The organism is Campylobacter ureolyticus ACS-301-V-Sch3b (assembly GCF_000413435.1).
GTDB classification, from domain to species: domain Bacteria; phylum Campylobacterota; class Campylobacteria; order Campylobacterales; family Campylobacteraceae; genus Campylobacter_B; species Campylobacter_B ureolyticus_A.
This window is the reverse complement of the sequence record NZ_KE340328.1, coordinates 17,232-132,574: the sequence shown is the minus strand read 5'-3', so window position 1 is coordinate 132,574 and position 115,343 is coordinate 17,232. Positions and strand designations below refer to the sequence as shown.

The window sequence follows — 115,343 nt, the reverse complement described above, 5'->3', positions numbered from 1 at the left end:
ATCAAATTTGGATAAGCATTTTACTAAATGCTTCGTGGCAGACTATTTATATGAGCATAACAGCTACAGTTTTTGCTTCTATTTTTGGGTTAATTCTAGCAATAATTTTAGTAATTACTAGAAAAAATGGACTTATGGAAAATAGATATGTTTATGCTGTGCTTGATTTTATAGTAAATGTTGTTAGGAGTTTTCCATTTATTATATTAATTATCGTGTTATTTCCTTTTGTAAAACTCATAATAGGCACAAGTATTGGTACAAACGCTGCTATAGTTCCACTTACTATAGGAACTGCACCATTTATCGCAAGGCTTATAGAAAATGCTTTAATAGAAGTTGATAATGGCGTAATAGAAGCTGCAAAAAGCTATGGTGCAAGTAAAATGCAAATTGTTTTTAAAGTTATGCTAGTTGAAGCAATTCCATCTTTAATCAATGTGCTTACACTAACAATAATTGTTGTTATTGGTTTTTCTGCGATGGCTGGAACGCTTGGCGGAGGTGGGCTTGGAGATGTTGCTTTGAGATATGGATTTCAAAGATTTAATGATGATATTATGCTTTATACAGTATTAATTTTGATTGTTATGGTTCAGATTTTTCAAATGATTGGAAACTATATTTACAAAAAAACTAAAAAATAACAAACTTTTTAATATACGAAATTGTTTAAACAGTGCATTGTTTAAACAATTTCATCTCTAAAATATTATTGCTAAAATTATAAAAAGGTGTAAAAAAGTTATAAATTTACTAAAAATTCAAAAATAATATAATATTTTTTTATTCAAATAGAATTTTAACTCTTATTTTATCAAAATTTAGATATATTCTCAAAGTTATAATTTTAAACTTTAAGGAATAATTATGTCTTCATTTCAAAAGCTTATAAAAAGCTACAAAGATAAGAATTTAGTTTTAAAAATTTTAACCGGTGTTTTTATCGGTGCGGTAATTGGCTTTTTAGCTCAAGATAGCGATACTGGTTTTATAAACAACTTAGCTGCTGCTGTAGGGACTTTAGGAAGCTTGTTTGTAGGAGCTTTAAAAGCAGTTGCACCAATTTTAGTTTTTATATTAATAGCCGCTTCATTTATAACTAGAAATTTTAGCAACACAAAAGGGCTTAAATTCGTTTTAGTTTTGTACTTTATAAGCACTATTTTAGCCTCAGCTATTGGAGTAATAGCAAGCTTCATGTTTCCAACAACTTTAGTTTTAGATGTTACAGCTGTAGATGCAAGCTCAGCTCCAACTAGCATGGTAGAAGTTTTATCAGGACTTTTATTTAAAATGGTTGATAACCCTGTAAATGCTCTTGCAACAGGAAATTATGTTGGAATTTTAACTTGGGCCATTGGCTTTGGTTTAGCGCTTAAATTTGCAAGCCCTGCTACAAAAAGCTTATTTGAAGACTTATCAGACGCAATCACAAAAATAGTTCAATTCATCATCCAACTAGCTCCTTTTGGTATTATGGGTCTTGTTGCAAACAGCGTTGCAACTGCTGGCGGGGAAGCTTTAATGGGATATTTAAAACTTGTTATAGTTTTAGTTGCTGCTATGGCTTTTGTTGCTTTTGTAACAAATCCACTTCTAGCAGGAATTGTTTTAAAGAAAAACCCTTATCCACTTTTATTTACTTGCCTTAAAGAAAGTGGTTTATATGCATTTTTTACAAGAAGCTCAGCTGCAAACATACCTGTAAATTTAAACCTTTGTAGAAAGCTTGATTTAGATGAAGATCTTTACTCTATAACAATCCCTCTTGGAGCAAATGTAAACATGGCTGGAGCTGCTGTGGTAATTGCCATTTTAACACTTTCAGCAGTATTTACTTTAGGAATTGAAGTTAGTTTTGGAACTGCACTTTTACTTTGTTTTGTTTCAGCTCTTGGAGCTTGCGGATGTGGTGGAGTAGCTGGTGGTTCGCTTATGCTTATTCCTCTTGCAACATCTTTGTTTAACATACCAAATGATATTGCTATGCAAGTAATAGCAGTTGGATTTATAATAGGTGTTATCCAAGACTCAGTTGAAACAGCAATCAACAGCTCAACTGATGTTTTATTTACAGCTGTTGCCTCAGAAGCTACAAATAATACCAAAAATTAACTAAAAAATTAGTGGTTGTTTAGACCACTAATTTTAAATTTTTAAACTCACTTTTTTACAATTACTTTTTTTTAAACAAATTTATATTAAAATATATAAAATTTAAAAAAGGAAATATATGAATTGGAATTTAAAAGAGTTTTTTAGTAGCGAAGATGAGTTTAATGAATTTATAGATAAAATAAAAAATGAAGCCATAATTTTTAATAAAACATATAAAGATAATTTAGAAAAACTTGATAATAGTGAATTTATAAATGCCTTACAAACTCTTGAAAAGATAAATGAAAACATATCAAAAGCACTAACTTACCGATATCTTGCATTTGCTAAGGACACCACAAAAGGAAAAGAACTAGCAAGTAGTGAGCTAATTTGTAATGAAATTTCACAAAATTTACTGTTTTTTGAAATTGAGTTTAACAACCTAGAAAAAACTAAAAAAGATAAATTTATAAATGCCTCACCAAAATACAAATATCACTTAGAGCTTTTAAACAAAGAAAAAGCTCATCAACTCTCTCTTTTAGAAGAAAAGGTTTTGCTTAAAACTTCACCTGTTGGAAGCAGTGCTTTTGCAAGACTTTTTGATGAAACAATGGCAAATTTGGATTTTGATTTTGAGGATAAAAAGATAAAAATTGAAACTTTACTAAGCTATTTAAGCGATGAAGATAGAAATAAAAGAAAAAATGCTGCACTTAGTCTTAGCAAAACCTTAGATGCAAATTCTCATCTTTTGACATATATTTATAATATGATAAAAACCGATTTAAACATTCAAAAAGAGCTAAGAAACTACAAATTTAGCGAAAGCTCGATGCATTTATACAATCAAATTGAAAAAGAAAGTGTTGATAGTTTAATAAAAGCAGTTGAGAAAAGATTTGATTTATCTATTGATTATTACGCAAAAAAGCGTGAAATTTTAGGATTTGAAGAACTATATGATTATGATAGATACGCTCCAATTAGAAGTGATGAAGAAATAACTTTTGAAGAATCTAAAAAAATAGTTTTAAAAGCATTTAATGAATTTAGCCCAAAATTTGGAGAAATTGCAAAAAAAGCTTTTGATGAAAACTGGATAGATGTCTATCCTGATAAAAATAAAACTAGCGGGGCATTTTCTCACTCAGCAGTAAGTAGCGTTCATCCTTTTGTAATGCTAAATTTTACAAACAAAAAAAGAGATCTTTTTACCCTTGCTCACGAGCTTGGTCATGCAATTCATCAATATTTAGCTTATAAAGTCGGATATTTTAACTCAAGCACACCACTTACCACAGCTGAAACAGCATCGGTATTTTGCGAAATGCTTGTATTTGACTATGTTTATCAAAAAAGTGATGATAAAATTTCACTCCTTGCCTCAAAACTTGAAGATATTTTTGCCACACTTTATAGGCAAATTAATTTTACAACTTTTGAAAGAAGAGTTCATAGCTTTGAAGGTGAGCTAAGCAAAGATGAATTAGATAAAATTTGGCTAGAAGAATCAGCCAAAATGTTTGGAAAAAGTCTAAAATTAAATGAATATTATAAATCTTGGTGGAGTTATATACCACACTTTATCCACACACCATTTTACTGCTACAGCTACTCTTACGCTCAGCTTTTAGTTTTAGCTTTATTTGGACTTTATAAAAGTAAAAAATGTGAAAATTTTGTAGAAATTTATACTGAATTTTTAACTCTTGGTGGTAGCAAAAGTCCAAAAGAAATGGTTGAGATGTTTAACCTTGATATAAATAGTCAAGAGTTTTGGCAAATAGGACTAAATGAAGTTGAAAAATTAGTAAAAAAATTTAAGGAGCTAAAATGAATATTTTAAAAGATAGTGTTTTTTGTGATTTAATGAAAAATCATGCAAAAGAGTGTTTAGAATATCTGCTTGAAAGAAATCGTGGATTTAACATAGTTGTAAATTTAAAAAATGTTAAATTTAACCCAGAATTGCCAAAAGAAATAAGCGATAATTTTTCAAATTTAATAATGTTTGAACTTGGTAATTATACTTTAGAAAGTGCATTTTTAGAAGATGGTTTTTTAATATTTGAAGCTGGTTTTGGAAATGAAAATTTCGCCTCAACTCTAAGTGTGCCTTTGAGCGACATAATACAAATAAATTTAAAAAATCAGCCAATTTTTATAAATTTATCAATTCAAGAAAAAAAAGATAACGAAGAGGATAAAAGAGCAAAATCAAAAAAAATATTTTCAAGCAAATAGATAAAAAACCTTATTATAAGTTATTTTTGATAAAATAGAGGTTTTATATATGGAGGAATCATTGCAAAGTATTTTACAAGGACTTAACGAGGAACAAAAAAAAGCAGCAACACACGTTGATGGAGCAATGCTTATTTTAGCTGGAGCTGGAAGTGGAAAAACAAAAACTATAACTTCTCGTCTTGCATATCTTATATCTCAAGGCATTCCTGCAAACTCTACTTTAACACTTACTTTTACAAATAAAGCAGCTCTTGAGATGAGAAATAGAGCTTTAAATCTTATAAATCAAACAAAGCTCGATGCTTATCCTTTGCTTTGCACATTTCATAAATTTGGACTTTTATTTTTGAAATTTTACATGAGTGAGTTAAAAAGAAAAAACAATTTTGTCATAATTGATACAGATGATAAGAAAAAAATCATTAAAAAATTTCAAAGTGATCTATCAACTTCAATTTTAGCAAATGAAATTTCGAAGATAAAAAACTCTCTTGTAAGCGTTGATGATGCTTTAAGCAACTCAACATTAATAAATGATTACGCTAAAAAAGAAAGTGGGTTTTATCAAAAAGTTGCAAAAGTTTATAAAGAATATGAAGATACATTAAAAAATGAAAATTTAGTTGATTTTGATGATTTGCTTGGACTTCCATATAAAATTTTAGCTAAAAACAAAGAACTTTGTGAAGAAATTTCACAAAAATATAAATATATAATGGTCGATGAGTATCAAGATACAAACGAATTACAATTTAAACTTTTAGAAAAACTTTGTTTAATGCATGAAAATTTATGCGTTGTAGGAGATGATGATCAAAGCATTTATGGCTGGCGTGGTGCAAGAGTTGAAAATATTTTAAATTTCAAAGACCAGTTTAAAAATGTTACTTTAATAAAACTTGAAAACAACTATCGCTCTACTCAAAATATACTAAATACAGCAAATAACTTAATTGACTGCAATCAAAACCGCCTTGGTAAAAAATTAATCGGAACAAAAGAAAAAGGCGAAGAAGTAACTTTAATGGAAAGCGAAGATGAAAACTACGAAACAAATAAAATTTCAAATGCTATAAAAAAACTTATAAATAGTGGCGAAGAGCTTAAAAATATCGCAGTTTTATATAGAGTAAATGCTTTATCAAGAGCTTTGGAAGATGGCTTAACAAAAGCAAGAATTCCTTATAAAATGGTTGGTGGAATAAAGTTCTATGAAAGAGCTGAGATAAAAGATATGATAAGCTATATAAGACTTATTTTAAATCCAAATGATGATTTTTCACTAAGAAGGATTATAAATCGCCCAAAAAGAGGCGTTGGTGCAGCTTCTCTTACAAAGCTTGAAAATATTGCAAAAGATCAAAATTTATCACTATTTGAAACTTTAAATAATACTTCAAATCTAGGTAAAAAATCACAATTAATGCTTACACAATTATATGAAGATATTTTAGAGCTAAAAGAAAAAGATAATTTTTATGATATTATTAACTCCCTTGATGAAACTTTTAAACTTAAAGAATTTTACAAAGAACTCCCAGAAGGTGATGATAAAATAGCCAATATCGATGAGTTTTTAGCAATGCTTAAAGATGCACTTGTAAATGAACCAAATTTTGACCTAGAAGAGTTTTTAAACGAACTAAGTCTTCAAAGCGAGCAAGATAACATAAGTGAAGATGGCATTAGTATAATGAGCGTTCACGCAAGCAAAGGCTTAGAGTTTAACCATCTTTTTGTAATAGGTATGGAAGAGGGATTTTTCCCTTTAATTGGAGATCACACTGATATCGAAGAAGAAAGAAGACTTGCTTATGTAGCAATTACAAGAGCTAAAAAAACACTGACTTTAAGCTATTCTAACTCAAGGTTTTATAAAGGAAAAAGACAAAATCTTGATAAAAGTAGGTTTTTAAGTGAGGCTGGACTTTGTGAAAGTGCACTAGTATTTGAAAAAAGTACTAGTTTTAAAAAAGGCGATTTAGTAAAACATAAACTTTTTGGAATTGGTCGCGTTACAAATGTTGGTGAATATAAAAATGAACTCAAACTTAGTATAAATTTTGGCGGAATTCACAGAGATATAATATCGAGTTTTGTGGAAAAAGTAGTATGAATGCTTTATTTGTTGCAAATAAGCCAATAGGAATTTCATCAAATTTTTTTCTTAGCAGATTAAAAAGAAAATACGGCGTTAAAAAAGCAGGTTTTTCAGGCACACTTGATCCATTTGCAAGTGGAAGTTTGATAATTGCCTTTGGTGATTATACAAAATTTTTTAGATTTTTAGATAAGACTCCAAAAATTTATAAAGCAACACTTTGGCTTGGAGCAAAAAGTAAAAGTTTGGATAATGAAAATATACAAAGTATTAAAAATATCTCTTTATTTGATAAATCAACTATTGACAGAATAGTAAAAAATTTACAAGGAGAATTAACTTATACTCCGCCTAAGTTTTCAGCTAAAAAGATTAATGGAAAAAGAGCCTATGAGATGGCTAGAAATGATGAAGAGTTTGAACTTAAAGAGTGTAAAATGAATATTTATGAGTCTAAAATAATAAATTATTCACACCCTTTTTTAACCATTCTTTTAAGTGTTAGCGAAGGAGCTTATATAAGAAGCTATGCCGAGCTTTTTAGTAAAAAACTTGGATGCGATATCACTCTAAGTGCTTTAAATAGAGTAAGTGAAGGAAAATTTAAATATGAAGATGAAGAGTTTTTAAATCCATTTGAATATTTAAATTTGAAAGAAAACTTTTATTTAGGCGATTTAGACGATGTGATTTTAGGTAAAAAGCTAAATTTTAAAAATTTTAAATTTTTAAATGATGGTGAGTATTTGCTAAATTTAGGCGAATTCTACTCCATTGTACAAATAGAAAATAACCAAGTAAAATATCTTTGGAATAGGATAAAAATTTGAAAAGTTATGCAAAACTTAATATTTTTTTAAAGATAACTGGAACAAGAGGAAATTATCACGAAATTTCATCGCGCTTTATCTTATATAAAAGTCTTTTTGATAAAATTTACTTTGAAAAGTCAGAGTTTCAACACAGCGGCGAAGATTTAAATATAATATCAAATATTAAAATTAATGGAGAAAATATTATAAATAAAGCTTTTAAAGAGCTTTTAAAAACAAAATTTAAAGATAAAATTTCTGATTTTTTTAAAACTCATAAGATGATTTTAGAAAAAAATATTCCGATGGGTGCAGGACTTGGGGGCGGCAGCTCAAATGCTGCGGCATTTTTAAATTTAACAAATCAAACTCTAAATTTAAACTTTTCAAAAAAAGAGTTAATCGAAATTTCAAAAAACATTGGAAGCGATGTGGCTTTTTTTATAACTGAGTTTGAAAGTGCAAATGTAAGTGGCGTTGGCGAAATAGTAGAAAATTTTAATGATGATATTCCAAATTTAGAAGTATTTACACCAAGTATTTTTGCCTCAACACCTGAAATTTATGCTAAATTTAGAAGTGATTTTATAGATAATATTGATTTAAATTTAGCCAAAAAATTAAAAACTCTTTCAACAAAAGAGATTTTAAAAAAATATAAAAATTATGAACTAAACGATCTTTTAGCTCCATTTCAAGCTATAAACCCAAATTTTAAGTTAAAAGAAAATGAGTTTTTTAGTGGGAGTGGGAGCAGTTATTTTAAAATAAAAGGGAAAATTTGAAAGTATTAGCAAAAAATAAAAAAGCTTTTTTTGACTATGAAATTTTAGAAAAATTTGAAGCTGGTGTTGTGCTTAAAGGCAGCGAAGTAAAAGCTTTAAGAGCTGGCAGAGCAAACCTTAAAGATAGCTTTGTAAGAATTATAAAAGGTGAGCTTTTTTTACTAAATGCGCATATTAGCCATTTAAATACGACAAATCCATACTATAAACCAGATGAAAAAGCCCCTAGAAAACTTTTGATGCATAGATATCAAATTGATAAACTTCTTGGTATGGTAACAAAAGATGGGCTTACAATAGTTGCGTTATTGCTTTATTTAAATAATAAAAATATAATAAAAGCTCAAATTGCTATTGCAAAAGGAAAAACTTTGCATGATAAAAGAGAAACCTTAAAAAGAAAAACTGCCGATAAAGAGGCAAAAATGGCAATGGCAAATTTTAAAAAAGGTAAAATTTAAAAAAGGAAAAATTATGAAAAAGTATTTATTAACACTACTGGCAGCATTTTTAATATTTGGTTGTTCAAATGAAAAAGAACAAAAACAAGAAAATATCTCAATATCCCAAGATAAAAGCCATTTTAAAGTTGGTGAAAAAATAACTTTAAAAAATATTTTAGGAAAAGAAGTAACCATTGTAAGAACTCAAAAAGGTTTTAAGCTTGATGGTGAAAATAAACTTTTGATGATAGATATATTTGGAACATTTTGTAAGCCTTGCCAAACAGAAGCTCCACATTTAATGGATTTTCAACTAAATAACAAAGATGACTTTATGATGATTGGACTAATTCATTTTGAAGAAGTAAGTGATGAATATATAATGGAAAATTTTGCTAAAAAATATAATGCATATTATTTTATAGCAAATTCCGATAAAAACCCAAATGAAGAAATAATTAATCAAATTTTATCTGATTTAAACTATCAAAGAAGCCTAACAGTGCCATTTAAAGTTATGTATAACCAAAATGGAGAGCTTGAAAAGCTATCAAATTTCAACAATCCAGCAGGTGAATACTACTACAATGGTGCAATAAGCACAAGTGTTTTAAAAGATGATTTTGAAAGAATTAACAATGCAAGAAGTAAAAACTAATGAAGTTGTAGAAACAAAAGATAAAAAAGAGCTATTTTTTCCAACTTTATATGATGTGATTTTACACAATGATGATAAAACAACAATGGATTTTGTAGTTGATATCATCGTGCAAATTTTTAATAAAACCACAGATGAGGCAGTGAATTTGATGCTTAAAATTCACAACCAAGGACTTGCAGTTTGTGGAACATACACAAAAGAAATTGCCCTAACAAAACAAAATGAAGTTTTAATGGCATCAAAAGTGGCAAATTTCCCACTAAAATGCACAGTAAAAGAAAAAAGATAATAAATAAAAAGAGAGAAAAATGATAGATTATACTTTTACATACTATTTGCAAAAAGCAAGTGATTATGCAAAAAGTAATTCACACGAATACATAACAACAATGCACCTTTTATATATAATTTTAAAATATGATGAAGGACTTAGAAATTTCATCAAAAATGAGTGCAAAAATACAAATTTAAATGATTTAATAAAACATATAGAAGTTATAACAAAAGCAAACCCAAAAGTTAGCTCAAACCTAGCACCAACTCTTAGCTACTCACTTGAAATTATACTAAATAAAGCAAACAACTCAAATATTAATTTTGATGCTATGCAGTTTTTCAAAACACTTCTAGAAGATAAAGAAGGTGATTGTGCTAAGGTTTTAAACTATCATAATATTTTTAATTTTAATGAAAATTTAGAAAATGAACCCAAGGATGATAAAAAAGAAAATTTACTTGCGTTATATACATCTAATTTAAACGAGCTTGCCAAAAATGGAAAAATCGATCCTTTAATAGGACGCCAAAAAGAGATAACCCAAACTATGCAAACTCTTTGTAGAAGAAAAAAAAATAATCCAATATTAGTCGGCGAAGCTGGAGTTGGAAAAACTGCTATTGTAGAAGGGATTGCTTTAAAAATAGCAAATGGTGAAGTTCCAAATAAGCTTAAAAACAAAACAATTTATGCCTTAAATAGTGCTGACTTGGTAGCTGGAACAAAATATAGAGGGGATTTTGAAGAGCGTCTAAAAAATATTATGGATGAGCTAAAAAAAGATAAATATGCTATTTTATTCATAGATGAAATTCACACTATTATTGGAACTGGTGATGCAGGAAATAGCAGTCTTGATATGGCAAATATCTTAAAACCACTTCTTTCAAAGGGTGAAATTTCATGCATTGGAGCTACAACTTATAGCGAATTTAGAAATTTTAGTAAAGATAAAGCCCTTCTTAGACGCTTTGCAAAAATCGATATCGATGAACCATCAGTTGATGATACTTTTAAAATTTTGCAAGGCTTAAAAAGTAAATATGAGGCTCATCACAATGTTAAATTTAGTGATGAGATTATAAAAACAGCTATAAATTTAGTAAAAAAATACCAAAATGATAAATTTTTACCTGATAGTGCAATTGATTTAATAGATGAAGTTGGAGCTAAATTTTCACTACTTGAAAAAAAAGATTATGAAGTTACAAAAGATGATATTATAGAAACGCTTTCTAAAAACGCAAATATAAGTAATATCGTAAAAAGCGAAGATAATACAGAAGTTTTGAAAAATTTAAAAGAAAAACTAAAAACTAGAATTTTTGGACAAGATGAAGCTATAAATTCACTTTGCAATGCTCTTTTTAGATCTTACGCTGGGCTTAAAAATGAAAACAGTCCAATAGGAGTATTTTTATTTACAGGAAGTAGTGGTGTTGGAAAAAGTGAACTAGCAAAAGAGCTTGCTCTAAATTTAGGTGTAAATTTTCAAAGATTTGATATGAGCGAATATATGGAATCTCACAGTGTTTCAAAACTTATTGGCTCCCCTCCTGGATATGTTGGTTTTGAAGAGGGTGGACTTCTTACAAATAGCATTAAAAAACATCCTTATAGTGTAATTTTAATTGATGAAGTAGAAAAAGCAAATCAAAGTTTATTGAATATATTTTTACAAATTTTTGATAATGCAGTTTTAAGTGATAATAGTGGCGAAAAAACTGACTTTAAAAATACAATTATTATAATGACTTCGAATTTAGGAACAAAAGAAGCCCCTCAAATGGGCTTTACCAAAGATGAAAGCTATAAAATAAATGCCGCGATAAAAGATTTCTTTTCGCCTGAGTTTAGAAATAGAATAGATGAAGTTATAAATTTTAATGTCTTAAATAATGAAATTTTACTAAAAATCGTAGATAAAGTAGTTAAAGAACTAGAAGAAAAACTTAAAAATGTTAAGATAGATTTATCAAAAGAGGCAAAAGAGTTTTTAATAAATATCTCATATAGTCCAGAATTTGGTGCAAGAAACTTAAAAAGAGTAATAACTTCTAAAATAAGTGATGAAATAAGCAAAGAAGTTTTATTTGGCAAACTTAAAAATGGCGGAATTGTTAAAGTTGATGCAGTAAATAATGAACTTGAGTTTGAATTTTTAGACTAAATATTAAAAAGCTGATAAAATTTTATCAGCCTTAAAAAATATAAAAATTAATCTTTAAAATTTTATATCACTAAAATTAGACTAAATTACTCTTTAAAATATTCACAACTTTTAGCTGCTACTTCTTTGCTTATTTTATAAGCACAAAATTTTGGTCCACACATTGAGCAAAAATGAGCATTTTTAAAACTTTCTTCTGGCAAGCTCTCATCATGATACTCCCTTGCTCTTTTAGGATCTAGTGCTAATTCAAACTGCTTATTCCAATCAAAATTATATCTTGCATCACTCATGGCATGGTCTCTATCAATAGCTCCAATTCTAGATCTTGCTATATCAGCTGCATGAGCTGCTATTTTATGAGCTATAAGCCCCTCTCTTACATCATTAGCATTTGGGAGTCCAAGATGCTCTTTAGGTGTTACGTAACAAAGCATACTTACACCATGATAAGCTGCTAAAGCTCCTCCAATGGCGCTTGTTATGTGATCATATCCAGCACCTATGTCAGTAACCAAAGGTCCAAGTACGTAAAAAGGCGCATTATTGCAAAACTTCTGCTGTAATTTTACATTTTTTTCTATTTCGTTTAAAGGAATATGTCCTGGTCCTTCTATCATGACTTGAACATCATTATCATAAGCTCTTTTTGCTAACTCGCCTAAAGCCTTAAGCTCGCTTATTTGAGCTTCATCAGTTGCGTCATAAAGACATCCTGGTCTTAAACCATCTCCTAGTGATAAAGATACATCATATTTAGCACAAATTTCGCATATCTCATCAAATAATTCATAAAAAGGATTTTGCTTATGGTGATGCATCATCCAAGAAGCTGTTAAACTACCACCTCTACTTACTATACCCATTTTTCTCTTTGCAACTAATGGCATAAATTCTAACTTAAACCCACAATGAATTGTAAAATAACTAACGCCCTGCTCTGCTTGTGTTTTTAATGTCTGGAGTATTGTATTTTTATCAAGCATTTTTATATCTTTTATATCATGAACCATTTGATATATTGGAACAGTGCCAATAGGAACACTCGAGGCATTGATAATGGCTTTTCTTATTGCGTTTAAATCTCCACCAGTTGAAAGATCCATAACAGTATCTGCACCATATTTAATAGATATATTTAATTTTTCTATTTCTTCATCTATGCTACTATTTAAACCTGATGAGCCTATATTAGCATTAACCTTGCACTTTAAAGCACTTCCTATACCCATAGGTTGTAAATTTGTATGATTAATATTTGCAGGTATTATAAGATGTCCTTTTTCAATTTCGTTTCTAATAATCTCTTCACTAAGATTTTCTTTTTTGGCTACAAATTTCATAGCTTCTGTGATAACGCCTTGCTTAGCATAATATAGCTGAGTTTTACTCATATTTATCCTTAATTATATTAAAATATAAAATACAAATTGTACCTTATAAATTCTAATAAATGAAGTAAAAATTTATTTTTTTAGTAGTAAGATTTTAAAAAATGAGACTTTGTGTGATTTAAGATTTTTTAAAAAAAGCCACCTTAAAAAGGTGGCTTAAAAATTAGAAAATGTAGTAATAAATTATCATCAATAAGAAAATAATACCTGTTATAAGCATCGCATAACCTACTATGTAAGCAAGCCATTTCCACTTATCAAAGTTGTCATCTTTAACGATTAATTCATCAAATTTACCACTTTCTTTTAGTCTATTATACCAAGGAGTTCTTTCTTGTTTCATCTCTTCTTCAGTTAAATTTCCTGAGAAAATAACTGTATCCATAGGGAATTTATTTGCCCTAAAGTGTGTATGGAAGAAATGTACTGCAAATATAAATCCTAATGCTAGCAACGCCTCATCTGAATGTAAGAATGTAGCAAGATTTAGCATTTGTCCTGGTAAAACTTTTGTAAATGTAACTGGGAACCAAAGCATAAGCCCTGATAAACCGATGATTAACATACCCCAGAAAACTGCAATATAGTCAAATTTTTCCCAATATGTCCATCTGTCAAATTGAGGCATTTTATCTTTTTTACCGATAAACCATAAGAAATTGTTTTTCAAATCTCTAAAGTCTTGGAAATTTGGAACTAATGAATCAGGTCCAAAGAATTTTCTCCAGAAAATTTTCCAACTAAATTTACCAGTATTTGGATTAATTACAGCTTGTCTATTTCTATAAGCAACTACGATTATCTCTACGAAGTGACTAAACACAACAGCTAGCATTATAAACGCTGAAATGTGGTGAATCTTAGTTGCACCAATTGGTCCACCCATTAAATCAATCATACTTTGAGCCCAATCAGCTGTATGATATTTTTGTGGCATACCTGAAAAGCCTAATCCCAAAAAGCTTGCTGCTAAGAAGAAGTGCTGAACTTTATGGAATCCTGTAAATCTTTTAATCTTTACTTTATCAGAATGTGCCCTATGTTTAGCTTCTTTCCATTCTTTTGAATATTTCATTCTTGTCATTGTAAGTCTTATAAACCACAATAAAGTATGAATACCAAAGAATCCAAATACCACTATAATAAGTGCTGTCATAAATTTATAAGCAAAATTTAATACTGGATAGTTCTTGCCATCTGTATGATCAGCATGAGCCATAAACTCTGAGAAATTTTGATTTCCGCCAGGGTGACAAGAAGCACAAGTTTCTGTTCTTTTTTCACCTTTGTAAAGTGTTGATCTAGCATCATCTACAGAGTAAATATTGTGTGTTCCGTGACAATCATAACAAGCTGCAACAGTTATAGCCTTTCCTGGATTTTCTAAAAGCATAGCCTTACCGTGGAAAGTTGTATGATACATGGCTTGTTCTTTTTGGTGGCAATCTCCACATTTTTTATCAGCAAATTTTTTCATATTTATGCTTGAAACTGCTGGTCCCATATGTATGTTATGACAATCAGAACATAATGGAAGTCCTTTTTTAGTATTTGCAATACTGCTATGAATACTTGATTTAAATTCTTCACCAATATCATCGTGACAAGACATACAGTTTTTATTTACATTTTTTCTTAGACTTGCAAAATCAACATTGATACTTTTTGCATCGCTTCCTACATTTATACCGTGACAATCTCTACATGAAGGAATTTCACCAAATAAAATTTGTCTATGGATTGTATCGGTGTAGTCAGTTACTTTAGATGACTTTTCCCAGTTATTGTTTCCTAAATATTTATTTTTAAGTTCAGCTGGATCTACTGCATCTTTTACAACTGGATTACCACTTAATATCCACTGCTCGATTCCTTCTATCATTACATATACATTTTTATATCCAAGTTTTTGCATCTCCAAAGCAACTTCACTGCCTATAAAGCAAATTCTGTTTAAACAATGAACTATAATGATAGCATCTTTGTCTTTTGGTAATAATCTCTCCCAATTATCTACATTTATATGAACAGCACCTTCAATGTGCCCATACTCTTGTCTAACTTCAAGCTCATTTGCATCAAAGATATATGCACCATCTTTCATAAGCTCTTTTGCTTCTGAAATGCTAATAGGCACTACACCATCTACGAAAGCCATACTTCCATCACCAGAGGCATGAGCTTTTGGGATCATAGTCATAGAAGCTAAAACCACAAAAGTAGCAATAAATATATTTTTAATTAATTTATTCATCTCTTATCCTTAAATATACCTAAAAGTTTGGCTAATTAAAGCCAAACTTTTTAGAAGGCTACTCTATTTTCTAGTAGTTTTAGTTGATTTTAGTATATCTTGAGCCTGCTCTATATATACTAACGCCTCATCAACAATTTTCTTTGAATATTGTGGTCCGTGAACACCCCAAGCACCATCATCTTCAAGTTTTTTCTTAATTTTATTAGCCTCATTTGTTAAGAATATTGCTCTTGATCTTTTCTCAATATCTAAACCTTGAGAATTAGCTAAAGCTTTATCTAACTCTCTTAAGCCTTGTTTAATTTTTTCGTATCCCTCTTTTACAGGAGTTTGCCATGCCATAACTTTTTCATAAATCATCTCTTGATTTGTAAATTTCAAGTCATTTGGCAATGTTGATTGAACAGGGCTATGACATCCACTTGCACCTGGTTCAACTAAATCAGGATCACTAAAGCTTGTTCTACCACAACTCCACATCAAGTCAACAAAGAATCTACCGTTTTGATCTCTTTCCATTCTCCAGCCTTTTACTTTTAGTGGGTCTCTTGGTTTGCCTTCAGGTGGGTTGATTGATTTTCTTGTTGGGTGAATATCTATTTTCCAGATATGGCTTGCTCTAACGTTATCAAATCCTGCTTTATCAGGGTTTTGAATAGCAGCAAAGTTCTCACAACTCATCATATTTGGCATGTGACATCCAGTACAATTATCTTTTGCATGAATTCCACCCATTGCTTTGAAAAACTCTGCTTGAGTTTCGTGACAATCTTGACAAGTTTTTTTAAGTCCAACTCTTGTATATTCTGTTGTCCAATCATTTGCTGTAACTTCATGTGGATCATGACAAGTTGTACATCTCATACCTTTATCATAGTGGAGTGAGCTATACATTTGAGAACCCTCTGTTCCACAAGCTGGACAGCTTGATTTGAAATAAACGTTAAATGGTTTTCTTGGATTTGGATTTTTTTCATCGTCTTGATAAGCAAATCTTTGGTGACATCTTTCACAATTTGATGGCATACCGGCACCTCTTGCACCATAAAGGTGAGCTCCTGCTCCATGGCACTCCTCACAGCTAATACCTTGCGAAATAGTATGTTCTCTAAGTTTTTTTGCATCACCTATTGCATTATAAAAATCTTCTTTTGATTTAAAATCAAATTTAAAGCTATGACAAACTTCACAGTATGAACTAGCTGGTTGAAACATCATAGTTTCAGCATATTTTGAACCATATGAGTTTGTACCCCAAACAGTTGATCTTGAATGTGCAAAATCCTCCATTTTAGTTGGGAAACCTGGACTAAATTCAGCTATTTTTTTGGCCATATCTGGAGTAATGTGCTCAGACCAAAGTCTTGAGAATTGGTTACCACCAGCTGTTAAATATCCACTTAAATCACTTAAATTACCCTCTTGAACATGGTATGTTCCTCTAACTAACCATCTATCAATAAATCCATATTTTGTTCTAGGGGTTCCAATAACCGCATAAACATCATCAGGATAAATTCCTAAAGGCAATATTGTAGAAGGTGAATTATACATAGGTTTTTTAAGACCTTCTGCTCCACCAACTTCTGACATTTCATCAGGAAATCTTACAACTTTTGCATGTCTTGATCTTTGCCATTGATCATATTGAGCTGGATGACACTCACCGCATTTTTTTGGTCCTACAAATTTATTTGGATAATCCAAAATTGATTCCATTCCAAGTCTATATGTTACAGCAGCATGAGCTAACCCTGCTCTTTCAGCAAATTTAGGACCTTTGTTTATTTCAACAAATTCCTCTTGCCTATCGCTCATTGTGTATTTACCTCTAAGTCTACCTGCTTTTTCGTACTTAAACATTGGGTGTTGATCGATTAAAATATCAAAAAAAGTATCTGCTCCTCTTACATAGTCTTCCAATGTTCTTGGCTTACCTGGAAGTAGTGGGTCTTCATCATGATAAAGCTTTAAATTTTGCTTCATCTCTTCTTGATATTTATCAGCAAGTGTTGGCTCACTAACTTTTTTCTCTGTTTTAACAGGTACATTCTGCATTGAAGCATTTTCTTCAGCTTGCAAACAGGCCGTTCCTGCAAACAAAACCATAAAACAGGCAAGTGATGCCTTTTTAAACCATTTTGTTTTCATGAGTATCCTCCTTGATAAACTTTCATTTACTCATTTTTATAATTTACAATGATTTTAAAGATATTTAAGCAAAAATATAAAATTTATTAACTTTTGTTTAATATCTCAAACAATGTGTTAGTATTCTATTTAATTTTTACTGAATTTAACTTTAAAATAAACAATTTATGCAAATAAATTATTTATATCTAGCCTTAAATAATTATTTTTGATAATGAAGTGCAAAATGCTAAAATACTTCGTTTCAAAATGATTACATAATTATATTTTGATATAAATAATATATATTTTTTATAAATATAATATATTTTATGATATATTAATAAAATTTTAACAATAAATATTTTATTATCTGTTTAAATAAAAATTTTAAGTAAAATATAAGCCATAAAAAGAGATAATTTACGCTTATTTTAATATTTATGAATTTAAGGTAAGATAAATCTTACTAAAAATTTAAAAGGATAAAAAATGTATAAAAAACTCATTTTAGCTCTATTTGTTTTTTTATTTATAACAGGATGTTCTAAAAAAATAAATGAAGAAGACCCTGTTGATGTTGTATATAATTTTATACTGTTGTGTGAAGAAGGTAAAATAACTGAAGCTGAAAAACTCTTAGCACCAAAAAACAATCTTGATTATATGGATAAATTTAAAGAAAAAAATGGCGGAAAAGATCTTTTTTATATAGATTATGACTATAAGAGAAATGATGATGTTGTTGAGCTTAAATTTGATTATTTAAAAGATCAAAGTAGTCCTACAATTGCAGTTGTAAAACTTACATCAAATTACAAAAAACAAAATCATATTTTTGAAAAAAACATAGTGTTGCATATGATAGATGCGAAATGGAGAATTTATGACTTTTTATTTATGCCTGTTAGGGTTAAATAATAAAGTTTAAAATTTATATGTCAAATGTTATAAATTCTACAATAAAATCTATGCTTATTTTAAAATCTTAAAGGAAGATATATGGGAAAATTTTTGCGCGGACTTTTAAGTATTAGGGCAATGAATGCTCTACTTTTAATATTTGCCTTTGCCTGTGCTGTGGCTACAATAGTTGAGAGTGTAAAAGGAACGGATGCTGCGTTTGCATTTATATATAGAAGTAATTGGTTTGGTCTTATAATGCTTTTACTTACTATAAATTTAATTTACAATATGATTAAATACAAAATTTATGGACTTAAAAAGCTACCTGGCTTTTTATTTCATTTTAGTTTTATTGTAATTTTTGTAGGTGCAACGATAACTCACTACTTCGGCAAAGAAGGCTCAATGCACATAAGAGAGCATACAAAAACAAATTTAGTCTCAACAAGGGAAGTTTACATCCAACTCATTAGTGAAGATGAAAAAGGTAAAACTATCTCAAAAGATGTAAATAGATATATAGCAACAGATGAGAAAAATAGCTTTGATATGAAGCTTGATTTAGGAAAAAAAGATGCTGTATTTAAATATAAAGAACTAGTTTTAAATGGGGACTTAGGCTGGATAAAAGCAGATGATGGCAAGCCTATTGTAGAGATTCTTTTTTCAGATGATAAAAATAAAAGAAAAATTACTTTAAATAGTGGAGATATTTTACCAATTGGTGATTTAGATATTACTTTTAACAATGAGTCAAAACAGCATAATTTTATAAAAATTTACTTAAAAGATGATGGCAAATTTTATATGCAAACAAATCAAGATATAAAATACTTTCAAATGTCTGATAATACTGATGGAAAACTTGAAAAAAATACAGAAATTGATTTTAATAAACACAGATTATACACAATTGATGGTGTAAATTTCGCCCCAACAACAATGCTTGCAAAAGCAAAACTTGGAGTTAAATCAGTTCCAATGACTCAAAAAGGAAATAATGCCATAATTGGTGATTTGACATATAATGGTGAAACAAAAGAGGTTTTTGCCTTTTTCGGGGATTTTGCAAGAATCTATACAGTTGGAGGGAAAGAGTTTAAATTTGCTTGGTCTCCAAAAATGATTGAACTTCCTTTTAGTATTTATCTAAAAGATTTTAAGCTTGATAGATATCCAGGTTCAAATTCGCCTTCTGGATATAGCAGTGAGGTTGTAGTAGAAGATGGAGATTTTAAAATGGATTATGAAATTTATATGAACCACGTTTTGGATTATGGTGGATTTAGGTTTTTCCAAAGCTCTTATGATTTAGATGAAAAAGGAACTATTTTATCAGTTAACAAAGACCCTGGTAAAATTCCTACTTATATTGGATATTTTCTTTTAATGCTTGGAATGTTTTTAAATTTCTTTAACAAAAACTCAAGATTTTTAGAGCTTGCAAGACTTATAGATAAAAGTAGTTCAAGAGATAGAAAAACTGTTAAAAAAGAAAATAATAATGTAAATAAAAAAGCATTAAGTCTTATCTTAGTTGCATTTTTTAGCTTTTTTACAGCAAATAACTTAAAAGCAAATAATATACCAAATATAGATAAAGAACACGCCAAAAAAGCTGCTACTTTAGTAGTGCAAGGATTTGATGGAAGAATGGAGCCATTTGATACAATGGCAAATGAAATTTTACGCAAAGTTTATAAAGGTAAAAGCTTTGAAGGAATGAATGCCGTTCAAACTATGCTTTCAATAACTATGAATCCTGAAAGTTGGCAACATACTAAATTTGTAAAAATAGGCGATGATGAGCTTAAAAAAATTCTTGGTCTAAAGCCAAATGAAACTCATGCTTCGTTTGAAGATTTTTTTGGTACTGATGAAAATGGAAAATCATACTATAAACTTGGTCTTATTTCAGAACAAACAAATAGAAAAGCTCCAAACACAAGAACAAAATTTGATAAAGAAGTTATAAAAGTTGACGAAAGATTTAATATCTACTATGCAACTTTAATGAAATCAATCTTTAAAATAATTCCAAAAGAAAATGATCCTAATCACACTTGGTATGCAGCTTACGGAGTTATGACAAATTTTAGTGCAGCAGAAGAAAAAAGAGCTAAAATGGTTCTTCAAAACTACACAATGTCAGTTCTTGATGCTCAAAAAAGCGGTAATTGGAGTGAGGCTAATAAAGCACTTGATCTTATAAAAAAATATCAAAACAAAATAGGAGCAAAGGTAGTTCCATCATACAACAAGCTTAAATTTGAAGTTTTATTTAACGATCTTGATATTTTTAAAAGATTAATGCCTGTTTATTTGCTTGGTGGCTTTGCACTTTTAATCTTTGTATTTTTAAGAATGATGAGTCCAAATTTAAATATGAACTTTGCCTTTAAGGCAGTTTATTTAGTAAATATCATAGCTTTTTTACTTCACACAACAGGTCTTGGTCTTAGGTGGTATATCTCAGGCCACGCGCCTTGGTCCAATACTTATGAATCACTAGTTTATATAGCTTGGGCTCTGTCTTTTAGTGGCATAATTTTTTCAAGAACCTCGGCAATTTCTCTTTCATTAACATCAATAATGGCAGGAATTACGCTTTTTGTAGCTCATCTTAGTCACATAGATCCACAAATTACTACTTTAGTTCCAGTTTTAAACTCATATTGGCTTACAATACATGTTTCAGTTATAACCGCAAGTTACGGATTTTTTGGACTAAGTATGCTTTTAGCAATGTTTTGTCTATTTTTATTTATCATTAAAAAACCTGGTAATGACAATGAGCTTGCAAGAAATATCTTAGAAGCAACTAGAATAAATGAAATGAGCTTAATTTTTGGACTTTGCTTACTTACAGCTGGAAACTTCCTAGGTGGAGTTTGGGCAAATGAGAGTTGGGGAAGATATTGGGGTTGGGATAGTAAAGAAACTTGGTCACTAATAACTATTTTAATATACTCAGCAGTAATTCACATGAGATTATTAAAAGGTGCAAACTCACAATATTGGTTTGCAGTAGCTTCAATGTTTGCGTTTTGGAGCGTAATGATGACATATTTTGGAGTAAATTTTTACCTTTCAGGACTTCATAGCTACGCTAGTGGAGAATCAATACCAGTTCCAAAATCAATCTGGGTAAGTATGCTTGTTATGGTTATTTTAGCAACTCTTGCATACTTTAAGCGAAAAGATGCACAAAAACTTTAAATTTAAAAGGACTTTTTGTCCTTTTAATTAAAATATGAAACAATATATTTTTCCAAACCCTGCCATGCTTCCAAAAGAGGCATCTTTTTGCATTGGTGGGGATTTGAAACCAAATACAATAATAACAGCTTATAAAAGTGGATATTTTCCTTGGTTTATGCCAGGAGATCCGATAATTTGGCACTCTCCGCAAAAAAGAGCTATATTTTTTCCAGATGAAATAAAACTACATAAATCAACAAAACCATTTTTAAAAAAATATGAAGTTAAATTTGACCATGACTTTACATCTTTAATAAATTTATGTTATAAATCAAGAGATAAAAATGAAACTTGGCTAAACGATGAAATGTTAAAAGCATATATAAAACTTGCAAATTTAGGCATAGCTCACAGTGTTGAAGTTTATTTTGAAAATGAATTAATAGGAGGGCTTTATGGGCTTATTTTTGGTAAAGTTTTTTGTGGAGAAAGCATGGTTAGCATAAAAAAAGAAGCCTCAAAAGTGGCTTTGATAAATTTAGGTAAAAATCTTGAAAAATATGGTTTTTTAATTGATGCTCAAGTTATAAATCCTCATCTTAAATTTATGGGCGCAAAAGAAATTTCTCAAAAAGAGTTTTTAACAATTTACTATAAACTTATAGATGAAAACACTAATTTGGATTTTAAAAAATTTAAACCTTTTTATAACTAAAAACTAAGTTTAAATTTATATAATTATAGTTTTAATCTAGGGAAATTTGATGCAAAGAAAAAAAGACAATAAATTAAGTAGCTGGATAATTAAATTTTTACTTACTCCTGCAATACTTTTAATTTTTTTAACAATTGTATTTTATTGGTCAAGCTCACAAAGAAATTTACCAAAACTTCAAAGTAGCGATAAAACTAGTGCAGTAAGAGGAAGTATAATCTCACTTGATGGCTATAAAGTAGCAAGATCACAAAAGCTTTATAAAGTTGAAATTGATACAAGAAGTATAAATAAAGACAAGCTTGATCTTTTTGTAAAGCTTTATACTATTTATACAGATGATGACCCAAAAAGAGTTAAAAAATTGATTCAAAACACTAAAGGAAGAGTAGTTTTATCTTACAAAATCAATCCAAAAATAGCAACTCATCTAAAAGAACTTGCTCATACATTAAACCAAAAAAAAGTTTTTATCTCTTTTATGACAAAAGATGAAAAACTTCACCCACCAATTGGAATGAGCATAATAGAAAGTGGAGAAAACAGGCGCTATCTAGCAGATGATAGCATGAGTCCGTTTTTAGGATATATAAAAAAAGTTGAAGTCGATGATATAACAAGAGCAAGAGGTGTAAAGGGTGTTGAAAAATTTTATGATTACTATCTTTTTGCCACAAAAGATCAAATTTTAAAAGGCCCAAGAGATATAGGAAACAATATAATAATTGAAAAAAACTCCATAAAATCAATTAGAGAAGATGGCTATGATGCTGTTTTAAATATCCCTTTAAAGCTTCAAAAAGAAATTGAACTTTTACTAAGCAAAAATGCTTTAAAATACGATGCAACTGAAATTGTAGCAGCTATTATGAACTCAAAAACTGGAGAAATTTTAACTCTTGCAACATCTATGCGTTATAATCCATCAAATATAACAAGAAAAGATTATGATGCTTTAAACTTAACTGCTACTGAATATCCTTATGAGCCAGGTTCAGTAATAAAGCCAATAATTTTTTCAATTGTATATGAAAATAATAAAGTTGGCTTAAATGATATTATAAACACACATAATGGCTCATACAAGCTTGGCTCGAGAATTATAAAAGACACAAACCCACAAAAAAGTCTAAGCGCAACAGATGTAGTTGTAAAATCATCAAATATAGGAATGATAGAAATCACTTCAAAACTAGATAATATAAAGCTTTTCGAAGGGCTTTTAAAATATAATTTATCTAATAAAACAGGTATTGATATGCCTTATGAGCAAGCTGGAAATATACCAACTTTAAATATGCTACAAAACAATTCAATTAAAGCAACTATTAGTTATGGATATGGTTTACAAGCAACTTTTATGCAAATTCTAAATGCTTTTGCTATTTATAATAATGATGGCGTTATGATAACTCCAAGAGTTGTAAAATACCTGCAAAAAGATGGAAAAATTTATAATTTAAATGAACCTTTTAAAAAAGAGATAATTTCTAAAAAAACAGCTGATGCTATAAAACATATATTAATAGAAACTGTAAATAAAGGCACTGGAAGAAAGGCAATAACAAAAGGACTTGTTATTGGTGGCAAAACAGGAACTGCAAGAATAGCCCAAAAAGGCGAATACACAAGGCTTTATAACAGCTCATTTTTTGGTTTTGCAAATGATAGTAATGTAAGTTATACAATAGGTGTTTTAGTAAGAGAGCCTAAAAAAGGAAGTTACTACGCAGCACAAAATGCACTTCCTGTTTTTAAAGAAATAATTGATCTGCTTATAAAAGATAATTATTTAAAGCCTTTTAAAGATGAAAATTTTGAAGAAATTGATCACGAAATTTTAAATAGCATTAAAGACTAAGGCAAATTTAGAAATTTACCTTATAAATTTTGCACTTTATTTGCTATGAAATTTACAAATTCATCACTATCGTTTGGACATTTACAAACTCTGTAGTATTTAAAGCCATTTTTATTTGCTATTTTTCTATACTCTATATCAAGCTCACAAATAGTTTCTGAGTTATCAATACAAAATGAAAGTGGATAAATCAAAGCTTTTTTTGAAACACAAAGTGGCAAAATAAAACTCAAATTTGGCTCAAGCCACTTTACTGGTCCAAGGCGAGATTGATAAGCCAGCTTTATATCTTTAAAGTTAATGCCCTCTTTTTTAATCAAATTTGACAAAATATCAATATGAGCTTTGACATTTCTTTCATATAAATCACCATTTTTTATAATGCTTTCTGGCAAAGAATGAGCTGAAAAAATCAAAGTTATATCAGAAACTTCATTTTCATTTATGCCATAAATTTCATTTTTTATTGACTCAATTATGATTTTATTATATTCCAAATCATTAAAAAATACATCAATTATTTTTATATTTGCATTTATATTAAGCTTATTAATCCAATCTTTTGCATCCTCTAAACTAGAAACAACAGTTGTAGTAGAATGATGTGGATAAAGAGGAAATAACACAATCTCATCATATCCTTTATACTTTCCAAGCACATCTTTTGCAAATGGCGGAGTATAACGCATAATAAAATCAAACTCATAATCTTTTGTTTTAGATAGTTTTTCAACCAAAGAAGTTGTAGTATCAACTAGTGGTGATTTTCCGCCAATTAATTCATAGTTTTTAGTTGCTGGTTTTTTTCTTAAAAACGCTATTAGTGATGAAATTTTATCTCTTAGTTTTTCATTTTTAATATTTAAAATATATTTATCATTAAACATATTTTTTAAAAAAACACTAACCTCATCAAGATTATTTGGTCCTCCCATATTTAGAAGTAAAACTACTTTTTTCATCTTAAAATCTCCCTTATTTTTATCACATCTTCCATACTTGCTAAATTTCCAAACTCTTTATTTTCGCAAACATCTAAAAAACACTTATGTTCATTTCTTATGGAAAAATCCTCATTTTCAACTCTTAAATTTACTCTTCCATTCATTGTAATTTTATGAAGTGTAAAATTTACTAAATCAGCAAGATAAACACCACTTTTAGCTGAAATTTCCATAAAAACTCTATCTATAGGATATAAAGATCCAGAAATTATATTAACTAAAATTCCATTTTTAGTTTTTAAATTTGATGAAACAACTTCTTTATTTTCAAAAGATGATTTTTTAACATCAATATTACTAATTTCAGTTTTTAAAATAAACCTTATTAAGTCCAAATCTTTTAAAAGCAAATCGTTTATTATATCTATATCTTCACCACAATCACAAGATCTAATAATACTAATAGAATATATTTCTTCATTTTCTTTTTTAAATTCCCTTAAAAGAGATATTACAGTAGGATTAAATCTTTCATTAAATCCAACAGCTATTTTTGTTTGGCTTGTATTTGCTGCATAGCGCATCTCTCTAACTTGCTCTAAATTCTCAGTACAGGGACTTTCAACAAATATATTTTTTACATACTTCATAGATTTTAAAATGATTTCTTTATGTGTTTTTGATGGTGTTGCTATTATTACAGCTTGCGGCTTTGAAATTACAAACATATTTTCAATATCGTTAAAAAACTCAAATCTTGCAAAATTATCAAGCTTTTCATCCTTATCACAGATTCCAACAAGTTCAAAATAATCAGATCTTCTAAGCTCGCTAAAATGTTTTTTACCGATTTTTCCAAGCCCAATTATCGAAATCTTTTTCTTCATCAAAATCCTTGAGTTTTTTGTTTAAAATATATTATATCTTAACTCAATAAATATTTAGTTTTCTAACCTTAAATTTAGCTAAATAAACTTCAAATTTAACTCAAAAAGCTTAAATTTAATAATTTTTAGATAAAATGAGCTTTAAAAATTTTATATTAAGTTAGGATAAATTTTATGGATGTTAGAAAGGCATATTTAGATTTTTTTAAAAGCAAAGGGCATGAGGTTGTTCCAAGTGCCGCGTTAGTACCAAATGATGACTCATTACTTTTTACAAACGCGGGAATGGTTCCGTTTAAAGATATTTTTACAGGAAAAGTTCCTCGCCCTACTCCACCAATTCGAACAAGTTGCCAAACTTGTATAAGAGCTGGTGGAAAGCACAATGACCTTGATAATGTCGGATACACCGCAAGACATCATACTTTTTTTGAAATGCTTGGAAATTTTAGCTTTGGAGAGTACTTTAAAAAAGAAGCTATTTCTTATGCGTGGGAGTTTATAACTGAGGTTTTAAAACTTCCTAAAGATAGGCTTTATGTAACAGTTCATGAAAGTGATGATGAGGCTTATGAAATTTGGCAAACTCACATTGATAAAGAAAGAATTTATAAATTTGGAGATAAAGATAACTTCTGGGCCATGGGAGAAACTGGACCTTGTGGGCCATGTAGTGAAATTTTCTATGATCAAGGAAGTGAGAAATTTCACTCTGATGAAGATTATATGGGTGGCGATGGTGATAGGTTTTTGGAAATTTGGAATTTAGTTTTCATGCAATTTGAAAAAGATGAAAAAGGAAATGTATCAAAACTTCCAAAACCAAGCATTGATACTGGAATGGGACTTGAAAGGGTTGTTGCTATAAAAGAGGGAGTTTTTAGCAACTTTGATAGCTCACTTTTTATGCCAATAATTAAAAAAATTGAGAGTTTAGTAGGTGTTAAATACGAATACGACAAAGGAGCAAGTTATAGAGTTATCGCAGATCATATAAGATCAACTGTGTTTTTACTAGCTCAAGGCACAAACTTTGATAAAGAGGGTCGCGGATATGTTTTAAGAAGGATTTTAAGAAGAGCTGTAAGACATGGATATTTACTTGGGTTAAAAGAGCCATTTATGTATAAATTAGTAGATATTGTGTGTGAAGTTATGGGTTCACACTACTCTTACTTAAATGATAAAAAAGAGTTTGTAAAAGAGCTTATAAAACTTGAAGAAGAAAGATTTTATACAACAATAGCATCTGGAATTGAGCTATTTAATGAAGAGCTTAAAAACACAAAAGATATTTTTAGTGGCGAAGTTGCGTTTAAACTTTATGATACTTATGGCTTTCCACTTGATTTAACTGCTGATATGCTAAGAGAGTCAAATTTAAAAGTTGATGAGGCTAAGTTTGATGAACTTATGAAAGAACAAAAACTCCGCTCAAAAGCTAGTTGGAAAGGAAGTGGGGATAAGGCAAAAACAGAAGGTGACTTTAAAAATCTTTTAGAAAAATTTGGTAAAAATAATTTTGTTGGTTATGAAAAAATAGAATGTGAAGCTAAAATTTTAGCTATTTTAGATGAAAATTTTAAAATAATAGATGAACTTAAAAATGGTGAAAATGGCTGGATAATGCTAGATAATACTCCATTTTATGCAACAAGTGGCGGACAATGCGGCGATAAGGGCACTATTAGCAAAAGTGAAGTTTTAAAAACTGAGAAATTTTTTGATCTAAATTTATCTTTTGTCAAAGCAGCTGAGAATTTCAAAACAAATCAAATAATAAAAGCCGTTGTTGGATACGAAAGAGAGATGATAAAAAGAAACCACAGTGCTACTCACCTACTTCACGCAGCATTAAGAAAAGTTTTAGGAGATCATATATCTCAAGCTGGAAGTAGCGTAGAAGCAAGTAGATTAAGATTTGATTTTACTCATCCAAAAGCTATGAGTTTTGAAGAGATTAAAGAAGTTGAAAATTTGGTAAATTTTGAAATCTTAAAAGCTATTCCTGCTAAAACTGAAATTCTAGAACTAAGTGAAGCTAAAAAAAGTGGTGCAATTGCTTTATTTGGAGAAAAATATGCAAGTAAAGTAAGAGTTTTAAGCTTTGGTGATTTTAGCAAAGAACTTTGCGGTGGAACACATGTAAAAAACAGTTCTGAAATTGGAGCATTTTTAATTACAAAAGAAAGTGGTGTAAGTGCTGGAGTTAGAAGAATAGAGGCAATTTGCAGTAAAGAAGTGATAAACTACACAAACCACTTAAGAGATGAGTTAGAGACAATAAACTCAGAGCTTAAATCAAACGAACCACTTATTGCCATTGATAAGCTTAAAAATGAGATAAAAGAGCTTAAAAACGAACTTAAAAAAACTTCAAACAATAAAGAGCTTGAAATTCATAATATAAATGGAGTAAGCGTCATAGTTAGCAAGTTTGATGGCGATATAAAAACTAAAATTGATGAGCTTAAAAACAGATATGAAAAGGTTGTAGTTTTACTTGAAAATATCAAAGATGATAAAATCACACTTTGTGCAGGAGTTAAAAATGCTCCTATAAAAGCTGGGGATTTAGTAAAACAAACTGCTTTAATTGTCGGTGGAAATGGTGGCGGACGAGATGACTTTGCAACAGCTGGTGGAAAAGATATCTCAAAAAGCAAAGAAGCTTTGAAATTTGGTCTAAAATATATAAAGGAAAAACTATCTTAACAAACGAAATTGATAGCTCATTTGCAAGGATAGGCCATATTTTGCCGTTTTTGCATATTGTTTCTATCGTAGTACTTATAACTTTGCAAGGTTTAATAATCTGTATAACTAGGTTTTTAAATTTAGAAAAAAATTATAGTTTTATTTTTAAATCTTGCAAAAATTTAGCAATTGCCTTTTTTATAACATTTGGAGTTACAGTATTAACTGGTTTTTTACTCTCTCAAAATGGAGATTTTAAATTTTCAGATCCAATGATAGAAAGTGTTATAAATACAAAATATGCAATTGCTTTTTTACTGCTTTGTAATTTTAGCTATATAATTTATAGATTTTTCCTTGCAAAAGAATGTTATAAAAAAGCCGAATATGATGAGATGAACGAGCACTTAATAATTGCTGTAAATTACTTTATAGTCCTTGATATTGTGCTTTTACTTATAAGCACATATTTAGGAGTTGTTATAGTGAGTTTTAAATGATAAATTTAGCCTCAAGCTCAAAGACTAGAGCAAAAATTTTAAAAGATTTTGGATTTGATTTTAAACAAATTTTGTTTAATTATGATGAAAGCTATATTATAAAAAAAGAGCCTTTAACTTATGCCTATAATGTTGTTTGTGCTAAATATTTACAATTTAAAAAAGTTTATCCAAATTTGGAAAATTTACTTTTTGCCGATAGCTCAGTTGTAGTTGATAATGAAATTTTTGGCAAAGCAAAAAATGATGAAGATGCTTTTTATATGCTTAAAAAACAAAGCGACAACGAAGCAAGCGTAATAACAGCTATGATTTATGAAAACAAAAAACTCAAACTTATAAATTTAAGCATTACAACTTTTAGATTTAAAAAATTTGATGAAAAAGATTTAAAGAACTATATTGATAAAAAAGAATATGTTGGAAAAGCAGGAGCAATGATGATAGAAGGTTTTAATAAAAAGTATATTGTATCACAAAAAGGAAATACAAGCACAGCAATGGGACTAAATGCTGAAATTTTAAAGGCTTATGTATGATAATTAGATTCATTTTTGGTTTTATGACGGTGTGCGTTTTTGCAGCTGGTGGGATATTTATGTATTTTTATACAGAAGTAAAACATGATATGAATGCTATCATTAACTATCATCCAAGACTTACAACTGAAATTTATGATAGAAACAATAACCTCATAGCAAATGTATTTGATGAAGAAAATAGAGTTTATGTAAAATATGATGATATTCCTGGACGCGTCATAGAAGCCCTTGTCGCCATAGAAGATACAAATTTTTTTGAACATAAAGGGATAAATGTTGAGGCTATTTTTAGAGCAATTATAAAAGACTTAAAAACCATGAGTTTTACACAAGGAGCCTCTACTTTAACCCAGCAACTTATAAAAAACATAGCTTTAAGCAATGAGAAAAAAATCGATAGAAAGATAAAAGAGATAATTTTAGCTCTAAAACTTGAAAATGAGCTAACAAAAGAGCAAATTTTAGAAAGATATTTAAATGAAGTTTATTTTGGGCATGGATATTACGGAATTAAAACTGCAGCTTTAGGATATTTTAGAAAAGATTTAGATGAACTTAGTCTAAAAGAAGCAGCAATACTCGTAGGACTTCCAAAAGCACCAAGTAGCTATGATCCAACAAGGCATTTAGATCTATCTTTATCAAGAGCAAATAGAGTTGTTGAGAGGATGTATGAAATAGGCTGGATAGGAAGAAATGAATATGAGCTTGCTATGAATGAAGAGCCTACTATTTACGATGATAGCCTAACTAAAAACAAAGCTCCTTATGTTGCAGATGAAGTTATGAAAGAAGCTTCAAGATTTTTGCCTGATATAAAAACAGCTGGATATAAAATTTACACAAGTGTTGATTTAGAAGTTCAAGGTTTGGCAAGAGATGCCCTTATTTGGGGATATAATGAAATTTTAAAAAGAGATAAAGATGCAAATGAAAGTGTGCTAAATGGCGCAATCGTTGTAACAAATCCAATAAATGGTGATATTTTAGCTCTTGTTGGCGGAGTTGATTATCAAAAAAGTAATTTTAATCGTGCAACACAAAGTCAAAGACAAACTGGATCAAGCTTTAAGCCTTTTATTTATCAAATTGCCCTTGATGAGGGTTATTCACCAGCTAGTGAAATACCAGATATTCCAAGAAGCTTTAATGATGGCTCAAACAAAGAGTGGACGCCAAAAAATTTTAGTAAAAACTATGAAGGCTACATAACTATGCGAAGAGCACTTTTAAAATCAAGAAACTTAGCAACTGTAAATTTAATGCATTCACTTGGTGTTAAAAATGTAATTGATAAGCTAAAAGAAGCTGGTTTTAGAAATTTGCCATACGCACTTTCAGTTTCTTTAGGAAGTTATGGAATTTCACCTTTAGAATACTCTAAATTTTACTCTATATTTCCTGGTGGTGGGGTTGCTACAACACCTAAATTTATAGAGAGAGCAACTAGTTTTAGTGGTGTTGAAACTATTTTTAAAGCTGAGCAAGCTTCTGTTACAAAACCAGAGCAAGCATATTTAATGGTTGATATGATGAAAGATGTGGTAAATGAAGGAACTGCGAGAAACGCAAAAGTTAAAGGTATAGAAATAGCTGGAAAAACAGGTACCTCAAATAACAATATTGATGCATGGTTTTGTGGATATACGCCTGAGATTTTAGTTATGATATGGTATGGAAATGACAACTACAAACCTATGAGATATGTTGAAGTTGGTGGTAGAAGTTCAGCCCCTGTATTTAAAAAGTTTATGGAAAACTACTTAACAATTCACCCAGAAACAAAAAGAAATTTTAACGCTCCAGAAGGGGTTTATCATAAAATTTACAAAGGAAAAGATGAGCTTTATACCACAACTTCACCACTTCCATATCAAGATACACTACCACTTGATTTAGGATATGAAGATGGAACTGGTGGTGGAAACTCACTTTTATTTTAAGACAAAGCTCCAAAAAATTTGGAGCTTTAATAAATAATTACTCTATTCTTTTTCCTGCATCAGGAGTAAATAAAGGTTTTCCCATAAGTTTAAAATCAGCTATAAATTTTTGAGCTTCATCGCTTACTATCCAATTTATAAACTCTTTTGCATTCTCATAATCAGCTTTTGGACAGTTTTTAGTATTTACAGCCATTACTGAATAGAAATTCTTCAAACTTTCATCACCTTGGCTTATAATTTCCATATTTGAGTTGCCTTTTAAACCATCTTCGTATTTTATAAAGGTTCCTCTATCGGTTAAAGTTACACCTTTTTGCTCAGCAGCTATATTTATAGTAGCTATCATTCCTTGTCCTGTTTGATTATACCAACTCTCTTTTTCAGGCACGTCCCCAGCTACTTTTTTCCAAACAGAAATTTCTTTATTGTGAGTTCCACTCTTATCACCACGACTAAAGAATTTAATCTTTTCATCTTTGATAATTTTAAAGATTTCAGGCAAATCTTTATCTTTAAATTTATCAGCTAAAGATTTATCAGCAACTAAAATAAAGTCATTATACATAACAGCTGTTCTATCAACACCATAACCATCATCTACAAATTTTTTCTCAACTGCAGGTGAGTGAACAAATAAAATATCTGCATCGCAGTTTTTACCCATTTCTAGTGCTTGACCTGTTCCAACAGCAACCCATTTTAGTTCAACTCCAGTTTTATCTTTATACACAGGAGCAATGGCATCTAGCAAGCCAGTATTATCAGTGCTTGTAGTTGTTGCCATAACTAAATCACTATCTTTTGCATTTAATGACAAAGCAGTTATAAAACTAAGTGCTAATAAAGCTAATTTATTTTGCATTTTCTATCCTTTTAAATAAATTTTGAAATATTTTATCATATTTTAATTTAAAATGTTTAAATTTTGCACATTAATTATAATTTTTCAGCATATATAAAAGAAATTTTAAATAAACTTATAAAATATTTCAAAATATGTAAAAAAGGGAAATCTTGGATTTTATACTAGATGGAATTTATGAAGCTTTAAGACTTCTTATTACTTTTGATGAAGAGACTTATTTTGCCATTAAAACAACACTTTGTTCATCATTTTTTTCCATCATTATAGCCTTGATTATCGGTATGCCACTTGGATTTTGCTTAGGATATTTTAATTTTTTTTCAAAAAGATTTTTAAGAATTTTAAGCGATACTGGCCTAGCTATGCCAACTGTTGCAATTGGACTTATTTTATATGCTTTGTTTTCAAACAGAGGTCCACTTGGCAATTTCGCTCTTTTATTTACTTTAAAAGCTGTGATAATTGGTCAAATCTGCCTGTCTTTACCAATAGTAATTTCTCTAACTGCAAGCGTGATAGAAAATATGGAAATAAAACATCTAAGACTTATAAAAAGCTATCATTTAAGAGGCTATAAACAAATTTTAACTGTTTTATTTGAAAATAGATATCCTTTAATGGTGGTTGTAGCAACCACTTACGGCAGAATTGTCGCAGAAGTTGGGGTTGCAATGATGGTAGGAGGAAACATTAAATGGCACACAAGAACCATTACAACTGCTATTTCACTTGAGACAAATAAAGGAGAATTTGCAATGGGAATAGCCCTTGCAAGCGTTCTTATAACAATAGCATTTTTAGTAAATTTAGCTATTTATGCTCTAAAAAAGTTTGATAAATGAAAATTTCATATTTAACTAAAATTTATAATTCACATCTTATTTTAGATATAGAAAATTTAAACATTGACACTACAAAAATAATAGGCCTAACAGGCAGTAATGGAAGTGGAAAAAGCACACTTTTAAGAATAATTTCTGGCATTGAAAAACCAACTACTGGAAGTGTTGATTTAAATATTTCTAAAAAAGATATATCGATACTTTTACCTGAACCAATGCTTTTAAAAAGAAGTGTTAGGAAAAACTTTGAATTTGTTTTAAAAAACAATGGGCTTATGCATGAGTTTGAAAAAAGAGTAAAAAAATCTTTAAAATGTGCAGGACTTGATGAAAGCTTTTTGTATAAAAAATACTACGAATTAAGCAGTGGGCAAACTGTAAGAGTTGCTTTTGCTTTAATAATTGCTATAAAAAATAGGCTTATTTTACTTGATGAGCCGACGAATAGTGTTGATTTACAAACCGCAAGACTTTTTAGTAAAGTCATAAAAGAGCTAAATTTAAAACACAATTGTGGCTTTATAATAGCAAGTCATGATGAAAAATGGCTTAGTGTTTTAGCAGATGAAAATATTTATCTATATAATGGAAAAGTTGCAAAATTTGAGTATAAAAATGTGTTTGAAACAAAAAATGGAAAAATAGATTTTGGTCAAAATTTAAACTACAAAAGCCCATTTAAAGAAACAAAAAAAGTAGCTATAGATCCAAGTAAAATCAGACTTGAAAAAACACCATTACAAGGCTTTTATAAAGGACTTTTACACTCCATATCATTAATAAACAAAAATACTTTATTAGTAAAAATAAAATTTGGAGATTATCTTTTAAAATGCCATACTTCTAAGAAACTAGACTTAAAAACTGGCGATGAGATTTACTTCAAAATAGAAGATGATGCTTTTGAGATAATTTAAATTTTAGTGATTTTTAACACATTTAAATGATTGACATAATTAGCAGATATAATCATCTTTCTAATATCTTTATAAAACATAAAATGCACCTTATTGATAAAAATTATTGGAAATATTTGTGAACTAATTTTTAAATATTTTGATAGATGAGCTTTACCATTTAATAGCTTTGGTATTTTTGGCATTTTTTGTGGAACTCCTTTGTAATTTTTTTCTTCATTCCACAACAATACCACAAAAATCTTTTAACATACCTTAATATTACTTTGTATTTTATACCACAACTTAACACAATGAGAGCAATAAAAGTGCCTAAAAATAAGGCTTAAATAATACTTTATGATACATAAGAGGATTTTATAAGTAATTCGTTGGATGCCTTAACTGGATTCGAACCAGTGTTAGCTGATCCAGAGTCAGCAGTTCTACCACTAAACTATAAGGCATCAAAAACTTTGATTATACTATTAAAAAAATAAATTTTTTATAAATTTAAAATTTTATTTAGATTTTTAGCAAGTTCAATTTTTTTAATATCGCCTATGACTTTATATTTTTGAAGCTCTTTGCCATTTTTAAAAAATATTAAAGCAGGTGGTCCAAATATTTGAAATTCTTTCATCAGTTCTAAATCATCCTTGCTATTTTTCGTAACATCAACTTTTATAAGCTCAAAATTTGATAAAATTTCAGAAATTTCTGCCAAATTTAAAGTATCATCTAACTCTTTACAGTTAACACACCAAGTAGCCCAAAAATCAATTAAAACTGGTTTTTTACTACCCCTAACGACTTCTTTTAATTCATTTAAATTTGATACTTTTTTAAAATTTAAATTTTCTTTTAGTTGGCTTTTAAAAGTATTATTAAGTGGATTAGTTAGACTATTTGAACCGCTTGCAAAACCAATTATTAAGACAACTGAGTAAATTATCACCACTAAACTAAATCCAAATTTGAATTTTTTAAAGATGGCACTATCCTTTTTTACAGGAAATAAACTTACACCAAAAAATATACCAAGAACTCCGTATAAAAGCAGGCTTAAATTTGAACTTATTAGTCTTGAGAGCATCCAAACCGCCATAAATAACATAATAAATCCAAAAATTTTACTTATCTCATTCATCCAATATCCAGGTTTTGGTAAAAACCTATTAGCTCCAAGTCCTATCAGCAAAAGTGGCATTCCCATACCAAAACTCATTATAAATAATGCACTTCCACCAAGTAATAAATTACCGCTTTGAGCTATGTAGACTAATGCTCCAGCAAGTGGTGCAGCCACACAAGGGCCAACTATCAAAGCTGATAAAAAACCCATTATAAAAACCCCAATTAGCCCATTTTTACTCTCACTTTTTTTACTAATTTTACTTTGAAGTGAAGCAGGAAGCTGTAACTCATAAAATCCAAACATACTAAAAGCTAAGACTATAAAAATTAAACTAAATAAAATAATAACCCAAGGAATTTGTAAAAATCCTTGAACGCTGGAGCCAAAATATGTAGCCAAAATACCAGCAATAGAATAAGCTAGCGACATAGCAAAAACATAAATAAAACTTATTAGAAAAGCTTTTTTATTATTGTTTTTACTATTTTTACATTTTGAAACTATAATAGATGATAAAATCGGAATCATAGGAAAAACACAAGGCGTTAAAGCCAACAAAAGTCCATACCCAAAAAATGTTATTATAGTGATAAAAAAATTATTGTTTTTTATATCTGATGAAATTTTATTTTCATAATTTTTATTATTATTGCTAACTTTTTTATCTTTAATTTTTGATATTTTAAAGCCATTTTCAGTTTTTGAAAGATTAAATTTTAAATTTTGAGGATTGTAGCAATATCCATCATAAGCACAACCTAAAAATTTAAGCGTTATAGTTGAATTGTTTAAGATCAAATTTGATGGTATAAAAAGAGTAAAATTTTCATCATAAATCAAATACTCTTTGTGTTTTTTAGGCTTTGGTAAATCTAAAATTTTTGTAATATTTTCACTTCCTAAAAACACCTTAAACTCATCTTCATAAAGATAAACACTTTTATCTATAGCTATATCAAAGCTAATGCCAGAAGAACCAGCTTTTTCATTAATTTTAAAAGCTTCACTTACATTTACTGGTTCTGCGTTTAAAAAACATATCGTAAGAATAAATAAAAAAATATTTCTTATCAAATTTAACCTTTTATTAAAAATCATGAGATGCATTTTAATATATTTATCTAAATAAAATAAAAATTTTATATTTTTACTGTATAATATAACTAATTTATCACAAGGTCTAAAAAAATGAAATTATACAAAGAAGAGCTTGTAAAGTTACAAATTGAGCTTTTAAAACTTCAAAATCATATAAAAAAACACTCTTTAAAACTTCTTATTATTATGGAAGGAAGAGATGCTGCTGGAAAAGGTGGTACGATAAAAAGAATAACTGAACATTTAAACCCAAGAGGTGCTCGCATAGTTGCGCTACCAAAACCAAGTGATGTTGAAATAACTCAGTGGTATTTTCAAAGATATGTTGCAAATCTCCCAAGCGGTGGTGAAATAGTGATATTTGATAGATCATGGTATAACAGAGCTGTAGTTGAGCCTGTTATGGAATTTTGCACCACCTCACAAACAAAAGAATTTTTAGAAGATGTGCCTTTGTTTGAGCATCTTTTAAGTAAATCGGGCATTAAAATTTTTAAAATTTTTCTTTCAATTGATAAGAAAACTCAAGCAAAAAGATTTAAAGACAGAAGAATCAATCCACTAAAGTCTTATAAAATTTCAACTGTTGATGAAAAAGCACAAACTCTTTGGGATGATTACTCAGCTGCAATTTACAATATGCTTATAAAAACAAGTTCACAAGAAAACCCATGGATGATAATAGATGCTAATGATAAGAAAAAAGCTCGCATAAACACAATAAAATCTATACTTTATAATTTTGAATATGATGGAAAAGAAGATAGTAAGCTTTTAAAACCAGATAGCAATGTTGTATTAAGCGTCGATGATGCTATTAATAAAATAAGTAAAAACAATAAGATTTAATTTTAATATATTAAAGTTCTTCATTGTTAATTTGTAAAGTTTTTTTATTTATAAAATTTTAGTATAATTATCTAAATTTTAATAAAAAGGATAAAAAATGGCTATAAACACAGACCAAATGGATAAAATTCAAAAAGTTTTAGATGCATTAAAAGAATATGCAAATAAAGATGGTGCAAATAACCAAAGAGCTGATCTTTATGAATTTTTATCAAACAAGCTTGGCATAGAACTAACTACAAATTTCACTGGAACAGATGGAAAAAGTAGAATTGCCTATACAGACTTATCAGAAGTTTTATATGTTGTAGAAACTGCTGCTAAAAAAATGTAAATTTTAAGAAGTAAGCCAAAAAGCGGCTTACTTCTAGTAAAAAATTATAAATTTTAAACCTATTTTAAAAGCACAACAAAACTTGTTATGCTTTTAACAAAAACTTTTTACAAACTCACTTTCATCTTTGCATTTCATAGCTTCACTCATTATACAAATTTTATTAGCTCCTGTGTTTAAACAATTCTTGAAATTTGAACTATTTATCCCGCCAAGTGCGTAAATTTCACCATTATAAAATTTTCTTACATCATTAATTAAATTTAACCCCTTTGGGGCAAGATTAAATTTACAATCAGTTTTATAAATATGACTTAGACAGATTGAACTAGCTCCTAAATTTAAAGCACTTTTTACTTCATCTACACTATGAGTTGAGGCTACAATTTTATCAAATTTAACTAAATCACCTTTGTAGATTTCAAGCTCTTTCAGTGGTAACCAGATATTTTTACATTCCAAGCTCAATGCAATATTTACAAATTTATGTATAAAAATTTGCTCTTTAAAACTAGCGCAAGATTTAAAAACCTCATTTGCAAATTTAAAATACTCATTTTCACTAAGTTCTTTTGCTCTTAAAACTACATTTGCACCATAATTTAAAAATTTAAAAACTCTTTTATAAATATTGTCCTCGCAAAGCTTTAAATCAGTAATTACAACTAAATTAGACATAAATATATTCACTCATTAAAGGATAAAATCCACTATTTTCAACGCTTTTGCAAACCTCATCAACACTTCTTTCATCATTTATATTAAATTGTTCATCGCCTATTTTTTTACTATGACCACCAATTCCTACACTTACTCCAGCTGAAAGTTTGTTGGCTGCAATCTTAATGGCATTATCTCTAAATCCAGCTCTTTCCCTAGTTGAAATCGTAATAGTTGCATGTGGCATAAAAAGCCTATATGCCATAACTACTTGCAAAAGCTCTTTTTCATGAACATCGCGTGGGTTTATTCGAGAGTTATTTATAACAGGACGAAGCCTTGGAACTGAAAGTGAGATTTCAACAAACGGATATTTTTGATATATTAAATTTGCATGAAGCGCAGTAGCAAAAGCATCTTTTCTGAAATCATCAATACCTAAAAGTGCACCGAACCCAACACCACGCATACCACCTAAAATTGCCCTTTCTTGAGAATTAAAACGATATATAAAACTCATTTTTTCACCAAGTAGGTGAATTTTTTGATATTTCGAAGGATTATATGTTTCTTGATAGACATTTACATAATCAACTCCGTTTTCATGTAAAAATGAATACTCATCAACATTTAATGGGTAAATTTCAACTCCAACTATTTTAAAATACCCACTTGCCATTTTGCATGCTTTAGCGATATATTCTACATCTGAGTTAACTCTACTTTCTCCTGTTAAAATCAAAATTTCTTCTAAGCCTGTTTTTTTTATATTTATAAGCTCAGTTTTTATAGCTTCAAGACTTAGTTTTGCTCTTTTAATATTATTTTTTGTATTAAATCCACAATAAACGCAATGACTATCACAAAAATTTGATATATAAAGTGGAGTAAAAATATTTATATTCTTACCAAATTTTGCTCTTGTTTCATTTTTACAAACTTCTGCAATTTCTTCTAAACACTCCCCTGCTTCAATGCTTAAAAGCGCTTTTAAATCATTTTGCGTTCTAATTTTAGAATTTAATGCCTTATATATATCATTTTTTGTATAGTTTTTATACTCAATTTTAGAAGTTTCATCTAAAACTATTTTTAAAATATCACTTTTTATATCAATCATGCCGTTTTGATATGCGAATGGATTAGAATTTTTCATAATTTTAATCTCTTAAAAATCCAGTTAATGGCGAACTTGGCGAAGCTGTTTTTTTAACTCTTCCAAAACCTGCTAAATAAGCATCTCGACCTGCAATTACAGCGTTTTTAAAAGCTCTTGCCATTTGTGGTAAATTTCTAGCTGTTGCAACTGCGGTATTTACCATAACCCCGTCACATCCCATTTCCATAGCTTCACAAGCTTGTGATGGTCTACCAATGCCAGCATCAACAATAATTGGAGTTTTAATCTCATTTATTAATATTTTAATCATTTCTTTTTGAGTTAAGCCCTGATTACTGCCAATTGGAGATGCAAGAGGCATAATAGCTGCTGCTCCTGCACTTTCTAAACTTCTTGCAATGCCCAAATCAGCATGCATATAAACCATAACTATAAAGCCTTCTTTTGCTAAAATCTCAGTTGCTTTTAAAGTTTCATAATTATTTGGAAAAAGATATTTTGAGTCATCTATAACTTCAAGTTTTATAAATTTGCTAACATTAAGTTCTTTGCAAAGTCTTGCGATTCTTACAGCCTCATTTGCATTTCTAGCGCCACTTGTATTTGGTAAAATAGTAATATTTTTAGGGATAAAATCAAGGATATTTTTATTTTGGCTTTCATTTACTCGTCTAAGTGCTAATGTTATAATCTCTACCCCTGCTTCATCCACACAAGCTTTTATTAATTCTGGATTAAACTTGCCTGAACCTAAAATAAATCTTGATTTAAACTCATATTCGCCTAATTTTAGATTATCATTTTCCATAAAAATTATCCTTTTATAATTAAAATAAATAAAATTCTACTGTTTTAGTTTTATAAAATGATAAATTTTTAAAAATTTAAATGCTAAATTTCAAACTCATTCATAATAATTCTTAAAATTGTATTTGCCTGCATTGAAGCACATTGCACAACCTTTGGAGCCATTAATGATGCTTTTGAACTAAAATCGCCACAAATATAGCAGTTTGCACCAAATCTTTTTACTTTCATTAAATTTGAACTCTCATATCCGCCCATTCCACTTCCAAAAACAAAATATTTATCTAAATTTTTAGAAGCGTAATCCATGAGTAAGGCTTTTAAATCAGCATTATCAAAAGCCTCACATATTAAAAAATCATCTTTTAAAACGGAATTTAAATTTTGGCTTGTAATTTTTAAATTTAAAATTTCAAAATTTAAATAAGGATTTATTAGCTCAAGTTCGGATTTTAAGGCATCTGTTTTAAAAAGTCCAATATGGGTTTTGTTATAAAACTGACGATTTAAGTTACTTAATTCAACCTTATCAAAATCAATTAGTTTTAAATTTCCAACTCCTACTCTAGCAAGCATAGAAGCGATATTTGAACCAAGTCCACCAAGCCCTAAAATCACAACTTTAGCATTTTTAACTTTTTTTGTAACTAACTCATCATTTCTTTTGTAAATTTCACTTTCAAAATATTTTTTTTGCATAAAATACTATCCGCCACCTACAAACTCAACTATTTCATAATTATCATCTTTGCTTAAAAGATCGTATTTCCAAAGATTTTTGCTTAAAATTTCGCCATTTTTTTCAACAGCAATATGGTTAATGTCAAATTTAAAGTCTTTTATAATTTCAAGCAATTTTGTACCATTTTTAACCTCAACCTCTTTAGCGTTAATCTTGACCCAAACTTTGTCTATACTCTTCAAAAGTTCCCCTAAAATCAACTATTTCTCCATCACCTTTTAGATGAAGTATTCTATTTGCAAAAGCATCAATTAACTCTCTATCGTGACTTACGCAAATTGCACTTCCTTTAAATTGATAAAGTGCTTCACCTAAAGCAATAATTGCCTCTAAATCAAGGTGATTGTTTGGCTCATCCAAAATAAGCAAATTAGGCTTTATTAGCATTAATTTACTAAGCATTACGCGATGTTTTTCACCTCCACTTAGATCTTTTACGCTTTTTTCTTGCTCAGCCCCGCTAAAAAGCATCCTACCAAGACATTTTCTAATTTCATCTAAATCTTTATTTTTATTATCTTGTAGATATTCATAAAGCTTTAAATTGCTTGTTAATTTATTATTTATGTCTTGTGCAAAGTACCCAAGCTCAATAGTTGCTCCAATATGTACATTTCCACTATCAGGGGCAATTTCATTCATTATGATTTTACAAAGTGTGCTTTTTCCAACACCATTTTTACCAATTATTGCAACCTTATCACCCTTTTCAAGTTTAAAGTTAAAATTATCTAAAATTACTTTTTTATCAAATTTTTTTGAAATTTCATTTAGACTAATTAATTCATTTCCTATTTCCCTATTTGGGCGAAATAAAATACTTGGCTCTCTTCTAGAACTTGTCATAACATCACTAATATCAAGCTTATCAAGTCTTTTTTGTCTGCTTGTTGCTTGTTTTGCCTTACTAGCATTTGCACTAAAACGAGCGATAAATTTTTCTAATTCCTCTTTTTCTTTTAGCTTTTTATCTCTTTCCATTTGGGCTTTTTTATTCATCAAATTTGAGGCAATATACCAGTCATCATAATTTCCTGTAAACTCTCTAATACGCTTAAAATCAACATCTAAAATATCAGTGCAAACTCTGTTTAAAAAGTGTCTATCATGACTTATTACAACAAGTGTTCCAGCGTGATGATTAAGCTCATTTTCAAGCCATGAAATTGCCTCAATGTCAAGGTTGTTTGTAGGTTCATCTAAAAAAAGCACATCTGGTTTTGGAAATAAAACTTGAGCTAATAAAACTTTAAATTTATCTGAGTTTTCAACCTCACTCATTAATTTATCATACTCATTAAGCCCCAAAGATGAGAGAATTTTTTCACATCTTGTTTCATACTCATAAGTTGGATCTTCCTCGGCTGTTATCATCTCAAGCTCACCTAAACGCTCATTTATTTCATCTGTAAATTCCTCGCTTAAGTAAAGCTTTTCTTTTTCCTTAACTGCATCATAAAGCCGTTTATTTCCATACAAAACCGCATCTTTTAAAGTAAAATTTTCAAAAGCAAACTGATCTTGACCTAAAACTCCAACTTTTAAACCACTATCAATTAAAACCTCTCCACTGCTTGCTTCTATTTCACCACTTAAAATTTTTAAAAATGTTGATTTACCAGCTCCATTTGCACCAATAAGTCCATATCTATTTCCTTTATCAAGGCTTAAATTAATATCTTCAAACAATAACTGAGTACCAAATCTCATAGTTAAACCATGTACTTCAACCACATTTCACCCTTAATGTAAATCTTTATTTAACTTAACTGCTTTTTTACTTGAACTTGCAGTTATTTGTCCAGTTTGGCTATTTTGTCTAAAATGAAGTCCATTTAAATTTGCCAACTCTTTTGCCTTATAAATTTCGTTTTTAAAATCAAAATTTGGATTTATTTTGCCAAGTGAAGTTCTATTTTTTTCATCAATATAAACTTTTGTGCCCTCTAAAATAGCAATTCCACCATCAACTATGCAATCATCTCCCAATGGAATTCCAGTAACAGAATTTGCCCCTAAAAGACATCTTTTTCCAATACTTATTGGATTTCCACTTGTGCCACTAAGAACACCTAAAATACTTGCTCCACCACCAATATCAGTTCCCTCTCCAACTACAACTGAGCTTGAAACTCTTCCTTCAATCATAACTTTTCCAGTAGTTCCTGCGTTAAAGTTTATATAACTTGCTCCTGGCATTACTGTTGTTCCATTTGCTATTTGAGCGCCCATTCTAACTTTTGCGGCATCTAAAATTCTAACACTATCATCAGGAATAATATGATTTAAAAACCTTGGAAATTTATCAACACTTGAAATCACTGGATATGCACCACTCATCTTTAAAAATATCTCATTTTCTCTTAACCATTCAAGTTCAACAGGTTTTGCAAACTCATCCCAAGCAACATTTGGAAGAACTCCAAAAGCTCCATCTAAATTTATACTCCTAAGCTCAACCTTACCAAGAGATAAAAGATATAGTTTTAAATAAACACTTGCAACACTTTTTGGCTTTTCATCACTAAATAAAAAAGTAACGCAAAAGTGATTTTCATCACCATACTCGCTATTAGTTAAAATTTCATTTATAACCATTAAATTTTGTAAATTTTTATGTTTATTTCCCTCAGCCTCATCTTTTAAAAACTCAAATACACTTAAAACTTTTTTTGTAATTTTATCATCTATCTCAAAAACAACCTCACTATCATTTAAGCCTAACTTAACACCGCATTCATTTAAAGCCCATAAAACAACTGCTGCTGAGCCTAAATTTTCTTTATAATTAACAACTGCATAATCAACACTTAAAGTTTTTTTTGTATCAACAATGCCTTTATTAACTCTTCCAAAAGCCCAAGCTATCGGCTCTTTATAAAATTTACTTTTTTTAATTTCATCAACAAATTTGTTAAACTCATCTATATTTTTAATTTTATTCATTTTTTTCCTTTTTTAAATTTTAATGACAATTTGCCTTGCCATCAGTTCGTGGTTGAATTGCCTCATTTCCAGCTAAGTTTTCTTTATCTATATTTTGCATTATTTCCCAAAGTCTAGAAGATGCTTTTTCATATCTTTTAGCACTTATGCTATTTGGCTCATAAAAGCTTACTGGCTTTCCGCTATCTCCACCTTCTCTAATAGCAATTTCTATTGGAATTTCACCTAAAATTTCAGTATTGTATTTTTTTACAAGTTCACTGCTTCCACTTTTTCCAAAAATATCATACTCTTTGCCATTATCAGGGCAGATAAATCCACTCATATTTTCTATAACTCCAGCAATTGGAATATGAAGTTTTTCAAACATGTCAAGACTTCTTGCAGTATCATCCATAGCTACAACTTGTGGTGTTGTAACACAAACTCCAGCAGTTACTGGAACACTTTGTGCAAGAGTTATTTGCGCATCTCCAGTTCCTGGTGGCATATCGATAAAAAGCACATCAAGCTCATCCCAAGAAACATCTCTTAAGAGTTGCTCTATTGCTTTCATTATCATCGCACCTCTCCACATAAGCCCTTGACCACTTTCAATTAAAATTCCCATACTCATCATCTGCACGCCATGAGTTAAGATAGGCTTTAACATATTTCCAACAACGACAGGCTTTACTTTATCGCATCCAAGCATTCTAGGAATATTTGGTCCGTAAATATCAGCATCTAAAACACCTACTTTAAAGCCTAGTTTTGCCATAGAAATAGCTAAATTTACAGTTGTTGTGCTTTTTCCAACACCACCTTTTCCACTACTTACCATAACAAAATGTTTAATTTGAGGAGCAATATTTTTACCGCTTATTGTATTGCTTTTTTCTTTTTGAATTTGAGGTTGCTTGATTAAAACTTCACTATTTGGAATTATGTCTGAGATATCTTTTTTTAACTTTTGAGCAACTTCGGGTTTACTTGAAACTATCTCAACTTCTATAAAAACTCTATCTCCAATCTCAATATTTTTTACAAATCCAAACTCAACAATACTTTTTTTAAAGCCTGGATAAATAACACTTTTAAGTTTTTCTAAAACTTCATTTTTATTCATATAAATTTCCTTGTAACAAATTTAAAAGCTTTTTTTATGTATAATACTACAACTTTATAAATAAAAGGCAAAATTTGATTTCTTTAATACTTTTGGCTGCTGGAGGTTCAACTAGATTTAATCTTGGTGTAAAAAAACAGTGGATTAGGGTTGGGCACGAACCTCTTTGGCAGTATATGGCTAATAAATTTAAGCCATATTTTGATGATATTATTATCGTTTCAAATAAAGATGATTTAGAGTATATGAAAAGCTTTGATGATGGTTTTAAATTTGTAGAAGGTGGGGATGAAAGGCAAATTTCACTTAAAAATGCTTTAAATTTGGTAAATAGTGAGTGGGTTTTAGTAAGTGATGTAGCTAGAGCTGGAGTTAGCATAGAGATGATAGAAAAAATAATCTCAAAAAAAGATGAAGGTTTTGACTGCATAAGTCCATATTTAGAAGTTGTAGATACTGCATATTTAGATATAAATTTAATAGATAGAAAAAAAATAAAATTAATCCAAACACCGCAATTAAGCAAAACAAATTTATTAAAAAAAGCTCTTTTAAAAGATGAAATTTTCACAGATGATAGTGCAGCTATCAAAAGCGTTGGCGGAAAACTTGGCTTTGTAAAGGGTTATGAAAAAGCACTTAAAATAACTTATAAGGATGATTTAAAAAAAATTTGCCTAAAAGCACCTGCAAATGACTTTTTTGTTGGCAACGGCTTTGATGTGCATAAATTTACAAATGGAAATGGGATAATGCTTTGTGGCATAAAAGTGCCTTGTGAGTATGATTTTATTGCTCATAGTGACGGAGATGTGGCACTTCATGCATTATCTGATGCCTTACTTGGAGCATGTGGGCTTGGAGATATTGGAGAGCTTTATCCTGATAATGATGAAAAATTTAAAGATATTAGTTCAGTTATTTTACTAAAAGATATACTTAAAAAGATAAAAAGCTATGGATATGAAGTAGTAAATGCAGATATCACAATCATAGCCCAAAGTCCTAAACTTGGATCTTTTAAAAAAGATATGCAAAAAAAAGTGAGTGAAATTTTAGGTATAAATAGAGTAAATATAAAAGCTACAACAACAGAAAAACTTGGATTTATTGGAAGAAATGAGGGAGTTAGTGTAATGGCAAGTGTTATGGTTAAATACTTTGATTGGACAAAAGCTTGAATATTTTAATAGTAGAAAATGAGGCATACCTAGCTCAAAGTATTGCAAATAAGCTTACTTCTTTGGGACATAATTGCGAGATTTTAACAAAGATAAAAGATATATTAAATACTTCAAAAAAAGATGCTGTTCTTTTATCAACAAGTATTTTTGGTGAAGAAATATATGAAATAATTAAAAAATTTAAAAGTTCCATTATAATTTTGCTAATCCCATATATCAGCAACGACACAGTATCTCGCCCGATAAAAGCAGGAGCAAATGATTATATTCAAAAACCATTTATGGTAGAAGAGCTGATAAGAAAAATAAATCATTTTGAAGAATTTAATAAATTAAAAATTATAAATAACTCTTTTATGAACTATTTTGAAAAAAGTTTTGCCTCTGTAAAAATACCTGAGTTTAACTTTGAATCTTTAAAATTTCCACTTTTTATAGAAACAAATTCAAAAAAAATGGCAGATAAATTTGTTTATGAATACTCAAAATGGACAAAAAAAGGTATTAAGATACTGTTTTTAAATGAGTCTGATGCACTTTTAACACTAGAAAATGAAAGTTTTGATATGCCAATTTATCTTTTAAACGCTAATCTTTTAAAAGATCAAACAAGACTTTTTGAAATAGTTCAAAACAAACCAGTTATCATAAATGGAATGGGCTTAGAAAATACAAGTAACTTTGATCAAATCACACTTATTGAGGACAATAAACCAAGCATAGCTCAAGGTGAAATTTTATCGGTTGATGAGTATTTTGAATACATAATAAAAGAAAATCAAAAGCTTTTTTCAGATACTGATTTAGCAAAAAAACTTGGAATTTCAAGAAAATCTTTGTGGGAAAAGAGAAAAAAATATGGCATCCAAAAACAAAAATAAAACTCTAAAAATTTCAAGAGAAACCCTTGGAACTCTAACTCTTATAAAAAATCAAATTTTATCAAATTTTGATAAATTAATGGATGAAAATGAAATAGATGAGGTTATACAAAGTGGGTATTTAAACAAAGAGCTTATCCCTTATGCCTATATTTTTGCTCCAGCTGGAGAGGAAAATCAAAAAATCGCAAAAAATGCCCAATTTTCACAAACTTTACTTTTAGAGTGTGAAGAAAAAATAGTTGGAGAAATAATTGTAACAAATAATTTTAGATTTAAAGGGTATTGGAAGTTTTTTTCAATATTTGAAGCTGATGCATCAAGTAGCCCAAATGATGAGCTTGTAGGAAGTTTTTGCATAAGTGGGCTTATAAAAATTTATGAAGATAAAATAGCTTTGATAAAAAACAAAATTCAAACTTTAAAAAAAGAACTTAATCTAAAAAAAGTAACATCACTAATGCTTTGTGCAAATCCTTTTCATAGAGTCCATGAAAGGCTTATTAGACTAACTATTGATAAGGCTGATTTTTTAATAATATTTCTTTTAAGAAGCACACGAGAAAATAGACTAAACCACGCTCTTAGAAAAAAAACAATAGAGTATTTTATAAATAACTTTTTACCAAAAGATAAGGTTTTATTAATAGATTTAGAAAACACAACACTTTTTTCAGCTCATAAAAATCCAGAGCTTGAGTGTATCGCTGCATATAATTTTGGTGCAAATAAAATAATAATTGGACAAAATCACGGCTCAATTGGAATGTTTTTTGATGATAATCAAGCTCATACTATAATTGATAAAATAAGAAAAAACTTTGATATTGAAATTTTAGTAATGCCTGAATATGTTTATTGCAATGAATGCAAAACAATAGTTAGTGTAAAAACATGCCCTCACGGGCAACATCATCATATAAAATACCACAGTCCAACCATAAGAACACTTCTTTTAAATGGAGTTTTACCACCGCCAATTTTAATGAGAAAAGAAATTTCTAGCATTATTTTAAGTGACTTATTTCCAAATAGATTTGAAAATTTACAGCAAATTTATGATGAAATTTTTCCTAATGCAGGAATTTTAGAAACTCATACTTATGAGGATTTCTATAAAGAGCTTGCTAAACTTTATCAAACTGGATCTTTAACTTAAAGGAAATTTATGAATAAACTTTTTTTAACATTTTTTTATAGTGGACTTTTAAGACCAGCTCCTGGAACTTGGGGGAGTTTTTTTGGTCTTATTTTAGGAGTTTTAATAGCTTATTTTTTAGGAATTACAACTCTTTTTTTACTTGCAATTTTAATAAGCTTAATTGCTATAAAAGAGGTAAATGTATATGAAGCAAATGGTGGAGAGCACGATAATTCAAGCATCGTTATAGATGAAGTTATAGGAATTTGGATAACTTTAAGTATGGGACTTGCCATAAATTTAGAAAAAGGCGGGATGAGTTATTTAGTTATAATTTTATCATTTATTTATTTTAGGCTTTTTGATATTTGCAAACCATCTTTAATTGGCAAGATTGATAGAGAAGTAAAAGGTGGATATGGCGTTGTTTTAGATGATGTGTTAGCTGGATTTTTTGCAGGGCTTTTAACTTTAATGAGTATTGGAGCTATGATGAAATTTGGCTTTGAAAAATTTATATTTTAGTTTTAGGCTCATTTTTTGAGCCTAAAATTTTAGTTAAATGCTAAATTTACTTTTCTTAAGTCTTGCACAATAGAGTGTTGTCTAAATTCCTTGCAAGCATCACTATTATTTGAAGTATCGTTTACGTAGATGTACTCACCGCCATTTTCTTGCTTTGCAACTACTTCTACGCAGTAATTCATAACACCTTTTTCATTTACACCATATCTTACAGGTTTGTCAAAATCAAATAAAGTATCTTTATCTTCAAACCCAGCAGATATTGTCATAATGCCAATATTTGTAAATTTTCCATTTCTAAAGTAATAGCTTCTTATATCATCAACTCCTGTTTTTAACTCACTTGCAGCTTGATAAATAGCAATTCCACCACCAGTTTTATTCATAAATTTTGGAACAATTACTTTAAAAACAACAATTGCTGCAACTATTAAAAAAACCATTTGTCCTATACTAAAACCTTTTTTCATATTCTTTTCCTTTTAATTCTTCAAGTATTTTATTTAACTCTTTTGTTTGCATATATTTTTCATAACTTTTTTTTACAAAAGCACTTAATAAATCTTTTGCATCAAGATCATTATTGCCATCACTCATCATGGCAAATTCCTTTGATAAAACCAAAGCAAACTCATCATCAACTTTAATCTTATATGATCTTGAGATTGATTTACTGGTTAAATTTACTTCTATTGTTTTCATTTATCTAAAACATTTTCAATTTCTTTAAAAAGTTCATCCTCGGTTAAATTTTTAACCACCATATCCTCTTCAAGTTTTCCAAGTCTTGAAGTAAGTGCTTCATTTTGAGCCTTAACGGCAACTATTTCATTTCGTAGTTTTTCGTTTTCATCGGTAGCCTCTTTGTATTTTTCAATTAGCTCTTTAATTTTATCACCCAAAGTAGGAACTATTTTTTGTTCTTCAAACATTGTTATGCCTTTTTTTGTTATAATGCTTGATTGTATCAAAAATGTGCTTAATAATAAAGGAGTTTTTTGAAAAATTTTGAATTAGTTAGCAAATTTAGTCCAAGCAGTGATCAGCAAAATGCAATTGATGGCATTGTAAATTCCATTTTAAAAGGAAACAAATATCAAACTTTACTAGGTGTTACAGGAAGTGGTAAGACCTTTACAATGGCAAATATTATTAAAAATTTAAATATTCCAGCTTTAATCATGACGCACAATAAAAGTCTTGCAGCTCAACTATATAGCGAATTTAAAGGTTTTTTTCCAAAAAATAAAGTTGAGTATTTTATAAGTTATTATGATTATTATCAGCCAGAAGCATACATTCCAAGGCAAGATTTATTTATAGAAAAAGACAGCTCTATAAATGATGAGTTAGAGCGACTTAGACTTAGCACGACTGCAAATTTACTAAGTTTTGATGATGTTATAACAGTAGCCTCTGTTTCAGCAAATTACGGTTTAGGTAATCCAGCTGAGTATCAAGGTATGGTTATGTTTTTAGAAAATGGTTTTAAAATCTCACAAAAAGATATGCTTATAAAACTAGTTGAAATGGGCTATACAAGAAATGATAACTTTTTTGATAGAGGAAATTTTAGAGTAAATGGTGATGTAATTGATATTTATCCAGCTTATTTTAACGATGAAGCAGTAAGAATTGAATTTTTTGGTGATGAAATAGATGAAATTTATCATTTTGATTTTTTAGAAAACAGAAGAACTAAAACTATAAATAAATTTATTTTATATCCAGCAAGTCAGTTTATCGTTGGTCAAAATAGGCTAAAAGAAGCTATAAAAGGAATAGAAATGGAACTAGATGAAAGACTTAAATTCTTTAAAGATGCTGGAAAGTTAGTTGAAGCGCAGCGTCTTAAACAAAGAGTTGAGTTTGATTTGGAAATGCTTAGAGCAACTGGCTCAACAAAAGGCGTTGAAAACTACTCTAGATATATTACAGGCATGAAGCCAGGTGGAACGCCATATTCTATGTTTGATTACTATGAGATAAAAAACAAAGATTATTTAGTAATTGTAGATGAAAGCCATGTGAGTTTGCCACAATTTCGCGGTATGTATGCAGGAGATAAAAGTAGAAAAGACACTCTTGTTGAGTATGGATTTAGACTTCCATCAGCTCTTGATAACAGACCACTTAAATTTGAAGAGTTTATAAATAAAAAAGGAAAATTTCTATTTGTTTCAGCTACTCCAAATGATTTTGAAATAGAGCTTTCAAAAGGTAAGGTATTTTACCAAATACTTCGCCCTACTGGACTTTTAGATCCTGAAATAATTTTAAAAAATAGCGATAACCAAGTTGAAATTTTATACGATATGGCCAAAGATGTGATAGCTAAAAATGAGCGTGTTTTAGTAACTGTTCTAACAAAAAAAATGGCAGAAGAGCTAACAAAATATTATCTTGAACTTGGAATTAAAGTTAAATATATGCATTCAGACATTGATGCAATACAAAGAAATGAATTAATCAGAGGTCTAAGACAAGGGAAATTTGACATGCTAATAGGTATAAACTTACTTAGGGAAGGACTTGATTTGCCAGAAGTTAGTTTAATAGCCATAATGGATGCTGATAAAGAGGGGTTTTTAAGATCTCGAACAAGCTTAATTCAAACAATGGGAAGAGCTGCAAGAAATGTAAATGGAAAAGTTGTAATGTTTCATAAAAAAATTACAAATTCAATGAAAGAAGCCATTGATATCACAACACAAAGAAGAAAATATCAAGATGAATACAACAAAAAAAATGGTATAACACCACACTCAGCAACTAGAAACTTAGAAGATAGTTTAAAAATAGAAGATGAAGCTGAAATTTTAAGAGCAAGTAAAAATTTAGAAAAAATGCCAGCAAGTGAGCGAGCAAAAATCATAAAAGAGTTAAGAAAACAGATGCTTGAAGCAGCATCAAATTTAGAGTTTGAAAAAGCAGCAAGCCTAAGAGATGAGATAGCAAAGATGAAAGAGATTTAAAAATATTGTTTATTTTTTAAAAAATTTTTAGTAGCTTTTTTAAGGCAATATTTAAAAATATTGTTTATTATTAACTATGAAATTAATACATAATTTATAATGTTTTAAAATATAACTTTACCTTTATTTTGCTGCCTTTATTTAAAACTTCTATATTATAGTTATTATAAATAGCACCTACAAGCGAAATTTAATTATAGCAACTAAAATCAAAAACTCAACTCCTGTTAAAGTTGCAAACATGCTTTATGTGCAACAGCTGTCATAAGAGTGATAAATTTTATGGGAGTATTTGTCATAAATAAAACAAGCATTTTTTTGAAAATTTTGACATAGTATTAAATTTTTGAGCTTTTAAAATTTTAGTTGCTAGTATTGGCTACTATAAAATTTTTTCTTAAAACAATAGTCTTTTTAAGCTATTTTTTATTTAAAATATAACGCTTATTATAATTAATTAGCAAAATATCCAAAAAATGTTAAATCGAATAATTTTAGCTAAAAAACTGCTCTATTTTTTCTCTCATTAAATTTTCATCATTTATATGATTAATCTCATTTCTAAACTCACTAGCTCCATCATATCCTTTTGAATATTGATGAAGGTGCTTTCTAAAAATAATAATTCCTTGATTTTTATAGTGTTTTATCATCTCATCAAAATGACATAAAATAATCTCTTTTTTTATCTTATCACTAACTTTTTCATTATGTTTTATTTCGTAAAAAATCCATGGATTTCCAATGCTAGCTCTACCTATCATAAGTCCATCAGCTTTTGTATAGTTTAAAACTTCTTTTGCATTTTCATAACTTATATCCCCATTTGCAATAATTGGAATAAAGGTTGCATTTTTAGCTCTTAAAATAGCCTCGTAATCAACCTTTGAGCTATATCCTCCAACTTTTGTTCTACCGTGAATAGCGATGTAATCAACACCGCATTTTTCTATTTCACTAACTAAAATTTCAGGAATTTTCTCATCAAAACCAAGTCTGATTTTAATACTTAAATATTTTTTATTAGAATACTCTTTTATGGTTAAAAGAATTTCTTTTAATAAATCTATATCTTTTAAAAGTGCAGAGCCAGAGCCATTTTTGACCACCTTTGTAGCAGGACATCCACAGTTTAAGTCTATACCATCGATAAAATCAAATTTGTTTAAAACTAAAATAGCCTCTTTTACAATATCGGTATTATTTCCGGCTATTTGAACAATATAAGGAATTTCTTCCTCATTTTTCTCAAGCATTTTAAGAGTTTTTTTATCATTATGAGCAAGTGCGTTTGAACTTATCATCTCACTGGTTGTAACATCACAACCAAAACGCTTTACAACGCCCCTTAAAGCAATGTCTGAAAATCCAGCTAAAGGGGCTAAAAAAAGTGGTTTTTTAGAAAAATCAATCATTTATTATCTAAAAAAGTAATTTGCCGAGATACTTTTACCTTGATCTCTTAAATCCATTAAAATTTCAAACTCTGGATATTCGTCGCTGTAATTTAAAATATTTTTTAACTCTTCCATCATTCCAAACTCATACAAAAGATATAAATATGCATAAGATGCACTTTCTTTTTCAGACTTAAGCTTGTTAAATAAAGCTATTAAAATATCTGGTTCTATTTTTTTATCCAAAGATTTAGCTACATTTACATAACCATATTTATCTAAATCACACATAGCCAAAAGATCTAAAAGATCATCTTTTGTCATTTCAAAATTTTCTTCTTTTGCATATCTTTCAACAAGAAGAAAAGCATCATCTTTTGAAATTTCAAAAGGAAATTTTTTGATATCAAAATAACTAAATGTTTTAAGAGCAGCTTCATAGGCTTTTTTACTAAGCTCATCATCAAGAGTTTTTTTATTTTTTAAAATTTCACTTGCATAAGAGCTATTTTCTTGAAGTTTATTAAACTCATTTTGAATAACTAAAGGATTGTCATTATTTAATTTATATTTTTTAAGTTCAACAACCTCTCCTTTTTTAAGCTTTTCAAGAACATTGATGATTTCTGAAATATCTTCATTTTCGATATTTACTGAATGTGTATGCCAAGGAGATAAAAATTTAGTTACTTCATTTGAGGTTTTAAAAATATCAGTTTTAAATTTTTTATCGCTTTCAATGCCTAAAAGTATCTCTTTTGCGTAATTTTCATAGATATCTTCATCGCTTTTTATAGCCTGTCTTTGTCTAAAATTTGCAATTCCACTCCAAGTAACATGGAAAATAGCTAAAATTGCAAATATAATAATTGGTAAAACAAACCACAATGCCACAGGAAGTTCAAGCCCAACACCTAATAAAGAGACTTTGTAGCTAGATGCATTTTGCACAAAAGCAAAAATACCAACTAAGCCGATATAAATCAGCGAATATATTATAAAATGCTTTAATCTCATAAAAAACCTCCTTTTATTAATTGCTGTTTTTTTCTGAAATTTCTTGACAAGTTATGCAAAGTTTTACATTAGGTTTTGCTTTAAGTCTTGCAATGGATATGTTTTCATCGCACATTTCGCATATTCCATAAGTTCCATTTGCTATTTTTCTTAAAGATTCATTTATTGCATTTAACTCTATTTTTTGTTTGCTACTTATTGAATATTCTAAATCAGAATCTGTGCTTATACTTGCCACATCAAACTCATCTACAGCGCCATTTTGTCTTAACTCATCAATTTGTTTTGTAGAATCATTAATATTATCAATAATTTCTTGTTTTCTTTGTTCAAGAATATTTTTAAAATGCTCCAACTCTGTTTTTTTCATATTACCTCTTTATTTATGATATGGGTGGTTTGCATTTATGCAAAGCCCTCTAAAAATTTGTTCATATAAAACAAGTTTTGCTATCTTATGTGCAAATGTCATTTTGCTAAGGCTTATGATTTTATCCATTTTGGATTTAAAATTATTGCTTAAACCATAAGCCCCACCTATAAAAAACGAAACTTTATTTTTGGCTAAAAAAAGTTTGCTAAACTCAACACTGTCAAGCATTTTTCCGCCCTCATCAAGCCCAACACAAAAACCCTCTATTAAAGGCTCATAAGTCTCATCATAAGCTTTTAAAGCCATATCTTTTGAGCTTGATTGAGCTTTTGCTATTTGATTATTAAAAAGAACTTTATCTTTAATATTGGCATATTTTTTAGACATCTTAATGTATTCATTAATCTCAGAATAAAACTCAATTTTTTCTTTTGAGATTGAATAAACTAAAATTTCCAACTTTTACTCTTTTATCTCTTCTATCTCTTCTTTGCTTTCTTCTATCTCTTTATCTTCTGTTTTTAGCTCTATGGTATCTATCTTAGCATTTTCTTTTCTATGAGCACCTAAAAGCTCCAACATATCACTTAGATATTTTTTATGCTCACCTCTTGGAACAATTGCATCAATTAAACCATGTTCTAATAAAAACTCAGATCTTTGAAAACCTTCTGGCAAATCAGCTCCAATGGTTTGTTTGATAACTCTTTGTCCTGCAAAGCCTATTAAAGCACCTGGTTCAGCTATAATAATATCTCCAAGCCAAGCAAAAGAAGCACTTACTCCACCCATTGTTGGATCTGTTAAAATAGAAATATAAGGAAGTTTGTACTCTCCAAGTTTTTTAATCGCAGCCGATGTTTTACTCATCTGCATTAAAGAATAAGTGCTTTCTTGCATCCTTGCTCCACCACTTGCACTTATTATTATAAGAGGTTGTGTTTTAGCAATGCATCTTTTAACTGCTCTTACTATTTTTTCACCCTCAACAGATCCCAAAGATCCACCCATAAATGCAAAATCAAATACAACTATTTGAGTAGCAATACCATAAATTTCAATCTCACCACTAATGACTGAGCTTTGTCTTCCGGTTTTGCTTTCACCTTCACTTATTCTTTTTTTATAAGATTTTTTATCTACAAATTTTAAGGGATCAACTGGTTCTAAATTTTTATCAAACTCTACAAAAGTTCCCTCATCTTCTAAAATAGAAATTCTTTCTCTTGCTGATAATCGCATATGATGATTACATTTTGGACAGACATTAAATGATGCTTCAACCTCTTTGTAATACATCAAAGAATGACAGTTTGGACACTTAATCCAATGTGTAGGAGCTTCGCTTGGATCTGCTTGTTTTCTTCTTATTTTTGAAAATATATCACCAAAATTCATTCTACCACCTTCATAAAAATAATCAACATTATAACAAAACTAACCTTATCTTTTCTTTTATAGCTTAATTTTAGCAAAAATAAATTTAAATTTTACTAGAATACACTCATGCAAGGATATATTTTAAGAGTTCAAAAAGTAAAAGATGAAGACTGTATAGTTTACATTTTAACAGATGAGTTGCTAGTTTGCTGCTATAGATTTTATGGCGCAAGACACTCTAAAATTACACTAGGATATAAACTTGATTTTGAACTAGAAAATTCAATTAATTTTTTACCAACTTTAAAAAACACAATGCACCTTGGATATAGTTGGCTTTTAGACAGAGATAGGCTTTTATATTGGCAGGGGTTTATTAGGCTTTTTTATAACCACCTAAAAGACCTTGAAGAAGTTAATAAATTCTACTTTGAAATTTTAGATCAATCAGCCATAAAAATTGCAAAACAAAACCCAAAAAGAGTTTTTTTAGAAAGCTATATTCAAATTTTAAAATTTGAAGGAAGGCTTCATGATGAGGAAATTTGCTTTTTTTGTGATAAAAAAATAGAAAGCGAAAAAATAGCATTAGCAAGAGCTTTTTTACCAGCCCACGAAAAGTGTATTGGCAAAAATGGCTTTATAAAAAGTAAAATTTATGAGTATTACAAAAACATATCAACAATAAATTTAAATGATGAAGAAGTTGATAGGCTTTATGAAATTTTAAAAGAGGGGTTTTAGATTAAAAACATTAAAAAAATGTATCTTTGTGTATGTTTTCAAATGCAGATTTTAAGCTTATAAAAAGTTTTGGGTTATTTTTTTCTAAATTTAAAAGAAGTTCTTTTGTATTTGCCCTTGCGTGAGGCATTTTGTTTTCCATGCTATAAGCTGGGCAACACTCATCACCAACTACTTTTAACTCATTTTTTATAGCGCAATCTCTTATTTGTCTTTCTCTTGCAAAAATTAATGGCCTTATCAAAACAAGTCCATTTTTGGCTGTATATTTTGGAGCTAATGTTCTTAAAGCTCCATTATATGTAAAATTCATAAAAAAGCTCTCAACCGCATCATCTAAATGATGTCCCAAAGCTACTTTGTTAAAGCCATTTTTCAAAGCATAAGTATATAAATGCCCTCTTCTAAGCCTTGCACAAAAACTACAAATCGTAGCATTTTGTTTGGCCTTTTCTTGCATAACCTCAAAAGAGTTTGTCTTTATAATCTCATAATCGATACAATGGTTTTTAAAATGCTCTATTAGATAAGAAAAATCTTGCCCTATACCATAATCCACAGTAACGGCTTTAAATTTCCAATTTTTAGGACTAACTTTTTGAAAATGATTTAAGATGTGAGATAAAATAAGACTATCTTTCCCGCCACTTAAACCAAGTAAAATTTTATCATTTTCTTCAAACATTTCATATTTTGCATTTGTTTGACCGACAATTCTAAGAAGTTTTTTACTAATTTGCATAAAAATTAATTTATTTTTTCTATCATTTTTAGTATGAAATTTGCACTTATTTTGGCACTTTCAACCATAAATTTATCAAAGTCAAACTCAGCTTTATGACCAGCCTCATCACTAACTGTTCTAAGTACAAAAAATGGCACTTTTAAAGCATCACAAACAAGAGCTACACTTGCACCTTCCATCTCTGTCATATCCGCTTTAAATGTATTTTTTATCCACTCTTTTTTCTCTTCATCACAGATAAATTGATCACCACTTGCAATAATACCAGAAAGAAGTTTTAAATCTAACTCTTTTGCAGTTTTTTGCGCAATTAGATTAAGTTTTTCATCACTATCAATAAATATAGGATTTCCTGGAACATAGCCATAAGGATGCCCAAAAGCCGTAATATCAAGATCGTGCTGAACTAATGATGAACCACTTAACATATCTCCAATTTTAAGCCCATCTTTTAACGCTCCAGCAACACCTGAAAAAAGTAAAATTTCAGCTTTAAATTTTTCTATCATAATAGTTGCGGTTAGTGTGGAATTTACTTTGCCGATTTTAGAATAAGCTATGATTAACTCATGATTTTTAAAATTTGTAAAATAAAAATTATTGTTTGCGTAATTTATTTTTTTGCACTCAAATTTTTCTAAAAAAGGCTCAATTTCCTCTGGCATGGCTCCTAAAATGGCTATTTTCAACTATTTTCCTTTGCGTATTTAATAAACTCATTAATTGTTTTTACATCATACAGACTAAAAGTAGGTTTTTTTGTAATTCTTTTGTTTAAACCACCCAAAACACTTGCTCCAAACTCAACATAGCAATCAACCATTTCATCAATATTTTCAATGCTTTGTTTATATAAAACAGGCTTTACAAGCTGATCTTTTAAAAGAGCTAATGCATCACTTTTTGTACAATAAATTTGAGAAGAAGCATTTGATACAACAGGGCCAAACTCATCCCTTAAAAGTGGCTCTAGTTCACCTACAAGTTCTAAGCTTGCACTCTCTAAAATAGGACAATGACTTGCAACACTCATATCTAAAAGCATAGCTCTTTTTGCACCTGCATCTTTAAATTCTTTTTCATATAAAGCAAGATCATCTTTATTTCCAGCTACAACTACTTGTCCATCGCAGTTGTAATTTGCCGCCCAAATTTGTTTGCCACTATCTTGAGCATTCTTACAAATTTCTTCTATACTCTCATCAGGTAATCCAAGCACTACCATCATAGAAGCGTTTTTGCCCTCACATGCTTTTTGCATAAATTTGCCTCTTTTATTTACAAGTTTTATTGCATCTAAAAGATCAAAAGCATCACTTACGCCAAGAGCGCTAAACTCTCCTAGTGAGTGGCCCAAACAAACAGCTGGCTTTAAAGCAAGTGTTTCTTCAATTGCTAAATAAGCCATAAATGAATTTAATACAATAGCTGGTTGGGTAAATTCAGACTTACTAAGATTTTCATTTTCAGTAAAAAGTAAATTTTTAAAATCAATCTCGCAATAATCTGAAGCTCTATCTAAAATCTCTCTTGATTGAGCAAAGTTTTCATATATATCTTTGCCCATTCCAACTTTTTGCGATCCTTGTCCTGGAAAAATAAAAGCGTATTTCATATTTGCCTACTTATGTTTTCCACAACACTCATGTTCATCATGGTGATGTCCGCCGCAGCACTCATGCTCATCGTGGTGATGCCCACCACAACAATCATCATCACTATGACAACCACAAACATGCTCACCCTCAACTCTTCCACTTGCTACTTCATCATCACTTGCAAGTCTATTTTCTACAATTTTAACTCTAAATTCTAAATCTTTTCCGGCATAAGGATGATTAAAATCAACTATAACTTCATCATTACCAATCTCTTTTACTATAACTCTAGCACTTCTTCCATCTTCGCTCTCTCCGATAAGCTCCATTCCTTCTTTTAGCTCAATTCCAGCGAATTCTTCTTTTGGGATAGATCTTACGCCATCAGGATTATACTCTATAGCACCCTCTTCTTTAGAAATATTTATAATTTTTTCTTCATTTGCTCTTAAATTTAAAACTTCTTTTTCAAGTTTTTCTAAAACATGTCCTAAACCTGTTAAAAATTTAAATGGTTCAAGATTGAAATTTGTTTCCAAAATTTCATTATTTTGTTTGTCTTTTAACTCATAAAACATAGTTATAACTCTATTTTCCATATTATTCTCCTATTAAAATGTTTTTTAATTTTATCATAAAAATATTAAGAAATAAATAATTATTTAAGTGATTTTGCTTGTGGACTGCTAGGAAATTGTGATTTTAAAACTTTAAAAAACTTATCTGCGTTATTTTTATCACCAATTTTTTCTAAACTAATACCAGCATTAAGCAAAAGTTTTGGCATATAGTCTGCCTTGTCATCATTTTTTATGCTTTCTTGATAGTTTTTTATGGCGTTTGCATAAGATTTTTGATTGAAAGCAATTTCACCTAACATGAAATTTGTTTTTGCAAGATTGTATTTTTTACTTGCTAAATATTCATAATGAATTTTTGATTCAATATATTTATTTTCATTAAAAAGCCTATGTGCTATTTTTTCAATCTCACTTGGCTTCATATCATCAAATGCAACAACTTTATTTGTTATGTTTTTTACTTGCGTTTCTTTTGGTTCTAGTTTATTTGGTTGTGGTAAAGTCTCTTGCTTTTTTGTAAATTCTTTTTTTGGTTGATTTTTGGTAGTAACCACTACTTCAGGGTTTTTTTTTACGTTGATTTCTAATTTTTGATTAATTATTTCAACTTGTCTTTTTAAATCAGCTATATCGTTTCTTAAGCCTAAAATATCTTGCTCTGTAACGACAGAAGTTTGTTTGTTTGCTAGTTTGCTAACTTTACCAGTAGTTCTAATTTCCAAATCAGAAACCCTGCTTTCAAGTTTAGCTATTTGAGAATTTGTTCCCTCAACTACACTCTTTACACCTATCATATCTTCGCTGTATGAGTTTAGCTTGCTCTCAACTTCATCAACTCTTTTTTTATTTGATAATAAGACTTGTTCATTTTCTGTTAATCCATAAGGATTTTCAGAAGCTATATTTCCCGCTCCAAAAACAGAAACTTCCTGTGCTAAAATGGTGGTTCCTAAAAAAACCACCATTGATAAAATTTTTCTCATCTATTAATAAAATACTCTAAACTCATCGCGTCTATTTTGAGCATCGCATGATTTACTCTTATCTTTGCACACAGGGTTGCTTTCGCCATAGCTTACAACAGAAACTCTATCTGCTCTTACACCATTTGCAACTAAAGCATCTTTTACTGATTTAGCTCTTTTTAGACCAAGTGCATAATTATACTCATCTGTTCCCCACTCATCGCAGTTTCCTTCAACTTTTACATTGATTCTGTCTGCACCTGCTTGATTAAATAATGCAGCGTTGCTATTAACAACTGAGCGCATCTCAGGTTTAACATTGTATTTATCAAAATCAAAATATACATTTTGAACTTGATTTTGAATTTGAGATGCAAGCTGAGCAAGCATTTGAGCATCTGACATTACAGGAGCTTCTTGAACTGCAACTTCTGGTCTTTTTTTACTACAACCAGCCATTAGTATGGCAACTATCGCGATTGAAGTTAAAACTGTTTTTTTCATAACTTTCCTTTAAAATGAAATTTGTTAGAATTATACCACAAAATTTAAATTTTTACCAATCAAGTGATTGAAATTTTCCAATTTTCAAAGGAAATTGGAAACTTTTATTTTCATTTATTCTTATAATCCCAACAGCGCTTTGATAATTTGAATCTTTTATAAATACCACAGTCCCACCATCATGTGAAAATCTAGGGAATAAATTTTTTCCACCAGCTGTTAATTGGCGAATATAATCTGTTCTTGTTGATATTAAATAAAGATTAAAATCTCTATTTTCTTCCCTGCTTGAATAAACCACATAGTTTCCTGAAGTGCTTATTGAGCTGTTATTCTTTCCATGAAATACCATTTGCTCTATCCCACCACCATTTATATCAGTGGCAAAAACATTTGGATAACCAAGTCTATCACTTACAAAAACAACTTTTGTATCATCATCTACAAAATTTCCATTTACATCAATTCCAGGATAATTTGTAATTTTAGTTTTATTTCTACTTCTTAAATCATATAAGAAAATATCTGGCTGATCGCTTGGTGCATCTGTAATAAGTAGTTTTGTACCATCGCTACTTACATCAGATACTGTAAGCATGCCACTTCCTTCTAAAATTTTGGTTTTTTTAGCATTTCTTAAATTATACTTATAAATAACTGGCTCAACATCATTTACATAATGTGTGTAATAAAACTCATCTTGCTCTTTTGAGCCCCATTTAGGAAAAATATTAAGCCCACCACTTAATACTTCTTTTTGATAGGTTAAAGTATAATCAGATACGAAAATAGAACTATTTGCTGAAGATGTATAAACTGCATAAATTAACATTTTATTCATCCAATCAACATCTGAGTAGCCAAAATTTTTAACTATTTCAGAAACTGCATTATGTGCTAAAAAAGGAAATTTTGCACCATTTTTTTGAGAGAAATTTGATTCATATAATACTTTACCGCTTTTTCCATCAATTACTTTTACTCTTAAGGCTAGCTCTGTATATACATCACCATTTAATTCATAACGAACAATTAGTGATGGATTGGTTGTTAAATTTGAACTATAATCACCCTCGTATGAGCTTGTGTAATATCCATCATCAACATCAAAAGTTGCGCCTACTTTTAAATCCCCAAGTATTAGTTTAAAAAACTGACTTTGAAGATTTTTATCATTTAGGTTGGAAGCATCTTGAATTGTAATTTTTGGCAAATTCAAGCCCTCATTAACAATAGTAGTTGTTGCATCGTTTGCAAACATAAAAATGCAAAAACTAAACATTAAAAAAATTTTTTTCACTTATTTCTCCTTTAGAAATTTTTGTAATTTTAATACTAATTTTTAAATTTATCGTATCAAATCTTTCATTTTATATTTATGTTTATAAATTTCACCATCAGGTGGGACTGGAAATTGAATGTTTTCAAGCCTATTTAGATAGTCTCTAAATTTTTGATTAAATTCCGTACTATATGATAACTCAATAATTTCATAACTCAATCTTCCATTTTTATTTATAGTGATTTCAACTGTCGCATCTTGATTTGGCAAGGCTCTATATGTGCTCCAAACATTAGTTAAAATACTTTGGACTTCGCCTATAAATTTATTATAAACTCCAGTTCTTTGAGATTTACCCCTTGCTATTTCACCCTTTATATTGGATGTATTACTTTTAGAAGATGATTTTTGGGTTGTTTTTGTAGTTTTTTCGCTCTTTTTTCTACTTTGGACAAGATCTTCTTGTTTTATATTTTCCTCAAGTTTGGTTTTATTTATGTCTTTAAAAAGATCAGATAACTCTTCATTTTTTGGTTTTTCTACAGGCTTAGGAGTTTCTTTTTTCTCTTCTTTTGGTGGAACTTTTTTATTTGTGGTTTTTAAGCTTTCATCTTCATCTTGCAAATTTGGTTTTTTTTCAATAATTTCTTCTTTTTCATCCTCTAATTCTTGGCTATCTTTTGATACAGGAGCTAAAGAATCATCAATGTCCATTACGGTGATATCCATAAAGGCATCTTTGTCTTTTGTGTATTTTTGATCTTCGAAATATTTAGTTTTTGAATTATATGCAAAAAAAAGCATAGAGAGTATAATTAAAACATAAATTAAAGTACTAAAAATAAAAGATAAGAAATTTATAGTTTTATCTTTTTTCACAAAAGACTCCACTATCCAGCTGTTTGAAGAGATATTTTCGTAAAACCTGCTTGTTTGAGTGTCTTTAAAATATACATAACATCATTGTAGGTTAAATTTTTATCAGCTTGTATATAAACTGGCGAATTTAGATCTAAATTTGCAGATTTTAATACTATATTATCACTAAATTCACTAAAACTCATAGATTCTTTATTTATATAAACTTTTCTTTTATCATCTATTCTTATAATAATATTTTCAGAGGTTAAATTTGAAACTTCTTTTTTTGAACCATCTGGCAAAGAAATGTTTTCTTCATAAATTATAGCTGGTGTTGTAACCATTAAAATGGCAAGTAAAACGAGCATAACATCAACCAATGGCGTGATATTAAGCTCTGGCTTTTGGCTATAATCAAACATTTATTTACTTGCTCTTTCTTGTGAATTTAATAAAACAACATCTATAATTCTAGATATAATATTCATGAGTTCGTATGATTTTCTTTTTAATAAAAGATGAAAAGTATATGCAGGAATTGCTACAAATATACCAGCACCTGTTGCAACTAAGGCTTCACTTATAGCAGGAGCAATTACAGACAAACTTGCATTTGAAGTTCCTATTTTTGTAAAAGTTTCAAGTATGCCAACAACAGTTCCAAAAAGTCCTATAAAAGGAGATGTTGAGGCTATTATTGACAACCAAGTAAGTCCTGATGTAGAGTTTTTCTCAGCCATTGCGCTACAAACAGAAAGTTTTTCTCTTGTAGTTTCTCCTGTTGCATATTTTTTAACAACTGTGGTTAAATTTGAAATTTTACCACCAAGTAAAAGAGAATCAAGTGCTTTCATCTCAGATGATATCCATAAATTTAAGGATATCATCTTCGAAATTAAAATAGAAAAAGTTGTAATAAAATAAATAGACAACCAAATTAAAACAAATAAAGTTATAAATGAGCTTCTTGATATATAACTAAGAAAAATATCTAACATTTATTTATTTTGACCTTGCCATATTTTCCATTTTTGCTATGGTTGAAGCGTATGTTACATTTTCACTTCCCATTGATTCGATTAACTCTTTTGCTTTATCTAAAGATTCAGCTATTGAGCTGTCAGATTTTCCACCAACATATACAGCGCCATCTGCAAGAACAGTAACTTTTTCTTCATCAACTTTTAAATATCCCCAGTTTATAGCAACCATATCTTTTTCATTATTTTCATCAACTAGCTCAATAAGGCCTGTATTTAAAAGCGTTATTAAAGGTGCGTGACTAGGAAGAACTCCTAATTCGCCCTCACTTCCAGGAAATTGAGCAGATTTAACTTCACCTGAGAAAATTGTACCTTTTGGAGTAACTATCTCTAACTGAAATTTATCTTTCATAATTTATCCTTAAGCTTTTAATTTTTCAGCCTTAGCTAGTACTTCATCGATATTTCCAACCATATAAAATGCTGCTTCTGGAAGATCATCATATTTACCTTCTAAAATTCCTTTAAAGGCTGCAATTGTTTCTTCTAGGGTTATATATTTACCAGGACTTCCTGTAAATACTTCTGCAACAAAGAATGGCTGAGATAAATATCTTTCTATTTTTCTAGCTCTTTCAACAACAAGTTTATCTTCTTCGCTTAATTCATCCATACCTAAAATTGCAATTATGTCTTGCAAATCTTTATATTTTTGTAAAATTTGTTGAACGCCTCTTGCAACTTCATAATGCTCTTCACCAACAATTTGAGGGTCAAGCATTCTTGATGTTGAATCAAGTGGGTCAACAGCTGGATAAATACCTTTTTCAGCTATACTTCTATTTAAAACTGTTGTTGCATCAAGGTGAGCAAAAACAGCTGCTGGAGCTGGGTCAGTTAAGTCATCTGCAGGAACATATACAGCTTGAACTGATGTGATTGATCCTTTTTTTGTTGATGTGATTCTTTCTTGAAGTTTTCCCATTTCACTTGCTAATGTTGGCTGATAACCAACAGCTGATGGAATTCTTCCAAGAAGTGCTGACATTTCAGATCCTGCTTGTGAGAATCTAAAGATATTATCAATAAACATCAAAACATCAAGTCCCATTTCATCTCTAAAATACTCAGCCATTGTAAGTCCAGTAAAAGCGATTCTATTTCTTGCCCCTGGTGGCTCGTTCATCTGTCCATAGCATAAGGCAACTTTATCCAAAACTCCACTTTCTTTCATTTCGTTATAAAGGTCGTTACCCTCTCTTGTTCTTTCGCCAACACCAGCAAAGATTGAATAACCACTGTGCTTATAAGCAACATTGTGGATAAGCTCCATAATAATAACTGTTTTTCCAACACCAGCACCACCAAATAGTCCAACTTTTCCACCTTTTGCATAAGGAGCTAAAAGATCAACTACTTTTATACCTGTTTCAAAAATTTCACTTTTTGTACTTTGATCTTCAAAAGCAGGTGGTCTTCTATGAATTGACCATTTTGTTTCAAACTCAGTCTCTTCGCCTTCGTCAATAAGCTCACCTACAACGTTGAAAATTCTACCCAAAACTTTTTCGCCAACTGGAACAGAAATAGGGGCTCCAAGAGCTGTAACTTCAAGACCTCTTGTAAGACCATCACTTGCATCCATAGCAATAGTTCTAACTCTATTGTCGCCAAGATGAGCGGCAACTTCTAAAATAAGTCTTCTTTCAATACCTTCAACGCTAAACTTAACTTCGATTGCTTCGTTAATTTGCGGTAGATAATCAGAAGAAAAATCTATATCTACAACAGGCCCTAAAACCTGACTAATCATACCTTTCATAAACTCTCCTTAAATTATTTCATTGATTCAACGCCACTGATAATCTCAATAAGCTCAGTTGTAATAGAACCTTGTCTTGCTTTATTATAAGCAAGATTTAAATGTGTCACTCTTTCTTCTGCATTATTACTGGCATTTTCCATAGCGGTCATTCTAGCGCTATGCTCACCTGCTAAACTATCAACTAGTGCATAATACATGCTGTATTCCAAATATTTAACCATTAATTCTTCAAGAATTTTTTCACTGTTTTTTGCAGGTTCAAATTCTATAACAGAATTATTTTGAGAAATATCAGACTTAACAGGCGGAAGAACTGGAGCTATATCATTTATCCTTATTTCTTGAGATATCATATTTTTATAGCCATTGTGAACCATGATAACTTTATCTGTTTCACCTATATTAAACTCATCAATTGCCTCTTCGATAATTTCTTGAGCTTTTTCATAAGTAGGTGATGAACTTACCCCTATAAAGCTTTTATAAATTTCAACGCCTTGAAATTTAAAATACTCTATGCCTTTTTTACCAATAGCTCTTAATCTTACTTTTATTTTTTTATCTTGATACTCTTTGATAAGGTTTTTAACAGCGTTAATAGTGTGAGCGTTAAAGCCACCACAAAGTCCCTTATCAGCAGTAACAAATATAATATCCACTACTTTTATCTCATTGCTTGTATCAAAAAGTCTTTTTAATTTACTTCCTTCTTCAATATCTTGTGCGTAGTTTGCTATCTCGCTTAAAACCTCATTGATTTTTATAGCATAAGCACTTGATTGAAGGGCTGCAAATTTTGCTCTTTTTAATTTGACATTAGAGACAAGCTTCATGGCTTTTGTTGTTTTTTGCGTGTTTTGAACACTTCTAATCTGAGCCTTAATGTCTTTTAAATTTGCCATTAATTTTTCCTATTCTGCAGAAAAAGTCGCTTTAAATTCATTTAATGCTTTTACCAAAGTTTCTTCAGTATCTTTATCTAAAGTTTTCTTATTAACTATATCTTCAAAAATTTGAGGATATCTTGCTTCTATGTATGGATAAAGCTCAGCTTCAAATTTACCGATAGCCGATACTGCAATATCATCTAAAAAGCCTTTTGTTCCTGCGTAAATAATAACAACTTGTTTTTCAACAGCAAGTGGTGAATAAGGAGGTTGTTTTAAAATTTCAACCATTCTTTGACCACGATCAAGTTGTCTTCTACTGCTTTCATCCAAATCACTTGCAAACTGAGCAAATGCTTGAAGCTCTCTATATTGAGCAAGATCAAGTCTTAATGTACCTGAAACTTTTTTAATAGCTTTGATTTGTGCTGAACCACCAACTCTTGAAACTGACAATCCAACGTTAATAGCTGGTCTTACACCTGAGTTAAATAAGTTTGTTTCAAGGAAAATTTGACCATCTGTAATAGAAATAACGTTAGTTGGAATATAAGCTGAAACGTCTCCTGCTTGTGTTTCAATAATAGGAAGTGCAGTTAAACTACCAGCTCCTAGCTCATCATTTAACTTACTTGCTCTTTCAAGTAATCTTGAATGAAGATAAAAAACATCTCCAGGATATGCTTCACGGCCTGGTGGACGCCTTAAAATAAGAGAGATTTCACGATAAGCAACAGCGTGCTTGCTTAAATCATCATAAATTATTAAAGCATGTCTTGCGTTATCTCTAAAATATTCGCCCATTGTACAACCAGAATAAGGTGCAAGATATTGAAGTGTAGCAGGATCACTAGCTCCAGCAGCTACAACTATAGTATAATCCATAGCTCCATATTCCTCAAGCTTTTTAACAGCTTGAGCAACAGTTGATTGCTTTTGACCGATAGCTACATAAATACAAATAACATCTTGACCTTTTTGATTTATTATAGTATCAAGAGCGATTGTTGTTTTTCCTGTTTGTCTATCTCCAATAATAAGCTCTCTTTGGCCTCTACCGATTGGAACAAGAGCATCAATTGATTTAAGACCTGTTTGAAGTGGCTCATGAACACTTTTTCTAGCCATAATCCCCTTAGCTTTTTCCTCAACAAATCTTGTTTCTTTTGTTTCAATTGCACCTTTACCATCAATTGGTTCACCTAAAGCATTTACAACTCTACCTATTAAGCCATCACCAACTGGAACTTGTAAAAGCTTATTTAATCTTTTTACACTAACACCTTCTGAGATGCCGTCCATACTACCTAGTATAATAACACCAACAATGCTTTCTTCTAGGTTAAGTGCTATTCCTTGAGTTCCATTTTCAAACTCAACCATTTCATTAACCATAACATTTTTAAGACCATAAACAGTTGCAACACCATCACCAACTGTTATTACTTTTCCCGTTTCTTCGATATCAATACCGATATCAAATTTTTCAATTCTTTCTTTGATAATACTGCTAATTTCATCAGCTTTAATCTTAGAACTCACCTTTTTCTCCTTATCATATTGCTTTTAATATATAATCACTCATATCGTGTTTTAATCTATCCATAGAAAAACTTATCTCGACTCCAAGTTCTTCTAAATCAACCTTAACACCACTATAATCTCCTTTGTCAAAATCTAAAGATATATCTGCATCAAATTTTTTAGAAAAAATTGATTCAAGTTTTGAAATTTGATCTTTTGCAAGATCTTCATTTGAATATATCACACCTTTAAATTTGTTTTTGGAGGTTCTTAAAATAGAACTTACTCTTTCAAAAAGATCTGGTATTAAATTAAGCCTTTTATTTTGTGATAAAAGCTTTAATAAATTCTCAAATTTTTGTGATGTTTTTTTACTAAAAAGAGACATAACTAAGTGCTCTTTATCTTTTGTATCAACTATCGGAGAGTTTATAAGAGAGCTAAATTTATCCTCTTTAAAAGCAAGAGAGATAGTTTTTAAATCTAATAGTAACTCATCAAGCTCTTTGTCTTTAAATTCACTCATAACAGCTTTTGCATATTTTTCTACTATTGCACCACTCATTAGCTAACCTTCTTATTTATGATATCTATAAGTTTTGATTGCTCAAGCTTTACACTTGGATCATTAAAAGTTTGACTTAGCACATCAGCAACAACTTCTTTTGTTACCTTTTTGCTTTCAAATTCTTTTTTATTTTCATAATTTTTTTCCAAATCAAGTAGAGTTTGCTTTAATGAATCGGCTGATTTTACTTTTGTTGTCTCAACTTCGCTTTTTGCTACTTCTAAAAGATCTTTAGCTCTAACTTTAGCAAGTTCTACATCTTTTTTAGCTTGTTCTTTTTTAGCTTTTGAATCTCTTAATTTATTTTGGATATCATCTAATCTATCAGCAATTGACTTAATCCTAGCATTATATGCTTTTATAGCAAAATCTTTTAAAAGATAAAATAAAATTCCAAAAAATAAAATAAAGTTAAAAAGCCTTGGAATTATATCGTAGTTTTTTGAGCCCTCACTAGCAAAAATTGCTACTGGAATAATAAATAAAAATAGATATTTTTTCATATTATATCCTTGCTAATTTTTCTTTTATTCCTGCTCTAAAATCAGGAATTTGTTTTTCAAGAGCTTTTTTAATTTCATCTTTTTGTTTAGATAAATCTTGTAAATATGAAGCCAAGTCATTTTCCAAAGAAGTAGTTTTTTCTTCTATTTTTTTGCTATTTTCATTCTCTATCTCACTAAGTCCAGCTTCTCTTATCTTTGCAGCCTCATCTCTTGCTTTGCTTAGAATATTTTCTATTTCCAAAGCCTCGGAACCGACATCTGCCAAATTTTGACTAGCCAGTTTTTCATCCTTTTGTATAGCGGCATCTCTTGCATCCATAAAATTAAGCATAGGTTGATAAAGGCGTCTGTTTAGATAACCAACAAGTCCTATAAATACTACTATGGTGAAGATATATGCAAATACACTGATTTCTATCACATTGCACTCCTTTTATTTCAAAACATAAACCTTGGTATCATACAATAAATTTTATGAAAGTTTGATTAAAGTTAAAAATTTTTTTAACTAATTTTATCGATTAATTTTTTAATTTCGCTAATGTCTTTGAATTCTATTGAAATTTTTTTATCTTTAATACTTATTTTTCCAAAATTTGAAAGTTTTGTTTTTAGGTTTTTAATCTCACTTATAAAATTTAAATCTAATTTTTCTTTTTTTATTCCTGGCTTATTGCCACTTTTGATTTTTTTAACTAGATCTTCAGTTTGTCTAACGCTTAATTTTTGACCAATTATTGTGTTTAAAACTTCTTCTTCTTTTTCTTTATCAAGACCAACTAAAACTTTTGCATGACCTTGTGAAATTTTATTATCACTTAAGGCTTCTTTTGTTTTATCTAAAAGTGTTAAAAGCCTAAGCGTGTTTGTAATTTGTGAGCGAGATTTTTTAATAATATCAGATAAGTCATCTTGAGTTATTTTATACTCATCAATTAACTCTTTATATGAGTTTGCAAGCTCCATAGGATTTAAATCTTGTCTTTGAACATTTTCTATTAATGCAAGTTCTCTTAAGTTTTTAGACTCTATGTCAGCAACAATTGCCTTTATAGTGCTATTTCCTAAAAGCTTAACAGCCCTTAATCTTCTTTCACCAGCTATTAAAACATACTCATCATCTTTTTTAAAAACGATAATTGGCTGAATAAGTCCGTGTCTTTTAATCGAAGCGCTAAGCTCACTTATAGCAGTTTCATCAAAATATTTTCTTGGTTGATATGGGTTTGGCTTTATCTTATCTACATTTATTTCTAAAACAAAATCTTTTTTTCCACTTTCAAATTCTTTTGTGTATGCCATTTCAACATCACCCAAAATAGCATCTAACCCTCTTCCAAGACTTAATTTTTTACTTTTAGCCATTTTGTATCTCCATAATGCAAGTTGCTAAATTCTGATAAGCAATACTGCCTATTGATTTGGCATCATAAAGTATTGCAGGTTTGCCAAAACTTGGGCTTTCAGCAAGCCTAACATTTCTAGGAATTACAACAAAACCATGCTCATTTTCTGTTTTAAAAAGCTTATTTTTAAAATGTTGCTCTAAATTTGAAACAGTTTCTTTAGAAAGATTATTTTGCGAACTATACATAGTTGGCAAAAAGCCTTTTATAATAAGTTTTGGATTTATTGTTTTTTTAATAATTTTAACTGTGTTTAAAATAAGTGCAAGTCCTTCTAGTGCGTAAAATTCGCACTGTATAGGAATTATCACACTATCACTTGCACTAAGAGCATTTACAGTTATACTTCCAAGAGTTGGAGGTGAGTCAATGATTATATAATCATATCTATCCAAAACTTCATTAATTTTTTTTTGCAAAATTAACTTAAAATCCCCATCATTATTTGCAAATTCTTGCTCTATTCCAACAAGACCGATATTTGAAGGTGCTAAAAACAAAGTTGGAATTTCGGTTTTTAGTATAACTTGAGAGAGTTTTTTCCTACCTGTTAAAACATGATAGATATTAAACTCATACTCACTTCTACTAAATCCAAGCCCTGTTGTCGCATTTGCCTGAGGATCTACATCAATTAGTAAAACTCTCTTTCCAGCAACTGCTAAAGAAGCTGATAAATTTATCGCCGTTGTTGTTTTTCCAACTCCACCTTTTTGGTTGGCAATAGTAATAATCTCAATCATCTTAAACTATACACCTTTTTATTATCTATTAAAATCGATCCATCATCACACAAAATAGCATTTTTTAATAAAACACTCCTGTCATCGATGTGCGAACAAAAATCTTTTGACTTTTCAAATTCTATCAAAAACTTGCTAAAAATTTGCTTCCATGAAATTTTTTCTTCTAGTTTTTTAAAATATTTTATGAGTAAGTCATCAATATCTACTTTTATGTCTAAATGCTTAATATACTCACCGTTTGAAACCAAATTAAGCCCTATTCCACAAATATAAATATCCCTAAATTTAGTGGTTATAACTCCGCCAATTTTATCTTTACCGATATAAAAATCATTTGGCCACTTAATCCAAACATTTGAGCCAAGCTCGCTTAAAATAATTTTAAAAATATAAGAAAAATATATACTTAAAGACGATGTATTAATATCGCTATTTAAATCATTTTTTCCAATGCAAAATGATAAAAACAAATTTCCCTCGCTACTTTGCCAACTATTTCCCCTACTTCCAATACCATTAGTCTGGGTTTTTGACACAATTGCAAATGGTGGCTTTTTAACATTTTCTTTTAAAATTTCTAAAATTTCATTTTGAGTTGAAGAACAAGTTTGAATATAAAAAATTTCCATTTATTTATTTTCCTTTATAAATCTTGTGCCTCTAACCGTGCAAGCTGCTTTGTTGTATTTATTCAAGCATAAATCTTCAAGTTCTTCATCTGATAAATTTCTTACAGCTTCTATTTTAGCCTCTTCTTTTGCTTTTTGATATTTATAAAAACTCATTGCAATAGCTAAAATAACAAATGCAATTAAAATTTTTTTCATAAAATATCGCCTATTTTTAATCTTTTTCCATTAATAAAATCATTTGCTAAAAGTGGCTTTTTAGCTTTTTCTTGTATTTTTAAAATCTTTATAACACCGTTTTTAAAATTTATATCAAAGCTTTTTTTATCCAAATTTACAATTTTTCCAAAATCATTGCTTTTACTATCACCCACAAACTCAATATCTAAAAGCTTCGTTCCATCTTCTAAAAATATTCCAGGCCATGGATAAAATGCTTTAAATTTTTGAAAAACTGCTTTTGCATCATCACTAAATTTAACTAAACCGTCATCTTTTTTTATCTTTGAACATTTTGATGAAAGAGCATCAAATTGAGAAAAATTTTCTATATTATTTAAATTTTTTAAAATTTTAACTGTTAAATTTGAAGCTAATGCCTCCATTTGTTTAAAAACCTCATCACTTTTTAAATGGCTGATATCTAAAAATGAAAATCCAAGCATATCTCCATCATCAAGTTTTTCGCCCATTTTCATAGCTGTTACACCACTAATTTTATCATTATTTACAATAGCTGATTGTATAGGGCTAGCTCCTCTGTATTTTGGAAGAATTGAAGCGTGTAAATTTATGCAAGGGCAAATTTCTAAAATGTTTTTTGGTAAAATTTGTCCATAAGCTGCAACTATTATAATATCAGGATTTAGAGTTAAAATTTCTTTATAAATAGCATCTTCTCTTAAACTATTTGGTTGAAAAATTTCAATATTTAAATTATTTTTTAAAATATAGTTTTTAACATCTGGTGGAGTTAATATTTTTTTTCTACCTACGACTTTATCAGGTTGAGTAAAGACACCAACGATATTATAATTTTTTTTTATAAGTTTATCTAAAATAGCTACCGCATAACTTGGTGTTCCCATAAAAATAACTCTCATTTACTCCCCTTTTAATCTAAAATTTTTAACATTTCAAGCAAATAATTTTTAAGTTTATCAATATTTAAATTTATAGCGCTTGAAATTGGTAAAACAAAATATGGTTTTTTTGTATCAAATTTATTATAAATATCTATATTTTGTTTTTTTTCAAAACCAAATTCGCTTAAAAATGTGCTGTAAATTTCATCTAAGTTTTCACAAATTTCAGATTTGGTAAAAATAATAGCAAATGGTTTTTCGGCCAATGATGAAGAAAACTTTGAAATTTCATCTTTTAGGGTTATAAATTGTTCTTTTAAATCTCTATGATTTGCACTATCAAGAACAAAAAGTAGAATTTTATTTCTTTCTATGTGTCTTAAAAACTGAACTCCAAGACCTCTGCCATCACTTGCACCTTCGATAATTCCTGGGATATCTGCCATTATAAAAGAACTAAGCTCATCGATTTCAACCATGCCAAGCTTTGGCGAAATGGTTGTAAATTCATAGTTTGCAATTTGTGGTCTTGCATTTGAAATAGTAGAAATCAAAGTTGACTTACCAACATTTGGAAATCCAACAAGTCCTACATCTCCTATTAATTTAAGTTCTAATGAGATATTTTTACTCTCTCCATCAAGTCCTGGCTGGGCATAATTTGGTGTTTGGTTGGTTGAGTTTTTAAATCTTGCATTTCCAAGACCACCTTTTCCACCTTTTAAAAAAAGAACCTTTTTATCACTTTCTACCAAATCAAGCAAAACAGTTCCATTTTCATCTAAAACTTGAGTTCCGGGCGGAACTTTTAAAACCAAATCTTCACCATTTTTTCCAGTCATTCCTTTGCCGCCACCAGGCTCACCATTTTTAGCTTTAAAATGTTTTTTTCCTCTGTAATGCGCAAGTGCGTGAGTATTGTTATCTACTAAAAAATAGACATTACCTCCATCACCACCGTCGCCACCATCTGGACCGCCTAATGGAACATATTTTTCTCTTCTAAAGCTTTTTGCTCCAGCGCCGCCTTTTCCAGCTTTTACGCTAAATTTAACACTATCAATAAACAAAATTTTTACCTTTTTGAAATATAAGTAAATTAAAAAATATAAGTTTGTATAAAATTAAAGAATTTACGGCATTAAGCCGTAAATTTTATTCTGCTGGATAAACAGAAACTTGTTTTCTAGTTTTATCAAATCTTTCAAATTTAACAAAACCATCAGTCAATGCAAAAAGTGTATGATCTCTTCCCAATCCTACATTATTTCCAGCGTGTGTTGCGGTACCTCTTTGACGAACAATGATATTTCCAGCTCTTACAAACTCACCGCCAAATTTCTTAACACCTAAGCGGCGTCCAATAGAATCTCTATTATTCTGGGTTGAACCTTGACCTTTTTTGTGTGCCATATCTACTCCTTAGGCTGAAATTTCAGTTACTTTTACGCGAGTATATTGTCTTCTAAAACCGCGTTTTAATTTTGAGTCTTTTCTGCGTCTTTTTTTAAAGATAACAACTTTTTTATCTTTTCCAAGATTTACTACTTCCAAGACAACTTTTGCACCCTCTACAAACGGTGCTCCTACCTTTAAATCACCATCTTTGTTTACTGCTAAAACATCAGTAAGCTCAATAGTGTCTTTTTTCTCAGCTTCAAAACGGTCTAAATTTAGAAAGTCACCTTCGCTAACTTTATACTGTTTCCCACTGTGTTTGATAATTGCATACATCAAACCATCCTTTATATTTTGGTAAGTAACCATTTGGCACTTGCCTCATAGCAAGATTTAAAAGAAGCCAAAATGATCCATAAGTTGGTAATTATATCTTAAAAATTTTAATCTAAGCTTATTTTTTATAATTTTATTTAAGTAAAGAAAGTGTAGTTACAGATTTTTCATCTAATTTTTTAGAAATTTGATATTTATATTTTAATGGCTCAAAACCTTAAAATATAAGGTTTTGAGCTTAACTTATCTATAAATTAATAGTCAAGTTCTGGTTTTGGAGTATTTTTTGTTGAAGCTGGTAAAACAGGATAAATTATTTCAGGCATTTTACCATTTAATGATTCAAAGAATGTTGCTATTGAAGCAGCTTCTTCATCTGAAATTTGGATGCCAAGCTGAATACTTCCCATCTCCTTTATGGCATCTTCTATATCCCAAATAGCTCCATTATGGAAATATGGTTGAGTTAATAAAACATTTCTTAAAACAGGAGTTTTTACCATTCCATTTTTATCTCCTGTAAAGTCACCAACATTGGCAAATTTATACTTAGCAACCACGCCGAATGCCTGCATATTGCCACCCAAATTTACACCATTGTGGCAAGTTGTACAACCTTTTTCTAAAAATAGTTTTAAACCATCTTGTTCATCTTTTGTAAGAGCATTTTTATCGCCATTTAGAAAATCATCAAATCTTGTTGGAGTAACTAATGTTCTTTCAAAAACTCCAATAGCTGTAGTTACAAGATCAAAATTTACAGGCTCATCTTTTTTAAGATCAAATGCTTTTCCAAACAACTCAACATACTCAGGAATTGAGTTAATAACTTTTTCTACTCTTTCAGGAGTTGATGCCATCTCAGGCATAGCTGTCATAGGTCCAGCTGCTTGCTCTGCAAGATGGGCTGCTCTACCATCCCAAAATTGAACTGAGTTAAATACTGAGTTATAAACTGTTGGAGCATTTACATGATGTGGGTTTGGAGTCCATTTATGTCCTGTTGAAGCAGGTATATTATCAGCTCCGCCATATCCTAAATTATGACAGGTATTACAAGAAACAATTCCACTTTTAGAAAGTCTTGGATCAAAATATAGCATTTTTCCAAGCTCAACTCTTTCCTTTGTTGTAGGGAAAGCTTGTGCATCAGGCGAACTATCTTCAATTAGCTTTTTTAAATTCTTTTCACTTTTTGGTAAAGGCATAAGACCTAAATTTTTTGCATCATCAGCTAATGAGCTTGCAAAAGCAAAGTTTAGAGCTAAAGCTGAACAAAGAACTATTGATAACTTTTTCATATTTTCTCCTTTTTGTTAAAATGTAAGTATATTATATAAAGAATTTCATTAAAATATTATGAATTTTTAATATGTGGAATAGTTTTAAATAACCTATAAAAAATATTTAATCAAATTTAAGATATAATAAAGTTTTAAAAATTTAATAAACAAAGGGATAAGTTATGAAAAAAATAAATCTTAGTGTCTTTATAATAGCTCTTTTTGTATCTGGATGTAGCGTTTCAAACTGGAATATTGGCAAAACTACAATGCAAAATACAAAAAAAGAAGAAAGTTCTAAACCAAAAGAAGTAAATAATAATAAAAACAACTTCCATATTGACACAATAATAAATACTTGGGGAAATCCAACCTCAACTAGACAAAACTCAGCTGGAAATAAAATCTATATTTGGGAAAACTGCAAACCAACAGGTGCTATGGTTGATGTATGCGATGATGATGGCTGCTCGACAATTCCTGAAAAAAACTGCTGCGAAAGAGCTTTAATAACCGATAAAGATGGATATGTTCAAAATCTAAAAGAAGCTGTGAATAGCTGCATTTAAAAATTTAAAAGCCTTAAAGTTAAGGCTTTTTGCTTAATTTACTTTAACTCGCCCCAGCTTTTTGCAACACAGAGGCTGCTTATTAATGGGACATTTAACTTATAAATATTTTGCATAATGTCCTTAGCTGTCATGCCAAACTCATCAATCATCTCATCTTTTACCTCAAAAATAAGTTCATCGTGAATTTGTAAAAGCATCCTAGCATTTTCGTTTAACAAAGGATAAATTTTTACCATCGCCATTTTTATGATATCGGCTGCACTTCCTTGAAATTTAGTATTAACACTTTCTCTTTCATACATAGCAAATTCCCTAGGTCTAGCATTTGCAAAATCAAAAAATCTTTTTCTTCCTAAAAGAGTAGTTGTAAAACCACTATTTTTAGCACTTGTTTTAATGCTTTCTAAAAACTCTTTTATTGTAACAAAAGCCTTAAAATAACGCTCTATATAGTCTTTTGCCTCATTCCTTGAAATTCCAAGCTCATTTGAAAGTTTATTAGCTCCCATTCCATATATTAGTCCAAAATTTATACTTTTTGCAATAGCTCTTTTATCTTTATCACTGCTTCCAAATATACTAATTGCCGTTCTTGTATGGATATCCTCACCATCATTAAATGCTTTTAAAAGTGATGGATCTTTACTAAAATGAGCCAAAAGCCTAAGCTCAATTTGAGAATAATCAAGCGAAATCAAGCTAAATCCACTTTTAGCAACAAAACAATCCCTTATATCTTTTGCCAAACTTCCTCTTGCTGGGATATTTTGAAGGTTTGGATTTTTAGATGATAATCTTCCTGTACTTGTTCCAGTTTGTAAAAACTGAGTATAAATCCTACCCTCACCACCATTTCTTTTATCCTCCAATGAGTATTTTAAAAGTGGCTCCACATAAGTGCTTGAAAGCTTGTAAAGTTCTCTGTAATCAAGTAGTTTTTTTATAACTTTATGCTCATTTAAAAGTGAGTTTAAAACGCTTTCATCGGTGCTATAGCCGGTTTTTGTTTTTTTCTTAGTTGGTAAATTTAATTTTTCAAAAAGCACTACTCCAAGCTGTTTTGGAGAATTTATATTAAATTTTTCACCACTCAAATCATAAATTTCATTAGTTAGATTTTTAATTTTATCATCTAAGTTAAGACTCATTTCTTTTAACTTTTTTGTGTTTGTCAAAATGCCCAAATTTTCCATATGCAAAAGAACTTTTATAAATGGAAATTCCAAATTTTTAGCTAAATTTAAAAGATTATTATCTAGATTTTTCACAAAATACTTATAAAACTTAAGTGTTATCCAAGCATCTTCAGCTGCATATTTACTAGCATTTTTTAAAGATACATTAGAAAAATTTTCTCCTTTTTTTACAATATTTTCAAATTTAACCGTATCATAATCAAATAATCTTTTTGCTAAATTATCCATTCCAGCACTTTTTTCTGGATTTTCAAGCCATGATAAAATCATAGTATCAAAATAATTCTTAGGCGTATCTATATCAAAATTATGTTTTATAATATCAAAGTCAAATTTTAGATTATGACCAACTAAATTTGAATCATAAAGTTTTAAAATAGCTTTTTTTGCAGTACCTTGATCAATTTGCTTATCCACACCTAAATAGTTGTGATTTAGTGGAACATAGTAAGCTTTATTGTCTTCAAAACAAAATGAAAATCCAACAATTTTATCATTTTTACTATCAAGTCCTGTTGTCTCCGTATCAAAAGCAACAACTGTGTCTTTATCTATTTTCTCTAACACTTCTTTAAGTTTTTTTTCATCATTTAACAAAATAGCTTCAAATTTATCACTATTTTTTTCTAAATTTTCATCATTTTTAATATCATTGTCCCCAAAATTTAAATGGGTTTCCAAAGTAGCTAAAATTTTACTTAGAGAATATCTTTTTAAGATATCTGTAACTTTTAAAAGTGGATTTGAAGTTGGAAATTTAGCGTTTTCTAAATTTGGAATTTCTAAATTATCATATAAGGATGCTAGTTTTTTACTTAAAAAAGCATTTTCTTTGCTTTCAAGAAGTAAATTTTGATGTCTTTTGTTTGGTACTTTATCTAAATTTTCATAAATTTCTTCAATGTTTTTAAACTCATCTAAAAGTTTCTTAGCACCCTTGTCGCCGATACCTTTAACTCCTGGGATATTATCACTACTATCGCCTGTAATTGCTAAAAAATCTCTAATTTGATTTGGATAAACACCATACTTCTCATAGCAAGCCGCACTATCATAAAAAAGTTTTTTTGATGGACTATAAATAGAAACTTTTCCATCTTTTATCAGCTGATAAAGATCTTTATCATGTGTTACAACATTTATAAAAACATCTTCATTTTCTAGCTTTTTTACAGCACTTGCGATGATATCATCAGCCTCATATCCTTCATAAGAAACACTACAAAGTCCCATTTTTTCTATCATATCTATGCAAACTGTAAGCTGGGCTAAAAGTCCATCGGGCGGAGTTTGACGGTTGGCTTTATAGTTTGGATCAATCTCACTTCTAAAAGTTTTCCCCTTGCTATCAAGTGCAAAAATTAAATAATCACTTTTATATTCATTTTGTAAATTTGATATAAAATTTGCAAATCCAAAAACCATAGAACTTGGCTTTCCATCTTTGCTTTTTAAGGAACTCATCGCATAATATAGTCTAAAAAAAAAGCCAAAAGTGTCAATAATCGTAAGTGTTTTCATAAATTTTCCTTAAATTTAGTGATTTTTGTGTATAATTCTATCACAATTTAATTATCTAAGGAGAAAATATGTTTAAAAAAATAATTTTTTGTGCTTTTGTAGGGCTATTTTTGGCAGGTTGTGCAGGAAGCAATGGTGCTTATAAAAACTATTACGGTGTAGTTGCTCCAAAAACAACACTAGAAGTTTTTAAAGATGTAAATGGAAATTCATATAAAATTTATAGCGATGATAACTTTGAAAGTGCAATTTTAAGCGTAACAGACCTAGGAACTTTTGATGTTAAAAGAGCTGTTAGTGCAAATGGTATAAGACTTGTTACAAAAGATGAAAAAGTTGAAATTTTCTATAGAAACAATGAAGGAGTTTTCAACATAAACGGTAAAGAAAAACCAATTTTTAAATAAGATTTTAAAATTTAGAGGCAAAAGCTGCCTCTAAATTTATATATTTTTTTAAAATTTCATATTTTTAGCCAAAGCATTATTTGTATGAGTTTTTAATTTTTTATATCATTTTTAATATCTAATTCTTAATCATATCAGGCTTTGATAAAGAATTCTAAAAGCTTAAATTTACAACTTGCTTTTTAATAAAAATTTTAAATTTGAATTGCTAACAAGATAAAATTTATCTGTTTTCTCAAAATTCTTACTTTTTAAAAATAGTTCTAAATTTACATTTTCTATATCTATTAAATATATACTCATCCAAATTTCCCCTTTAAAAAATTAATCCATATTTTTTAATTCTTGCACCAAAAACTCACCTGTGTAAGAGCCTGTTTTTTTATAGTTTTTAGCAAGTTCTTTTGGAGTTCCAGCAGCTATAATTTTACCACCTTTACTTCCACCTTCTGGTCCCATATCTACAATATAATCAGCATTTTTTATAATATCCATATTATGCTCAATTACAAAAACTGAATTTCCAAGATCGACTAAATGACCCAAAACTCCAACAAGTTTATCAACATCTGCAAAGTGAAGTCCAGTGGTTGGTTCATCTAAAATATAAAGAGTCTTGCCAGTATCTGCTTTACTTAACTCTTTTGCAAGCTTTACTCTTTGAGCTTCGCCACCACTTAGAGTAGTTGCATTTTGCCCCAAAGTTACATAACCAAGCCCAACATCTTTCATAGTTTTTAGTTTTGCTTTTATCTTTGGAACTGCTTTAAAAAACTCAAAAGCCTCATCCACGCTCATTGCCAAAACCTCAGCTATGTTTTTTCCTTTATATAAAATTTCCAAAGTTTGATCGTTGTAGCGAGTTCCATGACAAGTATCACACTCAACAGTAATATCTGGCAAAAAGTGCATTTCTATCTTTATAACACCATCACCACTACATTTTTCGCATCTTCCACCTTTTACATTAAAGCTAAATCTGCCTATTTTATAACCTCTTGCTTTTGCTTCTTTAGTTTGTGCAAATAAATTTCTTATCTCATCCATTACGCCAGTATAAGTTGCTGGATTGCTTCTTGGGGTTCTTCCTATTGGACTTTGATCAAGATAGATAACTTTATCTAAATTTTGTAGTCCTTCAATTTTTGCACTTTTTAAAGTTTTTACTTTTCTAGCATGATTTAACTCTTCTAATGCCGTTGGTAAAAGAGTTTGAAGTAAAAGTGAGCTTTTTCCACTTCCGCTAACACCTGTTAAGCAGACTAAATTTCCAAGAGGAAATTTGGCACTTAAATTTGAAATATTATTAATCGTTACATTTTTTAAAGTAAGCCAATTTTCTTGCGGTCTATTTTTTTGATGATTTATTTTTTTTATACCATTTAGATATTTTGCAGTTTGAGTATCGCTTTTTAAGAGCGTTTTTACATCTCCTGCAAATATAACTTCCCCACCTTTTTTTCCAGCAGCTGGTCCGATATCTACTACAAAGTCCGCATTTTCAATAGTTTTTTTATCATGCTCAACAACGATTAAGGTATTTCCTTTATCCCTTAAATCATCAAGTGTTTTAATAAGCTTTAAAGTATCTCTTTCATGAAGCCCAATGCTTGGCTCATCAAGGACATACATAACCCCACTTAAGCCACTTCCTATTTGTGAAGCAATCCTTATCCTTTGAGCCTCTCCACCACTTATAGTCCTACTATCGCGCCCCAAACTTAGATATCCAAGACCCACATTGTTTAAAAACATAAGCCTTTCTCTTATTTCTTTTAGTATTGGCTTTGCAATTGTTTTTTGCTGAGTGCTTAAATAGCTAAAATTTTTATTATTTTTAAAAAACTCAACACAATTTTCTATACTCATATCTATTATGTCGGCTATATTTTTATTAGCAACTAAAACAGCCAAACTTTGTGCTTTTAGCCTATGTCCTTTACAAGTTGGACAAGTTCTTTCTGTCATAAAATCCTCAAAATCACTCTCATTTTTGAGCATTTCATAAACATATTTCAACGCACCTTCAAATTTACGAGTTAATGCATGTCTTTTCCATACAAATTTTATTTCTTTGCTATTTCCATATAAAATAAGTTTTTTATCACTTTCTTTAAGCTCACCATAAGGTATGTTTGTGGGAATATTATTTTGTTCACAAAATGCAATCATAAATTTATGATAATAACTTTTATTAAAGCCATATAGTAGTTTGATAGCACCTTTTTGGACACTATTTTGTTCATTTACTATCTTATTTATATCAATTGTGTATCTAACTCCAAGCCCATCACACTCTTCACAAGCTCCTTTAACTGAGTTAAAGCTAAAAGTCAGTGGCTCAAGCGGTGTAAAAGAAATTTTACAATCAAAACAAGCCATATGCTCGCTATAATGAATATTTGTTTCTTCTACTCCAACCTCATCAGCATTCATCACTTCAACCTCAAGCTCCCCATAACTTAAATTTAGAGCTTTTTCTACATCTGAGGCAATTCTTTCTTTATTTTCAGCATTTACTACAACTCTATCAATTACAGCAAAAATTGTATGTTTTTTAGTCTTTGAAAGTTTGATATCTTCATCAAGTCTTACCATAACTCCATCAATTTTTGCCCTTATAAAGCCTTTGCTTCTTAGGCTTTCTAGCTCATCAACAAAAGTTCCTTTTTTTTCTCTTGCAATTGGAGATGAGATAATTATTTTAGAATTTTCAGGAAGCTTTAAAATTTCATTTATTATATCGCTTGCACTCATTTTAGAAATTGGCTTACCGCACTTATGACAGTGCTGAACTCCAACTCGTGCAAATAAAAGCCTTAAATAATCATATATCTCAGTTATTGTTCCAACTGTTGAACGAGGGTTTTTAGAAGTTGTTTTTTGGTCAATCGCAATGGCTGGAGTAAGTCCATTTATCTTATCAACATCTGGTTTTCCAGCCCTATCTAAAAACTGTCTTGCGTATGAACTTAAGCTTTCCATATAACGCCTTTGTCCTTCGGCATATAAGGTATCAAAGGCAAGTGTGCTTTTTCCACTTCCACTAAGTCCTGTAAAAACCACAAATTTATTCTTTGGAATTTTTAGATTTAAATTTTTTAGATTATTTTCTCTTGCGCCATAAATTTCTATAAAATCGTTCATAATTTTCCTATTCTTTTATAAAATTTCAAATTTGATATTATAACACAAAAATTTTTTTAAGCATAAATAAAAGCATTAATGAATATAGGGCTAAAAGAAGGTTTTTTTGTAATTTTTTATTTACTCTATGGCTTAACTTTATACCAAAATAAACACCCAAAAGAGATCCAAATCCTAACATAATTCCGTATTTAAAATTTACAAGTCCATTTAATGACATACTTATAAATCCCGATATAGAAGAAAATATTACAAAAAATAGTCCCATTGAAATAGCTTTTTTTATATCAAATCCCATAAATCCCACTAAAATAGGTGTTAAAAAAACAGCTCCACCAACACCAGTGCTAACTGCAAAAGCTCCTATAAAAAGCCCTAATAAAAACAAAAGTGGTTTTGAATCAATCTCTTTTTTAGCTTTTCCATTTTTATCATTTTCTTGGGAAAAGAAAAATTTTAAAATTGAAATTAAAAGCACAAATGATAGAAAAATTTCTAAGACTATTTCACTAACATTTGATACGATAAATCCACTAAAAATAGCCCCTACAAATCCTCCAAAACTAACAAAAATTCCCTCATTTATCCTAAGTTTTCCAGCTTTATAATTAAGATATGAGCCAAAAATAGAGCTAAAAAGCATCTGCACAACTGAAACTCCAACTGCAGTTTTTATACTATATCCCATAAAAATCATAGTTGGCACAACAACACTTCCACCACCTATACCAAAAAAACCTGAGACTATACCAACAACAGTTCCAAACACCAAAAATATAAAAATATCAAATAAGCTTTCCATAAATTTTCCAAAAATAAAAATATAAAAATTGTATCAAAAAGTAGTTAAATATAAGCAAAAGTTATTTTTTGATATAATACGCAAAATTTGCTTTTAGGGATTTTATGTTTTTTTTAAAAACTATTATTTTGCCATATAAATATTTTAAAAGTTTTGTAGCTGTAAATTTGATTAGTTTTACAAAATTTAGCAAAAAAAGGAATAAAATATGCAAGATTTTGCACCATTTATGATAAAACTACAAAAAGGTTATCCGCTTGATAGTAGCGATTATGAGATAATTTGTGAAACGATACATAATAAAGATTATGACATAGTTCAACTTGGGGGACTTTTAGTTTTAATAAGTGAAAAAAGTCTTTACCCAGATAGCCTAGCTGCCTTTGTTAAAAATATCTTAAAATACTCAGTTACTTATAATAATCCAAATGATTATTTTGACATAGTAGGAACTGGTGGAGATAAGTTAAAAACGATAAATGTTTCAACAACTTGTGCGTTTATTTTAGCAGCTCTTGGCGTGAAAGTAGCCAAACACGGAAATAGAGCAATAACTAGTAAAAGCGGAAGTAGTGATGCATTATCAGCCTTAAATATCCCCTTTAGCTCAAGCATAGAAGAAAATGATAAACTCATAGAAAAAGCAAATTTAGCCTTTTTTCATGCGCCGTTTTTTCATAAAATTACAGCCGAAGTTAAAGAAGTTCGCAACCGCTTAAAAATAGGCACTGTTTTTAATATACTAGGACCACTTTTAAATCCAAATTTAAGTCTTACATATCAACTAGCTGGAAACTACCTAGAAGAAGTTAATGGCTTAATGGCTGAAACTTTGATGCATCTAGGAAGAAAACACGCTTTGGTAGTTCATGGAATGGATGGAATGGATGAGATAACAATTTGCGATGAAACACTAATTCATGAAGTAAAAGATGGTAAAATTTTAGAATATAAAATCACGCCCGAGCAATTTGGCTTTCAAAGAGCGTTTCACAAAGATGTCGAAGGTGGCACAGGTGATGAAAATGCCAAAATTTTAGAAGCAACTTTAAAGGGTGAAATAAGTGGAGCAAAATTTGACATAGTTATATTAAATTCAATGTTTGGAATGTATTGTGCCGATAAAGTTAAAAGCCCAAATGACGCAAAAGAAATAATCTTAGATGCTATAAAAAGCGGAAAAGTTTGGGAATTTTATCAAAATTATAAGAGTTTAAATAAGGCTTAATGTGGAAAAAATAGAGGTTAAAATTTGTGGTATTAAAAGCCTAGATGAGGCAAAAAGCATTATAAATTTAGATATTGATTATTTAGGTGTTATTTTTGCCCAATCAATTAGAAAAGTTAACCTTAAAACAGCTACCGAGATTTCAACCTTTGTAAAAAATAGTGGTAAAAAATGCGTTGGTGTTTTTGCAAATTTAACAGAAGATGAAATTTTAAACAACTCACTAAAAGCAAAGCTTTATGCAGCTCAAATTTATGGAGATTATAGTTTAAATTTATATGAGAATTTAAATAAAAACAATATAAAAGTTTGGAAAGTTTTTAGCGTTTTAGATGTTTTGCCAAATTTGGAAAATTTTAAATTTGATTTAGCACTATTTGATTATAAAGGAAAAAAACTTGGTGGAAATGGAGTTAGTTTTTGTTGGGAAATTTTAAAAAATTTAGAACCATTTAGTTTTATTATGGCTGGAGGAATAGGCTCTGGCAATGTCTTAGAGGCTGCAAAGCATAATCCAAAAATTTTAGATATAAATAGCCTTGTTGAAGATAAAAATGGTATAAAAGATCCTAAATTAATAATTGAAATTTTAAAAATTCTAAAAGAAAATGGATATAAGTAGTAAATATTAGCTTAAATTTAAATAAATTTATATATAATCATACAAAAAAAAGAAGGTAACACATGAATAAAAAAGCATATTTTGGTGATTTTGGCGGTCAATTTATACCAGAAACCGCAATGTTTGCAGTTGAAGAGCTTGAAAATGCATATAAAAAAATAGCAAAATCAAAAGAGTTTAAAGATGAGCTTAATTATCTTTTAAAAGAGTATGTTGGACGTCCAACTCCTTTATATCATGCAAAAAATTTAAGCAAATACTACGGACATGAAATTTATTTAAAAAGAGAAGATTTAAATCACACAGGAGCACATAAAATAAACAACGCCCTAGGCCAAACTTTACTAGCTAAAAAAATGGGCAAAAAGAAAGTGATTGCTGAAACAGGAGCTGGACAGCACGGAGTAGCTACAGCTACAGCTGCAGCACTTTTAGGACTTGAATGTGATGTTTATATGGGCGAAGTAGATGCCAAAAGACAAGAGCTCAATAAATTTCGAATGAAACTTCTAGGTGCAAATGTAGTTGAAATAAAAGATGGTTTAAAAACATTAAAAGAAGCTACCACAGCGGCAATCCAAGCATGGGTTAATGAAATAGAAAGTGTTTTTTATGTAATTGGCTCAGTCGTTGGACCATACCCATATCCTACTATGGTAAGGGATTTTCAAAGCATAATTGGAAATGAAACAAAAGCTCAACTAAAAGAAAAAGGCATAAATGCTGATTATATAATCGCTTGTGTTGGTGGTGGAAGCAATGCAATGGGAATATTTTCAGCTTTTTTAGATGATAAAAATATAAATTTAATAGGGGTTGAAGCAGGCGGACTTGGAGCAAACACACCATACAACGCAGCAACTCTTACAAATGGAAAAGAAGGAATAATACACGGTATGAAAACTATCGTTTTGCAGGATAAATTTGGTAGAATTTTACCTGTACATAGTATTTCTGCAGGACTTGATTATCCTGGTGTTGGACCAGAACATTCAAATTTATTTAAAACAAAAAGAGCAAATTATTATGCAGTAACTGATGATGAGTGCATAAATGCTTTAAAACTTCTATCACAAAAAGAAGGGATCATACCAGCTATTGAAAGCGCTCATGCTCTAGCATATTTAGAAAAACTTTGCCCTAAACTAGACAAAAAATCAACAATAGTTGTAAATGTTTCAGGTAGAGGCGATAAAGATATGGATACTGTGATGAACTATAAAAAAGGAAGAATTTATGGATAAAATAAAAGAGTCTTTTGACAAAAAATTAAAAAATGGTAAAAAAGCAAATATTGGCTATATCGTGGCTGGCTATCCAGATTTAAACTATACAAAAGAACTTATTAATAATCTTGATAAGTGCTCAATTGACATTCTTGAGCTTGGTATTCCATATACTGATCCTTTGGCTGATGGAAAAGTCATTTTTGATGCAAGCTTTAAAGCTTGTCGAAATGATGTAAATACTGATAAAGTATTTGAAATGTTAAAAGAATGTAAAACTAATAAATGCTTAGTTTTTTTAGTTTATTATAATTTAATTTTTTGCTATGGGTTAGAAAATTTTGTAAAAAAAGCAAAAGAGGTAGGCATTAGCGGTCTTATAGTTCCAGATCTTCCTTGCGAGGAAAGCGATGAGCTTTTTGAAATTTGTAAAAAATATGAAATTAGCTTAATTCCACTTATAAGCATAACGTCAGAATACAGATTAAAAAAACTTTTAGAAAAATCGAGTGGATTTATATATGCAATTGGCTCAATTGGCGTAACAGGTGGCAAACAAACCCCAATAAGCAGACTAAAAAATATGATATCTGATATTAAAAAAGCAAGTGATTTGCCGATTGCTGTTGGTTTTGGTATAAGAACAAATGAGGATGTAAAACTAACTAAAACTTATGCTGATGGAGTTATAGTAGGAACATCTATAGTTAAACTTTTAAGCGAATTTAGCGTTAAAGAAGCTTTAGTAAAAATTGATGAAATCTTTAAGGATTAAAATGAAAAAAGTAATTTTTAGTGTTTTTGTACTATTTAGTTTTTTAAACTCAGCAACTTTGCTGAAATATGATGCTGTCGAAAACGATAATGATGTAGTTTTAAAACTTTTTTTCGACTCAGCTTTTGATGGTGGAATATTTGAAAAAAAAGACAAAGATAGTTTAATTATTATACTTGAAAACACCCAAACAAATGAGAAATTTACAAACCAATTAAACTCAAATATTATAAAAGAATTTGTAATTCAAAACAATAAAAATAATGCCGAAATAAGCATAAAAGGCAGTTCAAATTTAGAAACAAATGCTTCTATCTTACAAGATGGGTTAGAGCTAAATGTCAAATTTACAAATAAAATAGTAAATAACACTAGTAAAGTTTTAAAAGATGATAAAAAAAGTGGTGAAAAATCAAGTGGTATTTATAAGTTTTTAATCGCTATTGTATTTTTAATTTTTATAATAGCTTTTATAATTTATAAAAAAATAAAAAAACAAAACGAAGAATTTGATAGTTTTAGTAACGCTATGGAAGATAGACAAGATAAAGAAGAAGTAAATGAAACATCAAATGATTTAGATGATTATGATGATATTAAAGACGATAAGCCAGATAAAGAAGAAAATTTTGAAGAAAAAATGCTTAGCAAAGAAATAAAAACTCACAATGAGCTTTATAAAAACGAGTATCAAAGCGATGCAAGCATAATTTACCAAGAAAAAATTAGCGATGAAAAAGAAGTTTTACTGATAAAAAGTAATGGGAAAGTATATTTAAGTTTCATACTCCTAGATAGTGAAATTCCACAAAATATCTATGAAAATATGATTGTTGATAAAGATAAATTTAGAGAATTTTTAAAAATTTGCAAAAGTAAAAATGAGATTTAAATTTGGTGTTTAAAACACCAAATTTAATCTAAGAAAATAGAGGTTTTATTATTTTTATCCAATTATCAACTCTTTGCTCGTTCATTTCTTCTTCATTATCATAATCAAGAGCTAGACCAACAAAGTTACCATTATTATTTAAAGCCTCACTTTCATCAAAGCTATATCCATCAGTGCTTATCTCTCCAACTAAATTAGCTCCTGCATTTTTAAGCTCATTAAAGAGCTTAGCCATACCATCGCAAAACTCATCACTATAACCCTGACTATCTCCTACACCAAAAACTGCTACAGTTTTTCCGCTAAGCTTTAGTGAACCAAAATCAAAACTATCCCAATCATCTTGCATATCGCCATTATTCCAAGTAGAAGTACCACAGATTAATTTATCATAACCATTTATAGTATCTGCACTTGTATTTGCCACATCCAAAACATCAGCTTCTATGCCTAGTTTTTCACATATTAGGTTTGCTGCGTTTTCGGTATTTCCCATTGAACTTCCATAAACTATTGCCAAACTCACATTAACTCCTTTGAATTATTTTATTTGTAATTGAATAAGGAACCAACTTTATGCTTTTTTTACCATCTAAAATTGATCCTTGTATTTGTAAATGCCTGCAAAATCCTTTTTGTCTAGGCAAAACTATGTAAATTTCGTGTAACTGGTTACTTAAGCTAAAAGCAAAATTTATTTTTTCTTGTAAATCTTTTTCCTTTAAGTCAAATTTATTAAAGTAAGGCATAACACACAAATATCCGTTATTTGGTTTTTTTAGATATAAAATTTCATCTTTTATAAAAATATTTTTTCCCAGATGGGTTTTATAAATTTTATTAAAAACATAGTTTTTAAACATAAAATCTGCTTCAAAAACGAGTCCTTTTAAGTTTTTATAATAAATCATTTTTATTATCTTAGCTACGCTATCTTTTGGAGTGCTGAGTAAAAAAGAGTAGTTTTTACTAGCATGTTCTTCATAAATTTTATTTGAAATTTTACAAGTTGATTTTTTTGGCAAAAACTCCGCTATATAAAGTAAAAAAATTTCTTCTAAAGAATTAGCTAATTTTGCATATTTTAAAGGAATTTTCAAATCATCTTTTACAAAAGCATTATAAAAAACTAGAAAAAAAAGTCTAATTTCTTCTTTTGAAAATTCCTTAAAAACGCTTGGCACAAACTCACCGCCTCCAGCTAAAAAACCAAATTTCATCTCTTAGCAACCAGTTTTTGAGCAAAATTCTTTATTTAAGTTAAAAATTTTACAAAACTCACAAAACACACAGCTCACACTTCTTTTAGCGCAAACTAAAGGAATTTTTCTTTTCTTAACATCACTTTTAATTTTTCTCATGGTATTGTGATTTAAAAATGAAGTTAACATAACCACACACTCCACATCTTGCGGAATTGACTTTCTATTAACTCTATTTTCATTTCTAGCATCCCAGTGCTCTATCTTACTAGCTCCAAGATCTTTTAAAACAGCCTTAATAGGTGTTATTTCATCGGCTCCTATAACTAAAACTGACATTCATTCTCCTTATTGTTATTTTTAGTTATTATATAGAAATATTGCTTAAAAATCTCTGATACTCATTATCATTTTAAATATTGTTAAAAATTTATTGTGTTTTGCAGTTTTATAATGAAAATATATTTTAAATTAAATGAATTTATTCTAAAGTTTCGAAAGTCTTTATTTAAAAAGACTTTCGAATTTAAATGGGTTTTAAACTAGCTCATCGCTATAATCAGCATTGCAAAGACGTTTTAATTGTTTATATCTTCTTATGGCATCAAGCTTATTTATTTCAAAAAGCTCTTTTGCATGTTCTGGATTTATTTTTTTAAGGGCATTGTATCTAGTCTCATTTAATAAAAACTCTTCATAAAGGTCAAAATTAGGCTCTTTTGAAGTTAGTTTTAAAGGATTCTTGCCCTCTTTTATTAAATCAGGATCATAAGTATAAGTTGGCCAATATCCACATTTTGTGGCAAGCTCTGCTTGATTTCCAGAGTGTCCAAGTCCGCCTTTTATACCATGAGCAATGCACGGGCTATATGCTATAATTAAGCTAGGTCCATCATAAGCTTCAGCTGCGATAATTGCTTTTATTGTATTTGCTTGTGAGGCATTTGAGTTAATTTGCGCAACAAAAATATTTCCATAAGTCATCATCATAATGCCTAGATCTTTTTTTTGCATTCTTTTTCCAGAAGCTGTAAATTGCGCAATAGATCCAGTTCTTGAAGATTTTGAACTTTGTCCGCCAGTATTTGAATAAACCTCTGTATCAAGAACTAAAATATTTATATTTTCTCCACTAGCTAGTGCGTGATCAAGCCCACCAAAACCAATATCATACGCCCAACCATCACCTCCAATAATCCATTGAGAAATATTTGGCAAATAGTCTTTTAAATTTAAAATCTCTTTAACACTTTCAATATTTTGATTTTGTTTTAAAATAGGAACTAATGTTTTTGAAATTTCATTTGATTTAAAAAAGTCAAATTTATTTGTAATCCAATCATTATATAAAGCTTTTAAATTATTTGGGACTTTATCAATATTATCAAGCATTATATTTTCAATTCTATGTCTAATAGTTTCATTTGCTATTTTCATGCCCATACCAAACTCAGCATTGTCTTCAAAAAGCGAATTTGCCCATGCTACACCTTTTCCAGTTTCATCTTTTGTATATGGAGTTGAAGGAGCTGAACCGCCATATATAGAGCTACAACCAGTAGCGTTGGCAATTATTAAATGATCTCCGTAAAGTCTAGTTAAAAGCGTAATATACGGTGTTTCACCACATCCTGGACATGCTCCATGAAATTCAAAATAAGGTCTTGAAAAACCAATACCTTTAACGCTTTGCTTATTCATTAAATCATCTTTATATTTTACATTTTCAAATAAAAAGTCCGCTTTTTCTTGCTCTCCTTTTTTAAGCTCTTCTTCTAAAGGAACCATTACTAAAGATTTTTCTTTACTTGGACAGTTTTGAGCACATAACTCACAGCCAGTGCAATCAAGTGGACTTACTTGAATTTTGTATTTTAACCCTTTTAATTCCTTGCCTTTTGCCTCAAGCAAATCATCACTTAAATTTGCTTTAGCCTCATCATTTTCATCAAGCAAAAAAGCTCTTATAACAGCATGCGGGCATACATAGACGCATTGATTACACTGAATACAGTTTTCTTTTATCCATTTTGGAACGGTTACACCAACACCTCTTTTTTCATATTTTGTAGTTCCTGCTTCAAAACTTCCATCCTCATAACCCAAAAAAGCTGATACTGGCAAATCATCGCCTCTTGCAGCATTCATTGGTTTTACGATGTTTTCTACAAATTCACTTCCTTTATAAAAGTCTTCTTTTTTTATCTCATCTTCTAAATTTATCCATTCTTTATCAACTTTTACTTGAACTAACTTATCTGCTCCTTCATCAATTGCCTTATAGTTCATCTCAATTATTTTATCGCCTTTTTTGCCATAAGTTTTTTTAGCATATTCTTTCATATAGTTTTTTGCTTCATCAAAAGGTATGATATTGGCTAGTTTAAAAAATGCTGATTGCATAATAGTATTTGTTCTATTTCCAAGACCGATATCATGAGCTAATTTTGTAGCATTTATAATAAAGAAATTTACATTTTTTAAAGCTAATATTTTTTTAACTTTATTTGGTAGTTTTTCAACTGTTTCCTTGGCATCCCAAATTGAATTTAAAAGAAAAGTTCCATTTTCTCTAATGCCATCAATAACATCATAAATTTCCAAATATGAAGCAACTGAACAGGCAACAAAGTGTGGGTTTGATACAAGATATGTTGATCTAATAGGCTTTTTGCCAAATCTTAAATGACTTCTTGTATATCCGCCTGATTTTTTACTATCATAAGCAAAATATGCCTGTGCATAAAGATTAGTTTTATCTCCAATTATTTTAATAGAATTTTTATTTGCTCCAACTGTTCCATCAGCCCCAAGCCCGTAAAACAAGCACTCTATGTCATCATCATTTCCAAGCGATATTTTTTCTCCAACCTTAAGAGAAGTATGAGTGACATCATCGTTAATTCCAATTGTAAATCCATTTTTAGGATTATCTTTTTTTAACTCATCAAATACTGCTATAAGTTGTGCTGGATCAGTATCTTTTGAACTAAGCCCGTATCTTCCACCTACTATTAATGGTGCATTATCATTTCCATAAAATGCTGCTTTAACATCTAAATAAAGTGGCTCACCAATGCTGCCTGGCTCTTTTGTGCGATCTAATACTGCTATTTTTTGAACACTTTTTGGCATAACATCAAAAAGATATTTTAAACTAAATGGTCTATAAAGATGAACTTTTATAAGGCCTACTTTTTCACCTTTTTTATTTAAATAATCAACAACTTCTTCTAATGCTTGATTAACTGAACCCATAGCTATGATAATACGAGTTGCATCATGCTCCCCGTAGTAATTAAATGGCCTATAATCTCTTCCAGTAATTTTTGAAATTTCTTTTAAATAATTAGCCACAATATCGGGAAGTTCATCATAAAATCTGTTTGATAGCTCTCTTGTTTGAAAATAAATATCATCATTTTGTGCAGTTCCTCTTGTTTTTGGGTGGTTAGGATTTAGAGCATTATCCCTAAATTCTTTTACTGCATCCTTATCTAAAAGTTTTTCAAAATCATTATAATCAATAACTTCAACTTTTTGAATTTCATGGCTTGTTCTAAAACCATCAAAAAAATGCAAAAATGGAACCTTACCCTTAATAGCTGAAAGATGTGCAACTCCTGCTAAGTCCATAACCTCTTGCACACTATCACTTGCTAACATTGCAAAACCTGTTTGTCTACAGGCATAAATATCTTGGTGATCTCCAAATATAGAAAGTGCTTGAGCTGCCAAAGATCTAGCTGCAACATGTATAACACAAGGAAGATGTTGCCCTGCTATTTTATACATGTTTGGAATTTTGAGTAAAAGCCCTTGTGATGCTGTGTAAGTTGTTGTCAAAGCTCCTACTTGAAGTGAGCCATGAACTGAGCCAGCAGCGCCAGCTTCACTTTGCATTTCTACAACTTTAACAGGCATTCCAAAAATATTTTTTTTACCCATACTTGCCCAAACATCTGTGTAATCAGCCATTGGAGAACTTGGGGTTATTGGATAAATTCCAGCAACTTCAGTAAAAGCGTATGATGCGTATGCCGCTGCTTCGTTTCCATCCATTGTTTTTGTTATTTTATTATTCATATTTATATCTGCTCCTTTGGTTTTTTCAACTAAGTATAATTATGATATTTTATCTAAAATTGTTAAAAAAAAGGTGAACAGAAAATAAGCAGTTTAAAAAAAGTTAGAGTTATAAATTTTTTATATATAAAACAGCTTCTAGCGGAGTTTTAAAAATATTAGTGCTATAGTTTTTTAAATCATCAAATTTACCATATCCACAAGTTAATCCTATGCCATTTACATTGGCATTTTTAGCTGCTTCTAGATCCATTATAGTATCACCAATCATAAAAATATTATTTTTTGATATGTTTTGATTTATAAAATTTAATGCCTTATTTATAGGCTCGGCATTTGGTTTTGGAAAAGTTACATCATCTCTTCCAATGATAACTTTAAAATACTCTCCAACACCAAGCTCATCAAGTAAAATTTTAGAATATAAAGAAGTTTTAGTAGTTACAACTCCTAAAATAGCAAATTTATTGGCTTCTAAAATAGCTTTTCTTGCGGCTGGAAGTAAAATAGTAGTGTTTAAATAAGTTGATTTATAGTGTTTTTTATATGATAGAACAAAATCACCAACTATATCTTTATTTACACCTAAATTTTCAAACATAAACTCAAGCGGATGACCAATCAAATTTAAAACTTTATCATCACCTGGATAGCATTTATCATGAATATTAAAAGCGTATTTAAAACCATCTAGTATGGATTTAGTAGAATCAATAAGTGTCCCATCAAGATCAAATAATATAATTTTTTGCATATAAGAATAAATAAAGAGTGCTATAAAAAGCACTCTTTGGGTTTTTTAGAAATTATTTTCTAAATTTAGCATCAACTCTTCTGTTTTGTGCACGACCCTCTTTTGTTGCGTTTGTAGCAACCGGTTGAGTTTCGCCATAACCAACAGTAGTAATTCTATCTGCTTCTAGTCCTTGTTTAACTAATACATTTTTAACGCTATTAGCTCTTCTTTCTGATAATTTTTGATTATAGTTTGCATTACCTGTGCTATCAGTATGTCCTTCAAGCAATACTTTGTAATTATCAGTTGTATTTAGATAATCAGTTACTTTATCAATCTCTTTTTTAGCTGCATCACTTACTTTTGCACTATCAAATGCAAAATGAACACCTAAGTTTAGTCTAATAACTTTTTCACAACCAAACTCATCAACTACAACACCTGCTGGAGTACCAGGACATTTGTCTAAGTTATCAGGAACACCATCTCCGTCCTCATCGCCTATTGGAGCAACAACTACAGGAGCAATATTTTCAGCTCTTTTGCCAAAATCAACACCAAAACCTAAGTTATAGAACATATAATGATTACCGTGATCAAATGTTATAGCATCTCTTACTTCTAATTTTGTAGCAAAGTTATCTGTTACATAATATTTTAGACCTAAACCATATTGACCAAAGCCTGTATCAGCATCGCTTCCATCACTAAAGTCCATATATCCAGCACCTAATAAGCCATATAGTTTAAAATTGTCATTAAAGCTATAAATATCTTTAACAAAATTCAAAAAGTAGCTATTTAAATCAAGATTTGAATCATCTGAATCTTTAACTTTAAAATTGCTTACTCTGTCATATCCAAGCTCAATTTGATCTAGCCAAACATCATTTCCTAAATTTTTAGCTATTCTTGCGCCAAATGTAAATGAATTTTTAAGACCTGTATTTCCCTCAGGTAAAACTCCACCAACTGTTGGAGTAAACTCCCAATGATAGTTAGCATCATTTGCTAAAAGCGCAGTTGATGCACATAAACTAACTGCAAGTAATATTTTTTTCATATTTTTCCTTTCCTTTCAAAAAATATATTTGTGATTATAACATAAAAAACATAAATACTTTTTAAAAAATAACTTTTATCTCTTAGAAAATTGTGGGCTTCTTCTAGCTTTTCTTCTACCAAATTTCTTTCTTTCAACAACTCTACTATCTCTTGTTAAAAGTCCAGCAGGTTTTAATACCGCTCTAAAATCGCCATCCATATCTGCTAAAGCTTTTGAAATACCATGTCTTACAGCTTCAGCTTGCGCATTATAACCACCGCCATTTGCGACAGCTCTTATGTCCATTGATTTTTCTTGTTTTGTTACAAGTAGTGGTTGAATAACCTTAAGCTTAATAGCTTCAAGTCCGCCAAGCCATGAGTTTAAATCCATATCATTAACAGTTATTTTACCGCTTCCTGGTTTAACCCACACTTTTGCTACTGCCATTTTTCTTTTACCTGTTGCATAAACTGTTGCCATAATTATTTTCCTTCTTTATTTGCTTTATTTGTTTGTGCTGTGTGAGGATGCTCACTTCCCTCATAAACTTTAAGTTTTTTTATCATCTCTTTTCCAAGTTTTGTCTTTGGAAGCATTCCTCTAACTGCTAAGTTATAAAGTTTAACAGGATTTTTTTCTAAAAGTTCTGCAAATTTTTCACTTTTTACGCTTCCAAAATATCCTGAATGCCTATGATAAAGTTTATCTTCACCCTTATTTAGTCCTGTATAAACTGCTTTTGAAGCATTTATTATAACCACATAATCACCACAATCAACATTTGGAGTGTAACTTGGCTTATGTTTTCCTCTAAGCAAGGTAGCCACTTCTGTTAGCATTCTACCAAATCTTTTACCTGTTGCATCTATAACGATCCAATCGCGTTTAACCTCAGTAGGTTTTGTAATTTTTGTCATTTTTATACCTTCATAAATTTTATAAAATGAGATTGTATTTAAAATATGCTTAAATATAGCTTAATTTAAGCATATTTTAAACTTCTAAGAATGAAATTTTATCTTTTAAGATATAAAATATAAAAGCTTTTACATTTTTATTTTTATAAATATTTGAAATAATTTCTTTATATCCTAAAATTTGTGCTTTATTTTCATCTTCAAAGCCAGTTGCACTTTTATAATCAACTATATAAATTTCACTATTTTTTATAGCTAAAAGATCGATTTGCTTTATTTCTCCTTTTACTTTAAAAGGCTGTTCTTTTAAAACTTCAGCATCTTTTATAATATCTGCAAAGTTTTTTTCTAAAAATAAATTTTTTAATCTATTTTTTATATCGTCAAAGTCATTTTCTTTTAGATATTTTGCAAATTTATTTTTTGATTTTGTTAGTGCAATATCTATATTTTTTACATTAAAATCACTCATTTCAAGAGCGTAGTGAAAAGCCAAACCAAATTTGACAGAGTGGATATTTGGTATAATTTCTTTTTTTCTAGCTACTACTTTTTGAGGTTTTATTTTTGCTAAATTTATACTTTTATTCTCTTTTTTAGCATCTTTATTTTTATCTAGCTCATAGTCCATTACTTCACCAAATTCAAAATCTTTTATATCTAAAAGTTTGTTATCTCCAAAATAACTATTTAAATTATTTGACTTTATCAAAATAAATGAATTTTTTGCTCTTGTGAATGCAACATAAAGCTTGTTTAAATCCTCTTCTTTATCGAGATTTTTTGATTTTTGTACAAAATTTTTATAATCTTCATCTAAATATTCTCTATTTTTAACCTTATATTTTATCTGCCATTTTGAGTTTTCTACATCATATTCTTTTATAAAATTTGATCTATCATTTTGATTTTGTTGAAATTTATCACACAAAATAACATGGTTGAATTGAAGACCTTTTGATTTAAAAACAGTTAGCAAATTTACACCAAAGCTATCGCTAGAGGAAATATTTTTTTCATCTTTATTAAAGGCAAATTCTATAATATTTTCATAGTTTTTTGACTCTTCTATAAAGTGTAAAATGTTTACATTATCTGCGTTTATCCCTAGTTTTTTAAGCAGATACAATATATTTTGGGTAGTTGATTTTTGCAGATTTAAGTTTAGTTTTTTAACTTCTATACCAAGAAGCTCTTCTGTGTTAAATTTATAAATTTCTTCATTTGTTATGCAAAACTTAGCATATTCTAAAATAGCTCTTATTTTAGGAATAGAAAATAAATTTTGATTTCCTATGCCATTTGCTTCAATTTTTTCTTGCTTTAAAAGAGATTTTAAAGCGTCAATATTATCATTTTTCCAGCAAAGTATAGCGATATTTTCTTCTTTTACTCCATTATTAAGTAGATTTTTAACCTCACTAACCGCACTTTCTAAAACATCATCACTGCTTAAAACTTTTATATATCCATAATCATCATTTTCCACATCAAAATAGTCAAAATTTTCAGGTTTTAAAATTTTAATATTTTTTCTTTCTTCTTTATTGTAGTTTTTAGATGGAATTTGATCTTTATAGCCCAAAACCTCATCAAAAGGTTTTTTGAAAATGCTATTTACAAACTTAACCAAAGCTTTTTCGCTTCTATAATTTCTATCGAGTTCTGATTTTTTTATTTGTTTAAAATCACTCATCAGTTTTTCAAAAAGTTCTTTTTTACCACCACGAAACCTATAAATACTTTGTTTGATATCTCCAACATAAAAAAAACTTCCGATTCCACTTTGCCCAAGCCCTGAAACAATCTCTTCAATAAGAGGAAAAAGTATTTGATACTGCATGACATTTGTATCTTGAAACTCATCGATTAGGATATGCTCAACCCTTGCATCAAGCCTAAAATAGATCATATTTAAAATATCTTTTTGGCTAATTAGTTCATAAATTTTTGTGCTTAAATCATTAAAACTTAGTTTGTTTAATCTTACATTTATATCATCTTTTACTTGCAAATAAAGATTTAAAATTTTAAAAAATACAGTTATTTTATATTTTTCAAGCTCATTTAAAAACTCTTTTAAGCTTTTTCTAAGATCATCCCAAAGAGCACCTAAATGTTCAGTATAAATTTTAGAATAGGTACTATAATTTAAGGTCTCTTTTTGTATGAGATTGCTTCCTATAACCTCATAAATATTATTAATTTGATTTTTTAATTTTTTTGCTTGATTTATTGTTGAGTTATGTTCTTTTAGAGCTGTTTTTGTCGAACCTTTTGGCGAAGTGTTTTTAATGATATCATCACAATATTTTGTTATTTGCGATTTCATACGTTTAAATTCAACTTCTTTTTCATTGATATTTTTCTTTAAATTTTCTAAATTTTCATTGGCTGTATCTAACTCATCTATTTTTACTTTTCCAATTTCACTTGAAAGCTCATTTAATGAGTTTAAAAAAACATAACTGCTACTTTTTGTGTTTACTATAAAACTACTTATTTCATCAAGAAAAATTTGGTTTTTTGCGATTTTTTTTATAAACTCTTTATCTATAATCTGCCTTAAACTAGCATCATTGTTTTCTATCTCGTAGTTTGGATTTATGCCAAAATTTAGAGCAAAGGATTTTAAAATAGTTGAAAAAAATGAATCAAATGTTGAAATTTTAATATCTGAGTTTAAAAGTCTTTCTTTTAAATCATCTCTTTTTTTTATAAGCTCATCTTCGCTTAAATTTAATATATTTAAAAGCTCCTCTTTTTCAGCTTCAAATTTTCGCTCTTTGCTTGGAGTATTTGGACTATATTTTTTTAAGCCTAAAAATGTCTCTATTATCCTATTTTCCATCTCGGCTGCAGCTTTTCTTGTAAAGGTTAGGGCTAAAATTTTATTTGGCATAACACCTTTAAAAATCAAAACTAAATACCTTATAGTTAAAGCAAATGTTTTTCCACTTCCAGCGCTTGCACTAAGTGCTTCGTATGTTTTAAAATCACTCATTTTTCACATCCACAAAGTATATCATAAGCACAGTATTTACAACCCTCATTATTGCCAAAATCAAAAGGATTTTTAAACTTTTGTTTTAATTCATCAATAACTATTTGCAAATCACTAAGAGTTTTTTTACCATTTATAAATTCCATATCTTTTGTAGAAAAAAAGCAAGATTTTATATTATCTCCACCGCATAAAAGAGCCTCATAAAAAGGAAGCTGTAAAGATTTATCATCAGCATTTCCGGTTTTATAATCAATCACTAATTTATCACCATTATCATTTACATCGATTCTATCAATTCTACCTTTTATTTTTATACCGTTAAAATCGGTAATTTTTTCCTCTTCGCCTTCTAAAAATTTCCAACCATTTTTTTCATGATCTTCCATCTTTTTAGCAAATTCTTTAAACTCTTTTAAAATTATATTTTTTTCAAGTTCATTTATGTTTAAATCTTTTGAATATTTTAAAAGATTTGATTTAAAAATATTATAATCAAAAGTTTTATTTGCCTTATAGGTCTCTTCCAAAACTTTATGAATTAACGTGCCTTTATCTTTATTATCAAGTTCTAAATTTACACCTTTTTCTTCTTTTATATTATAAATATATTTTATAGCATAGCATTTTGGACATCTTAAAAATAGATCAAGCCTTGAAAAAGAAAGAGGTTCTTTAAAAAAATCATGCTCTAAAACAAAATTTCTTTTTAAAATTGGCTTATTTGTATCTTTATATAAATCTTTATAAATGCTTAAATACTCTTCATCACTAAAATAATCATCTTTTTTTAAATTAAAATTTTCAAAATCTTTTAAAAAAACAGAGGGTTTAAAATCATCATTTTCAAGATAGCAAATAGCAACTTTTTTAGCATTTAAAATAAGTTTTTTGTAGTAAAATTTTTGCAAATTAAGCCTATCTTCATAGCTTATGAGTCCTGCTTTTTTTCTAATATTTGAGTTTAAAAACATCTCATTAACTGAAGCTTTTGGAACTAAGTTTTTATTAAACTCAGGTATTATAACTGCGTCAAATTCAAGTCCCCTACTTTCTAAAAGACCCATTACACTGACTTCGCCACCACCAACATGATCGATTGATTTTGTATTTAAATAAAGCAAGAATATCTCACAAGCATCTTTTAAGGTTGGCAAATTTTGATCTATATAAATTTTTATTTCAAACAAAATTTCAAAAACTTGATCTTTTATCTCCTCTTTTGAATAGTTTAAAATTTTATTTACAAAATACTCAAATTTTTCAAAATTTATATTTTTATTAAAATTTAACTTAAAGTCTTTATAAAACTCATTATCTATTTCTAGCTTGTTTAAAAAAAGATTTTTTGTTGTAAATTCTTTTTGTGATAAATAGTTTTCTTCTAAGCAAAGCTCTTCATCTTCTAAAATAGCTTCTATTATTGTTTTTAAAATTTGAACAAATAAAGTTTTATTTAATGGCTTTCCCATTGCGAAATTTAGCATATTGTTAAAATCATAGCTTTTTAAAAGCTCACTAAAACTTTCATCTGGCAAAATAACAACTATATTTTTAGGATCAATTCCCAAATTTACAAAGTATGATATTTTTTCAAAGATATAAAAGCACTCTAAGCTTTTTGTCAAAAATCCACGATGAAGAATTTCATCTGGTTTGTTTGTATTTTTTTTAATTAAATTAAGCTTTAAATTTGATAAATCTAATTCGCAAATTTTATCACTAAAATCATCAGGAATTTCTTCAATAAATTTTTTAATTATTTTTTTACTAACAAGCTCATTATCTTCTAAAATAAGTTTTATGGAGGTTAAATTTTTGATTTTATCTATAATATCAAGCTCAAAATCACTCAAAACACCATCTACATAAATCTCAATATCATTAAAGCTTTTTATAAATTCTAAATTTATCTCATAATTATCACAAACTGTTATATCATCGTAAGCATTTATACAGTTTAATTCGGCTTTATAGTTATTTAGCAAATCTTCTAAAATATCTAAATGCTCATCATACTGAGCATAAATATCACTATTTTTAAGATCATTTATTGAGGTTTTTGTGATGGCAAGTTCTTTAAAAAAAGAAAAAAGATAATCACTATTTTGTAAGAAATTTAAAGAGCTTATTTTTAGCTCTTTTTCAAGTTTTTTTGTATTTTTAACAGCTCTTTGCATGCAAAGAAGTCTATTTATATCTGAAATTTGAAATTTGTCTTTTACAAAAATAGATTTTTTAAAAAATTCATTTGTTGAAAGGGTTTTTGGGATTTTACCATCATCAAGAGAAGCTATGTAAGATTTAATACGCCTTGTGCTGTTAAAAACTTTAAGACTTTGACTCATAAGCGATAAACTCCATTCTATAAAATCCTGTATCTTTTCCATCATTTAACTTTATATCTACTCTCCACCTACCAACTTTTGGAACTTTAAAGCTATCAAGCTCTAAAATATTTCCATTAAATTTAGCATTTGGGGAAATGTCAAACTCAGATGTTTCAGGTCTTGTTACAAGTAGTTTAAAATTTAATTTATCACTGTTTTGTATTTTTGGTAAAACGCTTATTTGTAAATTTATATCTTTATGCAGATCAAAACTATCTTTTATTAGTTTAATACTATATTTTTTATCAAATCTCTCTTGTGAGTCTTGTATTTCATTATAGTTTCTATCTACATTTTCAAGACTTTCAAAATAATAATTATCCATGTGAACTGGATGATCAAGTGCCAAAATCACAGTCATAATGCATGATGCTACGATTAAGGCAAAAGAAATTAATATCCCATAAGGCCAAAATGTTTTTTTACTAGTCTTATTTTTTTGCATTTTTCTTTATCCTTTTATAATAAAATCCACTAGCAAGCACTAAAACTATTGAACCATAAACAAATAATCTTATAATATTTAGGATTATTCTATTTGTATTTCCAAAAGAATTTTCTAATTTTACATTATAAACTTTTGCTATTTTTTCTGCACAATCTGCATAGCCGTTTAAAAGTGCTGGATTAAAAGAGTCTTTCCCTTTTTTTGTTGATACTAGAAGTGGAATTATAGATCCTTTGTTTGGATAAGGGCTTAAAACTGCATCCTTATCAAAATTAATATCAGTTACAATATCTATTTTTTTATCATTTGTGGAAATAATTATAAAAGCATAAGGTGATTTTAAATTTTTAGAAATTTCAGCAGATTTTTTATGAATATTTGTGCCATTTAAATCTTTTAAAGCCACTACTCCTAAAAATGCACCTGTTTTTTCATAAAGCTCATCGCCAATAACTTGCATTTGAGAAGTAGTGATATTTTCTAAAATTCCATCATTTTCAATAATTACATTATTGTTTGCAAGTAAGTTATTTAGAAAAAAGGTGCAAAAAATTGCACCTATTATAAATTTTTTCACTTTTATCCTTACCCGATAAAAAGATTATTAGGGGTTAGAACCGCCCAAGCACTAATTATAGCTGTTATTATAAGCCCGATTAAAATTATAATTTCAAAAAGCTTTGATGAGTCATTGTTACTTTGTGACATTTTCAACCTCCATAACATCATTTGCAATCTTCATATTTGCTTTCATTGGAACGCTACTTACATCTTTTAAGACATAAGGTTCTTTTGCAACTTGTTGCTGTGCTTTTAAACCAAGTATGGTCAAAACCACAAGAATAGAGATAAGCAATACTGTTGCTATAAGCATCCCTGTAACTCCGTGAATGCTAAAAACACTTCTATTTCTGTTTTCATTTTCCATAACTTCTCTCCTAATTCTCTTTTGATAATGATATCACATACTCACCAACTGCTCTTTTTTGGATATCGGTTAGTCTTCCATCATTAAACGCAGGCATTTTACCTATAAAACCAAGTTTTCCTCTATTTAATACATCAACTACAAAATCAGCTGAACCGTATTTTGTAATATCAGGCGCCATACCTTCCATTCCTTTACCATCTTCACCATGACACGCAGCACAAATCATCCAATTTTCTCTTCCTTGGGCTACATAATTTGGATTTTTAGTGCTATTTATGGCTGATATATCTTTAGCCATAAATGCAGCTACTGCAATAGCATCATTTCCTGTTACATTGTCTGCATTCATTTCTCCTAAAGGATAATTAAGTCCTTTTGAACCAGTTTTTATAGCTTCTAAAACTCCAGCTTCAGAACCCCAAACAGAAAGATCAGCAGCTTTGCCATTCATTCCATTTCCTGTAATTCCGTGACATGCTGAACACTCAACCAAAAATATTCCTTTTCCCATAGCAAGTAAAGTATCTCTATCAGGGTTTGCAAAAGTTTGTTCAAATTTTTGATTATATGCTTTTACTTCTTCATTATAAGCACCAATTTGAGAATATGAGTTTAATGGATATCCAAATAAAAAGTACCATATAGCCCAAACTAACATTAAAATATAAATAACAGCCCAGCCTATTGGTAAAGGATTTTTATATTCCTTTATGCCATCATACTCAGCACCTTCTCTTAGCTCTCCACCACTTTTTTCTGTTTTCATCTTGCGAACATAAAGCCCAACAACAGCAATAGTTGCAACGACCAAAACAATAGCAGCTATTATAGAGAGTAGATTTACATTATCTTCTAAGTTAAACCATTTCATTTTTTAGCTCCTTTTTTGCATTCATTATCATTTGATGGAATAGTTTCTATAATCTCATCATCAATACTATCATTAAGGGCTAAATTTCCATATTTTTCATAGTTTCTTCTACCTGTTTTTTCCGATCTTCTAAGATGGAAGAAATAAGCATAAAGCCCTATGCACAAGGATATTATTAAAACAACATATCCATAAGCTTGAAGTGTTCTCATAGTTTCTATACTCATCTTTTTTCCTTATTTTAAGCTGTTTAAATATGCTATAAGAGCTACAATTTGTTTAATCTCGCCACGCTCAAAAGCACTTTTAACCTCTTTATCTTCCATTTGATCAACTATAACTTTTGCCTCTTCCATAACAAGTGCTTGTGCTTCATCCCAGCTACCAAGTTTTGGCATACCTTCTTGATCATAAGGAACATTGAAAGCTTTTTTAACTGTTAAAGCTTCAGCATAAGCTGTTTCTATATCAGCTTTTTTCTTAAACATATATTTATAATTAGGCATAACTGATCCAGGAACTACAGATAAAGGATCTTTCATGTGATGTTCGTGCCAATCTGTTGTTCTATAATTTCCAACTCTTAAAAGATCAGGACCTGTTCTTTTTGATCCCCATAAGAATGGTCTATCATAAGCATACTCACCACTTTTTGAATAAGCACCGTATCTATCTGTTTCTGATTTAAACGGTCTTATAAGCTGTGAGTGACATGCATTACAGCTATTTGCTATGTAAATTTGACGACCTGAAAGCTCTAAAACACTGTAAGGCTTAGTATCCTTTAAAGGTCTTGCGCTATCGGCAAAACTTGGCAAAATTTCCACAACACCTGCGTAGGCTATTACTATAAATAGAAAAACCGCAAAAAAGAATGGATTTTTTTCTAACCAACTAAACATATTATCCTCCTTTTTTAAGCTGCCATTGGAGATGTGCTTTGTGGTTCTTTTTCAAGCACTCTACCTGAGCTAAATGTTTTAAACATATTATATGCAAACATGACAAAGCCTAACAAATATAAAAATCCACCAACTGCTCTAATCCAGAAATATGGTTTAAGCGCATTAACAGTATCAATAAATGTATAAGCTAAACTTCCAAACTCATTTGTTGCTCTCCACATCATACCTTGAGTAATACCTGCTATCCACATAGATGAGAAGAACATTACAAGACCTGTTGTTTGAATCCAAAATTGTGCTTCCATTAATGACTTTGAATAGAGCTCTTTTTTAAACATTCTAGGAACCATGTGATAAAGAGCTGCAATAGTCATAAAGCCAACCCAACCAAGTGTTCCATCATGAACGTGTCCTGGAATCCAATCTGTAAAGTGAGCTAAAGCATTAACTGATTTAATAGAAAGAATTGGTCCTTCAAGTGTTGAGAACATATAGAATGTTGTTGCCAAAATCATAAATTTGATTAATGGATTTTCTCTTAATTGATTCCACTCACCTTTCATAGTTAAAAGTATGTTAATACCTGAACCCCAAGAAGGCAAAATTAAAACAACAGAAAATATTGAACTTAATGTTTGAATCCAGTCAGGAACAGTTGAATAAATAAGGTGGTGACCGCCAGCCCATAAATAAACAAACATTAAACTCCAGAATGAAAATAGTGATAATTTATATGAGAAAACTGCTTGACCGCTCTCTTTTGGTAAGAAGTAATAAACTTGAGCTAAAATTCCAACTGTAAAAACAAACGCAACAGCGTTGTGTCCCCACCACCATTGAACCATAGCATCGTTTGATCCAGCATACATAGAAACTGCATGCATCCAATCACCCATACCTGTTAAAAGTCTTGTAGGAATAGCCATATTGTTAAATAAATAAAGCATAGCAATTCCTAAAAATGTTGCTATATAATACCACAATGAAATATAAAGAGTTTTTTCTCTTCTTATACCAATAAGTCCAAAAATACTAACTCCCCATAAAACCCAAACGATAACAACCAAAATATCGATAGGCCATTGAAGTTCTGCGTATTCTTTAGAACTTGTTATTCCTGCAAGTAGTGTAACAACAGCTAAAAGTATAACAATAACATATAAAATAAAATGAAGTTTTCCAATCATCATAAGAAATTTTGATTCTGCCATTGATACTTTTAAGACTCTTTGTCCCACGTAATACCAGGTTGAAAAAATACCTGAAAGCATAAACCCATAAACAACTGCATTAGTATGGAGTGGTCTAAGTCTACCAAAATTAGAAAACTCTCCTGCTATGTAGTTTAAGTCTGGATACACTAACTGAAAAGAGATAATAACTCCAACAAGCATACCTACAATTCCAAAGATTATGGTTGTAAATAAAAAACACTTTGAAATTGTGTAATCGTAATTTAATACATCACCAGGTCGCATTGCACCCTCCTATATAAATTGTATGTTAAACATAAATTAAACATAACTAAGTAATTATATTGTTATTTAGCTAGATTTATTCTTAAATTTAAAGAAAAAATCAAACTTTTTTTATTTTTTGTTAAAATTCTATTTTATATCCAAGCCCAGGAATATTTTTTATAATTTTTGCTCCAACTTTATCTCTTACTCTTTTTACAAAAGTTCTAATGGCCGCATCACTTACATTTTCACTTCCCCAGATATTTTGCTTAATATCTTCATGTAAAACTAAAGTGCCAATTCTTTCAACCAAAAGTGAGACAAAAGCAAGCTCTTTTTTTGTTAAAGGAATTTCAACCCCATTTTTAGACAAAGCTTTTGTTGTTTGGTTAAACTCTAAACCATCACCAAATTTAACATCATTCAAAAGCCCTATTTTTCGCCTTACAATATCTTCAATAACTTTTAAAAGCTCATCCATATCAATCGGTTTTATTAAATATTTATCTATTCCTACATCTATTGCTTTTAAAAGCTTTTCTTTATCACTAAAGGCACTTAATGCAATAATTGGAGTATTGCTTGAAATTTCTTTAATATTTTTTGCCATATCAAGACCGTTCATTATAGGCATTGCTATATCAGTTATTACAATGTGAGGATTGTGTTTTTTAAATTTTTTAACACCCTCATCTCCGTTTTTTGCCAAAATAATTTCTTCAAAAAGGCTATCTAGGGCCTCAGCCATAGATTTTCTGATACTATCTTCATCTTCAACTATTAAAATTCTCAAACTACCTAAGTCGCTCATTTTTTCTCCTTTTTTAGTGGTATTTCTATACAAAAATCAACTCCGTTTTTCAAATTTTTAACATATATATTTCCGTTCATATTTGTTACTATCATCTTGCACATATAAAGTCCTATACCAGTTCCTACACTTTTATGTTTTGTTGTAAAATATGGATCAAAAAGCTTATCCATGATACTATCTTTAATGTTTTCACCATTATTATAAATACTAACAAAAGCAAATTTATCATTTTTATAAATTTTTATTTTAATTATTTTGTCTTTTGGATCTAAATTTTGCATAGCATCTTTTGCATTAGTTAAAATATTAATGATTACTTGAGAAAACTCAGCTTTAATTCCAGAGATTTTAACATCTTCATTTTTTAAAATTTCAACGTGAATTCCCTCTTTTTTAAAAGTGCCTTCAAGCATTCCAAGACTCTTATCAATAGCCTCTTTTATACTAAATTCCTCTTTTTCTTTGTCTGATTTAAAGAAATTTCTAAAATCATCTATTGTATTTGACATATTTTTTATAACAGTTTTTGCATGTTCATAGGTATTGATAAATTTCTCTTCATCTTTTATGCTTTGTTTCATTTTAAACAGATCAATTCCAAGCTCACTTAATGGCTGACGCCACTGATGAGCAATGTTTCCTATCATTTCACCCATACTTATAAGTCTTGCTTGCTGTGAAAGAAGACGGTTTTTTTCTTCATTTTTTAAAATTTCTTCTTTTACTCTGTTTTCTAAGCTTTTATTAAGTTCTAAAAGCTCTTTTGTTTGCTCTTTTACTTTTTCTTCTAATGATAAATTTAACTCTTTTAGCTCAATTCTTGTTGCCATAAGCCTTTCATTAAGCTCAATTACCTCTGTAACATCATGACGAATCGCAACAAATTCTTCAATATTTCCATTTTCATCTAAAATTGGGATGATAGTTGCATTTAGATAAAAAACAGAACCATCTTTTGCTAAATTTTTTATAATTCCTTTATAAACTTTTTTCGCCAAAATTGTTTTCCAAAGTCTTTTGAAAACTTCTGGGCTAACATCTGGATGGCGAACAATATTATGGTTTTGACCAATTAATTCATCTCTTGAGTATTTACTTATATTACAAAACTCGTCATTTACAAAAGTTATATATCCATGAATATCAGTTTTTGATACGATGTTGCTAGCATCTATTGCGTTTTGATACTGTATCAAACGACTTTGATTTCTATCCATAATATTTAAAATTTTCCTCATATATTATAAAACTACAACTAAAATCTTACTAATATTATTATTAATAATAACTTAAAATGTTATTATTTTTTTTAAGAAATTTTGTATATGTTATTAATTTGGTTAATTTGTAGCCAAAAAACCAATATATGAATTATATATTCCAAATAAAATTATAATAAAAGCCGAAATATTAAGAGCTATTTTTTTAAATTTTAAGCTTATTAAATTTGATAAAGAAGAAATAATTAGCATAACAGGAATTGTAGATAGACCAAAAATTCCCATTATAAAAGCTCCCATAAAAATACTTTTTGATAAAATTGCCATAGATAAAAATGTATAAACAACCCCACATGGCAAAAATCCATTTAAAAAACCAAGTAGCATTAAGCCAAATAAAGAGTGCATTTTACTAGCAATTATAGTTGGTTTTTTAAATAGTTTTTTCCATAATTTATCATTTTCTATAAATTTTAAAATTTCACCTCTTTTTATAAACCCAATACCTAAAATAACTAAAAAAATACCTATGAAAAAATGGATATAGCCCATAAATTTTGAGCTTATTGCAAAAATAGAACTAAAATATCCAGCAATTACACCAAGTAAGATATAAGCAAGCGTTCTAAAAAGATGATAGCTCAAAGAGTAAATAAAAGCTTTAAATTTGCTTAAATTATTAAGCCTCACACTATAAGCTAGAACAAATCCACCGCACATTCCAGCACAATGCCCAAAGCTAAGTAAAAAAGCTGTGGGCACAATGTATAAAACTAAGCTTAATAAATCCATTAAAAGCTAAAACATTCCTCTTTTTCTAAGCTCATCTTGATAGTATTTTTCAAATGCCAAATCATATTCAGGAGTTCCTGGAATTAATTTTTTGGAACTATTTTCAAGCTTTTCAACAACAATATCCTCTATTTTTTCAAAATTTTTCAAATACTCCTCTATGGATGAGTAAATAATATTTCTAGCTCTATTTTCAGAAACGCTATAATCAATATAGTTTTTTTTCCAAGAAAGCTCTAAAATTTCATGCGAAAGCTTATTATATCTATCGTCGTGTTTTAAAATAAAATCACTCTCTTCTGCAAGTCTTTTTTTAACCATCCAAAACATACTTCTTCTATCAACTTGCATAATATGCATATCTTCACTATTTTCTTCTAAGATATTTTCTGTTTTTTCATCAAGAGCTTTTTCTTTTAAGGCATCATTTGTTATAACTTCTTCTGCAATTTTTACAACGCCTTCAATGCCTTGATTAAATTTTATAAAACCCGAGTTATACATATCAATGCCAATTTTTCGTGACACATAAGGAATGTGTGGAAATTTGATTTTCATTTTTACTCCTAATTATCTTATTATTGTATCTTCTCTTTCGGGACTTGTTGAGATAAAGCCAACTTTTACACCTGTTGCATTTTCTATTTTTTCAATATATTTTTTAGCATTTTTAGGTAAATCTTCAAATTTATTTATTCCAACAACACTATCCCAACCATCAAGCTCTTCATAAATAGGCTTTACATCCTTTAAATCTGTTGGAAAATAATCAATTTTTTCTCCATTAGGAAGTTCATATTTTGTACAAATTTTAATTTTTTCAAATCCATCCAAAACATCAAGCTTCATAAGTGCAAATGTGTCAATTCCATTTAGTCTTACAGCATATTTTACAGCTACCAAATCAAGCCAACCACATCTTCTTTTTCTTCCTGTTGTTGTGCCGTATTCTTTGCCTACTTCACACATTGTATCGCCATCTTTTCCAAAATCCTCACTTACAAAAGGACCATTTCCAACTCTTGTGCTATATGCTTTTAATATCCCTATAACATTTCCTATATCTTTTGGATTTAACCCAACTCCAGTGCATGCTCCTGCTGAAACTGTATTTGAGCTTGTTACATAAGGATAAGTTCCATGATCAATATCAAGCATTGTTCCTTGAGCGCCTTCTAAAAGAATCTTTTTATTATTTGCAAGCGCGTCCCAAACCATTTTTGTGGTATTTGCAATAAATGGAGATAAAACTCTTTTATACTCATTTAGTTTTTCTAAAATTTCATCTTTTGTAGGTGTTTTGATATCTAAAATTTCAAAAATATATTTTTTATCTTTAAAAGTTTGCATTAGACTTTGGCATAATTTTTCAGGCTCTAATAACTCAATTACTCTATGACCATTTCTGCTTATCTTATCAGCATAACTTGGCCCAATGCCTTTTCCAGTAGTTCCTATAGCTTTATCGCCTTTTTGCTTCTCGCTTGCTTGATCCATTAAAGCGTGATATTCTAAATTTAAATGCGCTTTATCGCTTATATAAAATCTACCCTCTAAATCTTTAAAATTTGAAAGCTCTTGTATCAAAACATCAGGATTTACAACAACGCCGTTTCCAATAATATTTATAATATTTTTGTGTAAAATTCCACTTGGAACAAGGTGAAGTGCATATTTAACACCATCAACCCAAATAGTATGACCAGCATTGTGTCCGCCAGCACTTCTACAAACATAATCATACTCTTTTGAAAGCATATCAACAATTTTACCTTTTCCCTCATCACCCCATTGACTTCCAACTATTACATCAACTTTGCTCATTTTCTAATCCTTTTTTGATAAATTTTGTATTACTTGATCGCTCATTATAGCAAAACCACTAGATTTAAGACTATCTATTTCATAATCCCCGCCACTACAAAAAATGGAATTTCCACCTAAAAATCTAAAAAACAAACTATCATAATAACGCATTTTTGAGTAATATAATGGCGCTAGTTTTATATTTTTATGAGTTGAATTACAAGATAAATCTTCCATTTTTTCAAGTGGATCTTTAAGCTCATTTGGAATGTTTTTTTTGACATTTTTTAAATCACTTAAAGAAGTTATTCTAGAAAGTTCTCTTAGCCATTTTTTATCTGAGCCTAAAAATAAAGTTCCATTGCCTTTTTCAAACTCCTCTATTTCAATATTTAAAAGCTTGCAAACTATACGAGGAATTTCTATATTGCTGATTTGAAGAGTTGAGTTTATTTTAAAATGATCTAAAACTATTGAGCAAATTTCAAGCGCAAGTTTTAAATCTCTTTTCCCTATCATTTCAGCGCCTATTTGATAAAATTCTAAACTTGGATATTTAAAAACTGGTTGAATATAAAAAATTTTATTTAAATTTTTATCTTTTATTCTCCTTAAAATTATCCTAACAACATCAACTGTGCTATCAGCTCTTAGGGATATGGTATGATTTATCTTATCTTGAAATTTCAAAATTTGCTCATTTGGAACGCTTAAATGCTGATGATATGAAAAATATGGAGTTACAATCTCATCAAACCCATATTTAACAAAAACACTAGCAGCAAAACTCTCAAATTCCCTTTTGGTTTTTGCAAGCTCTCCAAAATAAAGCCTTGAGCCATTTGGTATTTCGTGGTCTAAACCAGCCCTATCCATAACACTTCCTTTTTCACTAACTTAAAACATAAGGATATCTAAAATTTCCTTATTTAAATTTAAATTATACAGCTGAATTAGAGCTATATATGTGATATTTTAAAAATTTGTCCTTTTTTGCAACATACATCGCACTATCAGCTTGTCTGATAAGCTCAACAAAACCGATTTCTCCATCTTGTGGATAAAATGAAACTCCAATGCTAATACTTGATTTTATATCGTGATCGCCTATTTTAAATTTTAAACTTGTCTGTCTTAAAAGTCTTTTTATATCAAAAATTATCTCTTTTTCATCTTTTAAATTTTTAACTATCACACCAAACTCATCACCGCCAAATCTTGCCAAAACATCTCCATCTTTTATCGCTGTTTTCATCTCATCAGCTGCTTTTTGCAAAAATATATCACCAACTTTATGCCCATAAGTATCGTTTATGTTTTTAAATCCATCAAAATCTATAAACAACACAGCAAGACTTTTTTTATAAGCTTTTTGTGTATCTTTTATAGCCTTTACCAAAAGTCTCTCGAAATAAAATTTATTTGGCAAATTTGTAAGTTGGTCATATAACGCCATTTGTTCTAAGTGATCTTGCTTTTCTTTAAAAGCTGATGTTTCAAAAAACATACCAAGATATAAATTTTGATTTTTCAAGAACTTAACTTTTAAAATAGTTGGAACTTTTTCTCTATATTTATTTATAATATCAATCTCTCCACTCCAAAAACCTTTTTTTAAAAGATTGCTATTCATCTCTTTTTCTGCATTTTTTGAAGATCTGGTTTCGTTAAAAAGAATATACTTACTTCCTAAAATTTGATCTTTTTGATAGCCAGTAGCTTTTAAAAAAACATCATTTACTTTTTTTATAAAACCATTTTTATCAGTTAAAAATATAGCTTCAAAAGAGTTTTCAAATATATTTTTAAGTATAATTTCTTTTATATTTTCATCTTTTTTACGACTAAATTTTAAAAACAAAAGAACAGTAATAAAAAGTAAAAAATAGATGCAAAAAATCAATTTATTAAAAATTTCAAAAAAACTTTTATAAATGACAATTATTAAATTATTATTTTTAGTGATGTAAAAAAACTCAAATTTTTTTGTCTTTTTATTTTGTTTAAAATTAATCTTTTCAAATTTTATATTTTTATAAATTTCATTTAAATTACCTAAATTTGGACTGAATTGCTCTATTATTTTATATTCATTATCAAAAATTATATATTCTAAATTGCTTTGTTTTTTAAAATTTTCATCATTTTCTAAGAGTGCAGCTTCTAGTTTTAGCCTATCTTTTGCAAAATTTAAAGCTAAAAATGTTGCTAAAATAAAAATTAAAAATAATAATGATGAAATAGTAACTTGCTGTTTGTTCATATAAAAAACCCGTGATAATTGTAATTGGCGAGAGAGTGAAGGAATCGAACCTCCCACGAAACAGTCAACTGCTCCGTCATCGGATTTGAAGTCCGTGAACGCCGCCAGATCGTTTTACTCTCCAAAGGTCGTATTATACAAAATTTAGAGTTAAATTTTTATAAATTTATAATTCTTATTAGAAATAAATTTAAAACAAATACTAAAACTAAATTTTAAATATCATTCTAAAATTTCAAATTTTCTTTTTTTAAAATAGCTATCTCTTATAAAAATATATGGATCATCTTTTCCCTCAACTGCTCGTTTTTTAGCTCCAGGATCTAAAGACTCCTCGTTTACATCTTTTCCTATATTTATATAAAGCCTCTTAGCATCATCATTTACATAGCTTATAGGATTTGTAAAATAATCCCCAACAAGCCCAAAACTATCTCTTAAACTTGATGGTCCAAGTATTGGCCAAACTATATAAAATCCATCTGAAAAACCCCAAGCTCCAAGAGTTTGCCCAAAATCTTCATTATGTTTAGGCATGTCAAAATGCATTGTAGCAGCATCACTAAAACCAGCAAATCCAACGGTTGTATTTATTAAAAAACGCTTTGTTTCATTCCATGAGTTTTGAAATTTTGCTTGTAAAAGATTATTAACAAGCCTTATTGGATACATTAAATTATCAAAAAAATTACTAAAAGCTCCTTGAATTGGATCTGGCATCACATAATCGTATGTGTAGCTTACAGGATACATGATATAGTTATAAAATGCTGAATTTATAGATGTCATAACGCGGTTATATCCAATTAGCGGATCATAAATTTCATCATTAGTTTTGTTTTCAAACTCACTATTTACATTTGAAAAGCCAATGCTTAAAGTAAGAATAAAAATAGATAAAATTCTCATTTTACAACCTTTTCAATTTTTGCTAAATCTTGTATTTTTTTATCATCAATAAGATAAATTTCATCAATTAAACCATTTTTAAATTTCATACTTCCCATATCGCTTAAAACATTTTTTCCCCTTACTAACTCTCCTGCTATGCATTCAGCTAAAACTCCCATAATAGCGGATTTTAAAGGATTGGTATTTGAGGCTAAAAAGGCTGCGCAAATTCCTCCTAAAATACACCCACTTCCTGAAAATTTACCCATTAAAGAGCTTCCATTTTTTAATAAATAAGCCTCATTTTTAAAAGCAACAACATCTATTTTACCAGTTATGACAATAGCCGCATCTGTTTTTATACTAAGTTCTTTTGCTAAATTTACTCTATTTAAAATATCATCATTTAAATCTTTTAAGCTAGCATCAACGCCTTTTGCTATACTTTTTTCGCCATTTAAAAACTTAATTTCTGAAATATTTCCTTTTATGATGCTAAATTTATACTCTTTTAAAAAATTTATGGCAGTTTCGTTTCTAAGAGTGCTTGCTCCAACCCCAACAGGATCCAAAACTACTGGCAAATTTAGAGAATTTGCCATTTTTATAGAGTTTTGCATAGCTTTTATAGTATTTAAATTTAAAGTTCCTAAATTTATTAAAAGTCCATTTGAAATAGCAGTTATTTCACCACTTTCGCTTGGCTCATCAGCCATAACAGGACTTGCACCAATTGCGATTAGTGAATTTGCGACATCATTTACTGTTACATAATTTGTTATGCAATGAATCAAAGGGGTTTTTTGTTTTAAATTGTTTAAATAAGTCTTTATCTCTTCATTTTCCATATTTTTT

Annotated in this window: 115 protein-coding genes, 2 tRNA genes and 1 pseudogene (1 of these 118 only partly in view); 36 read left to right on the top strand and 82 right to left on the bottom strand. The window is 29.3% G+C overall.

The genetic code is table 11. The annotated features are described in order from the left end of the window. The 11 genes from HMPREF9309_RS07940 to HMPREF9309_RS07890 form a co-directional block, all read left to right on the top strand. On the top strand, positions 1-647 hold the 3' portion of the coding sequence (locus HMPREF9309_RS07940; protein ID WP_016647425.1) for a methionine ABC transporter permease. It extends 178 nt beyond the left edge of the window; 647 of the gene's 825 nt are visible here — the last part of the coding sequence; the start codon falls outside the window, past its left edge; it ends in the stop codon at positions 645-647. Positions 648-870: 223 nt separating this feature from the next. Then, positions 871-2,118, top strand: coding sequence for a serine/threonine transporter SstT (gene sstT, locus HMPREF9309_RS07935; protein WP_016647424.1), 1,248 nt, complete (start codon positions 871-873; stop codon positions 2,116-2,118). A 118-nt stretch (positions 2,119-2,236) separates the two neighbouring features. After that, entirely contained in the window at positions 2,237-3,943 is a 1,707-nt protein-coding gene (locus HMPREF9309_RS07930; protein ID WP_016647423.1) for a M3 family oligoendopeptidase, read from the top strand. Beyond that, positions 3,940-4,350, top strand: a complete 411-nt coding sequence (locus HMPREF9309_RS07925; protein WP_016647422.1) for a hypothetical protein — start codon at positions 3,940-3,942, stop codon at positions 4,348-4,350. Before HMPREF9309_RS07930 ends, HMPREF9309_RS07925 begins: the two co-directional genes overlap by 4 nt. Before the next feature lie 61 nt (positions 4,351-4,411). Next, positions 4,412-6,469, top strand: coding sequence for an ATP-dependent helicase (locus HMPREF9309_RS07920; protein ID WP_081634536.1), 2,058 nt, complete (start codon positions 4,412-4,414; stop codon positions 6,467-6,469). Then, a complete protein-coding gene (truB, locus tag HMPREF9309_RS07915; RefSeq protein ID WP_016647420.1) occupies positions 6,466-7,284 on the top strand; it encodes a tRNA pseudouridine(55) synthase TruB in 819 nt (272 codons plus the stop codon). Before HMPREF9309_RS07920 ends, truB begins: the two co-directional genes overlap by 4 nt. Continuing rightward, positions 7,281-8,051 carry a 4-(cytidine 5'-diphospho)-2-C-methyl-D-erythritol kinase gene (locus HMPREF9309_RS07910; RefSeq protein WP_016647419.1) on the top strand — a complete coding sequence of 257 codons (771 nt, stop codon included), beginning with the start codon at positions 7,281-7,283 and terminating at the stop codon, positions 8,049-8,051. The genes truB and HMPREF9309_RS07910 overlap by 4 nt, the downstream gene beginning before the upstream one ends. Further along, positions 8,048-8,512, top strand: a complete 465-nt coding sequence (gene smpB / locus HMPREF9309_RS07905; RefSeq protein ID WP_016647418.1) for an SsrA-binding protein SmpB — start codon at positions 8,048-8,050, stop codon at positions 8,510-8,512. Before HMPREF9309_RS07910 ends, smpB begins: the two co-directional genes overlap by 4 nt. Before the next feature lie 13 nt (positions 8,513-8,525). Next, entirely contained in the window at positions 8,526-9,152 is a 627-nt protein-coding gene (locus HMPREF9309_RS07900; protein WP_016647417.1) for a thioredoxin domain-containing protein, read from the top strand. Next, positions 9,112-9,444 (top strand): ATP-dependent Clp protease adaptor ClpS, encoded by a 333-nt coding sequence (locus HMPREF9309_RS07895; protein ID WP_016647416.1) that lies wholly within the window; start codon positions 9,112-9,114, stop codon positions 9,442-9,444. The genes HMPREF9309_RS07900 and HMPREF9309_RS07895 overlap by 41 nt, the downstream gene beginning before the upstream one ends. A gap of 19 nt (positions 9,445-9,463) precedes the next feature. Continuing rightward, a complete protein-coding gene (locus tag HMPREF9309_RS07890; RefSeq protein ID WP_016647415.1) occupies positions 9,464-11,602 on the top strand; it encodes an AAA family ATPase in 2,139 nt (712 codons plus the stop codon). Positions 11,603-11,688: 86 nt separating this feature from the next. On the opposite strand, the gene thiC is transcribed toward HMPREF9309_RS07890, so the two are convergent. From thiC to HMPREF9309_RS07875, 3 genes are all read right to left on the bottom strand, one after another. Beyond that, positions 11,689-12,996 carry a phosphomethylpyrimidine synthase ThiC gene (gene thiC / locus HMPREF9309_RS07885; protein WP_016647414.1) on the bottom strand — a complete coding sequence of 436 codons (1,308 nt, stop codon included), beginning with the start codon at positions 12,994-12,996 and terminating at the stop codon, positions 11,689-11,691. Between the two features lie 163 nt (positions 12,997-13,159). Further along, positions 13,160-15,250, bottom strand: a complete 2,091-nt coding sequence (locus tag HMPREF9309_RS07880; RefSeq protein WP_016647413.1) for a rhodanese-like domain-containing protein — start codon at positions 15,248-15,250, stop codon at positions 13,160-13,162. Positions 15,251-15,313: 63 nt separating this feature from the next. Continuing rightward, the gene (locus tag HMPREF9309_RS07875; protein WP_016647412.1) at positions 15,314-17,404 is read right to left on the bottom strand and encodes a multiheme c-type cytochrome; all 2,091 of its coding nucleotides are present in this window, start codon (positions 17,402-17,404) and stop codon (positions 15,314-15,316) included. A gap of 471 nt (positions 17,405-17,875) precedes the next feature. On the opposite strand from HMPREF9309_RS07875, the gene HMPREF9309_RS07870 reads away from it, so the two are divergent. The 4 genes from HMPREF9309_RS07870 to HMPREF9309_RS07855 all read left to right on the top strand — a co-directional run bounded on the left by HMPREF9309_RS07870 (position 17,876) and on the right by HMPREF9309_RS07855 (position 24,066). After that, on the top strand, positions 17,876-18,304 hold the full coding sequence (locus HMPREF9309_RS07870) for a hypothetical protein (protein ID WP_016647411.1): 429 nt from the start codon (positions 17,876-17,878) through the stop codon (positions 18,302-18,304). An 81-nt stretch (positions 18,305-18,385) separates the two neighbouring features. Further along, positions 18,386-21,508 carry a cytochrome c biogenesis protein gene (locus HMPREF9309_RS07865; RefSeq protein WP_016647410.1) on the top strand — a complete coding sequence of 1,041 codons (3,123 nt, stop codon included), beginning with the start codon at positions 18,386-18,388 and terminating at the stop codon, positions 21,506-21,508. A gap of 34 nt (positions 21,509-21,542) precedes the next feature. After that, entirely contained in the window at positions 21,543-22,205 is a 663-nt protein-coding gene (gene aat, locus HMPREF9309_RS07860) for a leucyl/phenylalanyl-tRNA--protein transferase (protein ID WP_016647409.1), read from the top strand. 49 nt (positions 22,206-22,254) lie between these two features. After that, on the top strand, positions 22,255-24,066 hold the full coding sequence (locus tag HMPREF9309_RS07855) for a peptidoglycan D,D-transpeptidase FtsI family protein (protein WP_016647408.1): 1,812 nt from the start codon (positions 22,255-22,257) through the stop codon (positions 24,064-24,066). 20 nt (positions 24,067-24,086) lie between these two features. On the opposite strand, the gene hemH is transcribed toward HMPREF9309_RS07855, so the two are convergent. Beyond that, positions 24,087-25,028 carry a ferrochelatase gene (hemH, locus tag HMPREF9309_RS07850; RefSeq protein WP_016647407.1) on the bottom strand — a complete coding sequence of 314 codons (942 nt, stop codon included), beginning with the start codon at positions 25,026-25,028 and terminating at the stop codon, positions 24,087-24,089. After that, complete coding sequence (locus HMPREF9309_RS07845; protein WP_016647406.1) at positions 25,025-25,897, bottom strand: Gfo/Idh/MocA family protein; 873 nt, start codon at positions 25,895-25,897, stop codon at positions 25,025-25,027. Before HMPREF9309_RS07845 ends, hemH begins: the two co-directional genes overlap by 4 nt. 174 nt (positions 25,898-26,071) lie before the next feature. Between HMPREF9309_RS07845 and alaS the strand changes: the two genes are divergently transcribed. From alaS to HMPREF9309_RS07825, 4 genes are read left to right on the top strand one after another with little or no spacing between them, the layout of a single operon-like run. Beyond that, positions 26,072-28,612 carry an alanine--tRNA ligase gene (gene alaS, locus HMPREF9309_RS07840; RefSeq protein WP_016647405.1) on the top strand — a complete coding sequence of 847 codons (2,541 nt, stop codon included), beginning with the start codon at positions 26,072-26,074 and terminating at the stop codon, positions 28,610-28,612. A gap of 41 nt (positions 28,613-28,653) precedes the next feature. Next, entirely contained in the window at positions 28,654-29,094 is a 441-nt protein-coding gene (locus HMPREF9309_RS07835) for a hypothetical protein (RefSeq protein WP_016647404.1), read from the top strand. Further along, entirely contained in the window at positions 29,091-29,633 is a 543-nt protein-coding gene (gene maf, locus HMPREF9309_RS07830; RefSeq protein ID WP_016647403.1) for a septum formation inhibitor Maf, read from the top strand. Before HMPREF9309_RS07835 ends, maf begins: the two co-directional genes overlap by 4 nt. After that, on the top strand, positions 29,630-31,579 hold the full coding sequence (locus HMPREF9309_RS07825; RefSeq protein ID WP_016647402.1) for a transglycosylase domain-containing protein: 1,950 nt from the start codon (positions 29,630-29,632) through the stop codon (positions 31,577-31,579). The genes maf and HMPREF9309_RS07825 overlap by 4 nt, the downstream gene beginning before the upstream one ends. A gap of 37 nt (positions 31,580-31,616) precedes the next feature. Here the strand turns inward: HMPREF9309_RS07825 and tupA are convergent, their stop codons facing one another. Continuing rightward, entirely contained in the window at positions 31,617-32,444 is an 828-nt protein-coding gene (tupA, locus tag HMPREF9309_RS07820; protein ID WP_016647401.1) for a tungstate ABC transporter substrate-binding protein TupA, read from the bottom strand. 152 nt (positions 32,445-32,596) lie between these two features. On the opposite strand from tupA, the gene tupB reads away from it, so the two are divergent. After that, positions 32,597-33,289 (top strand): tungstate ABC transporter permease TupB, encoded by a 693-nt coding sequence (tupB, locus tag HMPREF9309_RS07815; RefSeq protein ID WP_016647400.1) that lies wholly within the window; start codon positions 32,597-32,599, stop codon positions 33,287-33,289. After that, on the top strand, positions 33,286-34,206 hold the full coding sequence (tupC, locus tag HMPREF9309_RS07810) for a tungstate ABC transporter ATP-binding protein TupC (protein WP_016647399.1): 921 nt from the start codon (positions 33,286-33,288) through the stop codon (positions 34,204-34,206). Before tupB ends, tupC begins: the two co-directional genes overlap by 4 nt. A gap of 372 nt (positions 34,207-34,578) precedes the next feature. Here the strand turns inward: tupC and HMPREF9309_RS07800 are convergent. Both HMPREF9309_RS07800 and dsbD read right to left on the bottom strand, forming a co-directional pair. Beyond that, a tRNA-Gln gene (locus tag HMPREF9309_RS07800) sits at positions 34,579-34,652 on the bottom strand. Between the two features lie 38 nt (positions 34,653-34,690). Beyond that, positions 34,691-36,397, bottom strand: a complete 1,707-nt coding sequence (gene dsbD, locus HMPREF9309_RS07795; protein WP_016647398.1) for a protein-disulfide reductase DsbD — start codon at positions 36,395-36,397, stop codon at positions 34,691-34,693. 114 nt (positions 36,398-36,511) lie between these two features. Here dsbD and ppk2 point away from each other — a divergent pair, with 114 nt between their 5' ends. Together ppk2 and HMPREF9309_RS07785 are read left to right on the top strand one after the other, a co-directional pair. Continuing rightward, positions 36,512-37,270: a polyphosphate kinase 2 gene (gene ppk2, locus HMPREF9309_RS07790; protein WP_016647397.1), complete on the top strand. Its 759-nt coding sequence runs from the start codon at positions 36,512-36,514 to the stop codon at positions 37,268-37,270. A 97-nt stretch (positions 37,271-37,367) separates the two neighbouring features. Continuing rightward, positions 37,368-37,604, top strand: coding sequence for a hypothetical protein (locus HMPREF9309_RS07785; protein WP_016647396.1), 237 nt, complete (start codon positions 37,368-37,370; stop codon positions 37,602-37,604). Positions 37,605-37,697: 93 nt separating this feature from the next. Here HMPREF9309_RS07785 and HMPREF9309_RS07780 read toward each other — a convergent pair whose 3' ends face one another. The 8 genes from HMPREF9309_RS07780 to HMPREF9309_RS07745 form a co-directional block, all read right to left on the bottom strand. Next, on the bottom strand, positions 37,698-38,282 hold the full coding sequence (locus HMPREF9309_RS07780; RefSeq protein WP_016647395.1) for a thiamine phosphate synthase: 585 nt from the start codon (positions 38,280-38,282) through the stop codon (positions 37,698-37,700). After that, positions 38,275-39,420, bottom strand: a complete 1,146-nt coding sequence (gene thiH, locus HMPREF9309_RS07775; protein ID WP_016647394.1) for a 2-iminoacetate synthase ThiH — start codon at positions 39,418-39,420, stop codon at positions 38,275-38,277. The genes HMPREF9309_RS07780 and thiH overlap by 8 nt, the downstream gene beginning before the upstream one ends. Before the next feature lie 4 nt (positions 39,421-39,424). Continuing rightward, positions 39,425-40,192: a thiazole synthase gene (locus tag HMPREF9309_RS07770; protein WP_016647393.1), complete on the bottom strand. Its 768-nt coding sequence runs from the start codon at positions 40,190-40,192 to the stop codon at positions 39,425-39,427. An 83-nt stretch (positions 40,193-40,275) separates the two neighbouring features. After that, the gene (gene thiF / locus HMPREF9309_RS07765) at positions 40,276-40,890 is read right to left on the bottom strand and encodes a sulfur carrier protein ThiS adenylyltransferase ThiF (RefSeq protein WP_016647392.1); all 615 of its coding nucleotides are present in this window, start codon (positions 40,888-40,890) and stop codon (positions 40,276-40,278) included. A 6-nt stretch (positions 40,891-40,896) separates the two neighbouring features. Beyond that, entirely contained in the window at positions 40,897-41,115 is a 219-nt protein-coding gene (gene thiS / locus HMPREF9309_RS07760) for a sulfur carrier protein ThiS (RefSeq protein ID WP_034907977.1), read from the bottom strand. After that, positions 41,081-42,667 carry an ABC-F family ATP-binding cassette domain-containing protein gene (locus HMPREF9309_RS07755; protein ID WP_016647390.1) on the bottom strand — a complete coding sequence of 529 codons (1,587 nt, stop codon included), beginning with the start codon at positions 42,665-42,667 and terminating at the stop codon, positions 41,081-41,083. Before HMPREF9309_RS07755 ends, thiS begins: the two co-directional genes overlap by 35 nt. A 9-nt stretch (positions 42,668-42,676) precedes the next feature. Further along, positions 42,677-43,879, bottom strand: coding sequence for a tetrahydrodipicolinate N-succinyltransferase N-terminal domain-containing protein (locus HMPREF9309_RS07750; protein ID WP_016647389.1), 1,203 nt, complete (start codon positions 43,877-43,879; stop codon positions 42,677-42,679). A 19-nt stretch (positions 43,880-43,898) separates the two neighbouring features. Then, positions 43,899-44,987, bottom strand: a complete 1,089-nt coding sequence (locus HMPREF9309_RS07745) for an Mrp/NBP35 family ATP-binding protein (RefSeq protein ID WP_016647388.1) — start codon at positions 44,985-44,987, stop codon at positions 43,899-43,901. Positions 44,988-45,061: 74 nt separating this feature from the next. Here HMPREF9309_RS07745 and HMPREF9309_RS07740 point away from each other — a divergent pair, with 74 nt between their 5' ends. Genes HMPREF9309_RS07740 through HMPREF9309_RS07725 form a run of 4 tightly spaced genes read left to right on the top strand, consistent with a single transcriptional unit; the run spans position 45,062 to position 48,718 of the window. Next, positions 45,062-46,168, top strand: a complete 1,107-nt coding sequence (locus HMPREF9309_RS07740) for a bifunctional 2-C-methyl-D-erythritol 4-phosphate cytidylyltransferase/2-C-methyl-D-erythritol 2,4-cyclodiphosphate synthase (protein WP_016647387.1) — start codon at positions 45,062-45,064, stop codon at positions 46,166-46,168. Then, positions 46,165-47,052, top strand: a complete 888-nt coding sequence (locus HMPREF9309_RS07735; RefSeq protein ID WP_016647386.1) for a DNA-binding transcriptional response regulator — start codon at positions 46,165-46,167, stop codon at positions 47,050-47,052. The genes HMPREF9309_RS07740 and HMPREF9309_RS07735 overlap by 4 nt, the downstream gene beginning before the upstream one ends. Next, positions 47,030-48,211: a hypothetical protein gene (locus HMPREF9309_RS07730; RefSeq protein WP_016647385.1), complete on the top strand. Its 1,182-nt coding sequence runs from the start codon at positions 47,030-47,032 to the stop codon at positions 48,209-48,211. The genes HMPREF9309_RS07735 and HMPREF9309_RS07730 overlap by 23 nt, the downstream gene beginning before the upstream one ends. Before the next feature lie 9 nt (positions 48,212-48,220). Next, positions 48,221-48,718 (top strand): phosphatidylglycerophosphatase A family protein, encoded by a 498-nt coding sequence (locus tag HMPREF9309_RS07725; RefSeq protein ID WP_016647384.1) that lies wholly within the window; start codon positions 48,221-48,223, stop codon positions 48,716-48,718. A 29-nt stretch (positions 48,719-48,747) separates the two neighbouring features. On the opposite strand, the gene HMPREF9309_RS07720 is transcribed toward HMPREF9309_RS07725, so the two are convergent. Genes HMPREF9309_RS07720 through HMPREF9309_RS07710 form a run of 3 tightly spaced genes read right to left on the bottom strand, consistent with a single transcriptional unit; the run spans position 48,748 to position 49,650 of the window. Next, positions 48,748-49,188, bottom strand: coding sequence for a hypothetical protein (locus tag HMPREF9309_RS07720; RefSeq protein ID WP_016647383.1), 441 nt, complete (start codon positions 49,186-49,188; stop codon positions 48,748-48,750). Next, complete coding sequence (locus HMPREF9309_RS07715) at positions 49,172-49,420, bottom strand: hypothetical protein (protein WP_016647382.1); 249 nt, start codon at positions 49,418-49,420, stop codon at positions 49,172-49,174. Before HMPREF9309_RS07715 ends, HMPREF9309_RS07720 begins: the two co-directional genes overlap by 17 nt. Further along, complete coding sequence (locus HMPREF9309_RS07710) at positions 49,417-49,650, bottom strand: hypothetical protein (protein WP_016647381.1); 234 nt, start codon at positions 49,648-49,650, stop codon at positions 49,417-49,419. Before HMPREF9309_RS07710 ends, HMPREF9309_RS07715 begins: the two co-directional genes overlap by 4 nt. Positions 49,651-49,716: 66 nt before the next feature. On the opposite strand from HMPREF9309_RS07710, the gene uvrB reads away from it, so the two are divergent. Next, complete coding sequence (gene uvrB, locus HMPREF9309_RS07705) at positions 49,717-51,693, top strand: excinuclease ABC subunit UvrB (protein ID WP_016647380.1); 1,977 nt, start codon at positions 49,717-49,719, stop codon at positions 51,691-51,693. Between the two features lie 494 nt (positions 51,694-52,187). Here the strand turns inward: uvrB and HMPREF9309_RS07700 are convergent, their stop codons facing one another. Genes HMPREF9309_RS07700 through accD form a run of 5 tightly spaced genes read right to left on the bottom strand, consistent with a single transcriptional unit; the run spans position 52,188 to position 55,878 of the window. Next, entirely contained in the window at positions 52,188-53,108 is a 921-nt protein-coding gene (locus HMPREF9309_RS07700; protein ID WP_016647379.1) for a tRNA dihydrouridine synthase, read from the bottom strand. 3 nt (positions 53,109-53,111) lie between these two features. Next, positions 53,112-54,107, bottom strand: coding sequence for a hypothetical protein (locus HMPREF9309_RS07695; protein WP_016647378.1), 996 nt, complete (start codon positions 54,105-54,107; stop codon positions 53,112-53,114). 16 nt (positions 54,108-54,123) lie between these two features. Beyond that, on the bottom strand, positions 54,124-54,477 hold the full coding sequence (gene dksA, locus HMPREF9309_RS07690) for an RNA polymerase-binding protein DksA (RefSeq protein ID WP_016647377.1): 354 nt from the start codon (positions 54,475-54,477) through the stop codon (positions 54,124-54,126). A gap of 9 nt (positions 54,478-54,486) precedes the next feature. Then, positions 54,487-54,939, bottom strand: coding sequence for a 23S rRNA (pseudouridine(1915)-N(3))-methyltransferase RlmH (locus tag HMPREF9309_RS07685; protein WP_016647376.1), 453 nt, complete (start codon positions 54,937-54,939; stop codon positions 54,487-54,489). A gap of 3 nt (positions 54,940-54,942) precedes the next feature. Further along, positions 54,943-55,878, bottom strand: a complete 936-nt coding sequence (accD, locus tag HMPREF9309_RS07680) for an acetyl-CoA carboxylase, carboxyltransferase subunit beta (protein ID WP_016647375.1) — start codon at positions 55,876-55,878, stop codon at positions 54,943-54,945. A gap of 108 nt (positions 55,879-55,986) precedes the next feature. Here accD and recO point away from each other — a divergent pair, with 108 nt between their 5' ends. Then, the gene (recO, locus tag HMPREF9309_RS07675; protein ID WP_016647374.1) at positions 55,987-56,604 is read left to right on the top strand and encodes a recombination protein RecO; all 618 of its coding nucleotides are present in this window, start codon (positions 55,987-55,989) and stop codon (positions 56,602-56,604) included. A 10-nt stretch (positions 56,605-56,614) separates the two neighbouring features. Here recO and HMPREF9309_RS07670 read toward each other — a convergent pair whose 3' ends face one another. From HMPREF9309_RS07670 to HMPREF9309_RS07545, 26 genes are all read right to left on the bottom strand, one after another. Continuing rightward, positions 56,615-57,346, bottom strand: a complete 732-nt coding sequence (locus HMPREF9309_RS07670) for a tRNA 2-thiocytidine(32) synthetase TtcA (protein ID WP_016647373.1) — start codon at positions 57,344-57,346, stop codon at positions 56,615-56,617. Positions 57,347-57,351: 5 nt separating this feature from the next. Continuing rightward, positions 57,352-58,038 (bottom strand): 5'-methylthioadenosine/adenosylhomocysteine nucleosidase, encoded by a 687-nt coding sequence (locus HMPREF9309_RS07665; protein WP_016647372.1) that lies wholly within the window; start codon positions 58,036-58,038, stop codon positions 57,352-57,354. Then, entirely contained in the window at positions 58,035-58,964 is a 930-nt protein-coding gene (gene fabD, locus HMPREF9309_RS07660; RefSeq protein ID WP_016647371.1) for an ACP S-malonyltransferase, read from the bottom strand. The genes HMPREF9309_RS07665 and fabD overlap by 4 nt, the downstream gene beginning before the upstream one ends. 6 nt (positions 58,965-58,970) lie before the next feature. After that, positions 58,971-59,546, bottom strand: coding sequence for an FKBP-type peptidyl-prolyl cis-trans isomerase (locus tag HMPREF9309_RS07655; protein WP_016647370.1), 576 nt, complete (start codon positions 59,544-59,546; stop codon positions 58,971-58,973). A 59-nt stretch (positions 59,547-59,605) separates the two neighbouring features. Next, positions 59,606-60,511: a tetratricopeptide repeat protein gene (locus tag HMPREF9309_RS07650; RefSeq protein WP_016647369.1), complete on the bottom strand. Its 906-nt coding sequence runs from the start codon at positions 60,509-60,511 to the stop codon at positions 59,606-59,608. 3 nt (positions 60,512-60,514) lie between these two features. After that, positions 60,515-60,997: an OmpA family protein gene (locus tag HMPREF9309_RS07645; protein ID WP_016647368.1), complete on the bottom strand. Its 483-nt coding sequence runs from the start codon at positions 60,995-60,997 to the stop codon at positions 60,515-60,517. 52 nt (positions 60,998-61,049) lie between these two features. Then, the gene (gene tolB, locus HMPREF9309_RS07640; protein ID WP_016647367.1) at positions 61,050-62,297 is read right to left on the bottom strand and encodes a Tol-Pal system protein TolB; all 1,248 of its coding nucleotides are present in this window, start codon (positions 62,295-62,297) and stop codon (positions 61,050-61,052) included. A gap of 48 nt (positions 62,298-62,345) precedes the next feature. Continuing rightward, complete coding sequence (locus HMPREF9309_RS07635) at positions 62,346-63,158, bottom strand: TonB C-terminal domain-containing protein (protein ID WP_016647366.1); 813 nt, start codon at positions 63,156-63,158, stop codon at positions 62,346-62,348. A gap of 11 nt (positions 63,159-63,169) precedes the next feature. Next, entirely contained in the window at positions 63,170-63,562 is a 393-nt protein-coding gene (locus HMPREF9309_RS07630; RefSeq protein WP_016647365.1) for a biopolymer transporter ExbD, read from the bottom strand. Beyond that, entirely contained in the window at positions 63,563-64,138 is a 576-nt protein-coding gene (locus tag HMPREF9309_RS07625; protein ID WP_016647364.1) for a MotA/TolQ/ExbB proton channel family protein, read from the bottom strand. Between the two features lie 4 nt (positions 64,139-64,142). Continuing rightward, positions 64,143-64,535, bottom strand: coding sequence for an ATP synthase F1 subunit epsilon (gene atpC, locus HMPREF9309_RS07620; RefSeq protein ID WP_016647363.1), 393 nt, complete (start codon positions 64,533-64,535; stop codon positions 64,143-64,145). Between the two features lie 9 nt (positions 64,536-64,544). Then, positions 64,545-65,945, bottom strand: a complete 1,401-nt coding sequence (atpD, locus tag HMPREF9309_RS07615) for a F0F1 ATP synthase subunit beta (RefSeq protein WP_016647362.1) — start codon at positions 65,943-65,945, stop codon at positions 64,545-64,547. Between the two features lie 14 nt (positions 65,946-65,959). Beyond that, entirely contained in the window at positions 65,960-66,850 is an 891-nt protein-coding gene (gene atpG, locus HMPREF9309_RS07610; protein WP_016647361.1) for an ATP synthase F1 subunit gamma, read from the bottom strand. A gap of 9 nt (positions 66,851-66,859) precedes the next feature. Further along, positions 66,860-68,377, bottom strand: coding sequence for a F0F1 ATP synthase subunit alpha (gene atpA, locus HMPREF9309_RS07605; RefSeq protein ID WP_016647360.1), 1,518 nt, complete (start codon positions 68,375-68,377; stop codon positions 66,860-66,862). 13 nt (positions 68,378-68,390) lie between these two features. Continuing rightward, entirely contained in the window at positions 68,391-68,924 is a 534-nt protein-coding gene (locus tag HMPREF9309_RS07600) for a F0F1 ATP synthase subunit delta (protein WP_016647359.1), read from the bottom strand. Then, positions 68,924-69,430 carry a F0F1 ATP synthase subunit B family protein gene (locus HMPREF9309_RS07595; RefSeq protein WP_016647358.1) on the bottom strand — a complete coding sequence of 169 codons (507 nt, stop codon included), beginning with the start codon at positions 69,428-69,430 and terminating at the stop codon, positions 68,924-68,926. The genes HMPREF9309_RS07600 and HMPREF9309_RS07595 overlap by 1 nt, the downstream gene beginning before the upstream one ends. A 1-nt stretch (position 69,431) precedes the next feature. After that, the gene (locus HMPREF9309_RS07590) at positions 69,432-69,854 is read right to left on the bottom strand and encodes a F0F1 ATP synthase subunit B family protein (RefSeq protein WP_016647357.1); all 423 of its coding nucleotides are present in this window, start codon (positions 69,852-69,854) and stop codon (positions 69,432-69,434) included. An 83-nt stretch (positions 69,855-69,937) separates the two neighbouring features. Further along, positions 69,938-70,798, bottom strand: coding sequence for a ParB/RepB/Spo0J family partition protein (locus tag HMPREF9309_RS07585; protein ID WP_016647356.1), 861 nt, complete (start codon positions 70,796-70,798; stop codon positions 69,938-69,940). Next, positions 70,791-71,582 carry a ParA family protein gene (locus HMPREF9309_RS07580; RefSeq protein WP_016647355.1) on the bottom strand — a complete coding sequence of 264 codons (792 nt, stop codon included), beginning with the start codon at positions 71,580-71,582 and terminating at the stop codon, positions 70,791-70,793. Before HMPREF9309_RS07580 ends, HMPREF9309_RS07585 begins: the two co-directional genes overlap by 8 nt. Beyond that, positions 71,579-72,214: a biotin--[acetyl-CoA-carboxylase] ligase gene (locus HMPREF9309_RS07575; RefSeq protein WP_016647354.1), complete on the bottom strand. Its 636-nt coding sequence runs from the start codon at positions 72,212-72,214 to the stop codon at positions 71,579-71,581. Before HMPREF9309_RS07575 ends, HMPREF9309_RS07580 begins: the two co-directional genes overlap by 4 nt. Further along, the gene (locus HMPREF9309_RS07570; RefSeq protein ID WP_016647353.1) at positions 72,215-72,412 is read right to left on the bottom strand and encodes a hypothetical protein; all 198 of its coding nucleotides are present in this window, start codon (positions 72,410-72,412) and stop codon (positions 72,215-72,217) included. Beyond that, entirely contained in the window at positions 72,409-73,317 is a 909-nt protein-coding gene (gene fmt, locus HMPREF9309_RS07565) for a methionyl-tRNA formyltransferase (protein WP_016647352.1), read from the bottom strand. The genes HMPREF9309_RS07570 and fmt overlap by 4 nt, the downstream gene beginning before the upstream one ends. Before the next feature lie 11 nt (positions 73,318-73,328). Beyond that, complete coding sequence (obgE, locus tag HMPREF9309_RS07560; RefSeq protein WP_016647351.1) at positions 73,329-74,369, bottom strand: GTPase ObgE; 1,041 nt, start codon at positions 74,367-74,369, stop codon at positions 73,329-73,331. Between the two features lie 85 nt (positions 74,370-74,454). After that, on the bottom strand, positions 74,455-74,712 hold the full coding sequence (gene rpmA / locus HMPREF9309_RS07555; protein ID WP_016647350.1) for a 50S ribosomal protein L27: 258 nt from the start codon (positions 74,710-74,712) through the stop codon (positions 74,455-74,457). A gap of 9 nt (positions 74,713-74,721) precedes the next feature. Beyond that, positions 74,722-75,033: a 50S ribosomal protein L21 gene (gene rplU, locus HMPREF9309_RS07550; protein WP_034907971.1), complete on the bottom strand. Its 312-nt coding sequence runs from the start codon at positions 75,031-75,033 to the stop codon at positions 74,722-74,724. Positions 75,034-75,287: 254 nt separating this feature from the next. Further along, the gene (locus HMPREF9309_RS07545; protein WP_016647348.1) at positions 75,288-76,334 is read right to left on the bottom strand and encodes a cytochrome-c peroxidase; all 1,047 of its coding nucleotides are present in this window, start codon (positions 76,332-76,334) and stop codon (positions 75,288-75,290) included. Between the two features lie 164 nt (positions 76,335-76,498). Here HMPREF9309_RS07545 and HMPREF9309_RS07540 point away from each other — a divergent pair, with 164 nt between their 5' ends. Then, positions 76,499-76,885 (top strand): hypothetical protein, encoded by a 387-nt coding sequence (locus HMPREF9309_RS07540; RefSeq protein ID WP_016647347.1) that lies wholly within the window; start codon positions 76,499-76,501, stop codon positions 76,883-76,885. Between the two features lie 38 nt (positions 76,886-76,923). Here HMPREF9309_RS07540 and polA read toward each other — a convergent pair whose 3' ends face one another. Next, positions 76,924-79,605 carry a DNA polymerase I gene (gene polA / locus HMPREF9309_RS07535; protein WP_016647346.1) on the bottom strand — a complete coding sequence of 894 codons (2,682 nt, stop codon included), beginning with the start codon at positions 79,603-79,605 and terminating at the stop codon, positions 76,924-76,926. A 68-nt stretch (positions 79,606-79,673) separates the two neighbouring features. Here polA and HMPREF9309_RS07530 point away from each other — a divergent pair, with 68 nt between their 5' ends. Then, a complete protein-coding gene (locus HMPREF9309_RS07530) occupies positions 79,674-80,012 on the top strand; it encodes a hypothetical protein (protein WP_016647345.1) in 339 nt (112 codons plus the stop codon). A 168-nt stretch (positions 80,013-80,180) separates the two neighbouring features. Here the strand turns inward: HMPREF9309_RS07530 and HMPREF9309_RS09235 are convergent, their stop codons facing one another. Genes HMPREF9309_RS09235 through HMPREF9309_RS07520 form a run of 3 tightly spaced genes read right to left on the bottom strand, consistent with a single transcriptional unit; the run spans position 80,181 to position 83,961 of the window. After that, entirely contained in the window at positions 80,181-80,315 is a 135-nt protein-coding gene (locus HMPREF9309_RS09235) for a hypothetical protein (protein ID WP_016647344.1), read from the bottom strand. A 21-nt stretch (positions 80,316-80,336) separates the two neighbouring features. Next, complete coding sequence (gene uvrA / locus HMPREF9309_RS07525; RefSeq protein ID WP_016647343.1) at positions 80,337-83,159, bottom strand: excinuclease ABC subunit UvrA; 2,823 nt, start codon at positions 83,157-83,159, stop codon at positions 80,337-80,339. A gap of 37 nt (positions 83,160-83,196) precedes the next feature. Continuing rightward, positions 83,197-83,961: a sulfite exporter TauE/SafE family protein gene (locus HMPREF9309_RS07520; RefSeq protein WP_016647342.1), complete on the bottom strand. Its 765-nt coding sequence runs from the start codon at positions 83,959-83,961 to the stop codon at positions 83,197-83,199. Between the two features lie 214 nt (positions 83,962-84,175). Between HMPREF9309_RS07520 and trpD the strand changes: the two are divergent. From trpD to HMPREF9309_RS07495, 5 genes and pseudogenes are all read left to right on the top strand, one after another. Beyond that, positions 84,176-85,189: pseudogene (trpD, locus tag HMPREF9309_RS07515) on the top strand (anthranilate phosphoribosyltransferase); the annotation flags it as partial. 1 nt (position 85,190) lies between these two features. Then, positions 85,191-85,811: a phosphoribosylanthranilate isomerase gene (locus tag HMPREF9309_RS07510; RefSeq protein WP_016647340.1), complete on the top strand. Its 621-nt coding sequence runs from the start codon at positions 85,191-85,193 to the stop codon at positions 85,809-85,811. A 62-nt stretch (positions 85,812-85,873) separates the two neighbouring features. After that, positions 85,874-87,055, top strand: coding sequence for a tryptophan synthase subunit beta (gene trpB / locus HMPREF9309_RS07505; protein ID WP_016647339.1), 1,182 nt, complete (start codon positions 85,874-85,876; stop codon positions 87,053-87,055). Next, on the top strand, positions 87,048-87,812 hold the full coding sequence (gene trpA, locus HMPREF9309_RS07500; protein WP_016647338.1) for a tryptophan synthase subunit alpha: 765 nt from the start codon (positions 87,048-87,050) through the stop codon (positions 87,810-87,812). The genes trpB and trpA overlap by 8 nt, the downstream gene beginning before the upstream one ends. Position 87,813: 1 nt before the next feature. After that, positions 87,814-88,704, top strand: coding sequence for a hypothetical protein (locus tag HMPREF9309_RS07495; RefSeq protein ID WP_016647337.1), 891 nt, complete (start codon positions 87,814-87,816; stop codon positions 88,702-88,704). A 28-nt stretch (positions 88,705-88,732) separates the two neighbouring features. Here HMPREF9309_RS07495 and fldA read toward each other — a convergent pair whose 3' ends face one another. From fldA to thiM, 28 genes are all read right to left on the bottom strand, one after another. Further along, positions 88,733-89,230 carry a flavodoxin FldA gene (gene fldA / locus HMPREF9309_RS07490; protein WP_016647336.1) on the bottom strand — a complete coding sequence of 166 codons (498 nt, stop codon included), beginning with the start codon at positions 89,228-89,230 and terminating at the stop codon, positions 88,733-88,735. Between the two features lies 1 nt (position 89,231). After that, positions 89,232-89,924: a hypothetical protein gene (locus tag HMPREF9309_RS07485; RefSeq protein ID WP_016647335.1), complete on the bottom strand. Its 693-nt coding sequence runs from the start codon at positions 89,922-89,924 to the stop codon at positions 89,232-89,234. A 3-nt stretch (positions 89,925-89,927) separates the two neighbouring features. Further along, complete coding sequence (locus tag HMPREF9309_RS07480) at positions 89,928-90,245, bottom strand: DUF2325 domain-containing protein (protein WP_016647334.1); 318 nt, start codon at positions 90,243-90,245, stop codon at positions 89,928-89,930. A gap of 198 nt (positions 90,246-90,443) precedes the next feature. Continuing rightward, positions 90,444-93,992: a pyruvate:ferredoxin (flavodoxin) oxidoreductase gene (gene nifJ / locus HMPREF9309_RS07475; RefSeq protein ID WP_016647333.1), complete on the bottom strand. Its 3,549-nt coding sequence runs from the start codon at positions 93,990-93,992 to the stop codon at positions 90,444-90,446. 109 nt (positions 93,993-94,101) lie between these two features. Continuing rightward, positions 94,102-94,746, bottom strand: coding sequence for an HAD family hydrolase (locus HMPREF9309_RS07470; protein ID WP_016647332.1), 645 nt, complete (start codon positions 94,744-94,746; stop codon positions 94,102-94,104). 52 nt (positions 94,747-94,798) lie between these two features. Next, positions 94,799-95,791 carry an OmpA family protein gene (locus tag HMPREF9309_RS07465; protein WP_016647331.1) on the bottom strand — a complete coding sequence of 331 codons (993 nt, stop codon included), beginning with the start codon at positions 95,789-95,791 and terminating at the stop codon, positions 94,799-94,801. A 75-nt stretch (positions 95,792-95,866) separates the two neighbouring features. Then, positions 95,867-96,256, bottom strand: a complete 390-nt coding sequence (gene rpsI, locus HMPREF9309_RS07460; RefSeq protein WP_016647330.1) for a 30S ribosomal protein S9 — start codon at positions 96,254-96,256, stop codon at positions 95,867-95,869. Between the two features lie 2 nt (positions 96,257-96,258). Beyond that, the gene (gene rplM, locus HMPREF9309_RS07455; protein ID WP_016647329.1) at positions 96,259-96,693 is read right to left on the bottom strand and encodes a 50S ribosomal protein L13; all 435 of its coding nucleotides are present in this window, start codon (positions 96,691-96,693) and stop codon (positions 96,259-96,261) included. A gap of 76 nt (positions 96,694-96,769) precedes the next feature. Further along, complete coding sequence (locus tag HMPREF9309_RS07450; protein WP_016647328.1) at positions 96,770-99,697, bottom strand: RecB-like helicase; 2,928 nt, start codon at positions 99,695-99,697, stop codon at positions 96,770-96,772. Next, positions 99,694-102,087: a PD-(D/E)XK nuclease family protein gene (locus HMPREF9309_RS07445; RefSeq protein WP_155827389.1), complete on the bottom strand. Its 2,394-nt coding sequence runs from the start codon at positions 102,085-102,087 to the stop codon at positions 99,694-99,696. The genes HMPREF9309_RS07450 and HMPREF9309_RS07445 overlap by 4 nt, the downstream gene beginning before the upstream one ends. After that, entirely contained in the window at positions 102,029-102,532 is a 504-nt protein-coding gene (locus HMPREF9309_RS07440) for a FixH family protein (RefSeq protein WP_016647326.1), read from the bottom strand. The genes HMPREF9309_RS07445 and HMPREF9309_RS07440 overlap by 59 nt, the downstream gene beginning before the upstream one ends. Next, positions 102,519-103,112, bottom strand: a complete 594-nt coding sequence (locus HMPREF9309_RS07435) for a hypothetical protein (RefSeq protein ID WP_016647325.1) — start codon at positions 103,110-103,112, stop codon at positions 102,519-102,521. The genes HMPREF9309_RS07440 and HMPREF9309_RS07435 overlap by 14 nt, the downstream gene beginning before the upstream one ends. Positions 103,113-103,120: 8 nt before the next feature. Further along, positions 103,121-103,243: a hypothetical protein gene (locus HMPREF9309_RS09180; RefSeq protein ID WP_016647324.1), complete on the bottom strand. Its 123-nt coding sequence runs from the start codon at positions 103,241-103,243 to the stop codon at positions 103,121-103,123. Beyond that, the gene (locus HMPREF9309_RS07430; protein ID WP_016647323.1) at positions 103,230-103,463 is read right to left on the bottom strand and encodes a DUF4006 family protein; all 234 of its coding nucleotides are present in this window, start codon (positions 103,461-103,463) and stop codon (positions 103,230-103,232) included. The genes HMPREF9309_RS09180 and HMPREF9309_RS07430 overlap by 14 nt, the downstream gene beginning before the upstream one ends. 10 nt (positions 103,464-103,473) lie before the next feature. Beyond that, positions 103,474-104,337, bottom strand: coding sequence for a cbb3-type cytochrome c oxidase N-terminal domain-containing protein (locus tag HMPREF9309_RS07425; protein WP_016647322.1), 864 nt, complete (start codon positions 104,335-104,337; stop codon positions 103,474-103,476). After that, a complete protein-coding gene (locus HMPREF9309_RS07420; RefSeq protein WP_016647321.1) occupies positions 104,334-104,564 on the bottom strand; it encodes a cytochrome c oxidase, cbb3-type, CcoQ subunit in 231 nt (76 codons plus the stop codon). Before HMPREF9309_RS07420 ends, HMPREF9309_RS07425 begins: the two co-directional genes overlap by 4 nt. Before the next feature lie 9 nt (positions 104,565-104,573). Beyond that, on the bottom strand, positions 104,574-105,239 hold the full coding sequence (gene ccoO, locus HMPREF9309_RS07415) for a cytochrome-c oxidase, cbb3-type subunit II (protein ID WP_016647320.1): 666 nt from the start codon (positions 105,237-105,239) through the stop codon (positions 104,574-104,576). 14 nt (positions 105,240-105,253) lie between these two features. Continuing rightward, the gene (gene ccoN / locus HMPREF9309_RS07410) at positions 105,254-106,720 is read right to left on the bottom strand and encodes a cytochrome-c oxidase, cbb3-type subunit I (RefSeq protein WP_016647319.1); all 1,467 of its coding nucleotides are present in this window, start codon (positions 106,718-106,720) and stop codon (positions 105,254-105,256) included. A 121-nt stretch (positions 106,721-106,841) separates the two neighbouring features. After that, positions 106,842-107,513, bottom strand: coding sequence for a response regulator transcription factor (locus HMPREF9309_RS07405; RefSeq protein WP_016647318.1), 672 nt, complete (start codon positions 107,511-107,513; stop codon positions 106,842-106,844). Continuing rightward, the gene (locus tag HMPREF9309_RS07400) at positions 107,510-108,733 is read right to left on the bottom strand and encodes a PAS domain-containing sensor histidine kinase (RefSeq protein WP_016647317.1); all 1,224 of its coding nucleotides are present in this window, start codon (positions 108,731-108,733) and stop codon (positions 107,510-107,512) included. The genes HMPREF9309_RS07405 and HMPREF9309_RS07400 overlap by 4 nt, the downstream gene beginning before the upstream one ends. Before the next feature lie 123 nt (positions 108,734-108,856). Continuing rightward, positions 108,857-109,528 (bottom strand): sulfite exporter TauE/SafE family protein, encoded by a 672-nt coding sequence (locus tag HMPREF9309_RS07395; RefSeq protein ID WP_016647316.1) that lies wholly within the window; start codon positions 109,526-109,528, stop codon positions 108,857-108,859. A 6-nt stretch (positions 109,529-109,534) separates the two neighbouring features. Further along, positions 109,535-110,086, bottom strand: a complete 552-nt coding sequence (locus HMPREF9309_RS07390; protein ID WP_016647315.1) for a DUF507 family protein — start codon at positions 110,084-110,086, stop codon at positions 109,535-109,537. 12 nt (positions 110,087-110,098) lie between these two features. Then, positions 110,099-111,352: an adenylosuccinate synthase gene (locus HMPREF9309_RS07385; protein ID WP_016647314.1), complete on the bottom strand. Its 1,254-nt coding sequence runs from the start codon at positions 111,350-111,352 to the stop codon at positions 110,099-110,101. A 3-nt stretch (positions 111,353-111,355) separates the two neighbouring features. Beyond that, the gene (locus HMPREF9309_RS07380; protein WP_016647313.1) at positions 111,356-112,210 is read right to left on the bottom strand and encodes an ATP phosphoribosyltransferase regulatory subunit; all 855 of its coding nucleotides are present in this window, start codon (positions 112,208-112,210) and stop codon (positions 111,356-111,358) included. A 64-nt stretch (positions 112,211-112,274) separates the two neighbouring features. After that, a complete protein-coding gene (locus HMPREF9309_RS07375; RefSeq protein ID WP_016647312.1) occupies positions 112,275-113,597 on the bottom strand; it encodes a diguanylate cyclase domain-containing protein in 1,323 nt (440 codons plus the stop codon). Positions 113,598-113,622: 25 nt separating this feature from the next. After that, positions 113,623-113,720 (bottom strand) — tRNA-Sec (locus tag HMPREF9309_RS08980). Between the two features lie 99 nt (positions 113,721-113,819). Beyond that, the gene (locus tag HMPREF9309_RS07370) at positions 113,820-114,506 is read right to left on the bottom strand and encodes an MlaA family lipoprotein (RefSeq protein WP_016647311.1); all 687 of its coding nucleotides are present in this window, start codon (positions 114,504-114,506) and stop codon (positions 113,820-113,822) included. Next, the coding region (thiM, locus tag HMPREF9309_RS07365; protein ID WP_016647310.1) for a hydroxyethylthiazole kinase at positions 114,503-115,343 on the bottom strand (841 nt) is incomplete at its 5' end. The genes thiM and HMPREF9309_RS07370, both read right to left, overlap by 4 nt.

Excerpts from the sequence above, each read along its gene's own strand:
- HMPREF9309_RS07440 (WP_016647326.1), bottom strand. The coding sequence starts at position 102,532 with ATGCAAAAAAATAAGACTAGTAAAAAAACATTTTGGCCTTATGGGATA.
- HMPREF9309_RS07880 (WP_016647413.1), bottom strand. The coding sequence starts at position 15,250 with ATGAATAAATTAATTAAAAATATATTTATTGCTACTTTTGTGGTTTTA.
- HMPREF9309_RS07700 (WP_016647379.1), bottom strand. The coding sequence starts at position 53,108 with ATGATTGATTTTTCTAAAAAACCACTTTTTTTAGCCCCTTTAGCTGGA.
- HMPREF9309_RS07520 (WP_016647342.1), bottom strand. The coding sequence starts at position 83,961 with ATGGAAAGCTTATTTGATATTTTTATATTTTTGGTGTTTGGAACTGTT.
- thiF (WP_016647392.1), bottom strand. The coding sequence starts at position 40,890 with ATGCAAAAAAAATATTTTGAAAGTGAAATTTACAAAAGAAATGATGAG.
- sstT (WP_016647424.1), top strand. The coding sequence starts at position 871 with ATGTCTTCATTTCAAAAGCTTATAAAAAGCTACAAAGATAAGAATTTA.
- ccoN (WP_016647319.1), bottom strand. The coding sequence starts at position 106,720 with ATGCGACCTGGTGATGTATTAAATTACGATTACACAATTTCAAAGTGT.
- HMPREF9309_RS07405 (WP_016647318.1), bottom strand. The coding sequence starts at position 107,513 with ATGAGCGACTTAGGTAGTTTGAGAATTTTAATAGTTGAAGATGAAGAT.
- HMPREF9309_RS07785 (WP_016647396.1), top strand. The coding sequence starts at position 37,368 with ATGGCTATAAACACAGACCAAATGGATAAAATTCAAAAAGTTTTAGAT.
- rpmA (WP_016647350.1), bottom strand. The coding sequence starts at position 74,712 with ATGGCACACAAAAAAGGTCAAGGTTCAACCCAGAATAATAGAGATTCT.
- HMPREF9309_RS07725 (WP_016647384.1), top strand. The coding sequence starts at position 48,221 with ATGAATAAACTTTTTTTAACATTTTTTTATAGTGGACTTTTAAGACCA.
- HMPREF9309_RS07575 (WP_016647354.1), bottom strand. The coding sequence starts at position 72,214 with ATGGAAATTTTTTATATTCAAACTTGTTCTTCAACTCAAAATGAAATT.
- HMPREF9309_RS07715 (WP_016647382.1), bottom strand. The coding sequence starts at position 49,420 with ATGAAAACAATAGAAGTAAATTTAACCAGTAAATCAATCTCAAGATCA.
- HMPREF9309_RS07750 (WP_016647389.1), bottom strand. The coding sequence starts at position 43,879 with ATGAATAAAATTAAAAATATAGATGAGTTTAACAAATTTGTTGATGAA.
- HMPREF9309_RS07825 (WP_016647402.1), top strand. The coding sequence starts at position 29,630 with ATGATAATTAGATTCATTTTTGGTTTTATGACGGTGTGCGTTTTTGCA.
- HMPREF9309_RS07370 (WP_016647311.1), bottom strand. The coding sequence starts at position 114,506 with ATGAGAATTTTATCTATTTTTATTCTTACTTTAAGCATTGGCTTTTCA.
- HMPREF9309_RS07730 (WP_016647385.1), top strand. The coding sequence starts at position 47,030 with ATGGCATCCAAAAACAAAAATAAAACTCTAAAAATTTCAAGAGAAACC.
- maf (WP_016647403.1), top strand. The coding sequence starts at position 29,091 with ATGATAAATTTAGCCTCAAGCTCAAAGACTAGAGCAAAAATTTTAAAA.
- recO (WP_016647374.1), top strand. The coding sequence starts at position 55,987 with ATGCAAGGATATATTTTAAGAGTTCAAAAAGTAAAAGATGAAGACTGT.
- thiH (WP_016647394.1), bottom strand. The coding sequence starts at position 39,420 with ATGAAAAATTCTAATCCATTCGCATATCAAAACGGCATGATTGATATA.
- HMPREF9309_RS07495 (WP_016647337.1), top strand. The coding sequence starts at position 87,814 with ATGAAAAAAGTAATTTTTAGTGTTTTTGTACTATTTAGTTTTTTAAAC.
- HMPREF9309_RS07780 (WP_016647395.1), bottom strand. The coding sequence starts at position 38,282 with ATGTCTAATTTAGTTGTAATTACTGATTTAAAGCTTTGCGAGGACAAT.
- HMPREF9309_RS07865 (WP_016647410.1), top strand. The coding sequence starts at position 18,386 with ATGGGAAAATTTTTGCGCGGACTTTTAAGTATTAGGGCAATGAATGCT.
- HMPREF9309_RS07425 (WP_016647322.1), bottom strand. The coding sequence starts at position 104,337 with ATGAAATGGTTTAACTTAGAAGATAATGTAAATCTACTCTCTATAATA.
- HMPREF9309_RS07540 (WP_016647347.1), top strand. The coding sequence starts at position 76,499 with ATGAAAAAAATAAATCTTAGTGTCTTTATAATAGCTCTTTTTGTATCT.
- HMPREF9309_RS07530 (WP_016647345.1), top strand. The coding sequence starts at position 79,674 with ATGTTTAAAAAAATAATTTTTTGTGCTTTTGTAGGGCTATTTTTGGCA.
- HMPREF9309_RS07600 (WP_016647359.1), bottom strand. The coding sequence starts at position 68,924 with ATGAGTGGTGCAATAGTAGAAAAATATGCAAAAGCTGTTATGAGTGAA.
- trpB (WP_016647339.1), top strand. The coding sequence starts at position 85,874 with ATGAATAAAAAAGCATATTTTGGTGATTTTGGCGGTCAATTTATACCA.
- polA (WP_016647346.1), bottom strand. The coding sequence starts at position 79,605 with ATGAAAACACTTACGATTATTGACACTTTTGGCTTTTTTTTTAGACTA.
- HMPREF9309_RS07870 (WP_016647411.1), top strand. The coding sequence starts at position 17,876 with ATGTATAAAAAACTCATTTTAGCTCTATTTGTTTTTTTATTTATAACA.
- HMPREF9309_RS07385 (WP_016647314.1), bottom strand. The coding sequence starts at position 111,352 with ATGAGCAAAGTTGATGTAATAGTTGGAAGTCAATGGGGTGATGAGGGA.
- rplM (WP_016647329.1), bottom strand. The coding sequence starts at position 96,693 with ATGACAAAAATTACAAAACCTACTGAGGTTAAACGCGATTGGATCGTT.
- HMPREF9309_RS07445 (WP_155827389.1), bottom strand. The coding sequence starts at position 102,087 with ATGGAAAAGATACAGGATTTTATAGAATGGAGTTTATCGCTTATGAGT.
- HMPREF9309_RS07930 (WP_016647423.1), top strand. The coding sequence starts at position 2,237 with ATGAATTGGAATTTAAAAGAGTTTTTTAGTAGCGAAGATGAGTTTAAT.
- fabD (WP_016647371.1), bottom strand. The coding sequence starts at position 58,964 with ATGAAATACGCTTTTATTTTTCCAGGACAAGGATCGCAAAAAGTTGGA.
- HMPREF9309_RS07670 (WP_016647373.1), bottom strand. The coding sequence starts at position 57,346 with ATGCAAATTAGTAAAAAACTTCTTAGAATTGTCGGTCAAACAAATGCA.
- ccoO (WP_016647320.1), bottom strand. The coding sequence starts at position 105,239 with ATGTTTAGTTGGTTAGAAAAAAATCCATTCTTTTTTGCGGTTTTTCTA.
- atpD (WP_016647362.1), bottom strand. The coding sequence starts at position 65,945 with ATGAAAGGTATGATTAGTCAGGTTTTAGGGCCTGTTGTAGATATAGAT.
- HMPREF9309_RS09235 (WP_016647344.1), bottom strand. The coding sequence starts at position 80,315 with ATGAGTATATATTTAATAGATATAGAAAATGTAAATTTAGAACTATTT.
- HMPREF9309_RS07390 (WP_016647315.1), bottom strand. The coding sequence starts at position 110,086 with ATGAAAATCAAATTTCCACACATTCCTTATGTGTCACGAAAAATTGGC.
- HMPREF9309_RS07695 (WP_016647378.1), bottom strand. The coding sequence starts at position 54,107 with ATGAGATTAAAGCATTTTATAATATATTCGCTGATTTATATCGGCTTA.
- tupA (WP_016647401.1), bottom strand. The coding sequence starts at position 32,444 with ATGCAAAATAAATTAGCTTTATTAGCACTTAGTTTTATAACTGCTTTG.
- HMPREF9309_RS07485 (WP_016647335.1), bottom strand. The coding sequence starts at position 89,924 with ATGAAATTTGGTTTTTTAGCTGGAGGCGGTGAGTTTGTGCCAAGCGTT.
- HMPREF9309_RS07890 (WP_016647415.1), top strand. The coding sequence starts at position 9,464 with ATGATAGATTATACTTTTACATACTATTTGCAAAAAGCAAGTGATTAT.
- HMPREF9309_RS07645 (WP_016647368.1), bottom strand. The coding sequence starts at position 60,997 with ATGAAAAAAACAGTTTTAACTTCAATCGCGATAGTTGCCATACTAATG.
- HMPREF9309_RS07655 (WP_016647370.1), bottom strand. The coding sequence starts at position 59,546 with ATGGAAAATAGAGTTATAACTATGTTTTATGAGTTAAAAGACAAACAA.
- nifJ (WP_016647333.1), bottom strand. The coding sequence starts at position 93,992 with ATGAATAATAAAATAACAAAAACAATGGATGGAAACGAAGCAGCGGCA.
- HMPREF9309_RS07630 (WP_016647365.1), bottom strand. The coding sequence starts at position 63,562 with ATGTTTGATTATAGCCAAAAGCCAGAGCTTAATATCACGCCATTGGTT.
- HMPREF9309_RS07420 (WP_016647321.1), bottom strand. The coding sequence starts at position 104,564 with ATGAGTATAGAAACTATGAGAACACTTCAAGCTTATGGATATGTTGTT.
- HMPREF9309_RS07925 (WP_016647422.1), top strand. The coding sequence starts at position 3,940 with ATGAATATTTTAAAAGATAGTGTTTTTTGTGATTTAATGAAAAATCAT.
- dksA (WP_016647377.1), bottom strand. The coding sequence starts at position 54,477 with ATGAAAAAAACAGAGTTGGAGCATTTTAAAAATATTCTTGAACAAAGA.
- HMPREF9309_RS07745 (WP_016647388.1), bottom strand. The coding sequence starts at position 44,987 with ATGAATAAAAATGAAGTTTTAGAAAAACTTAAAAGTGTTATTTATCCA.
- HMPREF9309_RS09180 (WP_016647324.1), bottom strand. The coding sequence starts at position 103,243 with ATGTCACAAAGTAACAATGACTCATCAAAGCTTTTTGAAATTATAATT.
- HMPREF9309_RS07450 (WP_016647328.1), bottom strand. The coding sequence starts at position 99,697 with ATGAGTGATTTTAAAACATACGAAGCACTTAGTGCAAGCGCTGGAAGT.
- HMPREF9309_RS07720 (WP_016647383.1), bottom strand. The coding sequence starts at position 49,188 with ATGAAAAAAGGTTTTAGTATAGGACAAATGGTTTTTTTAATAGTTGCA.
- HMPREF9309_RS07895 (WP_016647416.1), top strand. The coding sequence starts at position 9,112 with ATGATTTTGAAAGAATTAACAATGCAAGAAGTAAAAACTAATGAAGTT.
- HMPREF9309_RS07900 (WP_016647417.1), top strand. The coding sequence starts at position 8,526 with ATGAAAAAGTATTTATTAACACTACTGGCAGCATTTTTAATATTTGGT.
- HMPREF9309_RS07480 (WP_016647334.1), bottom strand. The coding sequence starts at position 90,245 with ATGTCAGTTTTAGTTATAGGAGCCGATGAAATAACACCTATTAAGGCT.
- accD (WP_016647375.1), bottom strand. The coding sequence starts at position 55,878 with ATGAATTTTGGTGATATATTTTCAAAAATAAGAAGAAAACAAGCAGAT.
- HMPREF9309_RS07585 (WP_016647356.1), bottom strand. The coding sequence starts at position 70,798 with ATGGCTAAAAGTAAAAAATTAAGTCTTGGAAGAGGGTTAGATGCTATT.
- rplU (WP_034907971.1), bottom strand. The coding sequence starts at position 75,033 with ATGTATGCAATTATCAAACACAGTGGGAAACAGTATAAAGTTAGCGAA.
- trpA (WP_016647338.1), top strand. The coding sequence starts at position 87,048 with ATGGATAAAATAAAAGAGTCTTTTGACAAAAAATTAAAAAATGGTAAA.
- HMPREF9309_RS07875 (WP_016647412.1), bottom strand. The coding sequence starts at position 17,404 with ATGAAAACAAAATGGTTTAAAAAGGCATCACTTGCCTGTTTTATGGTT.
- HMPREF9309_RS07545 (WP_016647348.1), bottom strand. The coding sequence starts at position 76,334 with ATGAAAAAGTTATCAATAGTTCTTTGTTCAGCTTTAGCTCTAAACTTT.
- HMPREF9309_RS07625 (WP_016647364.1), bottom strand. The coding sequence starts at position 64,138 with ATGTTAGATATTTTTCTTAGTTATATATCAAGAAGCTCATTTATAACT.
- alaS (WP_016647405.1), top strand. The coding sequence starts at position 26,072 with ATGGATGTTAGAAAGGCATATTTAGATTTTTTTAAAAGCAAAGGGCAT.
- HMPREF9309_RS07375 (WP_016647312.1), bottom strand. The coding sequence starts at position 113,597 with ATGAACAAACAGCAAGTTACTATTTCATCATTATTATTTTTAATTTTT.
- HMPREF9309_RS07580 (WP_016647355.1), bottom strand. The coding sequence starts at position 71,582 with ATGATTGAGATTATTACTATTGCCAACCAAAAAGGTGGAGTTGGAAAA.
- rpsI (WP_016647330.1), bottom strand. The coding sequence starts at position 96,256 with ATGGCAACAGTTTATGCAACAGGTAAAAGAAAAATGGCAGTAGCAAAA.
- fmt (WP_016647352.1), bottom strand. The coding sequence starts at position 73,317 with ATGAGAGTTATTTTTATGGGAACACCAAGTTATGCGGTAGCTATTTTA.
- HMPREF9309_RS07770 (WP_016647393.1), bottom strand. The coding sequence starts at position 40,192 with ATGGAAAATGATAATCTAAAATTAGGCGAATATGAGTTTAAATCAAGA.
- atpG (WP_016647361.1), bottom strand. The coding sequence starts at position 66,850 with ATGGCAAATTTAAAAGACATTAAGGCTCAGATTAGAAGTGTTCAAAAC.
- HMPREF9309_RS07845 (WP_016647406.1), bottom strand. The coding sequence starts at position 25,897 with ATGAAGAAAAAGATTTCGATAATTGGGCTTGGAAAAATCGGTAAAAAA.
- tupC (WP_016647399.1), top strand. The coding sequence starts at position 33,286 with ATGAAAATTTCATATTTAACTAAAATTTATAATTCACATCTTATTTTA.
- atpC (WP_016647363.1), bottom strand. The coding sequence starts at position 64,535 with ATGAAAGATAAATTTCAGTTAGAGATAGTTACTCCAAAAGGTACAATT.
- HMPREF9309_RS07465 (WP_016647331.1), bottom strand. The coding sequence starts at position 95,791 with ATGAAAAAAATATTACTTGCAGTTAGTTTATGTGCATCAACTGCGCTT.
- HMPREF9309_RS07400 (WP_016647317.1), bottom strand. The coding sequence starts at position 108,733 with ATGGATAGAAATCAAAGTCGTTTGATACAGTATCAAAACGCAATAGAT.
- truB (WP_016647420.1), top strand. The coding sequence starts at position 6,466 with ATGAATGCTTTATTTGTTGCAAATAAGCCAATAGGAATTTCATCAAAT.
- HMPREF9309_RS07470 (WP_016647332.1), bottom strand. The coding sequence starts at position 94,746 with ATGCAAAAAATTATATTATTTGATCTTGATGGGACACTTATTGATTCT.
- HMPREF9309_RS07395 (WP_016647316.1), bottom strand. The coding sequence starts at position 109,528 with ATGGATTTATTAAGCTTAGTTTTATACATTGTGCCCACAGCTTTTTTA.
- HMPREF9309_RS07710 (WP_016647381.1), bottom strand. The coding sequence starts at position 49,650 with ATGTTTGAAGAACAAAAAATAGTTCCTACTTTGGGTGATAAAATTAAA.
- HMPREF9309_RS07430 (WP_016647323.1), bottom strand. The coding sequence starts at position 103,463 with ATGGAAAATGAAAACAGAAATAGAAGTGTTTTTAGCATTCACGGAGTT.
- hemH (WP_016647407.1), bottom strand. The coding sequence starts at position 25,028 with ATGAAAAAAGTAGTTTTACTTCTAAATATGGGAGGACCAAATAATCTT.
- HMPREF9309_RS07595 (WP_016647358.1), bottom strand. The coding sequence starts at position 69,430 with ATGAAAAAATATCTATTTTTATTTATTATTCCAGTAGCAATTTTTGCT.
- uvrA (WP_016647343.1), bottom strand. The coding sequence starts at position 83,159 with ATGAACGATTTTATAGAAATTTATGGCGCAAGAGAAAATAATCTAAAA.
- HMPREF9309_RS07855 (WP_016647408.1), top strand. The coding sequence starts at position 22,255 with ATGCAAAGAAAAAAAGACAATAAATTAAGTAGCTGGATAATTAAATTT.
- HMPREF9309_RS07650 (WP_016647369.1), bottom strand. The coding sequence starts at position 60,511 with ATGAGAAAAATTTTATCAATGGTGGTTTTTTTAGGAACCACCATTTTA.
- thiC (WP_016647414.1), bottom strand. The coding sequence starts at position 12,996 with ATGAGTAAAACTCAGCTATATTATGCTAAGCAAGGCGTTATCACAGAA.
- aat (WP_016647409.1), top strand. The coding sequence starts at position 21,543 with ATGAAACAATATATTTTTCCAAACCCTGCCATGCTTCCAAAAGAGGCA.
- HMPREF9309_RS07570 (WP_016647353.1), bottom strand. The coding sequence starts at position 72,412 with ATGAAAAAAATTTTAATTGCATTTGTTATTTTAGCTATTGCAATGAGT.
- ppk2 (WP_016647397.1), top strand. The coding sequence starts at position 36,512 with ATGAAATTATACAAAGAAGAGCTTGTAAAGTTACAAATTGAGCTTTTA.
- HMPREF9309_RS07380 (WP_016647313.1), bottom strand. The coding sequence starts at position 112,210 with ATGGATAGGGCTGGTTTAGACCACGAAATACCAAATGGCTCAAGGCTT.